The organism is Bacteroides salyersiae (genome assembly GCF_031172035.1).
Taxonomy (GTDB): Bacteria; Bacteroidota; Bacteroidia; order Bacteroidales; family Bacteroidaceae; genus Bacteroides; species Bacteroides salyersiae.
Genome location: NZ_CP133452.1, coordinates 57672 through 173014, shown reverse-complemented (window position 1 = coordinate 173014; position 115343 = coordinate 57672). Strand labels below are relative to the sequence as shown.

The 115343-nt window shown below is 43.7% G+C and carries 102 protein-coding genes, 3 tRNA genes, 3 rRNA genes and 4 pseudogenes (2 of these 112 cut by a window edge); 66 read left to right on the top strand and 46 right to left on the bottom strand.

Features of this window, described 5'->3' with window-relative positions:
• The 6 genes from RB604_RS00790 to RB604_RS00765 all read left to right on the top strand — a co-directional run.
• On the top strand, positions 1-758 hold the 3' end of the coding sequence (locus tag RB604_RS00790; protein ID WP_117588718.1) for a hybrid sensor histidine kinase/response regulator. It extends 1582 nt beyond the left edge of the window; only the last 758 of its 2340 coding nucleotides appear in the window; the start codon falls outside the window, past its left edge; its stop codon occupies positions 756-758.
• A complete protein-coding gene (locus tag RB604_RS00785) occupies positions 755-2071 on the top strand; it encodes a sigma-54-dependent transcriptional regulator (RefSeq protein ID WP_117588719.1) in 1317 nt (438 codons plus the stop codon). The genes RB604_RS00790 and RB604_RS00785 overlap by 4 nt, the downstream gene beginning before the upstream one ends.
• A 279-nt stretch (positions 2072-2350) precedes the next feature.
• Positions 2351-2773 (top strand): dihydrofolate reductase family protein, encoded by a 423-nt coding sequence (locus tag RB604_RS00780; RefSeq protein WP_004291474.1) that lies wholly within the window; start codon positions 2351-2353, stop codon positions 2771-2773.
• 238 nt (positions 2774-3011) lie between these two features.
• A complete protein-coding gene (locus RB604_RS00775; RefSeq protein WP_004304269.1) occupies positions 3012-3617 on the top strand; it encodes an RteC domain-containing protein in 606 nt (201 codons plus the stop codon).
• A 301-nt stretch (positions 3618-3918) separates the two neighbouring features.
• Positions 3919-5049, top strand: coding sequence for an ATP-binding protein (locus RB604_RS00770; protein WP_004291480.1), 1131 nt, complete (start codon positions 3919-3921; stop codon positions 5047-5049).
• 16 nt (positions 5050-5065) lie between these two features.
• Entirely contained in the window at positions 5066-8320 is a 3255-nt protein-coding gene (locus RB604_RS00765) for a P-loop NTPase fold protein (protein WP_004291481.1), read from the top strand.
• A 131-nt stretch (positions 8321-8451) separates the two neighbouring features.
• On the opposite strand, the gene mobC is transcribed toward RB604_RS00765, so the two are convergent.
• The 4 genes from mobC to RB604_RS00745 all read right to left on the bottom strand — a co-directional run bounded on the left by mobC (position 8452) and on the right by RB604_RS00745 (position 12690).
• On the bottom strand, positions 8452-10470 hold the full coding sequence (gene mobC, locus RB604_RS00760; RefSeq protein ID WP_004291482.1) for a conjugal transfer protein MobC: 2019 nt from the start codon (positions 10468-10470) through the stop codon (positions 8452-8454).
• A gap of 30 nt (positions 10471-10500) precedes the next feature.
• Positions 10501-11748 (bottom strand): conjugal transfer protein MobB, encoded by a 1248-nt coding sequence (gene mobB, locus RB604_RS00755; protein ID WP_004291483.1) that lies wholly within the window; start codon positions 11746-11748, stop codon positions 10501-10503.
• A complete protein-coding gene (mobA, locus tag RB604_RS00750; protein ID WP_004291488.1) occupies positions 11727-12155 on the bottom strand; it encodes a conjugal transfer protein MobA in 429 nt (142 codons plus the stop codon). Before mobA ends, mobB begins: the two co-directional genes overlap by 22 nt.
• A gap of 313 nt (positions 12156-12468) precedes the next feature.
• A complete protein-coding gene (locus tag RB604_RS00745; protein ID WP_032595732.1) occupies positions 12469-12690 on the bottom strand; it encodes a hypothetical protein in 222 nt (73 codons plus the stop codon).
• Positions 12691-12836: 146 nt separating this feature from the next.
• Here RB604_RS00745 and RB604_RS00740 point away from each other — a divergent pair, with 146 nt between their 5' ends.
• From RB604_RS00740 to RB604_RS00700, 9 genes and pseudogenes are all read left to right on the top strand, one after another.
• Positions 12837-13592 (top strand): ParA family protein, encoded by a 756-nt coding sequence (locus tag RB604_RS00740; protein ID WP_005643916.1) that lies wholly within the window; start codon positions 12837-12839, stop codon positions 13590-13592.
• A 5-nt stretch (positions 13593-13597) separates the two neighbouring features.
• Positions 13598-14047 (top strand): DUF3408 domain-containing protein, encoded by a 450-nt coding sequence (locus RB604_RS00735; RefSeq protein ID WP_004311202.1) that lies wholly within the window; start codon positions 13598-13600, stop codon positions 14045-14047.
• A complete protein-coding gene (locus tag RB604_RS00730; RefSeq protein WP_299338276.1) occupies positions 14044-14433 on the top strand; it encodes a DUF3408 domain-containing protein in 390 nt (129 codons plus the stop codon). The genes RB604_RS00735 and RB604_RS00730 overlap by 4 nt, the downstream gene beginning before the upstream one ends.
• Entirely contained in the window at positions 14430-15170 is a 741-nt protein-coding gene (locus RB604_RS00725; protein WP_032595736.1) for a hypothetical protein, read from the top strand. Before RB604_RS00730 ends, RB604_RS00725 begins: the two co-directional genes overlap by 4 nt.
• A 201-nt stretch (positions 15171-15371) precedes the next feature.
• A complete protein-coding gene (locus tag RB604_RS00720; RefSeq protein ID WP_004311205.1) occupies positions 15372-15683 on the top strand; it encodes a DUF4134 domain-containing protein in 312 nt (103 codons plus the stop codon).
• Positions 15684-15693: 10 nt separating this feature from the next.
• Positions 15694-16026 (top strand): DUF4133 domain-containing protein, encoded by a 333-nt coding sequence (locus RB604_RS00715; protein WP_004311206.1) that lies wholly within the window; start codon positions 15694-15696, stop codon positions 16024-16026.
• On the top strand, positions 16023-18527 hold the full coding sequence (locus RB604_RS00710) for a TraG family conjugative transposon ATPase (RefSeq protein WP_005827325.1): 2505 nt from the start codon (positions 16023-16025) through the stop codon (positions 18525-18527). The genes RB604_RS00715 and RB604_RS00710 overlap by 4 nt, the downstream gene beginning before the upstream one ends.
• A gap of 37 nt (positions 18528-18564) precedes the next feature.
• A complete protein-coding gene (locus RB604_RS00705) occupies positions 18565-18948 on the top strand; it encodes a DUF3876 domain-containing protein (RefSeq protein WP_004308928.1) in 384 nt (127 codons plus the stop codon).
• A gap of 30 nt (positions 18949-18978) precedes the next feature.
• Positions 18979-19191, top strand: a pseudogene (locus tag RB604_RS00700) (DUF4141 domain-containing protein); the annotation flags it as partial.
• Here the strand turns inward: RB604_RS00700 and RB604_RS00695 are convergent.
• On the bottom strand, positions 19185-19325 hold the full coding sequence (locus RB604_RS00695; protein ID WP_005944145.1) for a hypothetical protein: 141 nt from the start codon (positions 19323-19325) through the stop codon (positions 19185-19187). The pseudogene RB604_RS00700 and the gene RB604_RS00695 overlap by 7 nt on opposite strands.
• Positions 19326-19756: 431 nt before the next feature.
• On the opposite strand from RB604_RS00695, the gene RB604_RS00690 reads away from it, so the two are divergent.
• From RB604_RS00690 to RB604_RS00640, 11 genes and pseudogenes are all read left to right on the top strand, one after another.
• Positions 19757-21562, top strand: coding sequence for a reverse transcriptase/maturase family protein (locus RB604_RS00690; RefSeq protein ID WP_032535361.1), 1806 nt, complete (start codon positions 19757-19759; stop codon positions 21560-21562).
• Positions 21563-21677: 115 nt separating this feature from the next.
• Positions 21678-22091: pseudogene (locus RB604_RS00685) on the top strand (DUF4141 domain-containing protein); the annotation flags it as partial.
• Between the two features lie 3 nt (positions 22092-22094).
• A complete protein-coding gene (gene traJ / locus RB604_RS00680) occupies positions 22095-23099 on the top strand; it encodes a conjugative transposon protein TraJ (RefSeq protein WP_004308926.1) in 1005 nt (334 codons plus the stop codon).
• Positions 23100-23130: 31 nt separating this feature from the next.
• The gene (gene traK / locus RB604_RS00675) at positions 23131-23754 is read left to right on the top strand and encodes a conjugative transposon protein TraK (protein ID WP_004308925.1); all 624 of its coding nucleotides are present in this window, start codon (positions 23131-23133) and stop codon (positions 23752-23754) included.
• A 6-nt stretch (positions 23755-23760) separates the two neighbouring features.
• On the top strand, positions 23761-24069 hold the full coding sequence (locus RB604_RS00670) for a TraL conjugative transposon family protein (RefSeq protein WP_004308924.1): 309 nt from the start codon (positions 23761-23763) through the stop codon (positions 24067-24069).
• Positions 24050-25405 carry a conjugative transposon protein TraM gene (traM, locus tag RB604_RS00665; RefSeq protein WP_032595739.1) on the top strand — a complete coding sequence of 452 codons (1356 nt, stop codon included), beginning with the start codon at positions 24050-24052 and terminating at the stop codon, positions 25403-25405. The genes RB604_RS00670 and traM overlap by 20 nt, the downstream gene beginning before the upstream one ends.
• A 69-nt stretch (positions 25406-25474) precedes the next feature.
• Positions 25475-26533: a conjugative transposon protein TraN gene (gene traN, locus RB604_RS00660; RefSeq protein ID WP_032588475.1), complete on the top strand. Its 1059-nt coding sequence runs from the start codon at positions 25475-25477 to the stop codon at positions 26531-26533.
• Between the two features lie 2 nt (positions 26534-26535).
• Positions 26536-27111: a conjugal transfer protein TraO gene (locus RB604_RS00655; RefSeq protein ID WP_032588474.1), complete on the top strand. Its 576-nt coding sequence runs from the start codon at positions 26536-26538 to the stop codon at positions 27109-27111.
• An 8-nt stretch (positions 27112-27119) separates the two neighbouring features.
• Positions 27120-28019 (top strand): DUF8464 domain-containing protein, encoded by a 900-nt coding sequence (locus tag RB604_RS00650; RefSeq protein WP_004310298.1) that lies wholly within the window; start codon positions 27120-27122, stop codon positions 28017-28019.
• Positions 28019-28525: a DUF3872 domain-containing protein gene (locus RB604_RS00645; RefSeq protein WP_032595742.1), complete on the top strand. Its 507-nt coding sequence runs from the start codon at positions 28019-28021 to the stop codon at positions 28523-28525. The genes RB604_RS00650 and RB604_RS00645 overlap by 1 nt, the downstream gene beginning before the upstream one ends.
• A complete protein-coding gene (locus RB604_RS00640; RefSeq protein WP_005827312.1) occupies positions 28522-29049 on the top strand; it encodes a glycoside hydrolase family protein in 528 nt (175 codons plus the stop codon). The genes RB604_RS00645 and RB604_RS00640 overlap by 4 nt, the downstream gene beginning before the upstream one ends.
• 62 nt (positions 29050-29111) lie before the next feature.
• Here RB604_RS00640 and RB604_RS00635 read toward each other — a convergent pair whose 3' ends face one another.
• From RB604_RS00635 to RB604_RS00590, 10 genes are all read right to left on the bottom strand, one after another.
• Entirely contained in the window at positions 29112-29333 is a 222-nt protein-coding gene (locus RB604_RS00635; protein WP_004310300.1) for a DUF7688 family protein, read from the bottom strand.
• 116 nt (positions 29334-29449) lie between these two features.
• The gene (locus tag RB604_RS00630) at positions 29450-29758 is read right to left on the bottom strand and encodes a hypothetical protein (RefSeq protein WP_004310301.1); all 309 of its coding nucleotides are present in this window, start codon (positions 29756-29758) and stop codon (positions 29450-29452) included.
• A 53-nt stretch (positions 29759-29811) separates the two neighbouring features.
• Positions 29812-30117 (bottom strand): DUF6956 domain-containing protein, encoded by a 306-nt coding sequence (locus RB604_RS00625; RefSeq protein ID WP_004310302.1) that lies wholly within the window; start codon positions 30115-30117, stop codon positions 29812-29814.
• Positions 30057-30275: a DUF3873 domain-containing protein gene (locus tag RB604_RS00620; RefSeq protein ID WP_008770680.1), complete on the bottom strand. Its 219-nt coding sequence runs from the start codon at positions 30273-30275 to the stop codon at positions 30057-30059. Before RB604_RS00620 ends, RB604_RS00625 begins: the two co-directional genes overlap by 61 nt.
• 31 nt (positions 30276-30306) lie before the next feature.
• Positions 30307-30564, bottom strand: coding sequence for a DUF8466 domain-containing protein (locus tag RB604_RS00615; protein WP_005827305.1), 258 nt, complete (start codon positions 30562-30564; stop codon positions 30307-30309).
• Between the two features lie 24 nt (positions 30565-30588).
• Positions 30589-31854, bottom strand: coding sequence for a PcfJ domain-containing protein (locus RB604_RS00610; protein WP_004310303.1), 1266 nt, complete (start codon positions 31852-31854; stop codon positions 30589-30591).
• Positions 31851-32270: a PcfK-like family protein gene (locus tag RB604_RS00605; RefSeq protein ID WP_004310304.1), complete on the bottom strand. Its 420-nt coding sequence runs from the start codon at positions 32268-32270 to the stop codon at positions 31851-31853. Before RB604_RS00605 ends, RB604_RS00610 begins: the two co-directional genes overlap by 4 nt.
• A 23-nt stretch (positions 32271-32293) precedes the next feature.
• Positions 32294-32515 carry a hypothetical protein gene (locus RB604_RS00600; protein ID WP_008019901.1) on the bottom strand — a complete coding sequence of 74 codons (222 nt, stop codon included), beginning with the start codon at positions 32513-32515 and terminating at the stop codon, positions 32294-32296.
• A gap of 11 nt (positions 32516-32526) precedes the next feature.
• Positions 32527-32742, bottom strand: coding sequence for a hypothetical protein (locus tag RB604_RS00595; protein WP_005643957.1), 216 nt, complete (start codon positions 32740-32742; stop codon positions 32527-32529).
• 7 nt (positions 32743-32749) lie between these two features.
• A complete protein-coding gene (locus RB604_RS00590) occupies positions 32750-33085 on the bottom strand; it encodes a hypothetical protein (RefSeq protein ID WP_004310306.1) in 336 nt (111 codons plus the stop codon).
• Between the two features lie 461 nt (positions 33086-33546).
• Between RB604_RS00590 and RB604_RS00585 the strand changes: the two genes are divergently transcribed.
• Entirely contained in the window at positions 33547-34770 is a 1224-nt protein-coding gene (locus RB604_RS00585) for a site-specific integrase (protein ID WP_117699598.1), read from the top strand.
• On the top strand, positions 34767-35141 hold the full coding sequence (locus RB604_RS00580; RefSeq protein WP_038606222.1) for a hypothetical protein: 375 nt from the start codon (positions 34767-34769) through the stop codon (positions 35139-35141). Before RB604_RS00585 ends, RB604_RS00580 begins: the two co-directional genes overlap by 4 nt.
• Before the next feature lie 958 nt (positions 35142-36099).
• Here the strand turns inward: RB604_RS00580 and RB604_RS00575 are convergent.
• The 3 genes from RB604_RS00575 to RB604_RS00565 all read right to left on the bottom strand — a co-directional run bounded on the left by RB604_RS00575 (position 36100) and on the right by RB604_RS00565 (position 39438).
• Positions 36100-36633, bottom strand: coding sequence for a HEAT-like fold family protein (locus RB604_RS00575; RefSeq protein WP_117588200.1), 534 nt, complete (start codon positions 36631-36633; stop codon positions 36100-36102).
• 10 nt (positions 36634-36643) lie between these two features.
• A complete protein-coding gene (locus RB604_RS00570) occupies positions 36644-38737 on the bottom strand; it encodes an outer membrane beta-barrel protein (protein ID WP_270437380.1) in 2094 nt (697 codons plus the stop codon).
• Positions 38738-39123: 386 nt separating this feature from the next.
• Positions 39124-39438, bottom strand: coding sequence for a hypothetical protein (locus tag RB604_RS00565; protein ID WP_309007589.1), 315 nt, complete (start codon positions 39436-39438; stop codon positions 39124-39126).
• A 14-nt stretch (positions 39439-39452) separates the two neighbouring features.
• Here RB604_RS00565 and RB604_RS00560 point away from each other — a divergent pair, with 14 nt between their 5' ends.
• The 4 genes from RB604_RS00560 to RB604_RS00545 all read left to right on the top strand — a co-directional run bounded on the left by RB604_RS00560 (position 39453) and on the right by RB604_RS00545 (position 47010).
• Positions 39453-39608 (top strand): hypothetical protein, encoded by a 156-nt coding sequence (locus tag RB604_RS00560; protein ID WP_004314171.1) that lies wholly within the window; start codon positions 39453-39455, stop codon positions 39606-39608.
• Between the two features lie 704 nt (positions 39609-40312).
• A complete protein-coding gene (locus RB604_RS00555) occupies positions 40313-43018 on the top strand; it encodes a glycoside hydrolase family 2 protein (RefSeq protein ID WP_055295385.1) in 2706 nt (901 codons plus the stop codon).
• A 158-nt stretch (positions 43019-43176) separates the two neighbouring features.
• On the top strand, positions 43177-44238 hold the full coding sequence (locus RB604_RS00550; RefSeq protein ID WP_224203440.1) for a glycoside hydrolase family 88 protein: 1062 nt from the start codon (positions 43177-43179) through the stop codon (positions 44236-44238).
• A gap of 42 nt (positions 44239-44280) precedes the next feature.
• Positions 44281-47010 (top strand): family 78 glycoside hydrolase catalytic domain, encoded by a 2730-nt coding sequence (locus tag RB604_RS00545; RefSeq protein WP_229103623.1) that lies wholly within the window; start codon positions 44281-44283, stop codon positions 47008-47010.
• A 164-nt stretch (positions 47011-47174) separates the two neighbouring features.
• On the opposite strand, the gene RB604_RS00540 is transcribed toward RB604_RS00545, so the two are convergent.
• From RB604_RS00540 to RB604_RS00520, 5 genes are all read right to left on the bottom strand, one after another.
• Positions 47175-48428: an ABC transporter permease gene (locus RB604_RS00540; protein WP_007482479.1), complete on the bottom strand. Its 1254-nt coding sequence runs from the start codon at positions 48426-48428 to the stop codon at positions 47175-47177.
• Entirely contained in the window at positions 48428-49609 is a 1182-nt protein-coding gene (locus tag RB604_RS00535) for an ABC transporter permease (RefSeq protein ID WP_055295257.1), read from the bottom strand. Before RB604_RS00535 ends, RB604_RS00540 begins: the two co-directional genes overlap by 1 nt.
• A 120-nt stretch (positions 49610-49729) precedes the next feature.
• The gene (locus tag RB604_RS00530; RefSeq protein ID WP_021936982.1) at positions 49730-50722 is read right to left on the bottom strand and encodes an HlyD family secretion protein; all 993 of its coding nucleotides are present in this window, start codon (positions 50720-50722) and stop codon (positions 49730-49732) included.
• 185 nt (positions 50723-50907) lie between these two features.
• Positions 50908-52377, bottom strand: coding sequence for a TolC family protein (locus RB604_RS00525; protein WP_055295255.1), 1470 nt, complete (start codon positions 52375-52377; stop codon positions 50908-50910).
• A 581-nt stretch (positions 52378-52958) separates the two neighbouring features.
• Positions 52959-53831, bottom strand: a complete 873-nt coding sequence (locus RB604_RS00520; RefSeq protein ID WP_021936980.1) for a DUF8429 coiled-coil domain-containing protein — start codon at positions 53829-53831, stop codon at positions 52959-52961.
• A 257-nt stretch (positions 53832-54088) separates the two neighbouring features.
• Here RB604_RS00520 and mdh point away from each other — a divergent pair, with 257 nt between their 5' ends.
• A complete protein-coding gene (gene mdh, locus RB604_RS00515; protein WP_005933970.1) occupies positions 54089-55030 on the top strand; it encodes a malate dehydrogenase in 942 nt (313 codons plus the stop codon).
• 147 nt (positions 55031-55177) lie between these two features.
• Here mdh and RB604_RS00510 read toward each other — a convergent pair whose 3' ends face one another.
• Positions 55178-55780 carry a TetR/AcrR family transcriptional regulator gene (locus tag RB604_RS00510; RefSeq protein WP_005933967.1) on the bottom strand — a complete coding sequence of 201 codons (603 nt, stop codon included), beginning with the start codon at positions 55778-55780 and terminating at the stop codon, positions 55178-55180.
• Positions 55781-56207: 427 nt separating this feature from the next.
• Between RB604_RS00510 and RB604_RS00505 the strand changes: the two genes are divergently transcribed.
• Positions 56208-56855, top strand: a complete 648-nt coding sequence (locus tag RB604_RS00505; protein WP_007482473.1) for a DUF4840 domain-containing protein — start codon at positions 56208-56210, stop codon at positions 56853-56855.
• 79 nt (positions 56856-56934) lie between these two features.
• Here the strand turns inward: RB604_RS00505 and RB604_RS00500 are convergent, their stop codons facing one another.
• Complete coding sequence (locus tag RB604_RS00500; protein WP_055295251.1) at positions 56935-57837, bottom strand: DUF6268 family outer membrane beta-barrel protein; 903 nt, start codon at positions 57835-57837, stop codon at positions 56935-56937.
• Positions 57838-57981: 144 nt separating this feature from the next.
• Between RB604_RS00500 and RB604_RS00495 the strand changes: the two genes are divergently transcribed.
• Positions 57982-59010, top strand: coding sequence for a sensor histidine kinase (locus tag RB604_RS00495; protein WP_021936977.1), 1029 nt, complete (start codon positions 57982-57984; stop codon positions 59008-59010).
• Positions 59011-59013: 3 nt separating this feature from the next.
• Positions 59014-59766 (top strand): LytR/AlgR family response regulator transcription factor, encoded by a 753-nt coding sequence (locus tag RB604_RS00490; protein ID WP_005933957.1) that lies wholly within the window; start codon positions 59014-59016, stop codon positions 59764-59766.
• Positions 59767-59790: 24 nt separating this feature from the next.
• Here the strand turns inward: RB604_RS00490 and RB604_RS00485 are convergent.
• Positions 59791-61742, bottom strand: a pseudogene (locus tag RB604_RS00485) (HelD family protein).
• A 136-nt stretch (positions 61743-61878) separates the two neighbouring features.
• On the opposite strand from RB604_RS00485, the gene RB604_RS00480 reads away from it, so the two are divergent.
• Positions 61879-62463 (top strand): hypothetical protein, encoded by a 585-nt coding sequence (locus tag RB604_RS00480; RefSeq protein ID WP_055295249.1) that lies wholly within the window; start codon positions 61879-61881, stop codon positions 62461-62463.
• A gap of 32 nt (positions 62464-62495) precedes the next feature.
• On the opposite strand, the gene RB604_RS00475 is transcribed toward RB604_RS00480, so the two are convergent.
• Positions 62496-63272 (bottom strand): response regulator transcription factor, encoded by a 777-nt coding sequence (locus tag RB604_RS00475; protein WP_229103622.1) that lies wholly within the window; start codon positions 63270-63272, stop codon positions 62496-62498.
• 325 nt (positions 63273-63597) lie between these two features.
• Here RB604_RS00475 and RB604_RS00470 point away from each other — a divergent pair.
• The 9 genes and pseudogenes from RB604_RS00470 to RB604_RS00430 all read left to right on the top strand — a co-directional run bounded on the left by RB604_RS00470 (position 63598) and on the right by RB604_RS00430 (position 75739).
• A pseudogene (locus tag RB604_RS00470) lies at positions 63598-64201 on the top strand (RNA polymerase sigma-70 factor).
• 81 nt (positions 64202-64282) lie between these two features.
• Complete coding sequence (locus RB604_RS00465; protein ID WP_055295377.1) at positions 64283-65263, top strand: FecR family protein; 981 nt, start codon at positions 64283-64285, stop codon at positions 65261-65263.
• A 63-nt stretch (positions 65264-65326) separates the two neighbouring features.
• Positions 65327-65776, top strand: a complete 450-nt coding sequence (locus RB604_RS00460; RefSeq protein WP_082430623.1) for an STN domain-containing protein — start codon at positions 65327-65329, stop codon at positions 65774-65776.
• Entirely contained in the window at positions 65682-68756 is a 3075-nt protein-coding gene (locus tag RB604_RS00455; protein ID WP_082430622.1) for a SusC/RagA family TonB-linked outer membrane protein, read from the top strand. Before RB604_RS00460 ends, RB604_RS00455 begins: the two co-directional genes overlap by 95 nt.
• Positions 68757-68773: 17 nt before the next feature.
• Positions 68774-70357 carry a RagB/SusD family nutrient uptake outer membrane protein gene (locus tag RB604_RS00450; RefSeq protein WP_055295245.1) on the top strand — a complete coding sequence of 528 codons (1584 nt, stop codon included), beginning with the start codon at positions 68774-68776 and terminating at the stop codon, positions 70355-70357.
• A 39-nt stretch (positions 70358-70396) separates the two neighbouring features.
• A complete protein-coding gene (locus tag RB604_RS00445; protein WP_055295243.1) occupies positions 70397-71209 on the top strand; it encodes a hypothetical protein in 813 nt (270 codons plus the stop codon).
• A gap of 110 nt (positions 71210-71319) precedes the next feature.
• Positions 71320-72603, top strand: coding sequence for a T9SS type A sorting domain-containing protein (locus tag RB604_RS00440; RefSeq protein WP_165354001.1), 1284 nt, complete (start codon positions 71320-71322; stop codon positions 72601-72603).
• Between the two features lie 231 nt (positions 72604-72834).
• Positions 72835-74799: a S8 family peptidase gene (locus RB604_RS00435; protein ID WP_309007549.1), complete on the top strand. Its 1965-nt coding sequence runs from the start codon at positions 72835-72837 to the stop codon at positions 74797-74799.
• Between the two features lie 49 nt (positions 74800-74848).
• Positions 74849-75739 (top strand): DUF3843 family protein, encoded by an 891-nt coding sequence (locus RB604_RS00430; RefSeq protein ID WP_055295235.1) that lies wholly within the window; start codon positions 74849-74851, stop codon positions 75737-75739.
• A gap of 125 nt (positions 75740-75864) precedes the next feature.
• Here the strand turns inward: RB604_RS00430 and RB604_RS00425 are convergent, their stop codons facing one another.
• From RB604_RS00425 to RB604_RS00390, 8 genes are all read right to left on the bottom strand, one after another.
• Positions 75865-76233 (bottom strand): Arm DNA-binding domain-containing protein, encoded by a 369-nt coding sequence (locus tag RB604_RS00425; protein WP_224206429.1) that lies wholly within the window; start codon positions 76231-76233, stop codon positions 75865-75867.
• Between the two features lie 106 nt (positions 76234-76339).
• A tRNA-Phe gene (locus RB604_RS00420) sits at positions 76340-76412 on the bottom strand.
• Between the two features lie 266 nt (positions 76413-76678).
• On the bottom strand, positions 76679-77710 hold the full coding sequence (gene thiL / locus RB604_RS00415; protein WP_005933911.1) for a thiamine-phosphate kinase: 1032 nt from the start codon (positions 77708-77710) through the stop codon (positions 76679-76681).
• A gap of 40 nt (positions 77711-77750) precedes the next feature.
• Positions 77751-78560: a purine-nucleoside phosphorylase gene (locus RB604_RS00410; protein ID WP_005933910.1), complete on the bottom strand. Its 810-nt coding sequence runs from the start codon at positions 78558-78560 to the stop codon at positions 77751-77753.
• Positions 78499-79629: a tetraacyldisaccharide 4'-kinase gene (gene lpxK / locus RB604_RS00405; protein ID WP_005933908.1), complete on the bottom strand. Its 1131-nt coding sequence runs from the start codon at positions 79627-79629 to the stop codon at positions 78499-78501. Before lpxK ends, RB604_RS00410 begins: the two co-directional genes overlap by 62 nt.
• 10 nt (positions 79630-79639) lie before the next feature.
• Positions 79640-81418 carry a signal peptide peptidase SppA gene (gene sppA, locus RB604_RS00400; RefSeq protein ID WP_055295231.1) on the bottom strand — a complete coding sequence of 593 codons (1779 nt, stop codon included), beginning with the start codon at positions 81416-81418 and terminating at the stop codon, positions 79640-79642.
• 210 nt (positions 81419-81628) lie between these two features.
• A complete protein-coding gene (locus RB604_RS00395) occupies positions 81629-82141 on the bottom strand; it encodes a ferritin-like domain-containing protein (RefSeq protein WP_044094167.1) in 513 nt (170 codons plus the stop codon).
• 478 nt (positions 82142-82619) lie between these two features.
• Positions 82620-82778, bottom strand: a complete 159-nt coding sequence (locus tag RB604_RS00390) for a hypothetical protein (protein ID WP_165354002.1) — start codon at positions 82776-82778, stop codon at positions 82620-82622.
• Positions 82779-83750: 972 nt separating this feature from the next.
• On the opposite strand from RB604_RS00390, the gene RB604_RS00385 reads away from it, so the two are divergent.
• The 5 genes from RB604_RS00385 to rrf all read left to right on the top strand — a co-directional run bounded on the left by RB604_RS00385 (position 83751) and on the right by rrf (position 88926).
• Positions 83751-85273: ribosomal RNA gene (locus tag RB604_RS00385) — 16S ribosomal RNA — on the top strand.
• A 153-nt stretch (positions 85274-85426) separates the two neighbouring features.
• Positions 85427-85500 (top strand) — tRNA-Ile (locus tag RB604_RS00380).
• 82 nt (positions 85501-85582) lie between these two features.
• Positions 85583-85656, top strand: a tRNA-Ala gene (locus RB604_RS00375).
• Between the two features lie 192 nt (positions 85657-85848).
• Positions 85849-88733 (top strand): 23S ribosomal RNA (locus tag RB604_RS00370).
• A gap of 82 nt (positions 88734-88815) precedes the next feature.
• Positions 88816-88926: ribosomal RNA gene (gene rrf, locus RB604_RS00365) — 5S ribosomal RNA — on the top strand.
• Together the 16S, 23S and 5S rRNA genes with 2 tRNA genes alongside form the textbook arrangement of a ribosomal RNA operon.
• Before the next feature lie 189 nt (positions 88927-89115).
• On the opposite strand, the gene RB604_RS00360 is transcribed toward rrf, so the two are convergent.
• Entirely contained in the window at positions 89116-90000 is an 885-nt protein-coding gene (locus tag RB604_RS00360; protein ID WP_005933699.1) for an NAD kinase, read from the bottom strand.
• 103 nt (positions 90001-90103) lie between these two features.
• Between RB604_RS00360 and RB604_RS00355 the strand changes: the two genes are divergently transcribed.
• The 14 genes from RB604_RS00355 to folE all read left to right on the top strand — a co-directional run bounded on the left by RB604_RS00355 (position 90104) and on the right by folE (position 101992).
• On the top strand, positions 90104-90817 hold the full coding sequence (locus RB604_RS00355) for a pyridoxine 5'-phosphate synthase (protein WP_005933696.1): 714 nt from the start codon (positions 90104-90106) through the stop codon (positions 90815-90817).
• A complete protein-coding gene (locus RB604_RS00350; protein WP_005933693.1) occupies positions 90817-91539 on the top strand; it encodes a MotA/TolQ/ExbB proton channel family protein in 723 nt (240 codons plus the stop codon). The genes RB604_RS00355 and RB604_RS00350 overlap by 1 nt, the downstream gene beginning before the upstream one ends.
• A 29-nt stretch (positions 91540-91568) precedes the next feature.
• Entirely contained in the window at positions 91569-91988 is a 420-nt protein-coding gene (locus RB604_RS00345; RefSeq protein WP_005933690.1) for an ExbD/TolR family protein, read from the top strand.
• Positions 91988-92824: a TonB family protein gene (locus RB604_RS00340; RefSeq protein WP_005933687.1), complete on the top strand. Its 837-nt coding sequence runs from the start codon at positions 91988-91990 to the stop codon at positions 92822-92824. Before RB604_RS00345 ends, RB604_RS00340 begins: the two co-directional genes overlap by 1 nt.
• Positions 92825-92958: 134 nt before the next feature.
• Entirely contained in the window at positions 92959-93510 is a 552-nt protein-coding gene (locus RB604_RS00335; protein ID WP_007482113.1) for a DJ-1 family glyoxalase III, read from the top strand.
• Between the two features lie 4 nt (positions 93511-93514).
• Positions 93515-94177, top strand: coding sequence for a 2-C-methyl-D-erythritol 4-phosphate cytidylyltransferase (locus RB604_RS00330; RefSeq protein WP_007482114.1), 663 nt, complete (start codon positions 93515-93517; stop codon positions 94175-94177).
• Positions 94170-96266: an ATP-dependent DNA helicase RecG gene (recG, locus tag RB604_RS00325; protein WP_007482115.1), complete on the top strand. Its 2097-nt coding sequence runs from the start codon at positions 94170-94172 to the stop codon at positions 96264-96266. Before RB604_RS00330 ends, recG begins: the two co-directional genes overlap by 8 nt.
• 220 nt (positions 96267-96486) lie before the next feature.
• A complete protein-coding gene (gene ndk / locus RB604_RS00320; protein ID WP_021936639.1) occupies positions 96487-96951 on the top strand; it encodes a nucleoside-diphosphate kinase in 465 nt (154 codons plus the stop codon).
• An 18-nt stretch (positions 96952-96969) separates the two neighbouring features.
• Positions 96970-97848 (top strand): M23 family metallopeptidase, encoded by an 879-nt coding sequence (locus RB604_RS00315; protein ID WP_025818993.1) that lies wholly within the window; start codon positions 96970-96972, stop codon positions 97846-97848.
• Between the two features lie 109 nt (positions 97849-97957).
• A complete protein-coding gene (locus tag RB604_RS00310; RefSeq protein WP_005933673.1) occupies positions 97958-98500 on the top strand; it encodes a DUF1599 domain-containing protein in 543 nt (180 codons plus the stop codon).
• Positions 98490-99893, top strand: coding sequence for a BT_3928 family protein (locus RB604_RS00305; RefSeq protein WP_005933671.1), 1404 nt, complete (start codon positions 98490-98492; stop codon positions 99891-99893). The genes RB604_RS00310 and RB604_RS00305 overlap by 11 nt, the downstream gene beginning before the upstream one ends.
• 161 nt (positions 99894-100054) lie before the next feature.
• Positions 100055-100810 carry a triose-phosphate isomerase gene (gene tpiA, locus RB604_RS00300; RefSeq protein ID WP_005933667.1) on the top strand — a complete coding sequence of 252 codons (756 nt, stop codon included), beginning with the start codon at positions 100055-100057 and terminating at the stop codon, positions 100808-100810.
• A 147-nt stretch (positions 100811-100957) separates the two neighbouring features.
• Positions 100958-101404 carry an SPOR domain-containing protein gene (locus RB604_RS00295; protein WP_025818994.1) on the top strand — a complete coding sequence of 149 codons (447 nt, stop codon included), beginning with the start codon at positions 100958-100960 and terminating at the stop codon, positions 101402-101404.
• A 6-nt stretch (positions 101405-101410) separates the two neighbouring features.
• Entirely contained in the window at positions 101411-101992 is a 582-nt protein-coding gene (gene folE, locus RB604_RS00290; RefSeq protein ID WP_005933661.1) for a GTP cyclohydrolase I FolE, read from the top strand.
• A 36-nt stretch (positions 101993-102028) separates the two neighbouring features.
• Here folE and dnaG read toward each other — a convergent pair whose 3' ends face one another.
• The 10 genes from dnaG to RB604_RS00240 all read right to left on the bottom strand — a co-directional run bounded on the left by dnaG (position 102029) and on the right by RB604_RS00240 (position 114857).
• On the bottom strand, positions 102029-104050 hold the full coding sequence (gene dnaG / locus RB604_RS00285) for a DNA primase (protein ID WP_007482117.1): 2022 nt from the start codon (positions 104048-104050) through the stop codon (positions 102029-102031).
• Between the two features lie 110 nt (positions 104051-104160).
• Positions 104161-104607, bottom strand: coding sequence for a chitobiase/beta-hexosaminidase C-terminal domain-containing protein (locus RB604_RS00280; protein WP_224203425.1), 447 nt, complete (start codon positions 104605-104607; stop codon positions 104161-104163).
• Positions 104608-104812: 205 nt separating this feature from the next.
• Positions 104813-105586, bottom strand: coding sequence for a prephenate dehydrogenase (locus RB604_RS00275; protein ID WP_005933653.1), 774 nt, complete (start codon positions 105584-105586; stop codon positions 104813-104815).
• Positions 105587-105817: 231 nt separating this feature from the next.
• The gene (locus tag RB604_RS00270; protein WP_005933649.1) at positions 105818-106879 is read right to left on the bottom strand and encodes a bifunctional 3-deoxy-7-phosphoheptulonate synthase/chorismate mutase type II; all 1062 of its coding nucleotides are present in this window, start codon (positions 106877-106879) and stop codon (positions 105818-105820) included.
• 104 nt (positions 106880-106983) lie between these two features.
• Positions 106984-108165 (bottom strand): pyridoxal phosphate-dependent aminotransferase, encoded by a 1182-nt coding sequence (locus RB604_RS00265; protein WP_055294771.1) that lies wholly within the window; start codon positions 108163-108165, stop codon positions 106984-106986.
• On the bottom strand, positions 108140-108988 hold the full coding sequence (locus tag RB604_RS00260; protein ID WP_055294773.1) for a prephenate dehydratase: 849 nt from the start codon (positions 108986-108988) through the stop codon (positions 108140-108142). The genes RB604_RS00265 and RB604_RS00260 overlap by 26 nt, the downstream gene beginning before the upstream one ends.
• Positions 108989-109379: 391 nt before the next feature.
• Entirely contained in the window at positions 109380-110342 is a 963-nt protein-coding gene (locus RB604_RS00255) for a tetratricopeptide repeat protein (RefSeq protein ID WP_007482119.1), read from the bottom strand.
• A 109-nt stretch (positions 110343-110451) separates the two neighbouring features.
• Complete coding sequence (locus RB604_RS00250) at positions 110452-112350, bottom strand: RecQ family ATP-dependent DNA helicase (protein WP_007482120.1); 1899 nt, start codon at positions 112348-112350, stop codon at positions 110452-110454.
• 166 nt (positions 112351-112516) lie between these two features.
• Positions 112517-114235, bottom strand: coding sequence for a single-stranded-DNA-specific exonuclease RecJ (recJ, locus tag RB604_RS00245; RefSeq protein ID WP_005933637.1), 1719 nt, complete (start codon positions 114233-114235; stop codon positions 112517-112519).
• Positions 114236-114419: 184 nt separating this feature from the next.
• Complete coding sequence (locus RB604_RS00240; protein WP_005933635.1) at positions 114420-114857, bottom strand: acyl-CoA thioesterase; 438 nt, start codon at positions 114855-114857, stop codon at positions 114420-114422.
• A gap of 78 nt (positions 114858-114935) precedes the next feature.
• Here RB604_RS00240 and RB604_RS00235 point away from each other — a divergent pair, with 78 nt between their 5' ends.
• Positions 114936-115343, top strand: the 5' portion of a protein-coding gene (locus tag RB604_RS00235) for an L-threonylcarbamoyladenylate synthase (RefSeq protein ID WP_025818995.1). It continues 156 nt past the right edge of the window; only the first 408 of its 564 coding nucleotides appear in the window; it begins with the start codon at positions 114936-114938; its stop codon lies beyond the right edge, outside the window.

Genomic DNA, 115343 nt, shown 5'->3' with positions numbered 1-115343 from the left:
AAAAGAAAGAAGTGCAAGAACAATATCCTTATTCTGAACGTGCCTATTCGGTCATTATGTTGGATGACAACGACATTCTTCTTTCGATGGCAATGGATATGTATGCCCATTACGGTATCCGTTGTGATGTGTGCACTAATACAAGCGACCTCATGGAAGCCATGCGGACAAAGGACTACGACCTGCTGATTACAGACTTGAAGATGCCGGAAATAAATGGCTTTGAGGTATTGGAACTGCTGCGCTCGTCCCACGTCGGCAACTCGAAGACCATCCCTGTGATTGTCGCCACTGCTTCGGGAAGCTGCACCGAAGAAGAACTGCTGGCTCATGGCTTTTCCGCCTGCCTGTTCAAGCCGTTCGGCCTGTCGGAACTGCTGGCGGTGTCGGGCAAATGCCTTTCAGTATCTTCTGTCAAAAATAACAAAGAGAAACAACCTGACCTTTCTTCTTTATTGGCGTATGGTGACAAGGTGACTATGCTTGACAAACTGAAAACCGAAACGGAAAAGGACATGCAAGCCATTAGCGATGCCGGAGAGCGGTGTGACCGCAAAGAATTGGATATGCAGGTACACCGTTTACGCAGTTCGTGGGCAGTAATCCGTGCGGACAAACCACTATGGGAACTGCACAGACTTCTGCATTCAGACACGGAATGTTCCGATAACGAGATTCAACACACCGTGAATGCAGTATTGGCAATGGGTGACAAGATTGTGGAACAGGCTAAAAAACGAAAGGAAGACGGATTATGAAGGTAATTGTAGTAGAGGACAATCCCGTTTATAACGATTATGTCTGCAACTTCTTGAAGAAAGGCGGCTTCGACACCATGCAGGCGTATCGGCTTTCTACCGCCAAGAAATTGCTGGCAAAGGCAGAGGAAGATAATACTGTGCTTGCCGACTTGCGTCTACCTGATGGTGAGGGTGTCGACCTGTTGCGTTGGATGCGCAAGGAAGGGAAGCCGCAGCCGTTCATCATCATGACCGATTACGCCGAGGTGCATACGGCAGTGGAAAGTATGAAACTCGGCTCCGCCGACTATATTCCCAAGCAATTGGTAGAGGACAGGCTTGTTCCTCTCATCCGCTCCATACACAAAGCACAGGAACAGAAAAGGAACAAACAAGTCCCGATATTTGTCCGGCAAGGTACGGCATATCAAGGAATCAAGCGGCGTGTCCGGTTGGTTGCACCCACCCGTATGAGTGTATTGATATTAGGTGAGAACGGTACGGGCAAAGAACATATTGCCCAACACATCCACGCACAGAGCAAACGTGCGGATAAGCCTTTCGTGGCGGTGGACTGTGGTTCGTTGTCCCCGACATTGGCACTGTCCGCATTCTTCGGACACATCAAAGGTGCATTCACAGGAGCAGATTCTACCCATGTTGGGTATTTTCAAGAAGCCAATGGCGGTACATTGTTTCTTGATGAAGTGGCCAACCTGCCGATGGAAATGCAGCGGATGTTGCTCCGTGCCATACAGGAGAGGCGGTATCGCCCGGTCGGAGACAAGGCAGACCGGAATTTCAATGTCCGCATCATCGCTGCTACCAATGAAGATTTGGAGGTATCGGTGAATGAAAAGCGTTTTCGGCAGGATCTTCTGTACCGCCTGCACGACTTCGGGATAACCGTTCCTCCGTTGCGTGACTGTCAAGAAGACATTATGCCGCTGGCAGAGTTCTTCCGTGATATGGCAAACAGAGAGCTGGAGTGTAGCGTGAGCGGGTTCAGTTCCGAAGCACGTAAAGCGTTGCTGACACACGCATGGCCGGGCAACGTGCGGGAACTTCGGCAGAAAGTTATGGGTGCTGTATTGCAGGCGCAGGAAGGTGTTGTCATGAAAGAGCATCTGGAACTTGCCGTGACGAAACCGACCTCTACTGTCAGCTTCGCCTTGCGCAATGACGCGGAGGATAAGGAGCGGATATTGCGTGCGTTGAAACAGGCAAACGGCAACCGGAGTGTCGCCGCAGAACTGCTCGGCATAGGCAGGACAACACTATACAGCAAACTTGAAGAGTATGGACTTAAATATAAATTCAAGCAATCATAGCCCGTAATTCACTGAATTTGGCTATCTTTGCATAACATTTGAGAAAAACGGCGATTGGCAGGAGCTTTTCGCCGCCAACATATAGGATAAGACCGCAAGGCGTTTCAAGCGAAAATCTGGTAAATTGGAACTACGGAGACGATTGCGTGATGCTTATGCTATGCTTACGCATAGCGTGCATTCACGTACTCTCCGTAAAGGCTTTACCAGAGCCATCGCTTGAAGGTAGTGTGAATTGCACGCTACTTTTTTACCCTTGCCTAACGAAAGGAAACGATTATGGGTAAAGTTCAGATTCTCGCCGTACTGACGATGGACGGATGTCTTTCTTCAGAGTTATATGATAAAGCACATCAGGATTTGTGCCTTGACCGTTGCGGTCTTGATGAAATCAGGAAGAAAGCCTTTTACCGTGTGACACCGGACTATTCCATTTCAATGCTGCACGAATGGAGAAAAGACTGCACAAACATCCGTTACCTCGCGGAAGCCACACCGGACACGGCAGACTATATAAACGGACTGCTGCGGATGCACGCTGTGGATGAAATCATACTATACACCGTTCCTTTCATATCCGGAAGCGGACGACATTTTTTTAAGTCGGCTCTGCCAGAGCAACACTGGACGCTTTCCTCTTTGAAAAGCTATCCCAACGGTGTATGTCGCATTATCTATATCCTTGATAAAAAAGCAAGATAGCCAAAATGTGCGGCAAGCATACATTTCTATTTTCAGGAATAGAATAAATGTTCCGATTACAAACAATTTAAGTCGGAGATAATTTGTCCTTGTGAAAAAATACTGAATTTTATACCTCTGAAATCCAGCACTTTGTAAAATTGAGTGTTGGATTTTTTATTTTCTGCCGCGTTTTTTGCCAATTATATTCATGTGCGCACGCAGAAAACAAAGTGTAATTTTCAAAATTGACAGAACCATGAATTATTTCTTGCTGGCGGAAACCGACTTTTTCCGCCTGATAAACGAAGCCGGCGACTGCAATATGGAAACGGCATACACGGCTTTCGCCACCCAAGTGATCGAACTGTGCAACGGCGGCATGGACATGAACCTTACCGTCATCGCGCTTGCCTACATCGAAATCGAGTTGCAGCACCATCCCGTACGTAATCTGTCAGAAGAAAAAAGAGAGATTGCCGCCTACGTCAGCAAGGCTCTGTCTTTCGTAAGAAAGATGCAGAAATTCCTTGCCACGCCCCAAGTGCCACCACTAATATCCGCCAACAACGCAACAGAAACCACCGCCAGCCTTCTTCAATGGACGGGCAATGCCATCGACCTCGTGGAACTTATCTACGGCATAGACGTGATGGGCTGCATCAACAACGGCAATATGCCGCTCAAACAGCTCGCCCCACTTCTCTATAAGATATTCGGGGTTGATTCTAAAGACTGCTACCGCTTCTACACTGATATCAAACGCCGGAAGAACGAAAGCCGCACCTATTTCATTGACAGGATGCAGGAAAAACTGAACGAGAGAATGTTGCGTGATGAGGAGTTGGAGCGGATGAGAAAATAAAAAAATATCCATTACATATGAGAAGACAGGAATACTCGTATCCTGTCTTTTTATTTTCATTTAATTATATATTAATTAGCACAATATATGTGAGTTTTTCATTCCTATAAGGACAAATTTCAGAAACGTATGTCTGGTAAATTATTGAGTCATCATAGTATGAACATATATCATTACTAAAAACAATGAAACAACTTCCATAAGATTGTGGTTGTAAAAATCGCCATTTAATAGCCCGTTTTTTTTGTAAAATTCGCCAATTAAAAAAATATGATTATCTTTGCATTATATTTTATAAGGTATGGAAACAGTAAATAGAATACTTCAAGAGAAGATTACAGCACGAATCGCGCCCAATAAAGCAGTACTGATTTTTGGTGCTCGCCGTGTTGGTAAAACGGTAATGATGCGTAAAATTGTGGACAACTATTCAGGTAGGACGATGATGCTCAACGGCGAAGACTACGACACATTAGCACTATTGGAGAATCGCTCAATAGCCAATTATCGGCATTTATTGGATGGTATTGATTTGCTGGCTATTGATGAGGCACAGAACATACCACAAATCGGTAGTATTCTGAAGTTGATAGTTGATGAAATACCGGGAATAAGTGTCTTGGCAAGTGGTTCTTCGTCATTCGATTTGCTGAATAAGACTGGTGAACCGTTGGTCGGCCGCAGTACGCAATTTCTCCTTACACCATTCTCGCAACGGGAAATCGCACAGACGGAAACGGCACTTGAAACCCGCCAGAACCTCGAAGCGCGCTTGATTTACGGTTCCTATCCCGAAGTAGTAATGATGGAGAACTATGAACGTAAAACAGACTACCTACGTGATATTGTCGGTGCATACCTGCTTAAAGATATCTTAGCAATTGACGGCTTAAAAAATTCGAGCAAGATGCGCGATCTACTGCGATTGATAGCTTTTCAGTTGGGCAGCGAAGTTTCTTACGAAGAGTTAGGTAAACAACTCGGCATGAGCAAGACGACCGTTGAAAAATACCTCGACCTATTGGAAAAGGTCTTCGTTATCTATCGTCTGGGGGCTTATTCGCGTAACCTACGCAAGGAGGTTACAAAAGCTGGCAAGTGGTACTTCTACGACAACGGCATTCGCAATGCCATTATCGGGGCTTTCTCACCGCTGGCCATTCGGCAGGATGTCGGTGCGCTGTGGGAGAACTACATCATCGGAGAGCGGCGCAAAGCGAACTTCAATGAGGGACTGCACAGGGAGTTCTATTTCTGGCGCACCTACGACAAACAGGAAATCGACCTGATTGAGGAGAGTGCCGACAGTCTTACCGCCTTGGAGTTCAAGTGGGGAAATAAAATGCCGGCCGCACCGAAAGCCTTCCAAGAAGCCTATCCCTATGCCGAGTTTCATGTGGTAAATCGGGAGAATTATTTGGAGTTCGTATAATCAATAAATTACGTATATGGAAACAAAACTACAATCCAAACAGCAATATCCGCGGTTTATCCAAAATAAACCGTGTGGTATTGACAAATTCGATGGAGGTTCGCAAGAAAGGTTGGCAAAAACTATTGCTCGCCATTTTTGTCAGAATGATTCATTGGATGAGGAATGTACTTTACCTCGAATTATCGGCATCGAAGGTATTTGGGGATCTGGAAAATCCAACGTGGTTAAAATGTTGGAACGTGAATTATCAGACGACTATTACTTTTTTGAGTATGACGCATGGGGACATCAAGAGGACTTGCAACGCCGCTCTATATTGGAATTGCTTACAAGCAAACTTATTGATGATGGTATCCTATCTGGAAATGCAACAATAAAAGTCAAAGGTGGAGGTACGAAAACCGTATCATGGTCTGAAAAGCTGAAATATTTATTAGCCCGTAAAACGGAGACCGTAACCGAAAAATATCCCCTTATCAGTAATGGTATGGTTGCGGCATTTTTGGTTGCAGTTTTAACTCCGATATTTACATTTATTGCGTATGCAGTAAAACCTACACCCACAACATGGTGGTTTTCTTTATTGTCTATTATCATAGCTGCACTGCCAGTTCTTATTGCATTGTGCGTTTGGAAATGGGCATATAGCAAAGATCATAAATATGGATGGAGTTATATGTTAGCTATTTATCAAGATAAAGTCGAAAAGGACGTTTGCTATGAGACTTTGAGCGAAGACGAACCAACGGTTTACGAGTTCAAAACATGGATGCAAGACATTTCTGATTTTATCAAGGAAAAAGGACAACGTAAATTAGTCCTTGTTTTTGACAACATGGATCGTCTCCCCGCTGAAAAAGTAAAAGAATTATGGTCTTCTATCCATACGTTCTTCGCCGATAGCGGTTTTGAAAATGTTTGGGCTGTTATTCCTTTCGATGAAACACATTTAGCTTGTGCATTCGGAGATGAGACCGACGAACAAACGAAACAACTGACCAAGTATTTTATCAATAAAACTTTCCCTATTGTTTATCGTGTTGCTCCTCCTGTTATTACCGACTATCGAAGTATATTCAACAAACTGTTTGTTGAAGCATTTGGAGAAACAGAAAATGAAGCGAAAGAAACTATAAATCGGATATTCAGATTGGTAAATCCTAATGCCAATGTTAGGGAAATTATATCATATATCAATGAGATGGTCGCTCTTAAACAAGAGTGGTGTAACGAAATTTTGATGATAAACATAGCATTGTTCTGTTTGAAGAAGACGGATATTCTGGCAAATCCAGTAGAACAAATATTGTCCGGCGACTATCTGAATGGCATTCAAACAATAATTAACAATGATCTGCAAACACAACGCGAAATTGCAGCTTTGGTATATGGTGTCGATGTTGAAGATGCTCGACAAATTCCATTGAAAAAATATATTGAAGGCTGCATCAACGGAGAAGAAGACCACGACATAAATCAATATGCAGAGACTAATAAACAATTTGACACTGTATTAGAAGAAGTTATACAATGTATGGACAATGCGCTTATCGATAAGATTATACATTGTTTGCATAAATTAACTCGAAAGAGCGATGTTATTCTGCGTGTATGGCAAAGAATAGCACAATTGAAATTAAAAGAATCCATAGAGAAGCAGGTGTTCCCTGTCGAATACCAAGAACTGCTGTTGCATTTAGACACGGAAAGCCAAAACCATGTGATTGCTCAATTATATAAGAAGATAGTTCGGTTCAATGACTTCAATGGCGGCGACTATTTCAAAACGTTAGATGCAATAGACAGGTTTATTGCGCAAAATAAGTTGGCGTGCGATTTTACGTCATTGATTGAAGCAAAAACAGTCAAGCCAAATACATTTATCGATTATATTCAAGCTGCAAATGCAACAGATGCTGCCTATCGGGATAACGCGACAACTAAAGCATATAAATATTATCAAGTAGCAACAAATTCGGAGGCGCTCGATAATTATTTGGCAAACTTACTACCCGATAATTTCGACCATGCAGATATTGTAAAAACGTTAAAAGATAATTCTACCTATACGTTTCCAACGCTTTTGCAAGCGATCACGAATTGCATTGATGAACAGAATGTAAATAAAGATAATATAGGGGCTATATTTACAACCTATCGTTTATTGGCATCTGACGAAGAAAGACCTTTACCTGTAACGTTAGATTCAACCTACATAAATCAGTTGCATTCTGAATTAGAAACTGATGGCCGAAACATTAAAGAGTCTGGATATTACGATTTAGTCGCCATGCAATTGGCACATGGTCATTCCGTTTCCTTAATAGAGGGTGGAGATATAAAATATGTTGCAGAACTCATGGACTATTATGTGGATCATGGAGACTTATTAGTAAATAGTGTGGGATGGAATATACCGCTATTAAATGAAACACTACAATACATGGTAAATCATAAACTTGGCTATAAATTATTGCTCTCAGACATATTGCCCCAATTTGAAGATATTAAGAACAGAATAGGTGTAACGGATGAGGTATTTATCGAGCATTTAGCAGAGTGGAATACCGATTTGGATAAGTATATCACTAAGAACAATATTAAAGATGTAATTCCTGACGCATCTTTTTACGATTTGACCACTAAAATAAGCAATGTCCTGACCGATCATATCAATAAAATAGCGTTCGAAGCGTTGTCTGAAATAAGTGTTGATACATTATACGCCCAAAGAACAGCACATACATCATATTATTGGTTTGTCGCAATAAAACATTTACTGGCTAAAATCAAATCCTTGCCAGATAACTTGACTGAATTTGGCAAAAAGATTCTGATGGATATTGCTTCTGGAACTCAAAGTTTGAATCCTTTCCCTAATTGTTTCAAGAATATAGTTGAAAGATTGGATAAACGAAAAATTAAATCGACAGTTACCGATATAAGAAATGATTTCTGCATCGGTAAAAAGACTATCAATGCAATAAAGTTTCAATTTTTCGAAACATGGCTTAGATCGCATGGTAATTTGAAAAGTCAAGCTGGAGACGTTATTGATAAAATAGTGAAACCTGTAATTTCCGATGGGGCATGCCGTTCATTGATTCTGCAAAACAAAGATTTTTATATGGATTTAATAAATACAGCAGGGGATGATGCTTATGAATTGAAAAAGAGTCTCCGAAACCTCATACAAAAAGATTCAGATCCGCAATTGGTTAAATTTGTCAATTCGATAGATTCAGTACCTGAGGTTGAAACCGCGTAAGTATTTGTCTAACAAGTCCGAATTTTACGATTTTACCCGTCAGAACTGAAGTGCCCCCCAAAAAAATTGTATCCAACTTTTGGGGGTCACTTCAAACTTCGATAGGGATAATTTTCAATTTTGGGGACTTGTTAGACAGTCTCATTATCTGGTAGCAGTTTACACAGCACCGGATCGTTTTTGATACGCTCCAGTTCCTCCTGCACAATCTGCTTCACCTCTTCCTTGATGCGCCGGTAGTTCGCCTGCACCGTTTCCTTCATGCGGTCGTTGCCGTCCTCGTCCGTGAAGTTTGTAATGACGGGAATTTTCTTGTAGGCACTTTCTTCCCGTTTCACCTTTTCGGCATCCACCACAATCTCGCAATGAAAAATCTTCTGCTCGATACGCTCGTTGAAGTTGTCGGATACAGAACCGACAAACATTCCCTGCGTAAGCCCGGAAATCTTACTCGGTGGAATGAGCGCGTCCATCTGCGTGTTGATGGAGGTGGAAACATCCTGCCGGTTGATGGAGATGGACTGCCGTTTCTGCAACACCTTACCGAACCGCTCGGAGAGCGTCTTGGCTGTTTCCCCCACCACCTGACCGGAGAAAATATTGCCGACAGTGTTCATCACCACTTTCGCCTCTTTGTCCCCGTAGTCACGCACTAACTGGCTGAAATCCTGAAAGCCCAGACACACGGCAACCTTGTTGCTTCGGGCGGTAGCTATAAGATTGTCCAACCCTTTGAAGTATATTGTGGGCAACTCGTCGATGATGACCGATGACTTCAGCATCCCCTTCTTGTTGATGAGCTTCACGATACGGGAATTATACAGACCGAGTGCCGCACCGTAGATATTCTGACGGTCGGGATTGTTACCCACGCAGAGGATTTTCGGCTCTTCGGGATTGTTGATGTCCAGCGTAAACTCGCTGTCTGACATCACCCAGTAGAGCTGCGGTGAAATCATCCTCGAAAGCGGGATTTTTGCCGACGCTATCTGACCCATGAGCTGCTCCGCAGCCCCTCCAAGCCACGCATCCATGAACGGCGAAAGGTAGTTCTCCAGCTCCGGATAAGAGGTCAGTATCGGAAATATATCCTCGTAACGGCGGTTCAGAAACTCGATAGCATGGGGAAACGTGCAAAACTTCCCGTTCTGATAGATTTTGAGATACCAGATAATACTGGCAAACAGAATGATAGGTGACTCCACGAAGAAGTCGCCCTGCTTTTGCACCCACGTTTTATTGAGGTTGAGCATTATTGTGTAGGCACTCTCATAGGCATCCGTAATATCTTCCATAAAATCCGGGTGAATGGGATTGCACCGATGAGAGCGTCGCGGGTCGTCGAAGTTGATCACATAGAACTTCGGCTTTACCTTGTAGCCGTCCGGGTGGTTCAGCAAATGGTTGTAGGCAATAGTAGATAGGTCGGGATACTTGAAATCGTAGATGTATTGACTAAAGCCCTTTTCAATCTGTTGCTTGATAAAATTGTTTACCACGGCATAGGACTTGCCGCTGCCCGGCGTACCCAACACGATGGACGCACGGAAGGGATTAACTACATTGATCCAACCGTTGTTCCAGCGTTTCCTGTAATAGAAACGTGTCGGCAGATTGACCGAATACTCGCTTTCGATAAGCCTCGTTTCCTGCATGAAACTCTCGTTCTCGTTGTTGAAAACATCCTCCATCAAATTGTGTTTCAACAGGCGGCTCATCCACAGACCACCCATCAACAGGCAGACATAGCCCGTTCCAATGGTAAGGACATACAGTCCCGTCACCGCTTCAAGCGGCAGCGGCAGGGGCAGCAACCACCAGTTCAGGAAAAACAGCACGAACCCGACGGCAAATGCTGTCCAGATTCTCCCCCAAGTGATTTTCTCACCCTTGACACCCTTCGTACCCAGACAGGACAAGGCAAGCAAAAGGACGGAAAACAGCTTCGTGTAGAGAATGGAATGGAACAGCCCCGCCGTGCGGTCGAAGTTCAGAAGGATTTTGTCCACCACGCCGATGTTCACGCCCCACAGCCGGATGGCTTCGTAGCAGAACCAGTACACGTTCATGACCACTAAAATGATACTCACGGCACGCAGAAAATCCATGATTTTCGCCAATGCCCTCAAATCGTCTTCTTGTTGTGACATACATTGATTTTTTAATTGTTGATACTCTGATTACATACCCAAGCCCTTGCGTTTTTTCTTCTTTTTGCGCTTCATCGCCCGGATGAAAGCCTCTTCCTCGGCATCTACCGCCGGACCTTCGGGAGTGAGCAAGCCCATACCGCCCGATATATCTTCACTGTCGTAGGCGGTCTGCCCGTGTGCCTTGTCCGCAGCATCCACAGGGATGGATAGCGGTATCGGCGGTTGTCCGGCGTATGGCAGGGTGAAGTGTTCCTGCAAGGCATTCGCCGAAAGCTCCTTACCCATGCGCGAACCGTTCAGCACGCATCCCGTGCGGTGGTCGATGAAGGTAGCCCCATAGATGCGCCCTTCCTCTGTGTAGCGCAGTACGGTGTCGATGCCCTTCTCTTTGAGTTGGGATACAAATTTGTCCTTGTCATAAGTGCCTTGCAGCACGGAAAGGACGGTGCGTTTCGTCATGTCTGCCAGTTTCCTATCCTTGATTTCCGATTTGGAACGGACAAACTTCTTCTGTACGGCTTCATAGCCTGCGGACTTCCCGAAAAGCGAGGATTTGAACGGGTTGCCCACCTTGTTACCCTTGTCGTCCGTGACGGAATAGACCAGCCCGTGATACTCCCGTCCGCGCACGTTGCCCCTCGCTTCCTCCACCGTCATATTATATAAGGAAAGGAGCGCACGGTATTCGCCCATCGTCTGGAAACGGTACTGCCCATTCAGAGCCTTCACGGTGTTGCCTACCTGCTTCTTCACATCACCTGCCGATGCGGCCACCTTGCGCAACGGATTATCCAATCTCTGATTTTTACGTTCTGCCGGATGCAATCCGTACTTCTGTTCCAGTTCCCTGCGGATACGGTCGCTGCGGCGGTAGAGAAAATCCCGGTTGAGCCTTTTCCCGTTCTCGTCCACGTTGACCGTCACGATGTGCAGGTGGTGGCGGTCGATGTCCTCGTGCTTGAATACAAGATAAGGCTGGTTTCCGAAACCGAGTTTTTCCAGATACTCGCGGGCGATATTCTGCAACTCAATATCGGTCAGCACATCCTCCGGGTGCGGGTTGAGAGAGATATGCACCACCGGCTTCTCGATCTTCATCTGCGGTGGCAGGAAGGTGAGAAAACCCTCCATCGCCTTGCCTATGTCCACCGTTCCCGAACCGTCATTGTAGATGCGGTTGGTGGTGAGAAGCCGCCCCTGCGCCTCGTTAATCTTCTCCCCGTTGTAGGCAATCGCGCCGTACAACGAACTTCCTACACTGATTTTTGCGACCATTTTGCCTCCATTTCCCTTGAAAGTTCCACAATCCGGCGGCTCAGTTTCACGAGTTCGACGGTGTGTTGCTCTAATTTGTAGAGCAACGCCATCGCCTTTTTCTCTGAAAAATGCAGCCTCAGTTCCTTCACGACTTGGTTGTAATTCGTACCCACGGCACGGAATTGTGCATGAAAATCCGACAGTTTGGTGTAATAGTCCACCAACGTCTTGTCCACCTTCAGCACCTTGAACGGTTGCCCGAAGAAGTGCGCTTTGAGGAAAACAGACCGTGCATAGACACCCGATTTTCCGAACATGGCGAGGAAACGGTTGTGTTCCTCCTCGTTGAAACGGACGGTGTACCGGTACACCGCCGGATCAAGTTTGGGATTTCTCCCTGATTTGCTTTTCCTTTTCTCTTTCATATTACTTTGGATTTAGCGGATTGACGGCATAAGCCGCCGCTTCGGATTACAGCACCGCAGTTCTGAAAGGCTTCCCGACTTCGGAGGGAAAGCCCGCCCCCTGCAAGGGCAAGTGCTTTTCGTGGCTGCTCAAAATATTTTGAGCGGCTGAAAAGACATCTTGCTATGTTCAGGTGAACATAAAAATCCGTCGGGGACGGATTGGGGATGATTCCTTTCAAACTCCGGGCTGCGCTACCTGCGGCGTACCCTGCCGTTCGGGTGCAAAGTTACGCCCTTAAGGCGATGTCCGACAGAGGCTTGACCCGGACAATCAGTGCCAACCGGCGCAACGTGCTGCCACTTGCCGGAGAAGTGATACAAGTTCCAAAATATCCTTGTTTATTTGCAGTGTGATTCGGATGTGGGACTGAAAATACACTCCTTCCGCCGGATGTTCGGACAGCAATCCGGGCATCAATCCAAACGGTTGAAAACAGGTGTATGTATTCAGATAGTTTTCCAAGCACACGTCCGTGCGGACGGATAAAAGCATGGACGGTTGGACAAACCGATGAATACCCGCAGGCACAGCCGGATTAAGGAGTGAATAAATAAATGAATGGGAGTGCGTGCGTACGTACTAATGACAATACGCTACCGCCACCGGACAGATGTATAACCAAATAAATTATCAAAAAAATGAAAGAAGCAACTTATGTGGCAATCTCCACGCAGAAAGGTGGAGCGGGTAAGACAACCCTGACAGTGCTTGTAGCAAGCTATCTGCACTATGTGAAAGGCTACAACGTAGCCGTGGTGGACTGCGATTTCCCGCAGTACAGTATCCATGACATGCGCAAGCGTGACATGAAAGCCGTCATGGAGGACGGGCATTACAAGGTGCTGGCGTATGAGCAGCTCAAACGACTGAAGAAGAACCCGTACACCATCAGATGCAGCCGTGCGGAAGATGCGGTAAAGACCGCCGAAAATCTGGTGGCAGCGCAGCCCGACCTCGATTTCGTGTTCTTCGACCTGCCGGGAACAATCAACAATGCCGATGTGGTGCAGACCATTTCCCAAATGGACTATATCTTCACGCCCATCATCGCCGACCGTGTGGTGATGGAGAGTTCCATCAAGTTCGCCACTGTCATCAACGAACAGATGATAAGCACGGGCAAGTCCGGCATCAAAGGGATTTACCTCGTGTGGAACATGGTGGACGGACGCGAAAAGACTGAACTTTACAAGGCATACGACAAGGTCTGTGCCGAGTTCGCCCTGCCCATTCTGGAAACACATCTACCGGACAGTAAGCGCTTCCGCAAGGAGACGGCGGCAGAACGCAAGGCGGTATTCCGCTCCACGGCGTTTCCGGCGGACAAAATACTGGTACGCGGCAGCAACCTCGACAAACTCGTCGATGAGATTCTCGGCATCATCAAAAACTGAACGGCATGGCAAAGAAAACAAGAATCGAGGACATCGACAGCGAAGCCGTAATCAACTCATTTCGACTGGACGATACAAGCATTCCGCCGGAAGCGAGAAGCACGGACGGGAACGCTCCTGTCCCACCTCCGAAAGAAGCGATACAAGAAGCCGTTTCTCCACCCGCCTCGCACTCCAAAGAGGAGCCGGAACGCAGGCGCAGGAACAGCAAGCCGGAAAAATTGGATTATGACACAGTATTCATATGCGGTTCCAATATCACGGCAAGGCTCGGCAAGCAGGTCTATATCCGCAAGGAGTACCACGACCGCATACAGAAGATGCTTCATGTAATCGGAGGCAACGAAGTGACTATCGCGGCATTTCTTGACAACGTGCTGACACACCATTTCACGCTGTTCCAAGACGAGATAGCCGAATCGTTCAAACGGCACATGGAATCCTATAATTTATAAACACTCAAAAACAACAAAGAAGTATGAAAAGAACAAATAAGAACCGTCAGGCTGAGTATCTGCAAACAGGAAAGAGTGAAAGAACCGCTGTCCGTGCAGCAAAGTGTGTAACCGACTACGGGCATGAAAATACCGACGTTGACTTCCGCAAGGATAAAGGCAGAGACAAACCGCTCTCGACTTTCCTGCAAGCATCGGAAATCAAAACGCGGCAATGTATATACATCAGCCGAGAAATTCATGAGAAAGTCGCTATCGTTACCAGTCGGATGGGAAACGGTTTGAGCATCGGCAAGTTTGTGGATAACATCCTCCGCGACCATTTCCGACAATACGGGCAGCAGTACATGGAACAGATTGAAAACGCCCAAAAAGTAAGATTATGACAAAGGCGTTTTTAATCGTATCGGTTGCTTGCAACGTGTGGTTTCTGTTTCTGCTGTTCTATGACCGCATCATGGACATGAAGCTCATCCGTTTCTTCAGACATATTGCCGGGCTGTGGCGGTCATTGGACAGTACGGTGGCAGAGCAAGGAAAGGATAAGGAAATACCTCACGCAGACACCTCGGACATCATTGGCAAGAGCCGTTTCAAGATGGCATCGACCCGGACAACCGCTGCCATACCGACGCAAGAAGCCGCCACTTCGGAAAAAGGCATTGAGCTGTCGGAGGAAGAGGCTACTTTTGACGACGGAAACACGGAAACCGTCTCACGCCCGACACAAGTACCGGAGGACAAACTCGATGAAACCTTCACGAGCATCCCGCCCTCGGAACTGGAGTACGGAGAAGATGAACCGGAGGATGAAGAACCAGACAAAAAGCAGGCTTCGGGAAGTAGCTTCGAGGATATTGACATGGCAGTACACACCATACGGAAGGAATCACCATCCGATGAGGAAATGCGACACGCCGGAAAGGTCATGACGGAACTGGACGGGACAGAGCTTTTCACAAGAATAACGGAACGCCTGACCGATGAAGCAATGAGCGAGAGGATTGCAAAGGCGATGGCAGTTTTCGTGGACACGGTGAACATGACCGTGACACAACAAAAGGAAAAGGTGTTCGTGATTCCCGACAACATCGAGGAGTTCGACTTCCGAAACTATGTATAACAACTAAAAAAGAATGGAAATGAAAACGTAAAATGACGACACCCACGCGCACGGCGGTACAAGGTACAGCCAACCCGCAACGGACAGCCCCAAGTCCGTAGAAACAAACGGGCAACCACTAAAACCAAAGTAAAGTAATCAAGTATCAACCGCCCGAAAAAGGACTATCCACCCTTTGGACGGCACAAAAAAGAACAGTTTATGAACAAGAACATCAGACAAAAGTTAATCATCGCTGCGGCACTTATGATTGCCGCAACCGCCTCCGCTTTCGCACAGGGAAACGGTCTGGCTGGCATCAACGAAGCCACCTCTATGGTGAGTTCGTATTTCGACCCCGGCACGAAATTAATCTACGCCATCGGCGCGGTAGTCGGGCTTATCGGTGGCGTGAAAGTGTACGGAAAATTCTCGTCCGGAGACCCGGACACCTCGAAGACCGCCGCCTCGTGGTTCGGGGCTTGTATCTTCTTGATTGTCGCCGCCACTATCCTGCGCTCATTCTTCCTTTAATAAACAATGTATGGCTGAATACCCGATAAACAAGGGTATCGGCCGTCCGGTCGAGTTCAAGGGTTTGAAGGCTCAGTACCTCTTCATCTTCTGCGGAGGTCTGCTGGCTCTCTTCGTCCTGTTCGTCATCCTCTATATGGTCGGCATCGACCAGTGGATATGTATCGGCTTCGGCGCGGCATCGTCTTCCGTCCTCGTATGGCAGACCTTCGCGCTGAACGCCCGGTACGGCGAACACGGGCTGATGAAATTGGGAGCGGCAAGGAGCCATCCCCGATACCTTATCAACCGACGGCGGATCACCCGATTACTCAAACGGCAACGAAAGGAAGAAACGACATGAGAAATACATCCAAAATGACAACACTGGAAAACAAGTTCCCCCTGCTGGCGGTGGAGCATGGCTGCATCATCTCCAAAGACGCCGACATCACGGTGGCTTTTGAGGTGGAACTGCCGGAGCTTTACACCGTGACGGGCGCAGAGTACGAGGCGATACACGGCTGCTGGTGCAAGGCTATCAAGGTGCTGCCGTACTTCTGCGTCGTGCATAAGCAGGATTGGTTCATCAAGGAGAAATATATGCCGGAGTTACAGAAGGACGACATGAGTTTCTTGAGCCGTTCCTTTGAACGCCACTTCAACGAGCGTCCGTACCTGAAACACTCCTGCTATCTCTACTTGACCAAGACGACGAAAGAACGTAACCGTATGCAGAGCAACTTCAGTACGCTGTGCCGGGGACATATCATCCCGAAGGAGCTGGACAAGGAAACCGCCGGGAAGTTCATGGAGGCCGCCGAACAGTTCGAGCGCATCATGAACGACAGCGGCTTTGTGAGGCTGCGCCGCCTCTCCACCGACGAGATTGTCGGGACGGAGAAGTCCGCCGGGCTGATAGAGCGTTACTTCTCGCTCATGCCCGAAGGCGACACGACCTTGCAGGACATCGACCTCTCGGCAAAAGAAATGCGTATCGGTGACAACCGCCTGTGCCTGCACACCCTCTCCGACGCGGAGGATATGCCAGGAAAGGTGGCTACCGACATCCGCTACGAGAAACTCTCCACCGACCGCTCGGACTGTCGCCTCTCCTTCGCCTCCCCCGTGGGGCTGCTGCTTTCCTGCAACCACATCTATAACCAGTATGTGATTATCGACAACAGCGAGGAAAATTTGCAGAAGTTCGAGAAGTCCGCAAGGAATATGCAGTCGCTATCCCGATACAGCCGGAGCAACAGCATCAACCGCGAGTGGATAGACCAGTACCTGAACGAAGCCCATTCCTACGGGCTGACCTCGGTACGGGCGCACTTCAACGTCATGGCGTGGAGCGATGACGCGGAGGAACTGAAGCATATCAAGAACGATGTGGGCAGCCAGCTGGCAAGCATGGAGTGCGTGCCGCACCACAATACCATCGACTGCCCGACGCTCTACTGGGCGGCGATGCCCGGCAACGCGGCGGACTTCCCGGCGGAAGAGAGTTTCCATACATTCATCGAGCAGGCGGTGTGCCTCTTCACGGAGGAAACCAACTACCGCAGTTCGCTCTCGCCCTTCGGCATCAAGATGGTGGACAGGCTTACGGGAAAACCGTTGCACCTCGACATCAGCGACCTGCCGATGAAGCGGGGTATCACGACCAACCGCAACAAGTTCGTGTTGGGTCCTTCGGGCAGCGGCAAATCCTTTTTTATGAACCACCTCGTGAGGCAATACTACGAGCAGGGTACGCACGTGGTGCTGGTGGACACGGGAAACTCCTATCAGGGCTTGTGCGAGATGATCCGGTGCAAGACAAACGGGGCGGACGGCGTGTACTTCACCTACACGGAGGAGAAACCGATTTCGTTCAACCCGTTCTACACCGATGATTACGTGTTCGACGTGGAGAAAAAGGACAGCATCAAGACATTGCTGCTGACGCTCTGGAAGTCGGAGGACGACAAAGTGACGAAGACGGAGAGCGGCGAACTGGGCAGTGCGGTGAACGCCTATATCGAGCGTATCAGGGCTGACCGGAGCATCGTCCCCTCGTTCAACACCTTCTACGAGTATATGCGCGACGACTACCGCCGCGAACTGGCGGAACGTGAGATAAAGGTGGAGAAGTCCGACTTCAACATCGACAATATGCTCACCACCATGCGGCAGTATTACCGGGACGGACGCTACGACTTCCTGCTCAACTCCACGGAGAACATCGACCTGCTCGGCAAGCGGTTCATCGTCTTCGAGATTGACAGTATAAAGGAAAATCGCGAGCTTTTCCCTGTGGTGACCATCATCATCATGGAAGCCTTCATCAACAAGATGCGCCGATTGAAAGGCGTAAGGAAACAGTTGATAGTGGAAGAGGCTTGGAAGGCTCTATCTTCGGCGAACATGGCTGAGTACCTGCGCTATATGTACAAGACCGTGCGCAAGTATTACGGGGAGGCAATCGTGGTGACGCAGGAGGTGGACGACATCATTTCCTCGCCCGTCGTCAAGGAGAGCATCATCAACAACTCCGACTGCAAGATACTCCTTGACCAGCGGAAGTACATGAACAAGTTTGATGCCATACAGTCCCTGTTGGGTCTGACGGAGAAAGAGAAGTCGCAGATACTCTCCATCAACATGGCGAACAACCCGTCAAGGCTCTACAAGGAAGTGTGGATAGGACTGGGCGGCACGCAGTCGGCAGTCTATGCCACCGAAGTTAGTGCTGAAGAGTATCTGGCGTACACCACCGAAGAAACGGAAAAAGTAGAGGTTTACCGTCTGGCGGAACAGTTGGGCGGCGACATTGAAGCCGTCATCCGGCAGCTTGCCGAAAGGCGGAGAAAAAAGGAATAAATAGAAACAGATTCATCAACTAAAAAAGAAAATGCGTATGAGTATATCAAGAACGAAAATGCTGCAAGTCAGCAAGTGTTTAATCGGGCTGGCGGTCATGGTGCTGCAATCCTGCGACATAACGGACAACCGACGCGACCTGCTTTGCGGAAACTGGGAGAGTGTGGAGGGCAAGCCCGACGTGCTTATCTACAAGGAGGGCGAAGCCTATAAGGTGACGGTATTCAAGCGGAGCGGCATCCGCCGCAAGCTGAAGCCGGAAACCTATCTCTTGCAGGAGGAGAACGGCAATCTGTTCATGAACACCGGATTCCGCATCGACGTGTCCTACAACGAGGCGACGGACATCCTGACCTTCTCGCCGAACGGGGACTACGTGCGTGTGAACCCGAAACCGGACCATCCGATAGGCGAGCAATAAATAATGAAATCCACTAAAATCCAAAGTAACATGAGAACAAGAATAACACTTATTATCTGCCTGTGCCTGTTTGCAGTCGGCAGGGCAAGCGCACAGTGGGCGGTGATAGACCCGTCCAACATCGCGCAGAGCATCGTGAACACCTCGAAGAACGTGGTACACACTTCCACGACCGCCCAGAATATGATAAAAAATTTTCAAGAGACCGTGAAGATTTACGAACAGGGCAAGAAGTATTACGACGGTGCGCCCGTATAGGCGATATAATAAATGTAGCATTGGCAAGCTATTAGGTAAGTGTTCCAATATTTACCTATCATCACCAGCTTATCTGCCCACGAAAGGACGGCAGGGAGTATAGCACGCTGGAAAGCCATAAGTCAATTAGTTATCAAATTGCAACTGAATGGTGAGATGAAACAGATAGATACGAGGATAAAATCCAAACTGATTGAATGATAGTCCAAGTGAACCCAGTATGTTTTATAGTGAAAGATAACTTAACTCGCTATACCGTAATACCTCTGTTGCGAGCGTCGTGTAGTAGAGGCAGGAACAAATTACGGCACAACCGCAGTAAGCGGTAACGGGCGGAAGTCATATCCGACAATCTATCATAGCCATGTTATTATATCGTAAACGGGGATTGCCTAAATCGGAACGCCGCAAGGCTATTAGGTACAGACCTATGAAAATCCGACAAGGCAACGGAGCTTCCGTAGTAGTCTGAGCAGGGGAAAGCCCTGTACATGGCGAAGGGAAGCAGCTAATAATTTTAATGCAAATAACGGAAAATGTGAGAGACATTATGAGAAGTCCAGAGTATGTATTAAACAGTCTAACGGAACACAGTGAAAATTTGAATTACAAGTTTGAACGCTTGTACCGTATCTTTTTCAATGAGGAAATGTATTACGTTGCCTACCAACGCATATATGCGAAACCGGGCAATATGACAGCAGGTGCAGATGGGAAAACCATTGACCAAATGAGCCTGAACCGAATTGAACAACTGATAACATCGTTGAAAGATGAGAGTTATCAGCCCCAACCCTCAAAACGGATGTATATCCCAAAGAAAAATGGGAAAATGCGTCCATTAGGTGTACCAGCTTTTAATGATAAATTATTGCAGGAAGTGGTCAGAATGATATTGGAAGCCATCTATGAAAGACAGTTTGAAAAAACGTCACATGGCTTCCGACCTCTAAGAAGCTGCCACACTGCCTTGTCTGATATTCAGAAGACATTTTCGGGCGTGAAATGGTTCGTAGAAGGTGATATTAAGGGATTTTTCGACAATATCAATCATGAGATACTGATAGGTATTCTGAAAGAACGTATCGCTGACGAAAGATTTATTCGCTTGATTAGAAAATTTCTGAATGCAGGATATATCGAAGACTGGAACTTTCATAACTCCTACAGCGGAACACCGCAAGGCGGAATTGTCAGCCCTATCTTGGCAAACATATACCTTGATAAGTTGGATAAATTCATGAAGGAATACACTGGAAAATTTGATAAGGGGAAAGAACGGAAAAGAACTAAACAGGTAGTATCACTTGAAGGCAAACGACACCGTATTCTGAAAAAGTTGAAAGTGGTAAAAGACAAAAGTGAAAGGTCAGAATTGATAAGACAATATAAGGCTTATCAAAAAGAAGGTTTGCAGTATTCTGATGGTGACGAAATGGATATGAACTACAGAAAACTCAAATATGTGAGATATGCGGATGATTTTCTAATTGGAATTATTGGCAGTAAACAAGATGCTATCATCATCAAAGAGGACATAAAGAACTTCCTCTATGAAAAGTTAGCTCTTACACTGTCTGATGAGAAAACACTTATCACCCATGCTGAAAACGCTGCAAAATTTCTCGGATATGAGATTTTTGTAAGGAAATCCAATGACACCAAAAGAAGCAAATACGGAGTACTAAGACGTGTCTTCAATAAGAGGATACAATTGGCACTTGGAAAGGATACGTTTAAGAAAAAGTTGCTCGAATATCGTGTTTTAGAAATAAAGATACACAACGGCAAGGAGTATTGGAAAGCAAAATCCCGTCCCAAACTTTCAAACAACAATGACTTTGAGATACTTGACAGGTACAACAAGGAAATAAAGGGCATTTACAATTACTATTGTTTGGCTAATAATTGTAGTAGTCTGTCAAAACTTGGGTATATCATGAAATATAGTATGTACAAAACATTTGCGCAGAAATATCGGACAACGATGTCGCAAATCCGAAAAAAGTACACCAAGAATGGACTTTTTTCAGTTAGATACTATTTAAAGAACGGTACTGCCAAAGACTTGACCTTTTATCATGGTGGGTTCAAAAAGAAAAATCCAATGAACATTAAGGATTTAGACAACTTGCCCAAATTCACATATCATCCTACAAACACAAGTCTTATAGATAGGCTGAAAGCGGAAAAATGTGAATTATGTGGAGCAGTCGATAAGTTAGTGATGCACCATGTGAGAAAATTAAAAAATCTTCAAGGGAAAACTACCTGCGAAAAACAAATGATGGCTCGCAAACGAAAGACTATTGCCATATGTGGTAAGTGTTACAAAAAACTCAGTAACAATGAATAGATTGATATTATTAGTAGAAAGCCGGATACGCGGAGACGTGTACGTCCGGTTTGGGGGCGAGCTTCCGAAAACCCACCGTAGTAATACGGCAGGGCGTTGGATGCTTAGCCTACCACTCAAATCCGTGAACAATCTGGTAAAGGACGCCCGGAAGGTGCAGCAGACCATTCTGATGGTGGGTGACATCACCGACACCTATGTGACCAGTTTCCAGAAGATGATGCGTGACGACAACTTCACGGTGGAGGAACTGGGAGCCATCGCCTTTGGCTACACCAAGTTATTGGAGGAATCCAACGATGTGCTGACGGAACTGAAGAATGTGGTGAATATCACCACGCTCTCCATGACGGACAAGGAGCGCATGGACGTGGTGGAACGCTGCTACTCCAAAATGAAGCGTTACCGCAACCTCGTGAGCTACTACACCAACAAGAACATTAGCGTGAGTTACCTGCGTGCGAAGAAGAAAAACGACCTTGACCGCATCATGGGGCTGTACGGGAACATGAACGAAAGATATTGGTAGCCTATGAATTTCGACAACCTTCACCAAATTCTGCGCTCGCTCTACGAACAGATGATGCCGCTATGCGGGGACATGGCGGGCGTGGCGAAAGGCATCGCCGGGCTGGGCGCACTCTTTTATGTGGCCTACCGGGTATGGCAGTCGCTGGCGAGAGCCGAACCGATAGACGTGTTCCCTATGCTCCGCCCGTTCGCTATCGGTCTGTGCATCATGTTCTTTCCGACGGTGGTACTGGGTACGATAAACAGCATCATGTCGCCCGTCGTGCAGGGTACGGCAAAGATGCTGGAGGCGGAAACGCTGGACATGAACCGATACCGTGAGCAGAAGGACAAACTGGAGTACGAAGCGATGATGCGCAATCCCGAAACCGCCTACCTCGTGTCAAATGAGGAGTTTGACAAACAACTGGAAGAACTGGGCTGGTCGCCCGGCGACATGGTGACGATGGCGGGGATGTACATCGAGCGCGGGATGTACAACATGAAGAAGGGCATCCGCGACTTCTTCCGCGAGATACTGGAACTGATGTTCCAAGCCGCCGCCCTCGTGATAGACACCATCCGCACGTTCTTCCTCGTGGTGCTGGCGATACTCGGTCCGATAGCCTTCGCCATATCGGTGTGGGACGGCTTCCAAAGCACGCTTACACAGTGGATATGCCGCTACATACAGGTCTATCTGTGGCTGCCCGTGTCGGATATGTTCAGCACCATACTGGCGAAGATACAAGTGCTGATGCTGCAAAGCGACATCGAACGGATGCAGGCTGACCCGAACTTCTCGCTGGATTCGAGCGACGGGGTGTACATCGTCTTCATGATAATCGGCATCATTGGTTACTTCACCATCCCCACGGTAGCAGGCTGGATTATCCAAGCCGGAGGCATGGGAAGCTACGGTCGCAACGTGAACCAGACGGCAGGACGAGCCGGAAGTATGGCGGGCAGCGTGGCGGGCGCAGCCGCAGGAAACGTGGTCGGACGTGTCGGGAAGCTGCTGAAATAATCAACTGACAATTAAAAACGAATAAACAACAATGGAATTTAAGTCACTTAAAAACATCGAATCATCGTTCAGGCAGATACGCCTGTTCGGTATCGTCTTCCTCTCGTTGTGTGCCGTAATAACGGTATGGAGCGTGTGGAGTTCCTACCGCTTCGCGGAGCGGCAACGGGAAAAGATTTACGTGCTGGACAACGGCAAGTCGCTGATGCTGGCTCTCTCGCAAGACTTGTCGCAGAACCGTCCGGCAGAAGCGAGGGAACACGTGCGCCGTTTCCACGAGCTGTTCTTCACGCTCTCACCCGAAAAGAGCGCGATAGAGCATAACGTGAAACGCGCCCTGCTATTAGCGGACAAAAGCGTGTACAACTACTATTCGGACTTTGCCGAGAAGGGGTACTACAACCGCATCATCGCCGGGAACATCAATCAGGTGTTGAAGGTGGACAGCGTGGTGTGCGATTTCAACGGCTATCCCTACCGTGCCGTGACCTACGCCACGCAGAAGATCATCCGGCAGAGCAACGTCACCGAGCGCAGCCTCGTGACTACGTGCCGCCTCTTGAACTCGTCCCGTTCGGACGACAATCCCAACGGTTTCACCATCGAGGGATTCACCATCATCGAGAACAAGGATTTACAAACCATCAAAAGGTAAACGGACATGAAGAAAATCAAAAAATCATTTTGGCGTGCGTACTGGAAGCTCCACGACAAAAAGAAAATGCTGGTGGCAAGGCTCAAAGGCTATCTGGACGGTTTGCCCCCGAAGACACGCAGGCGCATCGTGCTGGCGATGCTCGCCGCCTTTGCGGTGCTTGCCCTCTACACCTTCGGCAAAGCCGTCTATGAAATCGGCAGGAATGACGGCAGCCGGATGGTAACAGACCATGCCGGACAGGTGGAACTGTCCATAAAGCCGGACAACAATCATAATGTAATACCTTATTTATATGGAACAGACGAAGAATGAACCTAAAAACGAGAACAAGGCGGCTCCCGACAACGGGAAACCGAAGAAGGAGCGCAAGCCGCTGACCGAAGCCCAAAGGCTGAAACGTCAGAAAATGATAGTGCTGCCCGCTATAGTGCTGGTATTCATCGGTGCTATGTGGCTGATATTCGCCCCGTCTTCCGACAAGGAGCAGCAACCGGGAACGGGTGGTTACAACATCGAAATGCCCGACGCTGACAAGGCGAACCGCCAGATCATCGGCGACAAGGCGAAAGCCTACGAACAGGGAGCAATGGAGGAACGGCAGGAGAACCGCAGCCGCGCCATGCAGGAACTGGGCGATATGTTCGACCGCGAGGTGGCGGAAACGGACGGCGGCAGGGACTTCGACCTTGCTAATCCCGGAAATGCGGAAGATGCAACAGCAAAATCATCCGCTCCGAAAACCATCCAATCCTCCGCAGCTGCCTACCGCGACCTCAATACCACGCTCGGCAACTTCTATGAGCAGCCGAAGAACGACAACGCGGAAATGGACGAACTGTTAGAGCGTATCGCCTCGCTGGAATCGGAACTGGAAACCGAGAAAGGCAAGGCATCCGCTATGGATGACCAAGTGGCACTCATGGAGAAGTCCTATGAACTGGCGGCGAAGTACATGGGCGGGCAGAACGGCACACAGCCACCTGTCGGACAGGCGGCAGAGCCTTACCCCGTGCAGAAAGCCGGAAAGAACACGGCTGCACCTGTCAGGCAGGTAACGCATCAGGTGGTATCTTCGCTCTCACAGCCGATGAGCAACGCTGAGTTTGTCGCCTCCTTCTCGCAGGAGCGCAACCGCAGTTTCAATACGGCGGTGGGTGTCACGACTGTATCGGACAGGAACACCATATCGGCGTGTGTCTATGGGGCGCAGAGTGTGACTGACGGGCAGGCGGTAAGATTACGGCTGCTGGAGCCGATGGCAGTGGCGGACAAAATCATACCCCGCAATGCAGTGGTGGTAGGCACGGCAAAGATTCAGGGCGAACGACTCGATATTGAAATTACTTCGCTGGAGTACGCAGGTACGATTATCCCGGTAGAACTGGCGGTGTATGACACGGACGGACAGCCCGGCATCTTCATTCCAAACTCGATGGAGATGAACGCCGTCAGGGAGGTTGCCGCCAACATGGGCGGCTCGCTGGGCAGCAGCATTAATATCTCCACCAACGCAGGGGCGCAGCTCGCCTCCGACTTGGGCAAGGGGCTGATACAAGGCACGAGCCAGTATATCGCCAAGAAGATGCGTACCGTCAAGGTGCATCTGAAATCCGGATACAAGGTCATGCTATATCAGGACAGAGATTGAAAACAATAACAATCAACGACTAAAAAAACAACAACCAAATTTTTATTTACCACTAAAATCCAAAGTAGAATGAAAAAAGTAATCATCATGTTTGCCCTCGCTATGGGCATCATAACTGCCAACGCGCAGGAGAACGTAACCGTTGGAGAGAACAACGGAAGTGAACCGACGAACGAAGCGAGAGCAGAGACAAGCTCGCTTGACTATGCCTCGCAAGGAGGAGGAAGGCAAAGCCAACAACCGACCTTGACAAAGGAGGTCTATCCGCAGAAGGAGGCGGACGGCGATCTGTATCACGGGCTGACAAAGAAGCTGACCTTCGACCGCATGGTTCCCCCGCACGGATTGGAAGTGACCTACGACAAGACCGTCCACGTCATTTTCCCCTCGGAGGTGCGCTACGTCGATTTAGGCTCGCCCGACCTGATTGCGGGTAAAGCCGACGGAGCGGAGAACGTCATCCGCGTGAAAGCTACCGTGCGTAACTTCCCGAACGAAACCAATATGTCGGTAATCACGGAGGACGGGAGTTTCTATACTTTTAACGTGAAGTACGCCTCCGAACCGCTGCTTCTCAACGTGGAGATGTGCGACTTCATCCATGACGGCGAGAAGGTGAACCGCCCGAACAACGCGCAGGAAATCTACCTGAAGGAACTGGGCAGCGAAAGCCCGATGCTGGTGCGCCTTATCATGAAGTCCATCCACAAGCAGAACAAGCGTGAGGTGAAGCACATCGGCTGCAAGCGATTCGGCATCCAGTACCTGCTGAAAGGTATCTACACGCATAATGGGTTACTCTATTTCCACACGGAGATAAAGAACCAGAGCAACGTGCCTTTCGATGTGGACTACATCACATGGAAAATCGTGGACAAGAAGGTGGCGAAGCGTACCGCCGTGCAGGAGCAGATTATCCTGCCGCTCCGTGCGCAGAATTACGCCACACTCGTGCCGGGCAAGAAGAGCGAGCGCACGGTATTCACGATGGCGAAGTTCACCATTCCCGACGACAAATGCCTCGTGGTGGAACTCAACGAGAAGAACGGGGGGCGTCACCAGTCTTTCGTGATTGAAAACGAGGACTTGGTACGTGCCAATACCATCAACGAACTTCAAGTGCGCTGACCATGAGAAAGTACATCGCAATAATCATCGTGTCGCTTGCCCTGTTCACGGGGCAGGCGCACGCCCAGCGATGCCTGCCGAAGATGCAGGGCATCGAATTGAGAGCTAACCTTGTGGACGGTATGCGTTTAAGTGGCAACAATGGCGGTTACAGTTTCGGGGCGGCTCTCTCCACCTACACGAAGAACGGTAACAAGTGGGTGTTCGGTGGCGAATACCTCTTGAAGAACAACCCGTACAAGGATACCGCCATACCTGTGGCGCAGTTCACGGCGGAGGGCGGTTATTATTTCAAGATACTCTCCGACGCCCGTAAAATAGTGTTCGTCTATGCGGGGGCTTCGGCTCTCGCCGGATATGAGTCGGTGAATTGGGGCGAGAAAGTGCTGCATGACGGCTCCACGCTCCATGACCGGGACGCCTTCATCTACGGCGGTGCGCTGACGCTCGATGTGGAGTTTTACGTGGCTGACCGTATCGCCCTGCTCGCCAACCTCCGGGAGCGCCTGCTGTGGGGTGGCGACACACGGAAGTTCCATACGCAGTTCGGGGCGGGCGTCAAGATAATCATCAACTGACACGTCGCATGGAACGGACGGACATTGAGAATATGAGGCAGATACCCATTGCGGACTTTCTCGCACGGCTGGGACATGAGCCTGTCCGAAGGAGCGGAAACGAGCTGTGGTATCGTGCGCCATACCGCAGTGAACGCACGCCCTCCTTCCGTGTGAACGTGGCGAAACAGCTCTGGTACGACTTCGGCTTGGGCAAGGGCGGCGACATCTTCACGCTTGTCGGGGAGTTTACCCGAAGCGGGGATTTCATGGCGCAGGCGAGATTCATAGCGGAAACCGCCCGTATGCCGCTTGCCGCAGCAGAAAAGCCGTTGTACCTGCCGGAACCGTCCGAACCTGCCTTTGAGGGAGTGGAAGCCGTCCCGCTGCTCCGCTCTCCGCTGACGGAGTATTTGAAGGAAAGAGGCATCCCTTATGCCGTTGCATCCCGCCACTGCTGCCGCCTGAACTACGGCGTGCGTGGTAAGCGGTACTTTGCCGTCGGCTTTCCGAACGTGTCGGGCGGCTATGAAACCCGAAGCCGCCGTTTCAAGGGTTGCGTACCACCAAAGGACGTGTCGCTGGTCAAGGCGGGGGACATCCCGGCGGACGTGTGCAGCGTGTTCGAGGGCTTTATGGACTTCCTGTCCGCCGTCACGCTCGGTTTGGCAACGGGTGACTGCCTTGTGCTGAACTCCGTCGCCAACGTGGAAAAGGCTTTGAAACATCTGGACGGGTACGAGCGCATCGACTGTTACCTCGACCGAGACGAAGCCGGACGCAGGGCAATGGAAGCCCTGCGGACACGCTACGGAGGAAAGGTGACAGACCGTTCCGGCATCTATCAAGGCTGCAAGGACTTGAACGAGTACCTGCAACAAGTATCAAGAAAACAACAAAAGAACAACAATCTAAAAATCAAAGAATAATGAACATACTGAACAACAAGAACAAGAGAACATCAATCTTCAAGGCGTTGGCACTCTGCCTGTTCGCCGCAGTGTCATTCACATTCGTATCGTGCGACGACGATATGGACATCCAGCAATCCTATCCCTTCACGGTGGAAACCATGCCCGTGCCGAACAAGGTCACAAAGGGGCAGACGGTGGAAATCCGCTGTGAGCTGAAGAAAACGGGCGATTTCGCCAATACCCTCTATACCATCCGGTATTTCCAGTTCGAGGGTGAGGGCACACTGAAAATGGACAACGGCATCACTTTCCTGCCCAATGACCGCTACCTGCTCGAAAACGAGAAGTTCCGGCTGTACTACACGGCGCAAGGTGACGAGGCGCACAACTTCATCGTGGTAGTGGAGGACAATTTCGGCAACTCCTATGAGTTGGAATTTGACTTCAACAACCGAAACGTGAAGGATGACGGGGTTATCACTGTTGTCCCCATCGGGAACTTCAAGCCCTTTACACGATGATGCGTGTATTCATGGCTATCCTCTGTTCGCTTCTGGCGGTCTGTTCCGTGTCCGCACGGAACAGACGCCATGAGGGAACGGACGGGCAGGCGGCTATCTACCGGCTGCCACCATTTGAGAGGGCGGTGCGATGCACGAAGTATTTTGAGGGCTGGCATTCGGAAAAACATCACCCGTATGTAGGATATGGACATCGGTTGCAGCCGGGGGAAAGGTATTCGGCACGCACCATGACGAAGCGGCAGGCGGACGCGCTTCTGCGAAAAGACCTGCGGAAGTTCTGCGCGATGTTCCAGCAGTTCGGGAAGGATTCGCTTCTGCTTGCCACGCTCGCCTACAATGTCGGTCCGTACCGTCTTTTGGGGAGTGGGAAGATACCCAAAAGCACGCTAATCCGAAAGCTGGAGGCGGGTGACAGGAACATCTACCGGGAGTATATCGCTTTCTGTAACTATAAGGGGAAACGCCACGCCATGCTGCTCAAACGAAGGAAGGCTGAGTTTGCGCTGCTGTATGTACCATAAAGAATAAGTGTCTGACGAAAGAAACTCCGATGAAGCCGCCAACTTCATCGGAGTTTCAGTTTTCATACATTCGGGATTGTCCCTTTGCCTGCAACCTCACCGTCCCTGCAATGCTCTATGATACCGGGTGAAAATCCCATGCTGCCGATTGCGATATGCCGGATATAGTCTGTATATTCCTGACCTTGAAAATTCCTGCCCGTAAGGTTCTTGAAAACCATCTTTATGCTTATGCCGTCGTTGCTGTACAAGATGGTTTTTCCGTTCTGTCTGATTGTTTCCATGATTAAAACTTGTTTTTGTGAATACTATCGTAGATTGGTACAAAGGTTTCTTTGCCTACTTTCTTATCCGCCATCATGCTCATGAAAGAAAGTAGGCGGCTTTTGCCGCCCACCCCTCAAAAGCGGGTGTAAAGTCCCGTTACCATCGTGAACATTTCCTCCAGCATATCGCAATATATCCCCTCGTGCGTTTCAATGTCCTTCGTCCTGCTCTCGAATGTCTTTTTGCTGAACGTCTTGCGGTAGAAACGCATATTGTATAGGTCTGCCCCTCCGTCATAGATGATGTCAAGGCGGTTGGCACTGGTCTTGTTCCTCGCAAGGCTCATGCGCAAGCCGTTGCCCATGTCTGTGAAGTCTTTGCTTCCCGTCATGGCGGCAAAGCGTCTGCCGCCAATCTGCTCTAAAATTGTCTTTGCTATCATATCCGTTGTCTTTTAGGTTTATGGTTCGGGCGGTGCGGACACCGCCCCAATGTTCAAAATTCTGTTTTCTCGGTTATGGGTGTGCATTTTTCCAGCCACTCTTTCAGACATTCCATGCTATACTCGCTCGTGATGACTGCCGTATGGCTGTCAATGGCAGTGAAACGGCTGCTTTCATAGCTGTCTATCCACCCCTTTAGGGTATCAACTCCCCACGCTTCGGCATCGTCAAAGATGCCGTCCAATGCCGTAATGGGTTCGCTGAATTTGACTATCAGCGTTTGGTAGCCTGCTTCGTTCATCGCTTCTCCTCCTTCCTTTCCTTTGCCGTTAGCCACTTGTCCCGTGCGGCTCGACATTCGTCTAATGTGGGTTTGACACAAGAGAAAAGTTCCCCGTCCGTGTGGCGGTAGTCGTATTGCACAAGGGTGCGTTTGCGTCTGTCGATACCCGTTTGGAATTTCTCGTAGTTCTCCGTTCCTGCCGATTGGCAGGTGCTTACTCCGTTAATTGTCATTTTGTTGCCATAGTCGTTGTTATTTAGATGATTAGAAATGTACAGACAGCACTCTGTGTTGCATCACCATTTCGGGGTCGCTCGTGTAGCGTTGGTGCAGGTAGAAATGATGAGAGCCGAAGCCGTAAAGGAAGAACTTGTCAAGTTCGTGTTTCTCGGCAAAGTCCTTGACGCTCGCCCTTAATTGCTCCTCACTCTGACAAAGAGTGAGGAGGTTCATAAATTCAAGGAACATCGTGGGGATTTTATCATCCCATAGGAAAACCATGCTTTCAAATCTTACTTCCATAATGTTAGTTGTTAGATGTCGATATTATGCCGCTTTCATCCGCTGGCGGATAAGGTTGGCGTTCTTGTTCACAAGGGCGATGATGCGGTCGTGGTATTCGGAGTTCTCGTTGCATACGCCACGACACTGCACCACCTCAAAAGTTTTTAGTGACACCTCTATCGTTTCAATTCGTTTTCCGTCAATGGTGGCGGATAGGATAAGGGAGTCTTTTCGTTTGTGGTAACCGCCCACACAATGGTGCATCGTCCTTCCTTCCTCTGCCATTTCTTCCACGCTCTCTATGACTTTGACGCAAATAAGGCTGTCGGTAAAGGCAAGTCCGAAGAATATGCCCTTAGCTTTCAGATATTGTTTCTCGTCCTCAATCGCTTTCCTGCGTTGCTGTTCAGTCCGCTCATGTTTCCTTTGCAGGTTGCGCTTTGCCACCAACTTGTCGTGTTCAACTTTGAGGTCGGCAGGGCAAACGTATTTCGGGCTGTTTGTGTCCTTGCCGAAATGACGCAGGAGGTCTATGGTGTCACGCCACATTGAGCCGTCCTCAATAGTATAGCCGTTGCGGATACATATCTTGATTGAAGCCCAATACTCTCCAATATTGAAAGAGTGGTACAGATAGTAGCGCAACATGGGATATTGCCCTGCCTTCAACAGCGTTTCCGCACGGCTGTCCGACAATAATGCCGGTATTAGTTTGGTGGGTACAATGTCGTGGAAATTGCCGTTAAAGCCGTTTCTGCGGAGCGTCGGCAACACCTTATATCTTGGATATATCGGGGAATATGAGATATGGCGGTACGCTTCATTGTCATTGCGGATAGCAAAAGGAGAAGCGAATGAGAACGTGTCGATGTAGCATCCCAATGTGCGTGGAATGGCAACAACAGCCTTACGCCCTTGTTCATTCCACCAATACTGCCCGATTTCAAGGGCATAGGACTTGGCATTAACCCCTTTCTCCATACCCACGACAAGCAAGAACATTCGTAGCACTTGGTATTCTCCGCTTGTGGTAAGGGTTGTGAAATACTGCTTTTGTCTTACCTTGCGCTGATAGGTGAGGCAGACTTTCAAACTTGCTCCACATTCGGGACACGTACAATGCTCGGTCTGCTCCGTCATTACCCAACTATGACCGCAATCCATACAAGTGGTACGACCTTTCGGCAAGCGGTGTGCATAATGCTCCACGCAATTACGGAATGCCCAATTTATCTGTATCGGGGTTATCGGGCGTAGTTTCTTGCTTTGGGCAAGAACTGCTTTTTCAAATTTGTTTCTCGGTTTCATAAGCCAAAATCAAATAATGAGGGTTGAACTTGGGTTTCTGTTTTCGCCTTTGTCGGCTTGGTGCGGTTCTGCAACTTGCGGAGTTCCTCGTCTTGGTATCTGCGGACTGCCTGCTGACGTGCTTCTGCTTTTTCCTCTGCCGTGAGTTCCACAATGTGGTTCACCGCCACTTGGCATTGGATAGGCTTGCCCACCTCAATCTCGTTCTCGTCATAGTAGTGTACTGCTTGTCCGTATATCTCTCCGTCCGTGAAGCCGTTACAACCGCTTTTCTGCACATAGTTCAGAATGTAGGTTACGCAATCGTCAATGTTCTTGGCTGGATTGCGGTAGTTCTTCGCAAAGAGCGTGTCTTCCTCCGCACGTTGTTCCAAATACATCTGTATCGTTCTCTTGAAATGGTCTGTTCCTTTCATATCGCTGTCGTTTTTATGAGTTGTCAAATAGTATGTTTCAAAATCTCCCTCCAATAAATCGGCTCAACCTCGCTCAATAGGAAGTCTATAAAGTCCTTCCGTGCGTCCTTGTTCAGTTCGTGGTAGAGTCCACGGAACACGGACATATTGCCGTTGAGGTATGTTTCCACCATGTACTCGAAGATGTTGCCCACCTCGTAGTATCTGCATTGTTGCTCCACTGTCTTGCTTCTTCTCTTTGCCATGTCGGTAGGGATTAAAGGGTGAATAACCAAAGAATGAAGCCGAAGAACAGGATAACGGAAAGAATAGCCACGATTACCCCTATTGCCACTCGGAACACTCCGTTTATTATCTCTCTGACGATGTACCAAAGGATGCCGGACACCCAAAAGGCGGTGCGCATGATTAGGGTGCATATCGCAAGCCCTATGTATTGCGCCATTTGTCTGAAATTTACCGTTGCTGTCATAGCCGTATCATTTGTTAAGTTCCACGATGCTGTCTATCCTGCCGTATAGGAAACTGCGGAGTGCGGTCTTGTCGGTAGCCTTGTATTCCGCCCAATGTCCATACTGCTTTACAATGTAGGTTCGGAGAATGTCGGAAAAGTCAAACATCCAACCTTGCAAGGGTACTGCGCTCTTGAAATAGGTGTTGCTGTTCACGTTGCGTGTAAGCCAATCCTTTTCCTCTCGGCTCAATTTCTCACCATTGTTCAGTTTGGTGCGAAGTCCGTACACCTTGCTGCCTTGCAGGTTCTCCAAACTTGGTACTTCCCATGCCACGAATTTTGTTGCTATTGCCGTTCTCATATCCGTTTTGTTTTTGATTTTTTGTTTTTTAATGCGGATTCAAGAGCTGAGGGAGTTGAGTTTCAAACTATCTTATCTGCTTCTCGTTTATCCGACATTTTTTTTAATGCGTCTTTCTGTCGCATCGGTCGTTTTCGTTTCGGGTGCTTAAAAAGGTAGGGATTAGGGAATGCAAGGTTTTTACGAAAAAGAATGACTAAAAAAGCAAAAAATAGCAGATTTGGGCTTTTGTTTTGAGTTTCAAGTGGTTGTGGCAGTTGTTGGCTTTAAGTGACGTTCGTGAGGAAATGCGAAAATAGCAGATTTGAGAAGTGGAAACGCTTTCAATTCATTACCTCAGAAAAACGCCCTAATGAGCTTTTTTAACGGTGTCGGTTCTTGTTTCTCCATTCTGCACAGGTTGTGAATTTGCCATGCAGCTCTCATAGTTTAATTTTGCACTGAACAAAAAGCAAACAATTATGAGAAGTACATTCAAGACAGTCTTCTATGTAAATGGAAGCAAGGAGAGAAACGGAGTTGTCCCTATCATGGGACGAGTGACAATCAACGGAACTATCGCACAGTTCAGTTGCAAGCTGAGCGTGACCAAGGCGATATGGGATGCCAAGGGCAACAGAGCTAAAGGCAGAAGCAAGGAAGCCAATGAGGTGAACTTTGCGCTTGATAACATCAAGGCTCAAATCGCTAAGCATTACCAACGGCTTTCCGACCGTGAGGCGTTCGTTACCGCTGAAATGGTGAGAAACGCATATCAAGGCATAGGTACGGAGTATGAGACATTACTCAGAGCTTTTGACAAGGAGAACGCAGCCTTTGCCCAACGCGTGGGAAAAGACCGAGCTGTCCGAACCTACCGCAAGTATCTGACGGTAAGAAAGTACGTTGCTGAGTTCATCAAATTTCAGTACAAGCGCAGCGATATGTCCATGAATGAGCTTACCGAGGAGTTCATCCGTGATTTTTGTCTGTATTTGAAGAATGTCATTGGACTCACGCAATCTACCATTTGGATATACTCCATACCATTGAAGCATATCGTCACGGCAGCACACTACAACGGCAAGATACAGAGAAATCCGTTTGCCATGTACCACGTTGACCCAGACCACAAGGAGCGTGAGTTCTTGACAGAGGAAGAATTGGACATATTTGCAGGAATAGAGTTGGAAAATCCCAACTTTGCTTTTGCGAGAGACTTGTTTATGTTTGGTTGTTGGACAGGTATCTCTTTCGTTGACATCAAGAATCTTACAGAGGACAATGTTGCCATTATAAGTGGGTCTCCATGGATAGTTTCTCAGCGTCAAAAGACAGGCGTACCATTCAAAATTAAACTGATAGATGCAGCCATACAGATAATTGAACGTTACAAGCCATTGAGAAAAGATATGCACTTGTTTAATATTGGCTCACTTGACATGGTAAACAAGCGTATAAAGAAAGTGGCAAAAATGTGTGGCATCAAGAAGCGAATTTCATTTCATGTAAGCCGGCATTCGTTCGCAGTTTTGGCTTTAAACTACGGTATGCCGATAGAGAGTGTAAGCAAGATACTGGGACATACGGACATCGCCACAACACAAATTTACGCAAAGGTGACAAGTACTAAATTGGAGCATGACATATCAGCTTTTGAAAGTCGAATCAAGGGGCATATGCCGACAATGGGGGGAATGGCATGAAAAGGACTGTAATCACCGTGGACGGAAATGGAATGTTATCCATTCCGTCCAACTTGCAAGACTTGTGGATGAGTGAGGGTGAATTGGTTGATATGCTTCATGTCACCGCCATGAAACTCCATGCTGTGATAAGGTCAATATACAAGGATGGTTTATTGACGGTGTCGGAAGTCCAACAGAAACAGGAAACTTCCAATGGCATTTGGCAAACGTTGTATGGCTTTCCGATGATTGTTGCCCTTTGCTTCCGTATAAACTCATACGGGGCCGCTCGGTTTCGTGCCACCATCTTCAAGAGATTGTACGGGGCAAAAGAGAAAAGTAGTGTCATTATCCTACAACTCAATAGAAGAACAACCGCCTTTAGTTGAATGTCCTCTTGCTTGTTTGTTGGCTTGGCGCTGTCGTACTGTCGTGAATAAGTACTGAAGCATAAGCATGACATTCTTACTTGTAGGGGGATGAGTTCTGTTCATAAAAATGACGGACAAAACACCCCTTATTTTTGTTGAATTGTTGAATATGATGAAAGAAGTATTGAACATCAGGCATTTACGGCTCAACATATTCTCAACAAATCTCTCAACAAAAGAAAGATAATGTTGAAAAGAGAAAACCATGAACACCATTCCTTTCTTTCTTTTTTGCCCAGTAATTTGTTGTGTAGAGCTATTTGTTGAGAGTTTGTTGAGGGTATAAGTGGTTGGTTCTCATAAAGATAACACCTATCTTCAACAATTCAACGTTTTACATGCCCTCACTTGGTACGCTGTAAAATGTGCTTGTGGATTAATTGGCAACCGCTCTATTCTCCGAAATGGTTGCAGCAACGTTCCTTGGAGGCTTTGCGCCTCCAGCCACTTGGGCGAACCTCCGCAGTGTTTTAGCATGGCATTAGATTTATGCAGACTATACCGAGGACACACAGCACACTCGGCATAGTTCACAAAGGAAATCAACAACACACAACTGAAACACTTGGCAAGTTTCACACTGAAAATATCACCTTTTCCTTTGCAAACTCCATGTACAAAGTAGCTTGTGTCTGTGACCTTGTTCTTTCAATGTGGCAGCTTTGATGTTTGGCGTAAATTGAGAGAATTAAGGTCTGCAACCTTGGGCATGGAAAGCCGAAAGGCAAATATCTCGTCTTTTGTTCTTAGAGGAGGGAGCGAGGTTATGTTTTGGAAACCCCAAAACTCCTCGCTCCACCATGATGGCGGAGAAATTTTGCTCCCGATGGTCGCAGAAAGTGAGTGTACCAACTGTAAGCAGTATATCGAATGGCAAACATACAGAAACAAGACTATTCTTTGCGGAAATGCTACATTAAGACAAAGAATGCTTCCTTTTTATTTTCATCAATATCTGCCTTTTTGCGGAAGCTAATCCTGGGGATAGGGTCTCTTGTTCCAACATGTCCAATGCCATCTTTAACTCGCTGAGAAGTTCGGGATAATACTTCATTTGCCCATAAGCAAGCTGCATGCAATAGGCTCGTATAGCATAGGGTTGAGCGCAAGCGGTAATCTTGCTTACACAGAAGTCTATGAAATCCGAGCGGAGGAATTCTTCTTCAAACGGTTGGCGTAAGAGAAGATTGAGCATTAGACGGCGTTTCCCAACATGCTCTTCCTTCATCACTCGGTCAATCAGCTCGTCATGTTTGCAATAAAGCCACTCATTATTGGCTAAGTCGAAATTTGATAGAACATGCAGTGCATTGAATGCTACTCGGTTGTCCTCATCGAAAGTGAGCCGATAGAGTTCTTCCTTTCGGTGATTGTTCTCTTCGCCTTGGGTGAGAAAGCATAGCTCATGGATGTTATCCATGCTAATTCTACCAATTAGTTTTTGTTTCATATCATGCGGCTTAGTGTCCCATTCTTGATGTATCAACTGCTTTTACTTTTTTTTCTTTATAGCCACCGAACTTATAAATAACAGCAAAAGTAGCAGTAGCCCAATTGTTGTTAATTTTCATACGGTAATCTTGATTACCTTGTACGGAACGAGTGTCTGCCTTGTTGTTGAAGATGTTGCTGCCATTTATGCGCAATCCCCATTTCCCATCATGTGAAGTCCATTGTAACTTGGCATTCATTCTAAAGATAGGACTTACATCATAAACACCTTGTATTACTTTTGACTGAAAGAAAGGGTTGAGTATAAGGCGTAAGTCTTGTGTGCTGCAAAGTTTTATAGATGCAGTACCTCCAAGTGCTGCCGTCAGCTTCTTGCGGTTGAATGGCAAATCGAAGAAATGGTCACTTTTGGCATGTTTATAGATTCCTACAGCAAACACATTACCGTTGAGCCATTTGCCAGCACCGAATATTGCAGAGGCTTGCAATCCAAAGCTATTCTCATAGTTGAAGTTGGTTTCCTTCAATATTACCGCCATACGGTCTGTTGGTTGGTACGGTAACTGCACAGAATAATCAGGTTTCAGACTTGCAAAAGCCATCAGCGTATAACGTCTTTTAATCTGCCACATAAGGTTGACATTGTAATAAGAGTATGGTTTCAAATCAGGATTGCCATGTATCTCGGTATATGCCGATGAGTAAAATACACTGCTCATTGTTGACCAATAGCTCGGAAATTCAGAATTGGAACTGAATGACAAGTTGAGTAAATGGTTCTCGTTGATATTCCACAGGGCATTGAGTGACGGATATATGCGCCATTTGTCCCATATCGGTGAATGGTATTGTTCGGCTGCTGCGGATACTTCAAGACTAATTGCCTTGTTTATCTGTTTGCTGAAACCTGCGTATATATTCCAAATACGTTCGTTGATGTCCACACTGCTTGTTGCATTAGGCAGAATGTTACCCTCTTTGTCGATGGTGTTCTGATAACTCTTGTTGCTTGTGAATTGTCCCTTTACACCATACGACAATCCCCAACCATGTGTAAAAGAATGGTTTTGGTCGGCTGCGAACATCCATTTGCTGATAGTCTGTTCACTGCCACTTGTAAGGTTGCGTTCCGTTTCTGTCGTATTTTCATCTGCATACATCGTACCGTCAAGTTTTTGTTGTTGAGGGGTACGATAGTTAGTGTACGAACCACTAATGTTAAGTCCAAAAGGAAGTGAGTAGTTTACATCAACATTGTGCAGATACACATGAGTGTCGTAATGCATTCCGCTTACACTTGAACCTGTAGTGTGATTGTTGGAGCAAGACTTTTGCCATTTTCCCGTATAGGCAATGTCAAGTCGATGGTTCTTGCTAAATGCATAATTCATACCAAGTCGGTAGTCATGAGCAATACCAAATGATTTCTGCCACGTTTCATCGTTGTAGTGAATACGCCCGTTATCCAATGGATGGTTGGCTATGCGTGAAGATTCACCATATGAATTGCCGTCAATAAATTGATATTGTGCATCCATTCCAAATTTGCCCCTCTGCATGGAAAGATAGAAATCTCCAAACTCTCTGGAATATTTGTTTTGCTGTAATCCTCCATTTATCTGTCCCGACAACTGATTTTTCCCTGCATAATCTTTCGTGACGATATTTATAGCCATGCCACGAACATGATAACGTGCAGGAGCAGCAAGCATCACCTCTGCTTTAGCCAACTGTGCAGCAGGCATCGCTTTCAATCTGTCTGCAAGCTGTTCTTGCGTTAAAGTGGTCGCCTGTCCGTTGATGATAAGCGTCACCTCGTTGCCGGAAAACTTGATGCCACCATCAGCATCACTAACACCAGGAATACGTGTAAGAGCCTCATAGGCATTGTCGGCAGGTAGTTGCTTCATGAGTAACGGCATGTTATAGGATAACATACCTCGCTCAGCCTTGACGATAGGGCGCGAACCTTTGACCATTATTTCGGGAAGGTTGTGCATCATGTTCTCCATTGTGAGCGAATCATTCTGCGTCTGAGTTTGAGCTTTCACGTTAGCAACTGAAAGCAGAAATAATCCTAAAAGGAATACTTTATTGTCCATATTTTACCTTTCTAATCTACATTCTCTTTCTATAACTTTCAAAAGTACGAAAAAAAATCCATAAACGAGAACGTTTTGCTTTGTATTGTAGGAATGAGGACGACATTTAACATTTCTCTTACTTTTAATGCCGTATATGAAATTTATCTATGCTGCATAGACAATGTGTTGCTACATTTGGAATAAGCACACTTCCAACCCAAAATTAATAATCTATAAAAACAAAGCAAAAAGTGTCGTTTTTCAGATTTTAGGTTTAACTTTGCATCCGAAAAGAGTTGTTTGGCAAGCAAGGCAAACTTATGTAGAATGTAGAAGTTAAAACTATTGCCAAGTCATTACCTCTATTGAGGAAAGACACTCATAAATCGCTCATTTTAAGCTATTCAGAAGATTTTAGCAGAATTTTTCGGAAAAATACTACCCGAAAGGCTGGAGATTTTTCCAGAAAACAGGAGGCTTGACCTTGCTTTCCCGTACAATCCCGGAGTTACCTTTGCACCCAGCACGAAAATGACTGCCTGATGCGGCTCACTGAAAGGCGCGAAAATGGAGGTAAACGGAAGTGGAGGCAGATTAGACAGGAAAACTTCAAAAGAGAAATCCGTGAAAAAGACATCCCCAACAGAAAAGAACATAGCCGGTAGCGTGAAACCGAGCAAACCATCGGCAAGGAAGTATGTTTTTATCTGTTTGGCCAAACGTGTTTGGTCGGATGGATAAAATCATTCTTCCCGGTTTGTCTGCCGTGAGTGACGGCTTGTTCCATTTATGGAATGTGCGGTCATACACGGCTTTCCGCTTCCGGCTCAAAAGGACAACGAAAAAAGAAAAATCGTCAAAACCCCGTAAAAGCACCTCTTTGGCATAAGCACAAAAGAAAGGGGCCTTGTCTCATCAGTCTAAACTATTGTTTAGGCGTGAGGCAAAGCCCTTTTCTCCGCTTATGCGGCAGTCGGCACACGTTCGTTCAAAATCTTTTTGGGCGATGGTGTGCTGACGGATAAAATCGCTTTTACGGAAAAACTTGTGTGAGAAGAAAAAATCAGGAGATTCATTTCTAAATCTCCCGTTTTATTGTTACTTTTGCATACGAAGAGTTCTTTGAAGGTTACGCAACGCACAGAAGAATAATGCAGTAGATAACTAACTAATTCGTAACCTATTACTATTATGAGCGATTACCCAATGCTCATTTCCAATAAATTACACTCTTTTCGTAACTTCACGATGCAAATATAAGGCGAATCTAAATAATAAAATGATACTTTTTTATCATTTCATTGTATTTCTTGAAACGGGATACTTATTTGTTTGTAAATCAATTATTTTCCATATTTCTGTTCTTTGTTTTTCGAATTTGTATTTCAATCATAGAATATATGTCTCTTGGATTTTAATGTTTGCTATGTATTTTAGATATGTAATGTATGTACATATGTATACATATGTGCCAAAAGTGTATTATTGGTGTATTTGTCTTGTATGTATCTATATATGGCTAAGATGGATATATTACGTACGCGATTCTTTGCTTATATTCGCCTCCGGTAATTTTGAGTAGTGAATATTATGATGAATAAGGTATTGTGTTCTCTTTTATTATTTCTGTCAATCTCTTGTGGTCTACAAGGGAGAAATGCTAATTATGCCAGAGATGGTAAACGGATTTGGTTGGATTCTAAGGAAATCCATCATGGAGAGTATGTATGGAAAATGAAGAAAGCAGGCGATGTGACCTCTTCTGCGGAAGAGGTTTCGACATTAGGGTATGATACAAGTGATTGGCTCTCTGCCATAGTACCCGGAACTGTACTGAACTCTCTTGTCTATAATAAGGAGTATCCGGAACCTTATTATGGAGTGAATAATAAGTTGGAATCCGGTAAGATTCCTGATATCTCTAAAGTAGGGCGTGAGTTTTATACTTATTGGTTTCGTACTGAGTTTGATGTGCCTGAATCTTTTGCTGGAAAAACAATATGGTTGCAACCGGACGGTGTTAATTATCGGGCAGAAATATGGGTGAATGGTAATTTATTGAGTACGCTGAATGGTATGTTTATAAGCGACTACATAAATGTGACGGATTTTGTTAAGGTAGGTCGTAAAAACATACTTGCTGTCAAGGTATATCCGGTCGATGTGCCAGGTACTACGATGCCGAAAAGTTGGGGAGCTACCGGAGAATTCCATAACGGAGGCAATGGAAATATTGGCTTGAATACAACTATGTTGATGAGTGTAGGGTGGGACTTTACTTTTATGGATGGCATCCGTGACCGTAATACAGGTGTTTGGAAAAGTATTTCTTTATATACAACGGGTGCAGTGGCTTTGCGGCATCCGTTTATTAAGTCAGAGTTGAGAAAGCCGGAGTACGATATAGCTCGGGAGACAATTTCTGTAGAGGTGAATAATGCGCTTAATTCTACGGATACGATTGATTGCGTAATCAGTAGTGAAATCGTGGGTGAGAATATTATAGTGAAGAAACCTCTCCGTATTTTACGAGGGGAAAATAAAACAGTTGTATTTACCCCTGAAGAGTTTCCGCAGTTGGTTATAGAAAATCCCCGTTTATGGTGGCCCGTCAATAAGGGCCCGCAGAACTTATATGAGTTAAAGATGACCGTGTCTGTCGATGGTGTCGTTTGTGATTCTGTAAAGACGCGCTTCGGTATTCGTGAAATAACCTCTGATATGAATACTCCGGATCATTCACGTGTATTTTATATAAACGGAAAACGCATTTTTATTCGGGGAACAAACTGGATTCCGGAGGCCATGCTTCGTAGTTCGGATGAACGCACTTATGCTGAATTACGATACACGAGACAGGCCGGAATTAACCTGATTCGTTTCTGGGGTGGCGGTATTGCCGAATCTGATTATTTTTTTCAACTTTGCGACGAAATGGGATTGTTGATTTGGCAAGAGTTCTGGATGACAGGGGACACGCGTCATCCGCAGGATAAGGGAGTTTATCTGAATAATGTGGAATCTACGGTAAAACGTATTCGTAATCATCCGTCTTTAGCCTACTATGTAGCTTCTAATGAAAGTTCGGAAGTAACTGGTACGCGAGAGTTATTAATGAAACTTGACGGGACGCGTGGGTATCAGATGCAGTCGGAATGCGAAGGAGTACACGACGGTAGTCCGTATAAGCAAGTTAATCCGATGCAACATTATGAAAATACGGCATCGTCCAGAGGAAGTCGGGTAGATGGTTTTAATCCGGAGTATGGAGCTCCTACGCTTCCTACAGTAGAAATATTGAAAGAAATGATGGATGAGAAGGATTTATGGCCTATTAATAGAGAGGTATGGGATTATTTAGATGGTAATGGCTTCCATTTGATGTCTACCATGTATAAAGAACTGGTTGATAACTATGGAAAATCTTCTTCTATTGAAGAGTTTGCTCAAAAAGGGCAGTTCGTTGGTGCTATTAACTCAAAGAGCATATGGGAGGTGTGGAATTATAACAAATTGGATTATGGAGATCGATTTTGTTCGGGGTTACTCTTTTGGTATCATAACTGTCCTGTACGTCAAGTGAGTGCTCGTATGTGGGATTGGTCGTTGGAACCGACAGCATCACTTTATCATACAGCGAATGCCCTTGAACCGCTACATGTACAATTTGATTATTTGAAGAATACGGTATCTGTAATTAACGATTATTACAAGTCTTTCAGCAATTATACGGTGATGGCACAGGTGTATGATATAAATAGCAGGAAAGTTTTTGAAAAGTCTGCTAAAATAAATCTGCCATCAGACGGAGTTATCAACGATGTATTTACTATCTGTTTTCCCGAGGATATTTCACAAATACATTTTATAAAGTTGAGACTGACGGATGAAAGAGGGAGGGAGGTATCTTCTAATTTTTATTGGCGTTCTAATGACAAATACGAAGGTAAAGATACAACTACTGGCCCGGCGGCTTCGGGATTTGAGGATTTGGTAAAAATGAAACGGGCAAGGCTTGTCAGCTCTTGCAAGGTAAGGAAAACTGATGGACAATTTTGGGTAGATGTCACTTTGCGAAATGTTTCTAATTCTATTGCTTTTTTTAATCAGCTACAATTTTTAGATCAAAATCTGAGTCCGGTTCGTCCGTCGTTTTATACAGATAACTTTTTCTCACTTATGCCGGGTGAAAGTAAATTGGTAACAATAGAAACGGCTGATCAGAATTTGAAGAATACACCTGTTTTAGTCATAAAGGGATGGAATATAGAGCGAAAGCAGATTAATTTGGAAAAATAATGTATTAAATGAAAATATGTAAATTCGTTATATTATTAACCTTTGTTCTGCTTGTTGTAGAAAAAGTTTATCCTATACAGGCGTGTCCGACGCTTACTCTCAAGAGGAGAGTTAATGTAGACAAAGTGTTGAGAAGTGCTGCGCATCAATATCTATATATGGCAGATAGATTAAAAGGAACGGATGTGTTCCCGAAAACATATGATGTGAAAGAGCATAAACCGGAGAATAGTTCTTCTAAATGGTGGTGTAGTGGCTTCTATCCGGGTACTTTGTTTTATTTGTATGAAGAAACTGGCTATGAAGAGCTATATATGGAGGGGGTACGTATGTTGAAGTTATTGGAGCCCGAGCAATATAATGTAAGTACGCATGATATTGGCTTTATGATGTATTGTAGTTATGGTAATGCCAATCGTATAGTTCCGCAGTCCGGCTATAAAGATATAATTGTTAACAGTGCGCGCTCTCTTATTACCCGGTTTAGTCCGATGGTCGGTTGTATTAAGTCACATAATCGCGGACCGAATGATTATGTGGTTATTATTGATAATATGATGAATTTAGAGTTGTTGCTCTGGGTGGCGCAAGCTATTGGTGATAATTCTTTTTATGATATCGCAGTAAAGCATGCCGATACGACTATGAAGAATCATTTTAGGGCTGATAATAGTCTTTATCATGGGATAAATTATGATCCGGAAACGGGAGGAATTCAACATTATCAAGCCGGACAAGGTGTGTCGGAAAAATCAGCTTGGGCTCGTGGGCAGGCTTGGGGATTATATGGATATACGATGATGTATCGTTTTACAAAAGATACCAGATATCTTGAACAAGCAGTAAAAATAGCAGAATTTATATTGAATCATCCCAATATGCCGGAAGATTTGGTCCCTTATTGGGATTATAATGCGCTTGATATACCGAATACTTTGAGGGATGCTTCAGCAGCTGCTATTAGTTGTGCCGGGTTATTCGAGTTATGTCGGTATGTTTCGGAAAATTCCAGACAGAAATATTTTGAAGCTGCCGAGAAAATGTTACAGGAATTATCTTCATCCGAGTATATGGCAGAAGTAGGTACTAACGGTGGATTTATTTTGAAACATTCTGTCGGTAATATGCCGGCTGGGACAGAAGTAGATGCACCATTAACGTATGCAGATTACTATTTTGTAGAGGCATTGTGCCGGTATAAATCATTAACGAATAAATAGTTGAATGTTATGATAAGTAGATGTAAAACAATACTATTGACTATGTTTTTATTAACTTCACCGTATCTTCTTACAGCGTACGGAGTGAAGGAAGGGAAGAAAAATATTGAACCGGTCGGATTGCAGTGTGAATATTTGCATAATCCGTCAGGGTTGGATATTCCTCATCCGCGTTTGAGTTGGAAAATGGGAACGACGGTTGCCGTGCGTGGGCAGAGACAGACTGCTTATCAGGTTCTGGTAGCAAGTAGCCGGGAGTTGTTAGATAAAGAACAGGGAGATTTATGGGACAGCGGGCAAGTACATTCAGATGAATCGGTCCATATTGTTTATGATGGAAAAACACTGATTACAGGGCAAAAGTGCTTTTGGAAAGTTCGTTTGGCTGATGAACAGGGCAACTGGACATCATGGAGTGAACCGGCTTATTGGCAGATGGGATTGTTTGCCGATGATTGGAGTGCCCATTGGATAGGGAGTGCTGAAATGGAATCCCAAAGTGTGGGTGGCCGGCCGGTAGATAATAAAATGTTTGATCCGTGGTTTCGTAAGACTTTTACTTTAACAGAGAGCCTTAAAGAGGCACTGATTTACGTAGCCTCTATCGGATATCATGAATTGTATGTGAATGGTTGTAAGATTGGAAATGCCGTACTTGCTCCGTCTGTGACAGATCATAAATCGCGTGCCCGTTATGTGACGTATGATATCAGTCATTATCTGAAAAAAGGGGAGAATGTAATTGCTTTGTGGTTGGGTACTTCTTGGGCTGTATTTCCTGCTTATCAGCGTAATGACAAGCCAGCTATTCCAATGGCGTTGGCACAGGCTGAGATAACGTTGACTTCCGGCAGCAAAGTTCGGGTGATAACAGACGGCAGTTGGAAGACGCATGCAAGTCCCAATGTGCTGATGGGATATTGGGATGCACATCATTTTGCCGGTGAGTTTTATGATGCTTCTTTGGAGATCAATGGATGGAATGAAGCTGGTTTTGACGACTCTGAATGGGCGGAAGCAAAGGTTTACCAACCGCAGATTATGGTTTCCGCCGATAAAGCGGAGTCCAATCTGCTGATGGATGAGATTAAACCGGTTGCGGTCGAAGAGGTGAGCCCGGGCGTGTATCGTGTGGATATGGGAATTAATTATGCCGGATGGTTTGAAATGCCGCTTGTCGGACAACCGGGAGATTCGGTCGTTTTCCGCTTTTCGGAGAGAGAAAAAGATGCTTGTAGCTACGGAATACATAGTATTTATAAAATAGGGCCTGACGGGAAGGGTACTTTCCGTAATCGCTTTAACTACATGACCGGACGTTGGGTTCAGATTACCGGCTTACGGTCTGCACCCGATTTGAAACAGATACGTGGGTGGATGATTCGTCCCGATTTTCGGCGGTCGTCCGGATTTGAATGTGATATATCGCTTTTAAACGATCTTTATCGTACCACATTATGGACTTTTGAAAACTTGAGTCTGGGTAATTATATTGTAGATTGTCCTCATCGTGAACGTAGGGGGTATGGTGGTGACGCATTGGCTACTACGCGTACCGGTTTGGATAATTATCAGTTGGGGGCTTTTTATACCAAATGGATGGAAGATTGGCGCGATGTGCAGGGAGAAGATGGAAATGTACCATATACGGCTCCTACCTATATTGGTGGTGGCGGTCCTTCCTGGAGTGGTTTTTGTATTACTTTGCCTTGGGAGGTCTATCGCCAGTATGGTGATGTGCGCATTCTTGAAGAAAGCTTCTCGACCATCCGGCGTTGGCTCGATTTTGTAGAAACTAAATCCAAAGACGATATGTTGGTGCGTTGGGGTGGAAAGTGGAGTTTTCTGGGAGACTGGCTGTGGCCGGATGCCTGGCCGGAACGATCGGCGATGGAGAAAGAAGGAAAGTCTTTGGGAGATACCCGCGAGACATTGTTCTTTAATAACTGCCATTGGATTTATAGTTTGGAAACGGCTGCCTGTATAGCGGATGTTTTGGGGAATGAAACAATGGCTGTCGCTTGGCGCAAAAGGGCGGAAGAGGTGCGAAGGGCTGTGCATAAAACTTTCTTCAATCCGGATGACAATAGTTATGTGAACGGTTATCCTGCTTATTTAGCTATTGCACTTATGGTGGACTTACCACCTGAAAAATTGAAGGCTAAAGTCTGGAAACGTCTGGAGTATGAGATATTGGTGAATCGTAAAGGACATTTTTGGGGAGGTATCACGGCCGGTTCTTTCCTCTTCCATACTTTATTGGATAACCAGCGCAATGATTTGATTTGTGAAATGGCTACCAAAGAAGACTTTCCAAGTTGGGGGAATATGATAAAGAATGGAAATGGCACTTTCTTTGAAGATTGGGAGTGCAGAGGATCTGCTTTGCATAGCTCTTATTTATATATAGGGAGTTGGTTTGTGGAATCGTTGGGGGGTATTCAACGTCCGAAGTCCGGATTCAAAGAATTTGTCATAGCGCCTTGGATAGATGAGAAAGGCCCCAGACAGGTACGTTCACACTATAATTCCATGTATGGAACAATTGTTTCCAATTGGAAAGTTACAGACGACAAATTAGATATTGAAGTGGTGGTACCAGCCAATACTACAGTTCTTTTGAAACTGCCGGGTGTTCGTTTCGATTCAATAAAGGAAGGAGGGAGCGAATGGAAAAAGGTAAAAGGCATTCGTTTGGATTCCCAAAGAGACAATACGGTTGTCTTCTCATTACAATCTGGTACTTATCGATTTTCGGCAAGGATGAATTGATTTGGTTTATTGGTGTTGTGGGCATTTTACAATAAATGAGCGCAAATTATCGCATAGGTTGGATTACACTTACGATAATTTGCGCTTGTCTATGTTTATCTACATTTGTTAATTATCCGTAGATCGCTATATATAATATAATCGGGGAATTATTTCCCTTTTGTTTATTCTCCTTGTATCATTCTTTCCCTTTCTTTCAGTTCTTTATATCTCTCGATGATATGTTTGCGGCTCATTATGATTTGCCAACGGTATACGAGACAGGTGGTAAGGAAATAAAATCCGGCTTGTAGCCACAAGGCTTTGTATTCGAATGCAACTTCGCTCAAGGTACCTCCCATGTTATTGATGCGTACAAAACCATTGATGCCGAAAGTCGATGGGAAGACGTAGGAAAAGTATTTCCAGAACGGAGGGATAGCAGCACCCGGCCAGGATATTCCCGAGATGAACAGCAGAGGGACGGAGGTAAACACGAATAGCAGCATACACGTTTCCCGGTTGCGGATAGCAATGGAAGCGGTCATGGCAAAAAAGATGCAGGCTGCCAGATAGGGTAGCATGAACAGGGCGAGCGTGCCCGGCTGTCCTATTTGGTTCAGACTGAAAATCCGAGGGACGACACATAGTACATATACCGATACCAGCGAATAGACCATGTAATAACTCAAACCCTTTCCCATGACAATACGCAACGTACCGTTGTAATGCCGGTTGATAGGTACAAGGTCTTTGAAACGATTCTGTTCGCGCGCTGTTCCTGCCGAAAGGCCGATGCCGAGCAATAAGGTCTGCTGAATCAGCAAAATTAATACAGCCGGGATGAGAAAAGCGGCAAAGCCGTTGGTCGGGTTGAACATGGCAACATCTTCATATTCTATCGGATAACCGGTGATTTCATCCTGTCGGGCGGTTGTGTTTCCGGCACGCTCTATCTTGATATCCCGGTTCATATCCAGTGATACCGCAGTATTGGCAAGCAACATGCTTTTGTAATAAAGCAGCCCGCTCATATCACAATAGATGCTTACTTGGGTCTGTTTGCCTTGTGCGATGTCTTGACTGAATTCCGAAGGGATATAGATAATACCATAAGCCAGGCGGTCTTTCAACATCAGTTTGGCTTCTTCCATGTCGGCACAATAGGCTACGATGTTGATATCGGGGGTTGCATCTACTTTTCTAAGATATTCGCGGCTCAAGGAACTGCGTGAAGCATCCACTACAACGGCGGGAACTTCACGTACCACCTCATTTGTATAGATAAATCCGTAGATAAGCGGATATACCAGTGGCACGAGTATAAAGAATATGAGTACCCCCTGATCGCGGAAAGTGGTACGGAACTCTCGCAACCAGATGTAAAACAGGTCATTGATGCCTTGCTTTACTCTTTCTTTGAATGTAATCTCTTTCATCAGGGTACGTATTTATAGTATATCAATGCTTCTTTCAAGCGGTGAACCACAAGAAAAGGAAGCATCATAAATATCAGTAATGCCATATAGTTGGGCCAGGAATAGATCATGCTATAACCATTGAGTGCCTGGTCTACGTAAATAAGAAAATAGTGACGCAACGGGAAGAGGTTGCTCAATGCCTGCAAGACAGGATGCATCGCCATTACCGGAAACGAGAAGCCGGAGATGGAGAAGGAGATGACACCCCACAATGAAGCGAAACTTAATCCGAGACGCAGGGTGGGCAGAGTACCTATCATCACGATGCCGCAGCATTGGGAGGCGAGCACCAGACAAAGGGTAGCCAATATTATCGGCAGGATGCCGCTATTGCACGGGAAGTGCAGGAATCCATACAGATATATATTATAGAAGATACCCATAATGAAGAATATCACCGTGTGGGGCAACAGTTTGCCTGCCAAGGCTATGTATATGGAGTTATTGCTCATGCGTAACCATTCGCGGGCTGTGCGGTCTTTGATCTCCGTGCCGATGGAGTATACGGTTATCATGAATATCATCAGCATGAGTACGCCCGGCACTAATGTGTTGCACAGGTATACGGAGTAGTTTAACCAGGGATTGTTCAACGGGTGCGTATCGATTACAATCGGTTGCAGAAACCCCATTGCCTGGTCTTCGGTAGCCCCTTTGGCGTATAGAACTGAACGTCCGGCTGCTCCTGCTGCCAGTTCACTCATCATCTTCATGTCTTTGAATAACAAAGAACCCGCTATGAGATAAGAGTTGTTGGTGTAAAATGAAATCTTGGGTTGGCGTTGGCTTTGGGCATCTGCCGATAACCCCTTGGGGATATAAAAGAAACCGTAAATCTTTCCTTCTTGCACGGCAATGCGGGCATCGGCTATACTACCGTAATGTGCCACTACACCCGTCTGCCCGAAGGCATCCAGATTGCGGATCAGGTTTCGCGAGGTGGCAGACTGATCCATATCCACTGCACCAACAGGCAGATTGGTCGGCAGACCGGAATCCATCAGCGTGGTGAAGAAGATATAGCAGAATAACGGTGCAATCACCATGCAAAAGAGATAAAGCGGACGCGACACGAGACGGCGGCATTCGCGCTTCATGACGAGCCACAAGGCTATGTATTTCTTTTCTCTTTCTTTCATAATTTAGTAATGAAAATGAATAATGTGTCAATGTGCCAATATGCCAATTGGCTGCGCTATGCCAACATGCCGCATGGTAATTGGCACATTGGCATATTAGCACATTGACACATTATTTAATTATTTCTTGATAATCACCGACATTCCCGGGCGCAGTCCTTCTACCTTATCCAGTGGGCGTGCGCGGACTTCAAATGTTTTCAAGTCAAACTGCCCGGTTGTTTTCGTAGCTTTCCAAGCGGCATAAGTACCTAAGTCTTTCATATAATCCACTTTCAGTTTGATCGTCTTATTGTCCAGTGCCGGGACGAAGGCTTCGAATTCAGCTCCCATTGTAAGGTTTTTCAGCAGGTCTTCACGTACATTGAAAGTGACCCACATGTCTTTGAGTATGGCAATGTTCATAATAGGTGCTCCGGTTCCTACCAGTTCACCTACCTTGGGAAATATTTCGGAAACTTCGCCTGCTGATTGTGCGATGAGGAAAGTTTCTTTTATATAAGATTCCACTTCGGCAACAGCACCTTTTGCACGTTCCACAAGAGCGGCTGCTGCCATCTTGTCTTCCCGTTCTGCCCCATTCTTTGCCATTGTGTATTGGGCTTTAGCGGCTTTTTCGGTGGCAATGGATGCATTGAGTTGTGCGGTTACTTCATCCAGTTTTTGTGCAGGCATTACTCCTTGCTCGAACAAGTTTTTAACGCGTTTGTACGATTTTTCGGCAATTACTACCCCGGCTCGGGCTTTTTGCCACATTTCATAGGCAGCTTGTATTTGTTCCTGACGGGCGCCTTTAATGGCTTTTTCGTTTTGTGCCTGTGCGGCAGCTTCTGCAGCACGTGCCTGTTCCATTTTTGCAGCGATATCCGGTGCTTCAAGGATGGCAAGGGTATCTCCCGCTTGTACGGTTTGCCCTTCTTTGACACGGAATTCAAGTATACGTCCCGGTACTTTGCTTGATACCCGGTATTCATCCACTTCAGCCTGTCCCTGGATAATCTCCGGTCCCTTGCGAAGCATAAAGAAACCAACGACTGCAACCAGAGCGATAACTCCCAAAAGAGTAAGGAATGCAAGCAGCATATTGCTGTTCTGTGATTTTTGTGATGCCATTTTTATTTACAATTTACAATTTACGATTGAAATAACTCTTTCTTATGTTTTTATTATTTATGAACTTCCTGTTCTATCAAGTTTTTGTTCTATCAGTTTCTTATTCAGTACTTTTAGGCCGGTATTCAATTACGAATTTTTCTTCTTCCCTCTCCTTTCTCCCTTCTCCCTTTTTACCTCTTCCTTTATTTAAGTGTACCCAATGACTTTTGCAGATAGATTTCCGTCAATTTGACATCAATCTGGGCGTCTATCTTTTCGGATTGGGCAGACAGCCAAGCTGTTTGCGCTTCAAGGACATTGCTGGTGGCTATCACCCCTTCTTCAAAGCCCAACCGGGCATATCGAAGGTTCTCGTCTGCTTTTTCCTGGTTTTTCTCAGCCATGACGAGTTTTTTGGCAGCTTCGTTCACCTTGAAAGCGGCTTGGTTTACCTGTAATTCTATTTTCTCTTTTGCATCTTGTAACTGATACTGGGCTATACGAGATTCTGCTTTTGCAGCTTTTACCTTATACATGCCTTCGCCCCAATGCCAGATAGGGAGTTGTACCATGACACCTACGTTCCACATGCCTTTGAACTTATTCTCAAATCCGTTAAATACGGAGGGGTTGGTAACCATGTAATTTCCCATGAAAGCTACGGAGGGGAGATGCTCGGCACGGGTTACGTTTATTTTCTGATTGTATATCTGACTGGCAAGTTCCAAACTACGTATCTCCGGACGATTGGCATAAGCGGTGGCCATGTCAAATTGTGTTTCCGTTTTCAATAAGGGCAGGTTTTCTATATTCTCGTCTGCTAATACGATCGGGGTGGTCAAATCGAGACCGCATAGTTGACAAAGCAACATTCTGGAAAGACTGAGTCCGTCTTCTACTTTAGTGAGTGTCATCTCGGCTTCGTTTACCTTTACGCGCACGGATAGTCCGTCCGCTTTGGTTGCCACTCCTTCAGCAATCATTTTTTCTACATCGCTGTCTAATTTTTGAAGAAGTTTCAAATAACCTTCTGCCAGTTTTTTCTTATTTACCAGCGAAACGACTTGCCAGTAGGCTTGGTCGGTACTTAAGATCACTTCCTGTAGGCCGGAATGATGCTGCTGGCGTGCCAGTTCTTCGGCATATTTGGTGATTTTATTGTAAGCGCGGATTTTACCTCCCATATAAAGAGGTTGTGTCAACGTGATGGCACCGGCATATACGTTTCGGGTATCGGTACGGAAAGCGTCGATTAATGATTCCCCTGCTCCGTTAAGGGCGGGTACAAGCTCGTTGCCCACTTGCGTGAGAACCGGAGCTAATTTTTGTGCCAGTTCGGGAGGAAGCTGGCCCAATACGGCCTCTCCGGCTTGTTGCAACGGACCACCTATGCTGGTTCCCAAACCGGATAAAGCTCCTTTCTGGGCATCGTTCAACAATGAGAATTCCTTTTGGTTTCGCATGTAAGCTCCTGTGGCCGAAATATTGGGCAGGTAATTGGTGAAAGCAGCTTTTCGCTGGTAATGTGCTGCATTTATTTTCTCATTACTGATGAGCAACTCTTTATTGTTGGCCAAAGCCAATGCACGGCAACTATCTAAGTTGAGTATGTTCTGTGCTTTTGTTGAAAAGAGATTGATTAGCAGAATTGTCAGAATGAATAATTTTTTCATTGCATCTCGCGTATTATAAAGGTGATACTTCTTTTTTTACAACACAAATATAGAGATTTTTGTTTATGGATATTTTCTGTTTCTTACTTTTGATTTGCAGAATAATGATTGCATAAACAACGAAACAAAAATATGGGGTTTCGGTGAATTGGCAAAATGATTTAAGTTTTTTTGAGTATAATGATGGGGGATGTACTTTTCTTTCGTCTTGATACGAAAGAAAAGATACCAAAAGAAAGGATCAAGGCTGTATTTTTTCTCCTACTCTCTTCCTGCGTTTCGCTAAAGGGGCTCGAACTCGCTGCGCTCAGACAATCGCCCCTTTGGACGCTACACTACGGGCGATCGCTTGGCGGAGAAAAAATAAGGCCGAGGGGGGGAAGGGTGCTTATGGTCGGTGGGAAGGATGCTTAGGGGTGGTGAGAAGGGTGCTTAGGGGATATGAAATGCCCCCTTACATATATTGTTATTTGGGGTAACATATAATATAAGGGGGGGATGTATATTACTATTTTCTTTATGTAAGGATGAGTGGGAAGGGGACTACTGGCCCGGCATATTTTTTCTGTACAGAGAACTGGCTATTCCAATTCGAACCGTTGTGAACCGATCATTGTTCCGTCGGCGAAGATGTCTACGCGGTAGGTACCGGCGGAAAGATATTCTTCCACATTCCAGAACACGGTGATAGACTGTTCTTCTCCGTTGTATTCGATGTATTTCTTGATGGAGTAGGGAAGTGAACGGTTCTCATATTCGAAAGTATTGGCGGCGTTCTTGGTCAGTACTTCGTTATTGGGTTTATAGATGTTGACGTACAGGGTACGTTCACCGGTTTCTGCCGTGATGTTTTTGACAATTGTAAAGCCGATGGCAAACTTGACGATGTCTTTTACTTTCTTTACTTTTTTATCACGTTTGTTTTTGGGCTCGATCCAAATATTGGTAGCATCCAATTGGGCTGCTAAAGTTACTTTTTTATTCAGATTCTTTTTCTCTTCTGACAGGTTGCTGATTTGGCGTGAAGCAGCATTGTATTTCTGTGTTACTTCCGCAATTACCTGCTTTTGCTGGTTGGTAAGCTTGTTGAGGGAGTCTATTTGGTTGATATAGCCGATCATGATTTTGCGGAGTGAAGCCAGTTCTTTTTTTAAGCGGCGTATTTCAGTGGCGTTGCTGATTTTAACGGTACGCAATTCTTCGAGCAGCCGTTGGGTCTTGATTTGCTCTTGTTCCAACAGGATCGATAAGGAGTCGTTGGATACGGTCAGTTTTAACTCGTCATATTGCTGTGCAAAACGTGTATATTCATTCTCCAGATCTTCTTTCTCAAGGGCAAACTCTTCGATTAGTTCACGATTACTCTGCTTTTCGGTAAATAGTAAATAAGTGATACCGATGAGGGCTATCACCAGCACCGATACGGCGATAATGAGAAGGGATTTCTTATTCATGTCTCTTTAGTTAGATGATAATTCGCCGCAAATTTAATCATTTAGTGACAGAGTAGCGCAGAGTTTCACTTAGTTTTTTATTTCCATACACAAATGTCATAGCAGATCAATGACCGGTTTATGAAATCTTATACCATTAAGTGTTGTCGGTTTAACTAAATTTATTACGGAAATATTTCTTTAATTACGATTATCGTTGTACTTTTGTGGCGCAAAAAGTATAGAACTAATTATCAACTTTTTAAAATATAAGTATTATGTCAAAAGTAACCGTAGTAGGCGCAGGTAACGTAGGTGCTACATGTGCAAATGTACTTGCTTTCAATGAAGTAGCAGACGAAGTAGTAATGCTGGATGTAAAAGAAGGCGTTTCAGAAGGTAAGGCAATGGATATGATGCAGACAGCTCAGTTGTTGGGGTTCGACACTACTGTCGTAGGCTGCACCAATGATTATGCTAAAACTGCAAACTCTGACGTTGTTGTTATAACTTCCGGTATTCCTCGTAAACCGGGCATGACTCGTGAAGAGTTGATCGGTGTAAATGCCGGTATCGTGAAATCGGTAGCTGAAAACATCCTGAAATATTCTCCAAATGCAATTATTGTAGTAATCTCTAATCCGATGGATACAATGACTTATTTGTCATTGAAGGCTTTGGGTGTGCCTAAAAACCGTATTATCGGTATGGGTGGCGCTTTGGATAGTTCACGTTTCAAATATTTCTTGTCACAGGCTTTAGGTTGCAATGCTAATGAAGTAGAAGGTATGGTTATCGGTGGTCACGGTGACACTACTATGATTCCTTTGACTCGTTTCGCCACTTACAAAGGTATGCCGGTTTCTAACTTCCTGTCAGCAGAGCAGTTGGAGAAAGTGGCTGCCGATACAATGGTAGGAGGTGCTACACTGACCAAACTGTTGGGTACTTCTGCATGGTATGCACCGGGTGCAGCAGGAGCTTTCGTTGTGGAATCTATTATCCACGACCAGAAGAAGATGGTTCCTTGCTCAGTAGCTCTTGAAGGAGAATACGGAGAAGAAGACATCTGCTGTGGTGTACCTGTAATCTTGGGTAAGAATGGTATTGAAAAAGTTGTTGAACTTCCATTGAATGAAGAAGAAATGGCTAAATTCAAAGCAAGTGCTGCTGCTGTTCGTAAAACAAATGCTGCTCTTAAAGAAGTAGGTGCTCTCTAATCGATTTCTTTAATTGTTATTTAGTTTTGAGAAAAATATTGTTTAGTGAAGGGTGGTTTTCCAAAAGGGAAGCCGCCCTTTTTAGTGTAATTTAGCACAAACCATCAGGGAATAGGTAATTGAGGATCGTTTTTTTAGTCTCATTTACTACTTTTTCATACTCTCTGCAAACTGATTCTCGATTTTTTCTAAGCGTTCAGCGCCTTGACTCGTCATGATTCCTCTAAGCATAAAGTAAGCTGATTTGTGTAATACGATAGGGGGACATTCGGCAATTCTGGCGTTATATAGCAGTGTCGTAAATGATTCAAGAAACATTTGTATATCTAAATCCGGAACAACGTAATCTTCCTGTTGACAGGCTGAAATAACTTTTCCCAATCCGTCCCGCCACATACGGTTGTGTGCGGTATATATGTATTTATACTCAAGATACCGGTTTATATCAAGCCAAAAAGCACATTCACCCTTGTATAAATTATCCATATAAGCCAAGGAGATTTCCCAAAGACACGAGAGTACATCCGAAGAACTATACCTGATGATATAAAAAAGATTCTCTATTCTGCTTAAATAGGCATCCAAACAGGTATTGATCAAATTATTTTTCGTATTATATACCTGATATATGGTTCGTTTCGAAATGTTCATATTCTTGGCTATATCGTTCATACGAACTGCACGTATTCCATATTGTCTCAAGGATTGTGAAGTGAATGCCACTATCCTTTTCTCTGTATACTCATTCATAAGGTTTTGCCTATTGGGCTTGGTTGTTTAGTTAAACATTGTTTTATTTTAATCAAGCAATCCCGAACATTACAGTTACTCTTTACTTGTTTTAATTATAAGGAAAGTAGCAGGATTGCCGTACCTGGATATAAGAAAAATAACACTTTGATGAAAATACTGCATGTAACAAATGAATTTAAAACAATATCCGGTGATATATATTCATTTAGGCCAGTATGACTTGCTACTGTTTTAAAAAGGAAACCTGAATTAGAAATTGGGTTTCTTTATTTAATTACTGTGTTCATGAATCTGGTAATCAGTGATGAAACAAATATTAACAACTCCTTTATACAGCATTTGAGAGGGTATATCATTTAGCATGCAAAAGTGGTCATAGGATGACAACTTGATAAGTTTAGTATTAATTAAAAATTAAAAGAAAATGAAAAAAGTTTTTAAGCTGATGAAATTGTTTGTTTTAGTATTGTTACTCGGATGTTCTTTCTCTTTTGTTGCTTGTAACGATGATGAAAATGTTCCGCAGCTTCCGGATGAAGTCACAACGGAAACAATGTTCGGAAACTATGACGGTAAAATGTTTACCACTATCGTATCTCCGTTGGCCTCCTCTGGAACGGATGTTGCTGCCAAAGTCGACAATGATACTATTCATTTTGAAAGTTTTCCTGTCAGGGATATTATTCTGTCCATCGTCAAGGATGAAGGATTGACAGATCAAATAATGGAAGCCATAGGAGATGTGAGCTACAAAGTGGGATATGAGCCGACACTCACAACTGCCAAAGACAGCATTAATTTCATTCTGGATCCAAAACCTCTGAGCTTATCGATTACCATGCCATCAGCTACGGAAGATGGAGAACCGGAGACATTGGTTGTTGAGGTGAAGGTTGAACCGGGAAAAATTGCTGGATATGCTGTGGAAAATGCGAACATGAAGTTTAATTTTGCAGCGACAGAAGTATTATTGGGTGAAGGAGAGGAGCAAAGTAAGTTGCCGGAATTCGCTCCGATAACTTTCAATTTTGATATGAATCAGACTAAGGCTGAATCTACTGTTTTTAAATAGAATCGGTTAATGACAATCGGGTAGGAGATAAACACCGATAATTGGCATTTACCTCCGACTCGGTTGTATTTCTTCAACTTTAAAATCCGATTTGCAATCCGGTTGAAACGTAAGGGGCTATCTGGAAATAATACCCTTTGTCTTGGAACATACTTTTCAGTTTTCTATCCACCATCTCTGCCGGGCGCATGGCATGAATGCCTGCTGTAATGGGTATCGATAGACGTTTTCCTATTTTTATTTCGGGACGGATACCGGTCACGATATATTGGTGAGTGAATATTTTATTTTTCCCCTCCTGTTCCAACAAGGCCATTTGCCCATTCATTTCTATGATAAAGTTTAGGCTTAGTTTTTTGTGGATGTTGTACCCTGCCGATATCTCGATACCTTTGAGCATAGCTATCTTCACGGTGTAACGGCCTTCGGTTTTCCAATTGAAATAGATAGCGGGAAACAACATCGGATACCCAAAAGAATTATTCATGGCAAGGCCGCCTCCCAACTCGAGATTCGATTTGAAATGATGGATAAAAATAACTCCCATATTCCCCAAGATGTTTTTATAATTGATTTGGGAAAAACGGGTATTGGGCATATAAATCCCCGCACCGGCAGCAATTAATATGGACCATTTTCCGTTTAAAGATCTTAAATGGCTGATACTGAATCCGATGTTCATGATTTCGTCAATAACGAATGGCTCCGTAAAGTTTCTGTTATCAAGCTTGGCATATGCCCCGCCTAAGCTGACTGCCCAGATGATGGGGCGATCGTTCTCATCCGATTTCATAGACAAGGGGATGTTGATGCCACCTTGATAAACGACTGCCGATCCTTTACTGTCGCCTACTTTTTGATCCGTATCTCCTTCTGTCATTCGATAACCGGATGTACCGAAATATTCGGTTTTGAACATAATCTGAGCATTTATGCTTGAATAAACGAGGAATGTAAGTAGCAAAAACAAGACTTTCTTCATATTGTAAAGTTTTAATGGGTAGTTGGTAATTCGATGCCAAAATTCCTCTTTTCGATCTCTTCACTGAAATCTTTTTGACGAATGGCAGGTTTGCCTTTGACGAATGGGAATATAATTATTAATTAATATACTAACTTTGCAACCATGAAAGTAGATCTGATTAAAAACGATAAGCTTGTTATCATTCCTTTTTGGATACTGATATTCTTTATTTTCTGGCTTCAGGTTTTGCCGCAAGTAAAGTCGATATGGGAGTCGATCCTGTTTTCTGTTCTTCTTGTGCTCACGATATGTCCCATTGCAAACTATTTGAGTGGCTCGCTTCTGCTCAAGGCGATGAAACAAAAAGGAGTAAAATTGTTTATGTTCCAGTTTTCTTTTTTCTCTTTGCTCATCGGATTTGCTTTTCTTGCATATATTAATTTATTTTTCTGGTTAGAGAACTCGGGGGTGTTTCCTTCCGGCTCTGAATATTTTGATGTGACAGATTTGGCACCTTATGCCTTTTTTATTCCTCTTTCATCCGGAATTATTATAAATATTACGATTTGCGGTTTGCGTTTTTTTCTGGAATATATTAAATCTCAAAAGATACTTGTGGAGTATCAGTTACGTACGCTCCAGCATCAGGTAACTCCTCATTTTATGTTCAATGTATTGAATCACATCCATATTCTGATGCAGACAGATGTGGATTTAGCATCCGATCTGTTGATAAAATATTCGGAAATATTGCGCTATCAGCTATATAATGGCGATAAACAGAAAGTAACCCTGGAGCAGGATATACAATTTTTGAAAGACTTTATTGCTGTGGAAGAGATTCGCTGGGGCGATAAGTTGGTGGTGACTTCTTCGTGGAAAATAGAGCAACCGCAGAAAGAGATACCGGCATTGCTTTTCATCACATTTATTGAGAATGCATTTAAGCATGTATCAAAGTCGGATTTTGAGAAAGGGTATATCGATATTGATTTTAGGCAAGAGGGAGATACGCTTTGCTTGAAGATTGAAAATTCGAAATCTACATTCTCCGGGAAGAAGATTAATACGGGTGGCTTGGGACTTAAAAATATAAAAGAACGTTTGGAAATATTATATTTTGGATGTTATAACCTGACAATAGAAGAAACGGATGCCGTTTATCGGACTAAACTTATAATCAATATTTAATTAATGGCAGAGGTTGTACTAAAACATAAGGGAAGTTATAAAATGAAATGTCTGGTAGTTGATGATGAATCGATTGCGATCAGGGGAATAGTCAACTACATAAGTAAACTGGATTTTCTGGAAGTTGCCGGTTCCTGTTCTTCCGCATTGGAAGCTGCTGATATTCTCAAGACAACGGAGATAGATCTCATGTTTTTGGATATTAATATGCCGCACCTTTCGGGGCTTGAATTGTTGGAGTCTTTGGAAAAACCGCCATTAACCATTATTACTACGGCTTATTCCGAGTATGCACTCGATGGTTTCCGCTTGCATGTGGTCGATTATTTGATGAAACCTATTGGTTTTCAACGTTTCTTTCAGGCTGTTTCGAAAGCACGCGATCTGTTTCTCTCGCAATTGGTGTTGCGGAGTGAGCATGATGAGACGGCATCCAGTATGTATGTCCGGCAAGGAGATGCTTTCCAACGGATTGTCTGGAGGGATATTCTCTATGCCGAAGGAATGCAGAACTACGTGAGACTGTATTTCAAAGATAAGGTGTTAACAATCCACCAGACAATGACTTCTTTGGAAGAAATGTTGCCGAAAGAGTCTTTTTTTAGAATACATCGTTCTTTTCTTATCAATCTGTCTCATATAGATTCAATTTCGGGTGGCCGTTTGTTTATTAACGGAAAGGAATTGCCGGTTTCCAAACAAAGGCGGGAGGAATTGCTTAGTACGGTGGTATACAAGAATTTGATAAGCAAATAACGGGTGGATGTTTCCGGATATCATTTATACTTCAATGAATAGGCTTGGTATGCCGCAATAAGTTAGTGACAGTTTATGCATCGCTCTGGTTACTGCTACGTAAAGCATACTCCTGTCAATTGCCGAATGATAATTTTTACTGTCGGTTTGTGGTACGATTACTTCATCGAACTCCAATCCTTTTGCCATATGGGCCGAAGTAATGATGATACCCTTTACGAAAACAGAGCTGCGGTTTGAAAGGAAATGAAGATTTTCGGCACATATGGTTTGGAGTTTTTCGGTAAGAAGTTTTGCTTGTGCTTCTGTTTTACATACAATTCCGAGCGATTGGTAATCCGACTTCTTGAATGTGGAAATTAAGTCTGCAATGCCGGAAATCTCTCCTTCCATATCTTTAAACTGGAGTATATCCGGTTGTTCACCATGTCTCATGACTGGTTCCGACTCTTTGTCGGGTTGAATCTTTTGTGCCAAATTAGTAATCTCAAAAGTAGAGCGATAACTCTTGCACAATTTCATTATTTCACTTGTAGCAAATGCTCTTTGAATGGTCTTCGCATTTGAAGAGCCATATGGATTGACTGATTGAGAGGCATCTCCCAAAATTGTTTTTCGGCAAGGGTAAAGTTTTTGAATGACTTTGTACTGTATCGGAGAGTAATCCTGCATTTCATCAATCCTTTTTTTCCTGCCCATTCAAAAAAGTCTTTATACACTTGAATATCATTATTTCCTTCAAACATTCCCTTTATTTCTTTTTTCAGCAGATTCTTTTCCGTGGTAGTGACTGTGAAGTTATATTTTACGGTCATCATCTCCAGAATATACTCGGTCATCGCTTCAAAACGTCGGCGCATAGGGTAGCGATTGAAACGTTTGAATTGTTCTTCGATATATCCGGCCGGAATTGTGATGTATTTGGTCAATCTTACATCTGTTGCTTTGAAGCAGGTGTTCTCCATGTACAGGATAAATTTATCGAGCAGTGAAATAAATTCAAATGAATTTTTGTATTTTATCCTTTCAATAAATTCTCGGGTAGGCTTTTCCAGTAACTCTGTTACTTGTTCATAGGAATTTTGATATTTGTATCTGTTGTCGAGCACTTCCGAAAGGACATATTCCATGCTGGTTTCTGGTACACTCTCTTCTCCAAGCTCCGGAAGTACATTGGAGATGTAGTTACCAAAAACTTTATTCGGGGAAATTATCAATATGTTTTTTGAAGAAACATTTCCTTTTTGCGTATAGAGAAGGTAGGCGATGCGATGCAGGGCAATGGATGTTTTACCGGAACCTGCCACTCCCTGTATAATGAGTATGCGGGCATTTTCGTTACGGATAATCCGGTTCTGTTCTCGTTGGATAGTAGTAACGATGTTTTTCATCTTATCATCGGTGTTGGCACTAAGCTCCTTTTGCAGAATATCATCGTGAATGGTCAGGGAGCTTTCGATCATGTATTCCATTTTTCCTTTGCGTATGCGATATTGACGTTTGAGCAAGACCTTTCCGCTTATTTCTCCCGTTGGTGAAGAATAAGTGGCTTCGCCTGATTCATGATCGTAAAAAATACTCGAGATGGGGGCTCTCCAATCGTATATCAGATTGACTTTCCGATGTGAATCGTAAAATGTATGTATGCCTATATAAATAGGAGTCGTTTTACTGTTTTCTTTATTCTCTTTGAAATCTATTCGCCCGAAGTAGGGGATATCCAGCAATTTACTCAATCGCCTACGTTTGTCGATTACATTCTCGCCTAATGCGAAATGGTTTAGAATGCTTTCACGCATGGAACGGATTTCATGCGGATCGATATCTTTGTTGGACCATAAATAGTCCTTGTATTCCTGCAAGGTGTCTACATGGTCTTTAACAGATTGGTCAGTGTTATTTATCGTTTGATTTAGTATACCGATTATTTTTTGGAGATATTCTTCTTCTTGTTTTTGGGTCTTATTAAATGTCATGGTTTTTCTGGGGTTATATTAAAATGGTTCGAAATGGAGGCAAAGTTAGTTCGGTTCATTAAAGTATTAAATAGTTATTTATAGCTATATATTCAGTCTTTTACCTACTTTTGTACTCATATTCGAAAAGAGAGAAATGGATATTCTTGAAGTAGCAAAGAGAAACCAGCAAAGAGCTTGGGAAGTGATAATGGATACCGATATCATTCGGATATGGGAGGGAATCGGTGCCGAAGTTAATCTGGTGGGGTCCTTGAGTACAGGGCTGTTGATGAGGCACCGGGATATTGATTTTCATATTTATTCTTTCCCTTTGGAAATCTCTGATAGTTTTCGGGCAATGTCTGAATTGGCGGAGAATCCATCCATAAAAAAGATAGAGTGCGTGAATCTACTGCATACTGTTGAGGCTTGTGTGGAGTGGCATGCTTGGTATCAGGATCGGGAGAATAAACTTTGGCAGATCGATATGATTCATCTATTAAAAGGATCGCGGTACGATGGTTATTTTGAGCAAGTTGCTAAACGTCTTTTGGAGGTTATGACTGAGGAAATAAGACGTACTATTTTAACCTTGAAGTATGAAACACCGGACACGGAACATATTATGGGGGTGGAATATTATCAAGCTGTAATTCAGGGTGGAGTAAGGAATTATTCGGAATTTGTGGAATGGAGAAAGCAGCATCCTGTAACAGGGATTGTAGAGTGGATGCCGTAAATATTGCAGTATTTGTTTGAGACTTTTATGATTTAGCTCAACAAACCGGATTCTATTCCGATATTTATAGCCTCAATCGAATTCTCTGCCCTTAATTTATGTAACAGGTTCTGCCGGTGGATGTTTACCGTATGAATGCTGATGTTAAATTTGTCGGCAATCTCTTTACTTAACCGGCCTTTTTGGATAAGGCGCAATATTTCTATTTCTCTTCCCGTCAGATTCATTTGGGGAGTAGGCGGCAAAGTTGGAGAAAATAGTTCACCGGTCTTTAGATTAAGTACGGTGTAATCTATCCGATCGGACTCTTTCTGATTAGGGGCAATATCCATATTTCCTAAAATGAGCCAGGCTTTCCCGCTATGACTTTGTTCTAAAACCCGTTGTTTACTGATCATCCGTACATATTGTTGCTTGCCATTCAATACCCGAAAACTATAAATATTACAATAATCATTCCTTTGAGCAGGCGGTAAGTCGTAAATGAATTGTCCAAGATTGACTTGAAGTGTTTTTAATTGTGATAAATCGTCCGGATGAATACGTGACTCCAAGTAGTCTCCTTGCTTTTCCAATGTGGCTATTTTATGCTGGTCATATCCCAAAAAGTCTATAAAGTTGGAAGAGGCGAAAGTGTATTTGCATTTATAGACATCAACGACAAATGTGCAGTTCCGACTCAATTTCGACATTTGGTGGAGCATCTGTTTGTCTGATTCCCATATTTTGTAATCAATCTCCGAAGCAGATAAGTGCTGCTTGGCCCACATTTCTTCTCTGGTCGGGTTGTTAGGGTTAGGTTGTTTCATGTAATATAGGTGTGGATAAAGGGGTGAATGCTGTTTTAAGTCTGATACAAAGATATTAAATTCTATAATATTTTCAGTAAGAATGCAATATGAAGATAGGAAAGGACTTCCTTTGATTTTCATGTTTGTGCTTTTTCTTTCGTAACTATTTGTTCTTGGATCGTATGTTTGGTATGAACTTTTGATAACTTTTGTTTGGTTTTAGTTTTATTTTTCACTGGATTTCTATTTTGGACTTTATATATTTAATCTGTACAAATTTGCATATTACAGAAAAAAAATATAGGTTTGCATCTCGTATTCTTAGTAGAAAATGGCAATAAATATGTATTCCAACACTTCACCTTCGCAAGAACGGGAACTTGTATTAAAACTTATAAATGATGATGAGAATGCTTTCTGTGAACTATATTCCATTTACAGAAACAGACTGATATATTTTGCTATGAGGTATCTCAAGTCCCGGGATTTTGCAGAAGATATTTTTCAGGATACATTTACTATTGTTTGGCAAAGTCGTAAGTTTATTAATTTGGATTCATCTTTTTCTGCATATTTGTACACTATCATGCGAAACCGCATTCTAAATATGTTGCGTGATTTGGAGTATCAGGAGCAATTGAAAGATTATTTTGTTGTCTCAAGCTGTAGATGCAAACGATAGTACAGAGGAAAGGACATTCTCAAAAGATTTTATGGAACAGATGGTGCAGGCTATGGAGAAACTGACACCACGGCAAAGAGAAATCTTTGAGATGAGCAGAACTCAGGAACTGTCTCACAAAGAAATTGCACAGACATTAGGTATCTCCGTAAATACAGTGCAAGAGCATATTTCTACTTCTTTGAAAATAATACGTGCCTATTTTACTAAACACAACGGTGCGTACACTGATCTTTTGCTATTACTTTTTATCCTTAATTCTTAATAAAGGTTAAACTCTCCATAGATGTTTTTATCTCTTGTGTATTTACTATATGCAAGCAGATTTTTTATACTTGTAATTTTTATGAAAAAGGAAAAAGCAAACCGACAAAAAATACGTCGTTATTTAGATGGCTTATATAGCAAATCGGAAGTATCCGACCTGTTAAAAAGTATGCAGGATCGTGATATGCAAAGTGCTTTTGAGGAAATTTCTGATGAAATATGGGAAGAGAGCATGAAGTACCAACCGTATGTATGCGATATGGAACACGAACAGTATAAGCAGGAGGCTGCCCGACTTCTTAAGAAAATAGAAAGACGTCCGTTGCGGAAAGTAAAATGTATGAGATGGGTAGCTGTTTGTGCTGTGTTGTTGATGGTTGGTATAGGTGTTCCTTATATACAGTTTGGACGGTCTGAAAAGATTCTATATACGGAAGTGTCTACATCGTTTGGTGAAAAAAAAGAATGGGTTCTACCGGACGGCTCGGTAGTAAACATGAATGCCTGTACTACTTTAAAGTATCCGGAGCATTTTGATGGGAAAGAAAGAAAAATTGAGTTAAATGGTGAAGCATATTTTCAGGTTATGCGAAACGAAAAGAAACCTTTTATTGTTCGAACCAGTGATTTTGATGTGAAAGTATTGGGAACCAGTTTTGATGTTAAAGCTTATCCTGATAATGAGATTGCACAAATTAGTGTAGAGAGCGGAAAGGTGGAGGTTGACTTATCTGATGCTATGATGAGATTGGTAGCAGATGAACAGGTACAGATCAATACATCTTCTAATGAGTATGTAAAAAAGAAAGCGGATCATAAACAGGTAATGACTTGGTTGCAAAATAAGTTACACTATAACAATACTCCTCTGAATGATGTGATAAAAGATTTGGAACGTATTTATAATTGTAAAATTAAGATTGCTCCGGAACAAAATATAAATTGTTTGCTTAGTGGTGACCATGATAATAAGAGCCTTCATTCTGTATTGCAATCCATTGAGTATGTCACAGGCATAAAATATAAACAGGAAAATGGTTGTATCATATTATACCATTAATTATATAATAGTGGAAACATCCGGAAATATAATTTATACATAACTTAAAAGAATATTAATCTTATGACAGAAAGAAAACACAGGTTAATGGTGGGTGTCATGGTATTTACCTTGTTTCTATGGGGAATTTCCAATGCTTGTATAGCACAGGAAACTGACAAGGACAACATTACGCTAAGTGTGAAAGACGAATCGGTAGAGAAGGTTCTGAAAAGATTGGGGAAAGAAACTGATTTTAATTTTTTCTATGATCCTTCGGTTTTGAATACAGTATCGTTGGTGACGTTGGATGTAAGAGGTGCTTCGTTGCAGAATGTTTTGGATCTTATTTCAGCACAAACCGGATTAAGTTTTAAAAGAACAGATAAAACGATCTCTGTTAGTAAAGGTAAAGAAATCAAGAATTCCCGTTCTAAGAATGGAAACATCACTTATAGTACGGGATCATGCTGGAGAACCGGTGATTGGAGCCAGTATTCAGATAAAAGGTACAACATTGGGAACTATTACTGACTATAATGGCCAATTTTCTCTGAATGATGTACCTGCTGATGGGGTATTGACAGTATCTTATATTGGTTTTAATACCGAAGATATTCCGGTAAATCATCAGAAAAATCTGCAGATTGTAATGAGGGAGAATGCAGAGCAACTGGAAGAAGTAGTGGTGGTAGCTTATGGTACTGCGAAAAAAAGTTCATTTACAGGATCGGCGGAAGTTGTTAAGCAAGATCGTATTGAAAAACGGGTGGTGGCAGATGTTTCTAAAGCCTTGGAAGGTACGGTCGCAGGTGTGCAGAGCACATCGGGAAGTGGACAACCGGGTGAGGGAGCTTCTATGATCATACGTGGCTTCGGATCTATTTCGGCAGCAAACACACCTTTGTATGTGATTGACGGAGTGCCTTTTGATGGAGCATTGAATACGCTCAATCCTAATGATATAGAATCGGTTACTGTGCTAAAAGATGCATCTGCAGGTGCTTTGTATGGTTCACGTGGTGCAAATGGGGTGATTATGATCACAACTAAACGTGGGAAAAAAGATGACGGCCACATCTCTATTAACTTAAAAGCAAATTGGGGTATTTCACAAAGGGCATTGCCACGTTATGAGACGGTAAATGAGGCAGAATATTTAGAGCTTGCTTTTGATGCATATAAGAATGAATTGATCTATACGAATGGGGTTGATCCGGAATTGGCAGGAATTCAAGCTTTGGAAGTTATGAAAGGTACAGCAAAAGGTATTTTGGGTATCAATGAACAGTATAATCCTTTTGACATGCCGTTGAATCAGTTGATTGATCCTATGACGGGAAAGATTAATCCAGCCGCCAATTTGAAATACCATGAGGACTGGAAAGATGAAATCACTACTCATAATCCTTTGAGACAAGAGTACCAGCTTGCTGTTACAGGGGGGAATTCTAAGACTCAGTATTTAGTGTCAATGGGATATTTGAATGAACAAGGGTTATTACAGACTACTGAGTTTGAACGTTACTCCGGACGTGTCAATATTGATAGCCAGGCCAGAGATTGGCTAAAACTTGGTTTGAATGCCTCTTTTGCGCAAACCGGAACAAATTATAATAGTGCGTCTGGTTCAGTCGTTTCTAATTTGTGGTATACTACTCAGATTATGGCACCGATCTATCCGGTGTATGAACATAATACGGACGGTTCGTTTAATTTAGATGCTAATGGCAACCGGATTTATGACTATGGTTTGAATAGAATTGCTCTGTCGAATTCAAATGCAATAGCTTTGCTGCATGAAGATAAAGAAAATAGTACGCGGGATAATTTTAACGCCAGAACCTATATACAGTTGTCTACTGATGATGAAAAATACGGCACATGGAGAGGGTTTACTTTGACGGCTAATTTTGGATTGGATTATTTTAATACACAGGAGATGACATATAACAATCCATATACAGGAAATGCTGCAACTATTTCCGGAAGTCTGACAAAGGCTGCACAGCGTAAATTGAGCTACACTTTTAATCAACTTTTAACTTACAAACGGGAATTCGGTTCTCATGAGCTTGATTTGTTGGTGGGGCACGAATATTATCAATTAAAACAGAATTTCTTAGGGGCGCAAAAAACGGGATTTCCTTTTGGAGGTTTGTTCGAACTTTCGGCGGCAGCGACTTTAAGTGCAGCCAGCTCGCAGACTGACAAATATAGTATCGAGTCATATCTGAGCCGTATTAATTATAACTTCGGGGAAAAATATTATGTATCCGGTAGTTTCCGTACAGATGGTTCTTCTCGTTTTTATAGAGATAGTCGTTGGGGACAGTTCTGGTCTTTAGGAGCTTCTTGGAGAGTTTCTCAGGAAAATTTCATGCAATCGGTAAATTGGATTAATAATTTGACTTTAAAAGCCAGTTTTGGATCTCAGGGAAATGATAACATTGGTAGCTTTTATGCATATCAGAGCTTGTATACTTTATTGGCAAATGGCAGTTTCAATGGTGCTGGCATTAATTCTTTGGAAAATAAAGACTTGAAATGGGAAAAGAATGAAAATCTTAATATCGGAATCGAGGCACGGCTTTTTGACAGATTATCTCTTACTGCCGAGTTCTTTAACAAACATACTAAAGATCTGTTGCTGAATATGCCTAAAGCTACTTCTACCGGCTTTGACTCGTATCCGGCTAATGTGGGGAGTATGCGTAATATTGGTGTGGATATTACAGCATCTGTTGAGATCTTTAAAGGTTCGGCTTTTGAATGGACACTTACTGCTATGGCCAGCCATATCCGAAATAAAATTTTGAAACTGGCTGATAAACCCGAGATTATTTCCGGCTCTAATATTTTTAGAGAGGGAGAAGCTGTGAATTCCTTTTATTTACCTGTATCTGCAGGGGTAGACCCATTGACAGGTAATCAGCTCTATTGGGTAGATCGTGATAAGAATAATAAAATTGTTCCCAGATATAAAACGGATGATGTCACTTTGACGACAAATAGCCGTGAGGTAGTTGGTAATCGTATTCCGGATTTATATGGTAGTTTGACAAATGATTTTCGTTATAAAGGATTCGATCTTTCTATTTTGACTACTTATTCGATTGGTGGAGAAATGCTTGACGGGGTTTATGGAAGTATGATGAACGTGGGATACAAAGGATATGTATGGCATAAAAATGCTTTGCGTCGTTGGCAGAAACCGGGAGACATAACTGATGTTCCTAAAATTATGTGGGATCAGCAAATTCGTGTGACGGATCAGGATTTGATAAATGCCTCTTATTTTGCAATTAAGAATATTACTTTGGGATACAGTTTATCGAAGAAGTGGCTTCAGAAAATCAAAATGGAAAACATCAGAGTGTATGCTACAGCAGATAATATTGCTTTGTTTACACATTTGAAAGGAATGGATCCACAATATAACTTTACAGGTACAGTAGGGTATACTTATGCACCGACTAAGACATTCTCTTTGGGTATCGATATTAAATTCTAAATAATTTCAGATAATATATGAAAAAGATTTATTATATAGCTTTTGTCATGGCTTGTGTACTGATGCATGTTTCCTGCTCAGATAACCTGAATACGAACCCTACAGATCAGATTTCGGGGAATGTTTTGTTCAAGGATGTGGAGGGAGGAATGGTAGCCATGAACGGTGTATACCGTTTGATGTATTCAACCGGTTGGGCGGGTGACAACTCGACGCATGCTTTCGGATATATGTCAACTATGTTGGTTTCCGATTTTATGGGAGATGATATGGTACTTTCTTCCACTGTGAAAGGCTGGTTTTCTATGGATTATAATTTGCAGGAACGCAATTTCTATTCCAGTCCTTTGTTTCGTTCCTATTCCGAGTGGAATTTTTATTATACATTGATTTCTAATCTAAATTATATTCTTGCTCATGAGGATAATCTAAATGGATTACCAGCTCAAAAAGATAACCTTTTTGGGCAAGCTTATTCTCTTAGGGCACTGTGCTATTTTCATTTGATACAGTTCTATCAACAGACGTATATTGGTCATGAACAAGCACCGGGTGTTCCTTTGTATATAACACCGACTACTTCTTCCACTCCGGGTAACCCACGAGGAACGGTGGAGGAGGTATATGCACGTATTAATAAGGATATTGAGAGAGGTATCTCTTTGTTGAAAGATGCGGAAGAACAAGGGGTCACACAAATACATAAATCTCATATTGACTATTATGTAGCGAATGGAATAAAGTCACGCATTGCATTGGTGCAAAATCGTTGGAAGGATGCGTTGGATGCTGCACAGATTGCTCTTGAGAAACCAGATCTCAAATTGGCCGGAACTTCTGATTTGACTAAAGGTTTCAATCAGTTGGGAATGGTATCTGTACTTTGGGGAGCAGAAATACAAAAAAGTGACCAGATAGGTGCATATGCATCATTCTTTGGTCATATGGATGCTACTGCCGGGATGCATGGATCCTATGATCGTAAATGTATTAGTGCTTGGTTATACAAGCAAATGGGATTGCAGGACATTCGTCGTATCAGTTGGTGGAAAGGTGAAATAGCAACTGCTTTGGAAGCTTCTTTCGGACCTCAGAAGAGCTATTGTACTACAAAGTTCACTTTTAGTGATGTGACATCTTATTTAGGAGATAATATTTATATGCGTGCAGAGGAGCTACTTCTTACGGAAGCGGAAGCTCTTTGTCGGTTGGAACGCTATGGAGAGGCGCGGACATTGATGGAAACATTTGGTACGATTCGTGAACGTAGCTACGTTCGTAATCGTCTGGATAAGGTCAGTGATAGTAAGGAGATGTCAGTAGATGTCTATGGAACAGGAACCAGTCCGGAAATAAAAACGCTATTGGATGAAATTTTGCTTCAACGGCGTATCGAATTGTGGGGAGAAACCGGAAGATTATTTGATGTTCTTCGACTCCGGGTTGGGTATTATAGAGATTATGAAGGTTCTAACCATGTGGTTAAGTTAAGTGATGAAACGAGGCAACCGGATTATAAAGGTTTTATTTTGACGATACCCCAAAGTGAATTTGATGGTAATATTAATATGGATCCGATTGCTGATCAGAATCCTCTGTAAATAAAAAGTATTGATATCGAAATTTAAATAGACAACTATATGAATATTAGAAAATATATATTAATTATTTGTGCCTTGTCTCTGTTCGCAGCTTGTGATCATGACAATGAAAAATTGGTTTATGAATCAGATACCAATAACTATTTTTCTTTTCAGATAGATAAGTTAAACAAGGAATTGGAAAAGACTGAAAACTTATTGAATATTCCCGTTTACCGTGAAGGTACTCAAGGACAGGCAAGCATAACGGCACGTCTGCTGTTTCAACAAAATCCAGATGGTACTGAAGCGCCTGGAAGAGATTTTATCAGTTTGGAAGATGAAGTTGTTACTTTTAAGGAAGGCCAAAACTGTACCAATATCAAACTTAAAATAGATTTAAGTAAACTGGATTATTTAACAAAAGCAAAAGCGAATATCGTAATAGGTGCAGGTGAATCTACTGCTTTATCTACATTCGGTAAATCATCTTTGGTTTTGTCACTTAGTAGAAAACCTACTTGGGTAGAGTTTGAAGAAAAAGGAATTTACACTTCCCAATTTTTAGGGACTTCAAAAGAGGTTACCATTCTAAAAGCTGAAGAGGCTCCTTTCTACATTATTAAAGATTGTTATGTGAAGAATGGTGATATACGTGTTGATTTAGATAAAAATGGAATAGCGACGATTGAACAACAGAGGGCTTTTTTACATGCTGAATACGGAACGGGTTATGCCATAGGAACGGGATATTTGGATGCTGATCAGAAGACAGTTATTATGCAAATTCAGTTCTTGGTAGATCTGAACGGACAATGGGGAATCGTGTCTGGAACAGCATTTGAAGAAAGTTTTACAATTCCGGAGAGATAGATGCTTTAACGACATTATACTTATTTATTAATAAATTATTTTTTTATGTCTAATTAATAAAATATTTACAACTTATGAAGAAGTATTACTTATAATTATTAATGGCGATTATGGCAATCGCGGTTAGTGCACAGGAACCATGGGATGGTACTAGTGCTTCATGGACTAATGGAGATGGAAGCAGTGAAAAACCCTATTTAATCGAAAATGGGCAACATCTGGCTTTTTTGGCAGAACAGGTTCTTGCGGGAGAAACTTATGCGGGAAAATTCTTTTTACTGACTAAGGATCTGGATATGGGAGCCGACAAAGGATTAAAGTTTGATCCGATCGGAATGTATGATGATTATATAGATACAAGTAATCCCAATCAGGGAGAAGATCAAGGTATAATTGAAGCCTCAAAATGTTTTTCGGGAGTGTTTGACGGAAATGGCAAAAAGATAGATAATATTCATATTTATTATATTGATGAAATGTCTGTGGGTGGAACTGGATTGTTTGGTTGTATTGGCAAAGGAGCGATTATTCAGAATTTAGGAATCGGAGAGAAATCAACAATCGAAGGAATGGATCAGACTGGTGCTTTAGTGGGGTATATGAAAGGTGGACTTGTCCAGTATTGTTATAATGAAGGAACTATTGATATGAAATCCGGTATGATATCCGGTGGTCTCGTTGGTGGTGGTGAAAATGGCAAAATTGCGAATTGTTATAATAGAGGTATGGTTACGGGGACAACATATGCTGCTGGGATTATAGGATTTGCTGATAAAGATTTTATTGTAGAGAACTGCTACAATAATGGCATGATTTATTCTACGGGTTTTACTCCTGCTGGGGTGATAGGTTATCTATGTTCTGGTCGTATCAGTAATTGTTACAATGCAGGTCTTTTTGTAATAGATGATACTCCTATGGGAGTAGTAGGGGATATTGATGCAGGTGTTATAATTGAAAATTGTTATTTTCTGGAAGCTGATGGTGTTGAAAATGAACATGCCGGAGTAACCTCTAAAACCAATGATGAAATGTTGTCTGTAGACTTTTTGAATGTACTAAATGGGACACAGAGTCCAGCTCCGTGGGTAGCGGATGTTAATACGGTTAATGAAGGGTTACCAATTCTTGCTTGGCAGATTTCCGGTACTACAGGAATGCAAGCAACCCAACAAGAACTTGATTGTGAGTTGTTTGTGGAAAACCAAGCTGTATATGTTACATTTGAATCATCTGAGAGCGGAGAGGTTATCGTTATGGATATGACTGGTAGAACAATTATTGATAAAACAATTCAAAGTGGTGACTCCGTAATTATCTTAGATAAGGGTATATATATTGTGATGGTAAAAGCGGACGGACAACAACACATAACTAAAATTGCGATTAAATAAAATTCTCTCTTGGAGGGGTCGTCTTTATGAAAGGGATGGCCTCTCTTTTTATTTTTAAACTATATCCTTATGAAATCCTCTGTCATTGGAATTTTTTTATTGTTTGTATTGCCATTATGCTGTATAGCTCAGGTGGAATATTGTGATTATTCACCTAAATTTTCTGCAGCAACAGTTTCTAAAATTCAATCCTATCAATCATTAAAAAAAAATAGAAATGTTGTTTCCGGTGTGGAATCTCTTTTTGCTTATGTTCGTCTGAGCCCTGGAGCCAACGTGGAGGATTTATGTAGTTGCTATAATGTTCATTTGAATGTGGGATATAACGGTCTTTATACAGCTGTGATTCCGATGGATATTCTTGAATCTTTTGCAAAAGAAGAAACGGTTCTTGATGTAGATGCTGGGAAGGAGGTACATTTAATGATGGACTCTGTTAGAATATTGACACATGTGGATGAGGTGCATGTCGGAATAGGTTTACCTACTTCCTATCAGGGTGAAGGAACTATTATAGGTATCATAGATCGTGGATTTGATTTTACACATCCAAATTTCAGAGATGAAAATGGAGATTGTAGAATACGATATGTATGGGATCAGAATCAATTTTTGGTGACTTCTAACTCATCTTATGGATACGGACTGGAATATTCAACTACAGAACAGATATTGGTAGCTAAGCGTGATATGTCTGGTGAAACACATGGGACACATGTGGCCGGAATAGCTACAGGAAGTTGGGATAATGTTTATAAGGGGATAGCTCCTAAATCGGAAATTGTTTTGATTTCAGTAAATGGGACGGAACAAGGCATATTGGATGGTATTGATTTTTTATTGCATTATGCCGATGAGAAAAATAAGCCCATTTCTATCAATTTAAGTATGGGTACTGTATTGGGATACAAAGATGGTACGGATAGCTTTTCCATTTTGATTGATAATTTGATGAAAGGTAAACAGGGAAAGCTCTTATCTATTGCTGCTGGTAATGAGGGACATCGGAAAACGACTTTGACCGGTACATTTAATGAGGCACAGAAAGAAATTAAAAGCTATTTAGTCCCTCCCTCTTATGATAGGGATAATCTTTTTATTCAAGGTGTAGTAGGATCAACTTACACTGTTACCATTAGTTTAAAAGATACACTGAGTAATAAATTACTTTTCTCCGAGAGTTTTATATCGGGTGAAAAGTGGAGCAAAAGTTATACTGGATTTGGATCGGAAGAAAAAAATGATGCGGTTCTGAACATTTCGTCTGATGTGAATCTTATAAATAATAATCCTGCTTTTAATGTTTATCTGTCTTATACGAAACCGGAATCAGAAGTTTGGGAGATTGCTCTTTCTTCTAACCAGGGAAAATATATGATTAATTGTGATTATGGTTATTTTTCGTCAGCAGGAAAAGAAGGGTATATGGAAGGAAGTACGGATTATACTATTGCTTGTACAGCAACAGGATTCGAGATTATTTCTGTAGGTGCCTATGTGTCTAAAGAGGAATATACGGATATTTTAGGGACGGTACATCGTTCGGATTGGTCTAAATTTCATCTTTATCCGCTTTCGGGAAAGGGACCGACTTATGATGGACGTATAAAACCGGATGTGGTGGCTCCAGGAGCTACTGTTATCTCATCTTTCAATTCTTATGCAGCTTCCTATAGTGTAGCGACCGCTGATAAAGCATTGGAAATAGAAGATATATCCGGAAGAAAATATTCATGGGGGATGGCTAATGGCACCTCAATGGCAACACCTGTTGTGACCGGTACATTGGCTCTGTGGCTTGAAGCGAATCCTGAACTTACAGTCTATGAAGTGAAAGAAATTATTCAAAAAACCGCTACTGAAGATATATATACGGGAGAATTACCTAATGGAAAATATGGAATGGGAAAGTTGAATACCGTAGCTGGCCTTTATGAAATTTTGAAGCAAACTTCTGTTGAGAAAAATAAGTATCTTGATATTGATTATATTTATGATAGGAATACAGGGTGGATAAAATTTCTTTCAGAGGTTCCATTGGAGCAATTGTGTATTTATTCAGCATCTGGCGAACTGCTTGATGTGCAGACTAATTTGAAGGACAATGAATTTCAACTGTGTCAGTATCCTGCAGGTATATATCTAATTAAAATTCGGACACAAAATATTTTAAAGGTATTTAAAGTAGCCAGATAGAACATTTAAAATATGATTCCAATTTTTTACGGAAGAGCAGATAGAAAGAGTGGAAGACGAATTGCAAGCTTTATTGGAGGATGATTTGGATGATTCGGCATTTGCTTATGCTGTCGCTTCCATTATGGCATGTTGTGAAAAGACCGGTCCGTTAGCTCTTTATGGCAAGGATTGGCTGGCAGCTATGTTGTCTCACTGGGGGGTGGTAGACGAGAGTGAACGTATTGCAATGATCGAACCATTAAAGCACTCGGTCTATCTGTTGAAACGGTATGATTCACAAATAATTTGCTTGGAGGATAGGAAAGGGAAAGAGTACATTGTTTCGCGCGATTCTTTCAATTCTTTGCCTGATAGTACTTTACTGGACAATAAAAGCTTTATGGCCTCTTTAGTGAAATACAATGGTGAGTGGCAGGTGAATGGTATGAGTTCATGGAGTCGGGGGAGAACGCTTTTTGATGCATATAAAGCTAAGTTATCTGCAATGGGCTGCGATTCTGCGTTGTATGATAAGCTCATGAAGGCTAATGAGAATCATCCTATGTTATATTTCAAAAATAATGAAGAGATGTTGGAATGGTTTGATAGACACATTGGTTTTGACGAGAATTTTACTTTCCCTGACCAAATGATGGAGCGATCTTTTTTGGCTGTTTATATAGAGAAGGATAAAGATATCGCTATAATTCCCAATGGTGCTTTAATGATTAAGGATGAACGTAATCCTTATTATGATAAGAAAGAAGCTGAGTCAGGTGGTGTAAATCTTATTGTGTCTGCAGAGGTGGCTCCGAAAGAAATGTTGCATTACTTGATAGAGCATAAACTGCTTCCTGATGTTTGCATTAATTCTATGAAAGGAATGGAAAGAGGAAAACAACTGGTTCAGGAAAATATGGATTTTATAGCACGTTTTATGCGAGGAAATGATTATTAGACATCATGCTTGCTTCGTCAATAGCCTTAATTTTATTCTGATGATAGCTGATACTTTGTATTTTCTCTTGACGATAAATCGATGTCGGCAGCATATACGATCGTAGGTTGTCCACTTTCTTCAGTTCACCGTTGTGCATCTCTAAGAGCCTGCATCTGCTCTGTAAACACGTCTCCTACAGTCTTTGAGTTACTGGGTTTACAGACTTTCTCGACTAAGCTCGTTGCTGTAAAGTCCCTGTCCATTGCCTTAAACTCCATAATCTGTTCAGAGTATGCTTGTAGTTTCTGGGCGATTAGAGTAGTCAGAGCTTCCCTGTTAGGGCATTTAGGTTTAGGAGCATTCTTGGTGAAATCCCAGTGGGCGGGGTTGATAGACAATCCAATGCTGATGTACTTACGTTTCCTGTCCTTGCACACCCTAATCATTAGGGGCGATTCACTGTTCTTGAGTACTTTAGATTTGTAACAAATCACGTTTACGGTCACATTCATGGTTTACTTCTTGGTTTACACAACCTGCGTAAACTCCATGTAAACCATAGTCTGTTACAAATAAAAAAGAGAGCTACTTTAGTAGGTAACTCTCTGATTTATAAGGTGGTGCCACCAGGAATCGAACCGGGGACACAAGGATTTTCAGTCCTTTGCTCTACCAACTGAGCTATGGCACCTTTCTTTTATTTTGCGAATGCAAAGGTAGTGAAAGTTTTTTTATTCTGCAAGAAGTAGTGAAATAAAAATCATTGATATCTAATTACCTGGTTTATTATCAGCAATATACAAGATGAAAAATATTTTTATTTTAATTAAATAGAAAGGAGGAGAGGATTTATTAGTTGTCTTTGGTGGAATGTTAAATACAGCCTTTTGTATATAAGAAATACGTATCTTAAAATATTTAAAATACGTATTTCTGGAATCGGTGAAATAATAAATACTATTTCTGTAATAAAGGATTCCAACCTTGTGCTTTCAATTCGAATTCTTGTCCGTCTCGTGTTATTAGAGCACAACCTAATTCGGGTTTGGTGATATGTCCAATTAGGCGTACTCCTTCCATTTCGGATATTTTTTCGTGATCGGCAATAGGAACGGTAAAGAGTAACTCATAATCCTCACCGCCGTTCATTGCACAGGTTGTGAGGTTCATATTGAATTCCTCTGCCATAACAGCTGTCTGATAATCTATAGGTATATGTTCTTCGTAAACACGACAACCGGCATTGCTTTGAGAACAGATGTGTAACAACTCGGAAGATAATCCATCGGAGATGTCCATCATGGAGGTGGGGGTAATATTGGCGGCAGCTAACTTTTCAATAATGTCTTTACGAGCTTCGGGTTTGAGTTGTCGCTCCAACAGATATTCTTTGCCGGAGAAATCCGGTTGCGCATCTTGTTCGCCTTTGAATACTGCTTTTTCGCGTTCCAATAATTGCAGACCCATGTAGGCGGCACCTAAATCACCACTGACGCAGATTAGATCTGTTTCCTTTGCACCGTTGCGGTAGACGACTTTATCTTTATCCGCTTCTCCGATACAGGTGATGCTGATGGCAAAGCCCGTTAGAGAAGAAGTGGTATCTCCACCTACAATGTCAACGTGATATTGCTGGCATGCCAGGCGGAGCCCGGCATAAAACTCATCCATGTCTTCCACGCTGAAGCGTTTGGATAGGGCAAGTGAGACGGTAATCTGCTTTGGTGTTCCGTTCATCGCGTAGATATCGGAGAAGTTGACAATGGCGGATTTATATCCCAAATGCTTTAAGGGCATGTAAGTCAAGTCAAAGTGTACACCTTCCATAAGCAAGTCGGTTGTCACCAGTACTTGCTTTTCCGAAGGGTAGGAGAGGACGGCAGCATCGTCGCCTATTCCATATTTGCTTGATTCATTTTCTAATTTGATTCCCTCAGTGAGATGCTTGATGAGGCCGAACTCGCCAAGGGTTGCTATTTCTGTTCTCATAAAATCTAATTAATGATAAGATCCTTCCGTTTTGAACGGATTAGGCACGATTGATAAGTTCACGCATGATGGTAGTCATTTTGGGTTGAGCAGCGTCGGCCGCTTTTTGGACTTCCTCGTGTGATACCTCTACAATTTTCCCTTCTACTCCCAAATCGGTTACAACCGAGATTCCGAATACCTTAATTCCACAATGATTGGCTACAATTACTTCGGGTACTGTAGACATGCCTACGGCATCCGCCCCAAGAATGTGGAACAGCTTATATTCGGAAGGGGTTTCGAATGTTGGTCCTTGTGTGCCTATATAAACTCCTTGCTGTACTTTTATTCCTTTCTCTTTGGCTATCTCTTTCGCTTTACGAATCAGCTCCTTGTTGTATGCCTCGCTCATGTCCGGAAAACGCGGACCGTATGGGATGTTCTTTCCACGAAGCGGATGTTCGGGGAAATAGTTGATATGGTCGGTAATAATCATCAGGTCGCCTATTTCGAAATCGGGATTGGTGCCACCACTGGCATTGGATACGAATAATGTTTTAATGCCCAATTCGCGCATGACGCGCACCGGGAAGGTTACTTCTTGCATGGAATAACCTTCGTAATAGTGAAAACGTCCCTGCATTGCCATAATGTCTTTATTACCCAATTTACCGAAAATAAGCTTCCCGCTATGTCCTTCAACGGTTGATACAGGGAAGTTGGGGATGTCTTCATACTTTATTTCATACTTCTCAGTAATTTCATTTGCCAGGCTGCCAAGTCCGGTACCCAGAATGATCGCCGTTTCAGGACTTGTGTGCATCTTTCCTTTCAGAAAAGCTGCCGTCTCTTGTATTTTCTCTAACATAGCCAATAATGTGTTGGTTAAAAATATCTTGTTGATTCTGTAATATTTCTACTTCAATGGGAAGAATGTAAATATATTTTTTTAGTTCTCTATCCATCACCGGATGATGTACCAGACGGGTGGCATCCTTTTCGGTGGTGATGATCAAGCGTTGTTCTCCCTTTAGTTTTTTGAACCGCTCCCTGATGGACTGTATATCGCGTTGACTGAAATTATGATGATCGTCGAATGCCAACAAGTCTATATGCGATGTATATTTCTCCAACTCTTGCATAATAGGGGCAGGAGAAGCAATTCCTGTGAGCAGTAGCACCTGTTCGTCTGCTTGCAAAGTGGATAGTTTTCTTTCTGTTTTTCCTGCTATTTCCGGAAATGCCGGCTGTAGGTTTCCATAGCGGAAAGCAGAAAAAAATAACATCTGATAAGGAAATAGGTTCAGCCTTTTTGTAATAATATTGAAATCTATCGGTTTTATGTCCGGAGGGCATTTGGTGACAATGACAATTTGTGCACGATTTTTCCCATGTACGGATTCACGAAGCAACCCTGCTGGCAATAATGCATCATCACAGAACAGACGGTGATAATCTGTCAGGAGGATGTTGAGACCGGCTTTAACATAGCGGTGTTGAAATGCGTCATCAAGCAGAACAACTTCTACCGGAGGATTATTCAATTTGCAAAGTTGTTCGATGCCATGACAGCGATTTTCGTCCACGGCCACCCGGATATCGGAGAATTTTGATTTTATTTGGTAAGGTTCATCGCCTATATTGCGTGCATTACTTTCGCCGGTAGATAATATGTAGCCTTTTGTATGGCGTTTGTATCCCCGGCTCAATACGGCAACCTGAAATTTATGACGAAGTAATTTTATCAGATACTCGGTGTGTGGCGTTTTACCGGTTCCTCCTACGGCAATGTTGCCGATACAGATGACAGGAACGTTAAAACTCTTTGACCGGAGATATCCCCAGTCAAAGAGTTTGTTTCTTAAGGTAACCCCTATTCCATAAAGGAATGAAATAGGGTATAGCCATTTATGTATCTTGATAAAATTTTCTTCCATGCAGAAAAGTTTACTTAATATTCAGTTCGAATGGAACGCGTGCCTGTATCATGGAGCGTTCGCTTAAATTCTTCAATAAACTGAAGTCTTTATAATAATCTCCTAATTTGCTTTTCAGGAGTTGAGATTCTACATAGCTTGTTGGTTGGGTGTCTAACAAAGAAGAGAAAAGATCTTTTTTGGCTGGATAAGCCACAACTGTATATCCTTCCAGATCAGCTTTCTTGACTGCAATGTCGAGTGCTTTGTCAATACCGCCCAGTTCATCTACCAATCCTAATTCTTTGGCTGTTTCACCGGTCCATACACGGCCTTCGGCTATTTTTTCGATTGCTTCTTTAGTCATGTGACGCCCTTCGGCACAACGGGTAACAAATGTATCGTATCCTTGCGTAATCATCATCTGCATTAATGCTTTTTCATCATTGTTGAACGGGCGCATGATGTTGCCGAAATCTGCAAATTTATTTGTTTTTACCACATCATAAGTCAATCCTACTTTATCAGTAAGTTCTTTTACATTGGGGACCATGCCGAAAATGCCGATGGAACCGGTAAGAGTAGTAGGTTCTGCTACGATTGTATCGGCTATGCATGAGATGTAATAACCGCCCGATGCTGCGTAGTCACCCATTGAAACGATAACCGGTTTTTCTGCTTTCAGTTCTTTTACGGCATGCCAGATCTGTTCGGAAGCAAAAGCACTTCCACCCGGAGAATTTACACGCAATACAACTGCTTTGACATCTTTATCTTCTTTCAACTTACGTAAATCGCGGATAACTTTATTACCGACAATTCCATCTTCAGAAGTGGGCGAACCTCCCTGATCTGTTATTTCACCTGATGCGTAATAGATGGCTACGATATTGCCGCTTTTGTCTTTCGGCACATTCTTTTTCACATTGATCATATCGCTCAGACCGAGAATAGGCAGACGGTCGTCTTTATCGATGTCAACCAGTTGTTTTAGATAGTCACGTACATTGTTTTTGTAGATCAAGGTGTCTGCCAGTCCGCAACTTACGCTCTCTTCCGCAGGATAGAACATGAGCATCCGGTCAGCATAAGCATTCAGTGAATCCGGTGAAATGTGGCGTGAAGCTGAAACCCCGTCCACTACTTGTCCCCAAATAGAACCGATGAATTCGGTAACTTGTTCGCGGTTAGCGGGGCTCATTTCCGTAGCGATGAAAGGTTCGACTGCCGATTTGTAGGTACCTACTTTGAATATTTGCATTTCAATGCCGACTTTCTGAAGTAAATCTTTGTAAAAAATCGGTGCAGATGCGATGCCTCGCCACTCAATCATTCCTTTCGGATTGAGCAGTACTTTGTCTGCTACACTTGAGAGATAATAAAGACCTTGTGTGTATCCGTCACTATATGCGACAATGAATTTGCCACTTTCTTTAAAATCATTCAAGGCATTACGAATAGCTTGCAGGGACGCATAAGAGGAACTCAGACTGGAAGCCTGTATATAAATGCCTTTGATGTTTTCGTTTTCTTTGGCTTTTTTGATGGAAGATAGAATGTCATCGAGTCCGTAAACATTGGAGTCATCTCCTGTCAATGCCGAGAATATTCCCTCTAAGCTCTCTTGAGTACGTTCTACCAGTGTACCGTTAAGATCGAGCATCATCACTGAGTTTTTCTTGACGACTGTTTCCGTATCGGATGATGAAACGATTCCGAAAATCACCATGATGCCGATGAAGAACAGAACGATGCTTGACAGTATAATACCTGTAACTGTGGCAAGCGTAAATTTAAAGAAATCTTTCATTGTACTTATAGTTTTTTATGCCAGCTCGTATTAAAGCTAACAAAGATAAATAATTGAGTTGATATTTATCCCATAAGTCGCATAGTTTTTTGTTTTGTCACAGTGAGGTGAGTGAAAAATGTGATAACTTAAGGAATTATAGAGCAAAAAAAGAGGGAATCGTCTTATCGCAGATTGCTCCCCCTTTCCCACTCTTTAAGAAACTACTACTTATTTCTTAAGAAAAGATTCTTTCATTTTGGCAATGTCATTCAAGTAATCCTGCAAATCTTGTTCGTGGTCTTCTTCTTCGGCCAGGATATGTTTGGCAATATCACATGTGGTATAGTCTTTTCCTTCTGTGAATTTTGCTATTTCTTGGTAACGAAGTATTGCACAACGTTCGGATGCTACATTCTGATTGAGTAAACTTACCGTATCAAATTGAGTTGGGGTGTCATATTTGCATCTGGCCAATTCGAACCATTGTTTTGGGTCGAGAACCGGAGTTCCTTCCAATTCTATAATACGATCAGCGATTAACTGTGCGTGTTGGCGTTCTTCTTCGGCATGTTCTTCGAATTCACCTTGTACGCCGGTACGCATAGCACCTTCAACGACTAATGCGCCTACCCAATATTGATAGTATGCCAACCATTCTTCAGACAATGCAGCATTAAGCTGTTCAATTAAACTTTTTACATCGAGCTTACCTTGCAGGATTTTCACACTTTCTTTAGCCATAATTTTAAAGTTTAGGTTATAAATATTAAGTTGGTTATTCAACAATGCCGAAAATCTTTTGTTTTGGGATAAATCTGATTTAACAAAAGTAAATGGTCGAAGAATGGCTGTGGTTGGTTGGATGATAATTTGTTTGTTTGAACAGATTAAATTTCTCTTACCTGTTTCCAATGCATTCAACATATCTTTTACTTCCTCTTCTATCCTTTTCTTTTTTTAACATAGTTAATTTCTTTTTCCTGATATTCTTTGCTCTCTTCTAAGTAATTAATTTCCTGATTGCAGGAATACGTATTCTTGCGCGTAGAGAATTGATTTTAACATGGCCTTAAAATCCATTCCTTGTCCTTGGCTATCCGTATCCCTTTTCTTGCTGAAATTCTCCCTTATATGATTGATATATGCCCTTTTGTCTTCTTTTCGGAATCATTCGGCCTTTCCTGTTTCCGGAGCCTTTTTGCCCGTATTTGTCCATTCGTCAACTTAAACTCCCGCTCTTCTTCTCCTTTATGGTATTTTCCCGGTAAAAGCACGCCTTCCCTTTCTTTTCCCATTCCTTCCTTTTATCCCCTCCTGTATCCGGCCTCCATTTCCCCTTCCTGTCAATATTTGTCACAAGGCTTCTTCCTTTCTCCATCCTGAAAGGCTCCTTTTCTCTATTGAAAAATAGATACATCCGTCTTCTTTCTTAATGTGCTGTTTACCAACCTCTTGTCTTTTCTTCTTTTTTCCCGTAGAGAATCTCCCCGTTCCTCTACGAGTCTCCCTTCCTTCCTCTACGGGTTTCCGTCCTTTTCCCGTAGAGTCTCCTTTCCCTTGTTTCTAATCCGTTACATCCCCCTCTTTCCTCCCTTCCTTTCCCTTTCTCCTTGTGTAATGATAAATGCTTCTCCATGCGGCAACGGATTCTTTTCCATAGACCTTCCCTCCCTTTCAATCCGTTTCTTTCTTCATCGTCCCCTTTTTCCCTTCCTTTCCCTTCCTCTGTTTTTATGTTCTACAACATGTTTCATAATCAGCCCCTTACATATTTATTTTCATTTTATTCAAAAATAAACATTGAAATCTTTTGCTTGTATCGTAAAAAGGCCTACTTTTGCATCCGCTTAGCTGAAGAGCCTGAGCCTGTTTCTTTGACATATTGAAAGCGCATTCTCCAAGTTAACGGTTTAAACAAAAAAACTCCCTGAAAGTTTTGGAAGTAAAACAATAAATTCGTTATCTTTGCAGTCCGGTTCGCAAAAAAAAAGGTCGGTTTGGTGTGTCGGTTCTTTCTTTCCCTTTCGCAAGAGAGTCTTAGAGTAGAAAATCCGCAACCCGAAAAAAAAACTTCCGAAATATTTGGCGGTTTAAAATAAACCCCTTACCTTTGCACCCGCTTTTGAAAACAAAGCAACCATAGTTCTTTGAAATATTGATAAACAATACAAGTAGTACGATTCTGTCTTATTAAGTTATGACAGATTAAAAATTTAGAACCGTCAATGCTTATTAATATAGGTATTTAGAATGACGTCAATAGATTTACGGTATCCTGAACAGAGCAATATACTGCCGCGTTTTAATTGTTGATTCATTAATGATTGATTCGTGCAGTCACAATACTTTTACAATGAAGAGTTTGATCCTGGCTCAGGATGAACGCTAGCTACAGGCTTAACACATGCAAGTCGAGGGGCATCAGGGTGTAGCAATACACCGCTGGCGACCGGCGCACGGGTGAGTAACACGTATCCAACCTGCCCTTTACTCGGGGATAGCCTTTCGAAAGAAAGATTAATACCCGATGGTATAACATGACCTCCTGGTTTTGTTATTAAAGAATTTCGGTAGAGGATGGGGATGCGTTCCATTAGGCAGTTGGCGGGGTAACGGCCCACCAAACCTTCGATGGATAGGGGTTCTGAGAGGAAGGTCCCCCACATTGGAACTGAGACACGGTCCAAACTCCTACGGGAGGCAGCAGTGAGGAATATTGGTCAATGGGCGAGAGCCTGAACCAGCCAAGTAGCGTGAAGGATGACCGCCCTATGGGTTGTAAACTTCTTTTATATGGGAATAAAGGGTGCCACGTGTGGCATTTTGTATGTACCATATGAATAAGGATCGGCTAACTCCGTGCCAGCAGCCGCGGTAATACGGAGGATCCGAGCGTTATCCGGATTTATTGGGTTTAAAGGGAGCGTAGGTGGACATGTAAGTCAGTTGTGAAAGTTTGCGGCTCAACCGTAAAATTGCAGTTGAAACTGCGTGTCTTGAGTACAGTAGAGGTGGGCGGAATTCGTGGTGTAGCGGTGAAATGCTTAGATATCACGAAGAACTCCGATTGCGAAGGCAGCTCACTGGACTGCAACTGACACTGATGCTCGAAAGTGTGGGTATCAAACAGGATTAGATACCCTGGTAGTCCACACAGTAAACGATGAATACTCGCTGTTTGCGATATACAGTAAGCGGCCAAGCGAAAGCATTAAGTATTCCACCTGGGGAGTACGCCGGCAACGGTGAAACTCAAAGGAATTGACGGGGGCCCGCACAAGCGGAGGAACATGTGGTTTAATTCGATGATACGCGAGGAACCTTACCCGGGCTTAAATTGCAAATGAATATGCCGGAAACGGCATAGCCGCAAGGCATTTGTGAAGGTGCTGCATGGTTGTCGTCAGCTCGTGCCGTGAGGTGTCGGCTTAAGTGCCATAACGAGCGCAACCCTTATCTTCAGTTACTAACAGGTCATGCTGAGGACTCTGGAGAGACTGCCGTCGTAAGATGTGAGGAAGGTGGGGATGACGTCAAATCAGCACGGCCCTTACGTCCGGGGCTACACACGTGTTACAATGGGGGGTACAGAAGGCCGCTACACAGCGATGTGATGCCAATCCCTAAAGCCCCTCTCAGTTCGGATCGAAGTCTGCAACCCGACTTCGTGAAGCTGGATTCGCTAGTAATCGCGCATCAGCCACGGCGCGGTGAATACGTTCCCGGGCCTTGTACACACCGCCCGTCAAGCCATGGGAGCCGGGGGTACCTGAAGTACGTAACCGCAAGGAGCGTCCTAGGGTAAAACTGGTGACTGGGGCTAAGTCGTAACAAGGTAGCCGTACCGGAAGGTGCGGCTGGAACACCTCCTTTCTGGAGCGATGCCGTAAAGGGCGTCCATTTCCGGTTCTGAATGTACTACTGGTACTTGTTTATTTATAGCATATAGATCGACCGTCTATATTATATTATAGATAGAGATAAACAAGAGAAAGAAGAAGCCGAGCCGCATGGCGAGGTTGAACTAGTCCTATAGCTCAGTTGGTTAGAGCGCTACACTGATAATGTAGAGGTCGGCAGTTCAACTCTGCCTGGGACTACTTCCGCAAGTCGACGCCTGGTGGATTGCGGGTTTGAAACTAAGTTTTCAACTCTCAACTTCCAACTTTCAACTTGTACGAAGGGGGATTAGCTCAGCTGGCTAGAGCATCTGCCTTGCACGCAGAGGGTCAACGGTTCGAATCCGTTATTCTCCACTCCGCTTCGGATTGCCGGTTGTCAAAGGACGACTGACAGTTTAGGGCAAACGATCTTTGACATGATGTACAAAAAGTAAATTTTAGTAAAGAGCTAAAAGTATATATCAAACCGTAGTGTTTCGATTTTGGATTCCTGATTATTGATTTTTAAATTCTTAATTATTGATTTCAAATCGATCCGGTGATATGAAGAAAGTAAGAAAGGGCGCATGGCGGATGCCTTGGCTCTCGGAGGCGATGAAGGACGTGATAAGCTGCGATAAGCTGCGGGTAGGTGCAAATAACCTTTGATCCGCGGATTTCCGAATGGGACAACCCAACCGGTTGAAGACCGGTTATCTATCCAATGATAGAGGCTAACGCAGGGAACTGAAACATCTTAGTACCTGCAGGAAAAGAAAATAAACAATGATTCCCCTAGTAGTGGCGAGCGAACGGGGATTAGCCCAAACCATGGATGTCACGGCATCCATGGGGTTGTAGGACCACGATGTCGCAAGACATCTGACGAATGGAATCCTCTGGAAAGAGGAGCCGTAGACGGTGATAGCCCGGTACATGAAGTCAGACGAAGCGTAGTGGTATCCTGAGTAGCGCGGAGCACGAGGAATTCTGCGTGAACCAGCCGGGACCATCCGGTAAGGCTAAATACTCCCGAGAGACCGATAGCGAACCAGTACTGTGAAGGAAAGGTGAAAAGCACTTCGAATAGAAGAGTGAAATAGTCCCTGAAACCGTGCGCCTACAAGCGGTCGGAGCTGTTTTAAACAGTGACGGCGTGCCTTTTGCATAATGAACCTACGAGTTACTTTTACTGGCAAGGTTAAGCATCTTGAGATGTGTATCCGAAGCGAAAGCGAGTCTGAACAGGGCGTATAGTCAGTAGGAGTAGACGCGAAACCAAGTGATCTACCCTTGGGCAGGTTGAAGGTTAGGTAACACTAACTGGAGGACCGAACCGATAAGCGTTGAAAAGCTTCCGGATGACCTGAGGGTGGGGGTGAAAGGCTAATCAAACTTGGAGATAGCTCGTACTCCCCGAAATGCATTTAGGTGCAGCCTTGTGAGTTACTAATGTGAGGTAGAGCGACTGATAAGATGCGAGGGCTTCGCCGCCTATCAAGTCTTGATAAACTCCGAATGCGCATTAGTCCTATCACAGGAGTGAGGGCATGGGTGCTAAGGTCCATGTCCGAAAGGAGAAGAATCCAGACCATCAGCTAAGGTCCCCAAATAAATGCTAAGTTGAACTAACGAAGTCAGATTGCTAAGACAGCTAGGATGTTGGCTTGGAAGCAGCCATTCATTTAAAGAGTGCGTAACAGCTCACTAGTCGAGGAGTTTGGCGTGGATAATAATCGGGCATCAAGCATTTTACCGAAGCTATGGGATACGTAAGTATCGGTAGGGGAGCATTCCACTCTGCGTCGAAGGTGAAGCGCGAGCTTTGCTGGAGCGTGTGGAAAAGCAAATGTAGGTATAAGTAACGATAAAGGGGGTGGGAAACCCCCTCGCCGAAAGACTAAGGTTTCCTGATCAACGCTAATCGGATCAGGGTTAGTCGGGTCCTAAGGCTCAGCCGAACGGTGATGCCGATGGCAGAACAGGTTAATATTCCTGTACTACCTTAAGGAGTGACGTGGAGACGGAGTCGTGACAGCGCCGCGGACTGACGGAATAGTCCGTTGAAGGGTGTAGATGTTGATTGCGGCAGGCAAATCCACCGCAAGAGTCGAACCTGATAGTATGGAGCGTTCTTCTGAACAATCCAATAGTGCGTGTAATCATACTCCCAAGAAAATCCGCTAAACTTAATCCTTGAGGTACCCGTACCGTAAACGGACACACGTAGTCGGGTTGAATATACTAAGGCGCTTGAGTGATTCACGGTTAAGGAACTAGGCAAATTGACCCTGTAACTTCGGGATAAAGGGTCCCTGCTGAGAGGTAGGGCGCAGAGAATAGGTCCAGGCAACTGTTTAACAAAAACACAGGGCTGTGCAAAATTGAAAGATCACGTATACAGCCTGACACCTGCCCGGTGCTGGAAGGTTAAGAGGAGATGTCATCGCAAGAGAAGCATTGAATTGAAGCCCCAGTAAACGGCGGCCGTAACTATAACGGTCCTAAGGTAGCGAAATTCCTTGTCGGGTAAGTTCCGACCTGCACGAATGGTGTAATGATCTGGACACTGTCTCAACCGTGAGCTCAGTGAAATTGTAGTATCGGTGAAGATGCCGATTACCCGCGATGGGACGAAAAGACCCCGTGAACCTTTACTATAGCTTAACATTGAATTTGGGTAATTGATGTGTAGGATAGGCCGGAGACTTTGAAGCGGGTACGCCAGTATCTGTGGAGTCGCTGTTGAAATACGGCCCTTTGATTATTTGAGTTCTAACTCGTTGTCACGAGGACACTGTTTGGTGGGTAGTTTGACTGGGGTGGTCGCCTCCAAAAGTGTAACGGAGGCTTCTAAAGGTGCCCTCAGGACGATTGGTAACCGTCCGCAGAGTGTAATGGCATAAGGGCGCTTGACTGGGAGACTCACAAGTCGATCAGGTAGGAAACTAGAGCATAGTGATCCGGTGTTTCCGCATGGAAGGGACATCGCTCAAAGGATAAAAGGTACTCCGGGGATAACAGGCTGATCCCTCCCAAGAGCTCATATCGACGGAGGGGTTTGGCACCTCGATGTCGGCTCGTCACATCCTGGGGCTGGAGAAGGTCCCAAGGGTTGGGCTGTTCGCCCATTAAAGTGGCACGCGAGCTGGGTTCAGAACGTCGTGAGACAGTTCGGTCTCTATCTATCGTGGGCGTATGAAATTTGCGTGGCTCTGACACTAGTACGAGAGGACCGTGTTGGACTGACCTCTGGTTTACCGGTTGTGCCGCCAGGTGCATTGCCGGGTATCTAAGTCGGGATTGGATAAGTGCTGAAAGCATCTAAGTACGAAGCCAGCCACAAGATTAGATTTCTCAGGGTCGTCAGAGACGATGACGTTGATAGGAGGCAGGTGTAAAGGTAGTAATATCAAAGCCGAGCCTTACTAATTGCCCGTTGACTTTCTTTTTGTCACGATGGTTTCATATATACGTTTAGCCTGCTGCTGCTGCGGCTTTTGAATTTACTTTTTTCCGTCATGTCTACCTTATTCAGGTGACTATAGCACCGGGGTTCCACCTCTTCCCATTCCGAACAGAGAAGTTAAGCCCGGTCACGCCGATGGTACTGCGTAACAGTGGGAGAGTAGGTAGTCGCCGTTTTTTTTCTGAAGGATCCCCTTGCAACCCGGAATACGGGGGCAAGGGGATTTTCGCGTTTAGGGGGGTATTGGAAGGAATTGGGGGGGAGAGAAGAAGGATGGGAGATGTGAGAATGGAGAGGGGAGAAATGCTATGCAGCGTGACAGCGCAGCCTGCTTCTCACATCTCAATTCTCACATCTCCCTTTAATTAATTCTTCCTCCCTTCTCTCGTGTCCGCCCCCCACATTAATTTAGAGCGGAGTGTATCGAAAAATATATGGTCGTAACGTTTAACGACTTTTATTGCATAGGAAGCTTTACGGATGGTTAAGCGAGTGGTTTCTTTACATGTTTCGCTCCGTCCGTCAATGGCTATGAGAAAGTTGTGGCTACGGCTTTCCACATCAAGGGTTATTTCCCAATCATCACGAATGACGATTGGTCTTACATTAAGACTGTGTGGAGCGACGGGAGTAATGGCTATTGTTTTTGAATGCGGCACAATGATAGGACCTCCTACACTTAATGAATAGGCAGTAGATCCGGTAGGAGTGGCGATAATCAATCCATCCGCTTGATAAGTAGTGAGGAATGCACCGTTTATTGCAGTTCGTATACTTATCATAGACGAGCTATCACGTTTTAGTACGGCTATTTCATTCAATGCAAACGGGGAACATTGTAGATGTTTATCTTCACAGATTAATTGGAGCACACTTCGTTCTTCTACCGTATAGTGTCCGGCATAAATTTCCTCGAAAGTGGCTTCCATTTCTGCCGGAGATATATCAGCTAAAAAACCTAAACGTCCGGTATTTATACCCAAAATGGGAATATTCTTGTCACCTACTCTGCTGGCAGCCTTCAAGAAGGTACCATCTCCCCCAATACAGATAACCATGTCTACAGAAAAATTGTTTCCATCAAACAAACCGGCCGGATGGATGTTAAGTTTCATATCCGACACCAGAAAGCGATAGAATTCTCTGCATAAATACACCTCTGCTCCATGTTTTTCTAATATATGAAACAGAGTTTCTGCATGTGATGATTTTTTGGCTTGGTATGTGTTTCCGAAGATAGCAAATTTCATACTGAACAACATTAGTTAGGGTGCAAATTTGGGATTTTTTTTCCGTATTGCTGTTATGGTGTTACTAATATTTGTATTTTTGCAGCAAACAATTCATGTAATGATGACCAGATTAAGTGTGAACATAAATAAAGTGGCTACTTTAAGAAATGCTCGTGGAGGGGATATCCCTAATGTAGTAAAAGTGGCACTTGATTGTGAGACTTTCGGAGCGGATGGGATAACTGTTCATCCTAGGCCGGATGAACGGCATATCCGTAGAGCCGACGTATATGATTTACGTCCGTTATTACGGACAGAGTTTAATATTGAAGGATATCCTTCTCCTGAATTTATCGATCTTGTATTGAAAGTGAAACCTCATCAGGTGACTTTAGTGCCCGATTCTCCTACTCAGATTACTTCAAATTCCGGTTGGGATACAAAGACCAATATTGATTTTCTGACAGACGTACTTGATCAATTTAATACTGCCGGTATCCGTACCTCTGTGTTTGTTTCGACAGATACGGAGATGATAGAGTATGCAGCTAAAGCCGGAGCCGACCGGGTTGAACTTTATACTGAACCTTATGCCACAGCTTTTCCTAAAGATCCGGAGGTAGCAATAGCTCCTTTTGTAGAAGCTGCGAGGGTGGCACGCAAATTGGGACTGGGATTGAATGCCGGTCATGATTTGAGTCTGTTGAATCTAAACTTCTTTTATAAAAACATACCTTGGCTGGATGAAGTGTCTATTGGACATGCTTTGATTAGCGATGCACTTTATTTGGGACTTGAGCGTACTATTCAAGAATATAAAAATTGTCTCCGTTAATGAATACACTGTTGTTATTGGCCCAAGGGGCTGCAAATATGGCTGATTCACTGGCAACAGCCAATCCGGTGCTTACCACTGTAAATGCACCGGCAGAAATGAATATGCTTGATATGGCTGTGAAAGGCGGCTGGATCATGATAGTGCTTGCAGTATTATCTGTGGGATGTTTCTATATTTTATTCGAGCGTATGTATGCTATTCGGAAAGCCAATAAGGAAGATCCGATGTTTATGGATAAAATCAAGGATTATATTCATAGTGGGGAGATCAAATCGGCCATTAATTATTGCCGTACGGTAGACACTCCTTCGGCACGTATGATCGAGAAAGGGATTAGCCGGCTCGGCCGTCCGGTGAATGATGTGCAGGCTGCTATTGAAAATGTCGGGAATATCGAAGTGGCAAAATTGGAAAAAGGTTTGCCTGTGATGGCTACGATTGCCGGCGGTGCTCCGATGCTCGGTTTCTTAGGTACAGTTACCGGTATGGTGCGTGCTTTTTATGAAATGGCCAATGCAGGTAGCGGTAATATTGATATTACCCTTCTTTCCGGAGGTATCTACGAGGCTATGATTACTACTGTAGGAGGTTTGATAGTGGGGATCATTGCTATGTTTGCTTATAACTATCTTGTAATGTTGGTGGATCGTGTGGTGAATAAGATGGAAACGAAAACGATGGCATTCATGGATTTACTTAATGAACCTGCGCAGAAATAAGGTATTAAACACCTATTGAATAAATTAATATGGCATTAAAACGAAGAGCTAAAATATCGCCCAACTTTAGTATGGCCTCCATGACGGATGTGATATTTTTGTTGTTGATCTTTTTTATGATTACTTCCACTGTGGTATCACCCAATGCTATTAAAGTACTGTTGCCTCAAGGAAAACAGCAGACTTCTGCAAAACCTCTGACAAGGGTGATCATTGATAAGGATTTGAACTTTTATGCAGCTTTCGGAAATGAGAAAGAGCATGCTCTGACGTTGGACGAATTGACTCCTTTTTTGCAGAGTTGTGCAGAAAGAGAACCGGAAATGTATGTAGCACTTTATGCAGATGAGACGGTACCTTACCGTGAAATAGTAAAAGTGTTGAATATTGCGAATGAGAATCATTTTAAAATGGTGCTGGCTACACGGCCGCCCGAAACAGGTAAGTAATGAGCGGAAAGAGAAAGGGTGAATACGTAGGAGTGCTGGGTGCGCTGTTGGTGCATGTGGCGATTATTGCTCTTTTGATTTTGGTGAGTTTTACTGTTCCCAATAATCAGGATGAGGGAGGGGTGCCTGTCATGATGGGGGATGTGGATGTCGCACAAGGAAATTATGATCCTGCCACAATGGTGGATGTGGATGTACTGCCCCCGGAGGAAGTTCCGGAAGTAGAGCCACAGGAAACAACAGAGCAGGAAATGATAACACAGACGGATGAAGAGACTGTTGCTATAAAACCTAAAACGGAGCCGAAGAAAGAAAAACCTAAGGAGGTGAAAAAGCCTGAGAAAACAGCTGCGGAAAAAGCGGCGGAAGCGAAGAAACTTGCAGAAGAGAAAGCTGAAAGAGAACGGAAAGCTGCTGCGGAAGTCGCTGCCAAACGGGTGTCAGGAGCTTTCGGTAAGGGTGCACAGATGGAAGGAAGCAAGGGAACTTCTGATAGCGGAACGGGTGTGGAAGGTAGTAAAGACGGAAATTCTTCAACGGGTTCTAAAACAGGAACAGGCGGTTATGGAACATTTGACCTTAATGGACGTTCTATAGGAGAAGGAGGGTTACCTCGCCCTGTATATAATGTCCAGGAAGAGGGACGTGTAGTCGTTTCTATTACTGTGAATCCTGCCGGACAAGTGATTGCTACAAGCATTAACCGGCAGACAAATACGGTTAATGCCGCTTTGCGTAAAGCAGCGTTAGATGCGGCCAAGAAAGCTCGTTTTAATGCAGTCGAAGGCGTAAACAATCAGACAGGAACAATCACCTATTATTTTAATTTGCGATAAAAATCTTGATGCAATGAGTGGATTGCCGGTGTATCAATGAAAGAGAATAAATTTGATTTATTAGATATAAACTAATTAACGTGCCGATTGGCCGGTGTTTTTTATCATTGGCGTATTGACACATCATTAACATTATGGGAACTGTATATGCCTTTTTTGCAGACGGTTTTGAGGAAATTGAAGCCTTTACTGCCATTGACACGCTGAGACGTGCCGGATTGAATGTAGAGATTGTATCTGTGACACCGGATGAGATTGTCGTTGGTGCACATGATGTTTCTGTACTTTGTGATGTGAACTTTGTAAATTGCGACTTCTTTGATGCTGAATTGTTGCTCTTGCCTGGTGGTATGCCCGGCGCGTCGACTCTTGATAAGCATGAAGGCTTGCGTAAACTAATTTTGGATTTTGCAGAAAAGAATAAACCGATAGCTGCTATTTGTGCGGCACCGATGGTGCTTGGAAAATTAGGACTTCTTAAAGGCCGTAAGGCGACTTGCTATCCGAGCTTTGAACAATATCTGGAAGGTGCCGAATGCCTTGATGAGCCGGTTGTAGTAGATGGGAATATTATCACAGGTATGGGACCGGGTGCTGCTATGGATTTCGCATTGGCAATCGTAGAAAAACTTGTAGGCAAAGAGAAAGTGGATGAGTTGGTAGAAGCAATGTGCGTAAGACGCTGATAGTATGACTCGTACCGCCTTGATCGTAGCCGGTGGCAAGGGTTTGCGTATGGGAAGCGATCTTCCTAAACAATTCCTTCCTATTGGTGGGAAACCTGTGTTGATGCATACCATCGAAGCGTTTTATCGTTTCGATGAAGAAATGAAAATCGTCCTTGTGTTGCCGCAAGAACAGCAGACCTATTGGAGAGAACTTTGTCAGAAGTATCATTTCTCGATTGGACATGTGCTCGCCGATGGCGGTGAGACTCGCTTCCATTCGGTAAAGAACGGTTTGGCATATGTTGAGCCGGGACTGGTAGGCGTGCATGATGGAGTACGTCCGTTCGTTTCACGGCAGGTCATCGAACGTTGTTATCAATTGGCTGAAACAAAAAAAGCGGTAATTCCTGTCGTTGACGTGGTGGAAACGATTCGTCATCTTACGGATACGGGGAGCGAGACTGTATCTCGCAGTGATTACAAGTTGGTTCAAACTCCGCAAGTTTTTGATGTGGAGCTATTGAAACGAGCTTATGCACAGGAATATACTTCGTTTTTTACGGATGATGCTTCTGTGGTGGAAGCGATGGGAGAGTCTGTTTATCTGGCAGAAGGCAATCGTGAGAATATCAAGATTACCACTCCTTTTGATTTGAAAATAAGTAGTGTTCTGGTGAATGTTTGATTTAACTACACGTGACATAAAATATATATCCGGCGTAGGGCCACAGAAAGCGGGTGTACTCAACAAAGAGTTGGAGATATATTCCGTACATGATCTTATTTACTATTTCCCTTATAAATATGTAGATCGCAGCCGTATCTATTATATTCATGAAATAGACGGGAACATGCCTTATATACAACTTAAAGGGCAGATCTTGGGTTTTGAGACTTTTGGTGAAGGACGTCAAAGACGATTAGTCGCTCATTTTTCGGATGGTACCGGTGTGGTGGATTTGGTGTGGTTTCAAGGAATCAAATTCATTCTCGGTAAATATAAAGTTCACGAAGAATATATCGTTTTCGGTAAACCGACGGTTTTTGGCGGACGAATTAATGTGGCGCATCCCGATATAGATAAGACGGCAGAGCTTAAGTTGACGGCTACCGGTTTGCAGCCTTATTACAATACGACGGAGAAGATGAAGCGGAGCTTTCTCAACTCTCATGCAATAGCCAAAATGATGGCGACGGTGCTTCAACAGATACAAGAACCGCTTCCTGAAACTTTATCCTCAAAGATATTGGCCGATCATCACCTGATGCCACTTACGGATGCTTTGCAAAATATTCATTTCCCTGTCAATCCGGAGTTCTTAAGAAAAGCACAGTATCGTTTGAAGTTTGAAGAACTTTTTTACGTGCAACTTAACATCCTGCGATATTCTAAAGATCGGCAACGGAGATATCGGGGCTTTGTTTTTGAGACGGTAGGCAAGGTATTCAATACCTTTTATTCCCGCAACTTACCTTTTGAATTGACAGGAGCCCAAAAACGAGTGTTGAAGGAGATTCGGCAGGATGTAGGTTCGGGACGCCAGATGAACCGTTTGTTGCAGGGAGATGTAGGTAGCGGTAAGACCTTGGTAGCATTAATGAGTATGTTGATGGCACTTGATAATGGTTATCAGGCTTGTATGATGGCCCCTACGGAAATTCTTGCCAACCAGCATTACGAAACGATAAAGGAGCTTCTTTTCGGTATGGATATCCGTGTGGAATTGCTTACCGGTTCGGTGAAAGGGAAGAAACGTGAAGCCATCCTTTCCGGTTTGCTCACAGGGGATGTACGTATTCTGATCGGTACTCATGCTGTCATAGAGGATACTGTCAATTTTTCTTCCCTCGGTTTTGTCGTTATCGACGAACAGCATCGTTTTGGGGTGGCACAACGTGCCCGCCTATGGAGTAAGAATATCCAGCCTCCCCATGTGCTTGTGATGACGGCTACTCCTATACCGAGGACTTTGGCTATGACTCTTTATGGTGATTTGGATGTTTCTGTCATTGATGAGCTGCCTCCGGGACGGAAGCCGATTACTACTATTCATCAATTTGATAATCGTCGCGAAAGTCTTTATCGTTCCGTACATAAGCAGATAGCTGAAGGACGCCAGGTTTACATTGTCTATCCGCTTATAAAAGAAAGTGAAAAGATTGATTTGAAAAACCTTGAAGAAGGGTATTTGCAAATATGTGAAGAGTTTCCGGATTGCAAAGTCTGTAAAGTGCATGGAAAGATGAAACCGGCTGAAAAAGACGGGCAAATGCAGCTTTTTGTCTCGGGAGAGGCACAGATAATGGTGGCTACTACGGTGATCGAGGTAGGAGTAAACGTACCGAATGCCTCTGTGATGATTATAGAAAATGCCGAACGGTTCGGATTGTCGCAGTTACATCAGCTTCGGGGACGTGTCGGCCGTGGGGCGGAACAGTCTTACTGCATTTTGGTGACTAATTATAAGTTGACGGAGGAAACACGGAAGCGCCTTGAAATAATGGTGCGTACCAATGATGGTTTTGAGATAGCGGAAGCCGATTTGAAATTGCGTGGCCCCGGAGATTTGGAAGGCACTCAGCAGAGTGGCATTGCTTTTGATTTGAAAATAGCCGATATAGCACGGGATGGACAATTGCTGCAATATGTTCGTAATATTGCTCAAGACATTGTGGACGCTGATCCGGAAGCATGCCATCCTGAAAATGATATATTATGGCAACAGCTTAGGGCACTTCGCAAGACGAACGTTAACTGGGCTTCGATAAGTTGAAAAACGGTTAAACATGCAGCTTATTTGCAGAATATGTTGCAAAACATATATTCTTCATAGACCTCCTATTTATAGTACTTTAAAGTCTGTTTTTCTCGTTTTTCCTTTCGGAGGATACAAAAAAAAGTTAAGAGACTACCCAGTATTTCGAAGGAAAATACTATCTTTGGAAGAATTTTATAATAAATGTATCGTTTAACACTTTGATAACAGTCATATTATGATTGAAAAAACACTGGTGATCTTGAAGCCCTGCACCGTACAACGGGCGTTGATAGGTGAGATTCTTCACCGTTTCGAACGTAAAGGTTTACGCTTAGCCGGGATGAAGATGATGCAGTTGACAGATGAAGTGTTGAGCGAACATTACGCCCATCTCAGTACAAAGCCGTTCTTTCAACGTGTAAAGGATTCTATGATGACAGCTCCTGTTGTCGTTTGTTGTTTTGAGGGTGTAGATGCAATTCAAGCAGTCCGTACGTTGGCAGGTCCTACTAACGGACGTCTGGCAGCACCGGGAACTATTCGGGGAGATTACAGCATGAGTTTTCAAGAAAACATTGTTCATGCTTCTGATTCACCGGAGACCGCGGCGGCCGAATTAAACAGATTTTTTAAACCGGAAGAAATATTCGACTATAAGCAGGCTGTATTCGACTACCTGTATGCAAATGACGAATATTAATTGAATTTGACGAAGCGAATGAATTTCAATTGTATTAAAACCGTAATGATTGCCGCGGCGGCTATGATCAGCCTGAATTCTTTCTCTCAGGATTTGATCGCCCGACAGGCACCGATCGATAAGAAATTAAAATCAGTAGACTCTCTCGCATTGCAACGGCAGATCCGTGCGGAGCAATCCGAATATCCTGCATTAAGCCTTTATCCTAACTGGAGTAATCAGTATGTACATGCATATGGTAAGGAAGTCATCATTCCGGAATCATATACAATTGATTTGACAGGCTTTCATATGCCGACTCCGAGCACACGCATCACTTCGCCTTTCGGTCCCCGTTGGAGAAGAATGCATAATGGATTGGATCTGAAAGTAAATATCGGTGATACGATTGTCGCTGCATTCGATGGAAAAGTACGTATTGTGAGATATGAACGTCGCGGGTATGGTAAGTATGTAGTCATTCGCCACGATAATGGATTGGAAACCATATACGGGCATTTGTCAAAACAGCTGGTAGAAGAAAATCAATTGGTAAAAGCTGGTGAGGTTATTGGTTTGGGCGGTAATACAGGACGTTCTACCGGTTCACATCTTCACTTTGAAACCCGCTTCTTGGGAATTGCTATCAATCCGGCTCTTATGTTCGATTTTCCTAAGCAGGATATTGTGGCAGATACTTATACATTTAAAAAGACAAAAGGTTATCAGCGTGCTGCCGGTTCGCATGACACTCAGTTGGCAAGTGACGGAACGATACGGTATCATAAAGTAAAGAGCGGAGATACGCTTTCGCGCATTGCTAAGTTGCGTGGAGTTTCTATCAGTACGCTTTGTAAGCTGAACCGTATTACAACAAAGACCATTCTTCGTCCCGGACAGGTTTTGCGCTGTTCTTAACGAAATAGACCCTATTTAGATCACAAGTAGCCAGGTAGTTATACATTGCCTGGCTATTTTTTTCTTTTTTCTTCAATTATTGTTACCTTTGTGCTCTATTTGTAAGGATATGAAAGATACCAAGCAACAATTTGAGCATGTCATCGCTTTATGCCGTGACTTATTTTCCAAGAAACTGCATGATTACGGTCCTGCATGGCGTATTCTGCGTCCGGCTTCCGTGACTGATCAGATTTTTATTAAAGCCAACCGTATTCGCAGTATCGAGACCAAAGGTGTGACACTGATAGACGAAGGTATTCGTTCGGAATTTATTGCAATTGTCAATTATGGTATTGTCGGACTTATACAGTTGGAACTCGGTTATGCCGATGTTGCCGATATCAGTAATGAAGAAGCAATGGCCTTTTATGATAAATATGCTAAAGAAGCATTGGAACTGATGCTTGCCAAAAATCATGATTACGACGAGGCGTGGCGTTGCATGCGTGTCAGTTCTTATACCGACCTGATTCTGATGAAGATTTACCGTACTAAACAGATTGAGAGTTTGGCAGGACATACATTGGTTTCGGAAGGTATCGATGCAAATTATATGGATATGATTAATTATTCCGTTTTTGGTTTGATTAAGATTGAATTTGAAGGTTAGGAATTTACATATTATTCAAAAGACGTGGGTCAATGCCTGCCGCTTTTTGTTGGCAGTGGCATTTATATTCTCAGGATTTGTGAAGGCGGTTGATCCTTTAGGGTTCCAGTATAAAATACAAGATTATCTGGAAGCTTTCGGTATGCTGTCTTGGTTTCCCTCTTTTTTTCCTTTGTTGGCAGCGGTTATCTTATCAGCCATAGAGTTCTCCATCGGGGTCTGTTTGTTTTTCGGGATTCGAAAAAAGACGACTACTCTGTTGGCTTTCCTACTGATGATATTCATGACTCCGCTTACCCTTTATCTGGCATTGAAGAACCCGGTTTCCGACTGTGGTTGTTTTGGTGATGCATGGGTGCTGACGAATTGGGAAACTTTTGGGAAGAATATTGTGTTGTTTATTGCAGCCTATTCTACTTTTCGGTGGAAAAAGGAGATTATACGTTTCATCTCGGCTAAGACGGAATGGTTAGTTTCGTTATATACCATATTGTTTGTGTTTGCACTTTCGTTTTATTGCCTGGCTCATTTACCTGTTTTGGATTTTCGTCCTTATAAGATAGGTAAGAATATTCTTCAGGGGATGGAAATACCGGACGGGGCAAAGCCGAATGTGTATGAAACGACTTTTCTTATGGAGAAGGATGGTGAGAAAAAAGAGTTTACACTCGAGAATTATCCGGATAGTACCTGGACATTTGTGGATACACGTACTGTTTTGAAAGAGAAAGGGTACGAACCGCCCATCCATGACTTTTCACTGGTGGAACAGAGTACCGGTGAGGATATAACGGATAAGGTTCTGACAGATATAAATTATACTTTTCTGTTGGTGGCACATCGGATAGAGGAAGCGGATGATAGCAATATCGATCTCATAAATGAAATATATGACTATTCGGTGGAAAACGGTTATGGTTTTTATTGTCTGACCTCTTCTCCGAGCGAAGAGATAGAACTTTGGCGTGACAAGACCGGGGCTGAGTATCCGTTCTGCCTTGTAGACGACATTACGCTGAAGACTATGATACGTTCCAATCCGGGATTGATGTTGATAAGGAACGGTGTGATTCTAAATAAATGGAATGATGCGGATTTGCCGGATGAATATGCCTTGACCGGTAAACTCGAGACTCTTGAGCTGGGAAAACTGAAGAAAGTGACTGATAGTTATACCATTGGTTATGTCTTTTTATGGTTTGCTATTCCTTTGTTGTTCGTATTGGGTATGGATATTCTGGTAGTGAAACGGCGGGAAAAGAAAAGTGAAGCTCTTCGGAGGCGAAATGCTGAACTGCTAAAAGCTGTGAAGCTTTCTACACAGGAAGAGACGCCAAGCGATGAAGGTAGTGATGGCAGTGAGACGAAAAGCGATAGCGATAAATCTTCATAGCGTATGAAACTCTAAATCACTATAATGCAAATCGGAAATAAGGTAGTTTAAGTGGTAATTCATCAATCGTGTAGCCTAATAAGTATATCGTGTAATTTAAATCGTTAAATCGTAAATCGTTAAATCGTAAATATATTAACCCTTTTAATAATAAAAACAAAATGAGAAAGAACATTGTAGCAGGAAATTGGAAAATGAACAAAACCCTTCAGGAGGGTATTGCTCTTGCAAAAGAATTGAATGAAGCATTGGCTGCTGATAAGCCTAATTGTGATGTAGTAATTTGTACTCCGTTTATTCATCTGGCTTCTGTTACTCCTATCGTTGATGCTGCGGTTATCGGTGTAGGTGCAGAAAACTGTGCAGATAAAGTGGAAGGTGCTTATACAGGTGAAGTTTCAGCCGCTATGGTTGCTTCTACAGGTGCAAAATATGTAATCTTAGGTCACTCTGAGCGTCGTGCTTATTATGGTGAAACTGTTGAAATCTTGAAAGAGAAAGTTAAATTGGCCTTGGCTAATGGTCTGACTCCGATTTTCTGTATCGGTGAAGTGTTGGAAGAACGTGAAGCAAACAAGCAAAACGAAGTGGTTGCCGCTCAATTAGCTTCTGTATTCGAATTGTCTGCCGAAGATTTCGCAAAGATTATTCTGGCTTACGAACCGGTTTGGGCTATTGGTACAGGTAAGACTGCTACTCCTGCTCAAGCACAGGAAATTCACGCTTTCATCCGTTCGGTGGTTGCTGAGAAATATGGCAAAGAAATTGCTGATAACACTTCTATTCTTTATGGTGGTAGCTGCAAGCCTTCCAATGCTAAAGAATTGTTCTCAAACCCGGATGTTGACGGTGGTTTGATCGGTGGCGCTGCTTTGAAGGTTGCTGACTTCAAAGGTATCATCGATGCTTTTAAATAATTAGCATACTATGAGTTACAGGCTGCGGGGATACTCCGATGTAGGGATGTTTCATGGCTTGTAACTCGTAGTTTATAATTATTGTAGTCTTTATCATTTGTGGTTTGTAACTGTGTTGCAGTTTACGAACCGCCCAAAACTACTTTTATGAGAAAACTCAGTTTACTTTTGTTGTTATTTGCTTTTACAGGTATAGTTCGGGCTCAGAATATAGTAAAGAGTTTAGAGCGATATGTGCCCGGGCAGGGTAAGGTAACCATTCATCAGGATCCACGGATAGAAGCGTTGTTGGGGACGGAATATGTTGCTACCGGAGAACAGACGATTTTGAAGTCTCCCGGTTATCGTGTACAGGTGTATGCCGGTAATAATTCGCGTACAGCCCGTAATGAAGCGACTAATATGGCTTCAAAAGTGAAAGAATATTTTCCGGATTTGAAAACATATGCCTTTTTTACTTCTCCCCGTTGGCTTTGTCGTGTGGGAGATTTCCGTAGTATCGAAGAAGCGGATGCTATGATGCGGAAGTTAAGAGCGACCGGTGTATTCAAGGAAGTTTCTATTGTAAAAGATCAAATAAATATCCCCTTATAATTTCGTATGTTAGAAAAAGAAGAAATCGTCTCTCCGGCATTGGAGGATTTGAAAAGTCATTATCGTAGTATTATTACTTTGTTGGGCGAAGATGCTGAAAGAGAAGGTCTGCTGAAAACTCCGGAACGTGTAGCCAAAGCAATGTTGAGTCTGACTAAAGGCTATCACATGGATCCTCATGAAGTATTGCGTTCGGCTAAGTTTAAGGAGGAATATAGCCAGATGGTGATTGTGAAAGATATTGATTTCTTCTCTCTTTGTGAGCATCACATGTTGCCCTTCTACGGGAAGGCGCATGTAGCATATATCCCTAACGGCTATATCACAGGTTTGAGCAAGATCGCCCGCGTAGTTGATATTTTTTCTCATCGCCTGCAAGTACAGGAACGCATGACACTGCAAATCAAGGAGTGTATTCAAGAAACTCTCAACCCGTTAGGAGTAATGGTAGTGGTAGAGGCAAAGCATATGTGCATGCAGATGCGTGGGGTGGAAAAGCAGAACTCGATAACTACCACTTCTGATTTTACCGGAGCTTTCAATCAAGCTAAAACCCGGGAGGAATTTATGAATCTGATCAATCGGTGAGTTTAGCGAGTAGTGATAAGTGATTGGCGCTTATCACTAACGAAGCACCACCCTGTCTCCCAGTCTTTTGGCCATTAAGCTTTCTATTTGTTTCATCTCTTTATAGCGTTGCATAAGGGCGGCGCATTTCTCATCGTCGGCTTCATTGACAGGATCTTGCAGGGCATACATGATATGTTTTAACTCTGCGGCTACAATGGCATTCTTAAAGTTGATCATCAGTAGGGGAACTAATTCGAAAAGACGTTCCTCGTCTGTGGTTATTTTCTGTGTTTTTGAGTGGAACTTGCTCAGTTGATACCGGTCACTGGCCAATTCCGTGGCAATGGAACTGAGTTCCGGATCGGAATGAGCTATGAAGTAACGTTCGGCAATGAAGCCCGAATCATGGACATGGGTCATTGCTTCGGTAAGAATACGGCGGTGCATCGGATTATGGAAGGCAAGATCGTCTTCTTTCAAGTCATTGACTACATATTCGATGACGCTAACCGGAATTTCTTTTCCTTCTTCATCTTCCATGTTACACATGATCTTCTCTCCATAACGTATTATTGCCTGGATAACCAAACGTTCATATCGATAAAATTCTTGCCCCTCTTTTCCTTCCTGCGGGATATAGGACCGGTAAGGATCTTCCACATCATCCGGGAGAAACGGCGGCGGGAAATCTCCGCCCGATACATCAGCCGGCATTCCGGAAGGCGCATTGTTAGGGTTATTAAGGATTGGCTTGTTTTCTTTTTCCGCCTGTATTTCCCTTCGTTTGGCAACTTCCGAAACGAGTAGTTTGTCTTCCACGCGCAATAGTTGTCCGCACTCTTTGATATATACGTCGCGTACAATGGCTTCCGGGATTACCGAGATGCTTTGCACGATGTTGTTTATCAGTTCTGCCCGTTTGATGGGATCTTTACCGGCGTCTTCCAGCAATAGATTGGTTTTAAAGCGGATAAAGTCCGTTTCATGTTCTTTGATGAACTGTTGAAACTCGGTGGCATTGTGTTTACGGGCAAAAGAATCCGGGTCGTCGCCGTCGGGCAGAAGGCAGACTTTAATGTTCATTCCTTCTTCCAGCAGCATGTCAATACCACGGATGGAGGCTTTGATGCCGGCCATGTCACCGTCGTAGAGTACAGTAATGTTATTGGTAAAACGGTGGATAAGGCGTATCTGGCCGGGAGTCAGAGAAGTTCCGGACGAAGCGACCACATTTTCCACACCTGATTGATGCATGGAGATAACGTCTGTATAACCTTCTACAAGGAAACATCGGTCTTGCTTTACAATTGCTTGTTTGGCAAAGTAAATTCCGTATAGTTCGTTGCTTTTATGGTAAATTTCCGATTCGGGAGAGTTTACGTATTTGGCCAGTTTTTTGTTTTCCGTGCTGAGCACACGTCCACCGAATGCTACAACTTTACCCGAAAGTGTATGTACAGGAAACATGACACGTCCCCAAAAGCGGTCGCGCAGACGGCCGTCGTCTGTTTCGTAACAAAGCCCGGTTTTAACGAGATATTCCTTTTTGAATCCTTTACGGATAGCCTCTTGTGCCAGTGCATCGTGGCTTTCCGTACTGAAACCCAATTGGAATTTTTCAATAATATCGTCCCGGAAACCCCGTTGACGGAAATAAGCCATACCGATACTTCTACCGTCTACGTGATTCTTTAGTATATTTTGAAAGTAGTCACGGGCAAAGTTGTTGACAATGAACATACTTTCACGCGTACTTTGCGCTTGTTTCTCTTCATTGGTCAACTCCCGTTCCTTGATTTCGATGTTATACTTTTTAGCCAGATATTTTAGTGCTTCGTAGTACGACATCTGCTCGTGTTCCATAACGAAGTGTACGGCATTTCCTCCTTTCCCGCAGCTAAAGCATTTACATAGCCCTTTCGAGGGGGAAACGCTGAAAGAAGGGGTTTTTTCATTATGGAACGGGCACAAGCCCACATAGTTCACCCCGCGTTTGCGTAGTGTGACGAATTCGGATACTACGTCTACAATTTGTGCAGCATCGAGTATACGGTCTATGGTTGCTTGATCTATCATGGATTCTCCTTTGTTTTTTGCGAACACAAAGGTACAAGATATTTCCGGGATAATCAAGTTAATTAATATTCATACCAGATAAGGAGGGGGTTCCTTAGCTTAAAAATAACTTATGGTTTCCATATCATTTTGTGAGTCTCCAATTGTCCGTCTTCATAGGTTGTGATAACAATATTCATTCCTTCGGTTGGTGAGAATAGGGGGGTACCGGATAGCGGTAGATAGATGCGTGAGATAATCTTTTTATCTGTTTGCTCATTTATAATGCCAGAACCTCCATACATATATTCTGCTATTGGTGAATCAAGATAGCCATCCTTTGTTGTAATGGCTTTTATGGTTACGCTGTGGCTATTACCGGTAATCTCCTCTGTGTAAAGGGGGGATTGTTTGGTAGGAATAGTACCGTCTAATGTGTAGTGGATTTCTGCATCTGCTGTTTCGCAAAACATTGTGATACGCATATATCTTCCTCCATCTGTGCTTGTAGCTACCTCAATAATAGGAGCTGGAAGGGTTTCCGTTGGGAGATTTTCATTGTAATTAGTCGTGACCATTTTTTCTTGAGAATGCCCTTGCATACAGGTAGCCAATAATAGACAACAGTAAATCGTTAGAGAAGTAATATGTTTCATACGCTTGTAAAATATAAGGTGTAGTACAAATGTATGAATATTTTTGATACTATGTTCTTTTTTTACATAAAAAACTCTGGTATCCAATATAAATGACACCAGAGTTGGTCGTTTAAAATTAGATATATTATTTAATCTTTTCCCGTATCTTCGTCAGATATTTCTTCATTCCTTCGGCATCCTTATTCTCTATAATCTCCAGAAGATTCTTCAATTCCGTCCGGATATTGGCTACTTGTGCCGGGGTACGAGGGTTGAAAAGAATTTCCTGCAAGAGATAATCGTCTTCGCTCAGAAGTCCTTTAGCAATGGCCATATGCTTCTTGAAAGTCGTTCCCGGAGCTTCTTGATGCTTCATGACGGCAGCAAATACAAAGGTGGAAACGAAAGGGATGGAGAGTGAATAAGCTACTGTTTCATCATGTTCGTCGAAAGTATATTCGAATATGTTCAACCGGAGACTGTTGTACAAATCCTTGAAGAATACTTTCCCCAAATGATCACTTTCGCTAATGATAATGGCACTCTCACTGCTCAAGTTGCTGAGACTGGCAAAAGTGGGACCGAACATCGGATGGGTGGAGACATAACGGAAGCCGCTCTCTTCATAAAATTTCTTCAGTCCGGTTTTTACGGAAGCAATGTCGCTTAGGATACAGTCTTTAGGCAATACAGGCAGAACTTTGCGGAAAGCGTCCAGCGTATATTTCACTGTAGCTGCATTGATGACTAATTCCGGTTCAAACTCTTTGATTTCTTCCAGAGTTGTGAAACGATACGTGTTGTAGACAAAACGCAACTGATGCGGGTTGACGTCGAACACGGCCGTCTCGTGCTGAAAACTCAGTATGTCAGTAAAAAAAGAGCCCATTTTTCCGGCTCCGAGAATTAAGATTCGCATACGATATGATTGGTTTAAAAAGGCTTTGCTTTCTCTTGACAGTAAAAGAAGCGGAGCCAAAGATGTAGGAACAATTATCGTTTCACAGCTGTGAAACGGTTTTCTCACAGTTGAGAGATACTCGTCTCACAAATGAGAGAAGAGCGTCGCACGAATGTGAAACGCTACATACTCATTATGTTTTTTATCTTTTTCTAACTGTGACGGGTTCCTTTTCCCGTAATGAACTGTCTATTTATTAATAATCTCCATTTGCTGACGAACCGATTCTTCGTGTATCGCTTCGAAGATGGTTTTCATGAATTCGGCTCCCATTCCGCATTGCTCGCCTTGTGCACCGCGTTTTTCCAGAATTTCGTTATAACGTCCTCTTTGGAGTACGGTGATGCCATGCTCTTTTTTGTATGTGCCTATTTCGCGTGCCACGCGCATACGTTTTGCCAGTTCTTGGATGATGTTATCATCACATTCATCAATCTGCTTGCGTAGCTGGCTCAGGTTTTCAGTAGTTTGTGTTTCCTTACGGATGACGAGCAGGTTCAGGATGTAGTCCAATACATCCGGAGTAACTTGCTGGGCAGCGTCGCTCCATGCGCAATCCGGATTACAATGGCTTTCTACGATCAGACCATCGAAGTTAAGGTCCATCGCCTGTTGGCAAAGCGGTGCTACCAGTTCGCGTTTTCCACCGATGTGGCTCGGGTCGCAGAAGATAGGCAGTTCCGGTAGACGACGGCGCAACTCGATGGGGATGTGCCATTGCGGAAGATTACGGTATAGCTTTTTATCGTAGCTGCTGAAACCGCGATGAATGGCTCCCAAGCGTTTTAAACCTGCGTTGTTGATACGTTCCAGTGCACCGATCCATAGTTCGAGGTCGGGATTTACCGGGTTCTTTACCAACACGGGGATATCTACTCCTTTCAGCGCATCGGCAATTTCCTGTACGGCAAAGGGGTTGGCGGTGGTGCGTGCACCTACCCATAGGATGTCGATACCGGCTTTCAGACATTCGTATACATGTTTTGCAGTAGCTACTTCGGTAGAAACATACATACCGGTTTCTTTTTTCACCTCTTTCAGCCAGCTCAGTCCTTCTACACCGATGCCTTCGAAACCGCCCGGTTTGGTACGTGGTTTCCAAATTCCGGCACGGAATATTTTCATTCCTTTAGAGGCCAGCTCTTTGGCGGTAGTCATTACTTGTTCTTCTGTTTCTGCACTGCATGGACCGGCGATAACGATCGGTCTTTTGGCTTCAACGCCCGGCAATAAAATTGATTCGAGTTCCATAATTTAATAATTTGCTTATAGGTCAATGCGCCGATGTGGTGATTGACTGGAGCTTTTGTTTATTTGTTATTGTTATTCTCATTCTCTGAACGGATGCGTCGGCATTAAACTGCTTTTCTTATTCTTTCCAATGCTTCTGCAAGTTTGGCGTCTTTGCAACAAAGGGAGATACGGATGTATCTTGCACCATTGCTTCCGAAAATGAATCCCGGAGTGATAAAGACACGTGCTTCATGTAGAATCCTCTCGGTCAGTTCTTCGACATGGGTGTATGTATCGGGGATTTTTCCCCACAGGAACATGCCTACTTGGCTTTCATCATAACTGCATCCTAATGTTTTCATGATCTCTCCGGCCAGATGACGGCGGTTGCGGTAGTTACGATTGTTACTTTCGTACCATTCGGCATCCGCTTCCAAAGCTTTGGCGGCTGCCAGTTGCATGGCACGGAACATACCACTGTCGATGTTGCTTTTCACTTTCAGTATCCATTGTACGAATTGTGCATTGGATGCCAGCATACCGATGCGCCATCCCGGCATATTGTGGCTTTTACTCATGGAGTTGAATTCAATGCAGCACTCTTTCGCTCCCGGTACGCTGAGAATGCTCAACGGATGGTTGTTCAAAATGAAGCTGTAAGGGTTATCGTTCACGATGATAATGTTTTTGCGACGGGCAAAGTCCACCAGGCGTTCATACATTTCCATGGTAGCGTTTGCTCCCGTGGGCATATTCGGATAGTTGGTCCACATCAGTTTCACCCGGCTCATATCCGTTTTTTCCAGTTCATCGAAATCGGGCATCCATCCTGCGTTTTCTTTCAGATTGTAGTTCACGATCTCTGCCCCTAATATTTTGCTCAATGAAGTATAGGTAGGATATCCCGGATTGGGAACCAGTACCTGCTCTCCCGGATTGACGAAAGCCAGTGTTACATGCAGGATTCCTTCTTTCGAACCTATCAACGGCTGTATCTCTGTTGCCGGATTCAGTTCCACATTGTACCATTTCTGATACCAGGCGGCAAAACTTTTACGTAATTCCGGGATGCCGACATAAGGTTGATAGCCGTGTCCGTCCGGATTTTGTGCTTCGTTGCACAATGTCTGCACGGTTTCTTCGGACGGTGGCATGTCGGGACTGCCGATACCCAAACTGATAACGTCTTTACCTTCCGCATTCATTTGCGCTACTTCTTTCAGTTTTTTCGAGAAATAGTATTCGCTTACGCCAGCCAGCCGGTCGGCAGGAGCTACATTATATGTTTGATTTTCCTTCTGCATATTCGCCTAATATTTTAAGTTCTTTCGTTAATGGAGTAATTGCGGTAATTGCCTGTTTATATCTCAAATAGTCGTTGAATGACACGTCTACATAAAATTGATATTCCCATTCCCGGCCGATGATGGGAAGTGACTGTATCTTGGTCAGATTGATGTTGTAGAAAGACAGGATGGAGAGCACTTGAGACAGGCTGCCTTCCGTGTGGGGTAAGGTGAATACCATACTCGCTTTGTTTATATCTGATGACTGACAACGGCGAAGTTCGTCCACTTGCCAGGGATCGGCTACCACGAGGAAACGGGTGAAGTTGTGTTTATTGGTCTCGATGCCTTCTTGTAGAATTTTCATGCCATAGCGTTCGGCGGCTACTTTAGAGCAGATAGCGGCGTGTCCTTTCAGGCCTCCGGTTTTTATCATTTCGGCACTTAGGGCGGTGTCTTCGCCTTCCACCACTTTGATGTCGGGATGCTGTTGCAGGAATTCGCGGCATTGCATTAACGCGATGGGGTGGGAGTTGACTTCTGTGATATCGTCCCAGTCCTCTTCGGGCAGGCAGACAAAACTGTGTGATATGCGTAGTTTATATTCTCCCATAATCTGCGTACCGCTTTGACGCAGCAGTTCGTTGTTGTGCAGCAGGCTCCCCGCGATGGTATTCTCGATGGCCAGCATACCGATGACCAGGCTGTCTTTGTGAATCGCTTGAAACACATCCTCGAAAGTGGCGCAACAGATTAATTCTATTTCTTCCCCTTCGAAATACTTGTGTGCGGCGATATCATGATAAGAGCCGAGCGTTCCTTGAATTGCTATCTTCTTCATTTCTTTCAGTGTATGATATAAAAAAATCCCGCATCCATTATGGAGCGGGATTTATATGATTACTTTCTTCATTCAGTCCTTAAGCATCACTGTCACTTGATACATACAAACTCCCGCTCTACTTTCTGGCTAAAGTAAAAGTAAAAAAAGAAGTAATATGTAAAGCTAAATGCGTTCATACTAACAGTTGTTTCTGTTTTAATTCGGGGACAAATGTAATACTTTTCTTTTAAACACAAGCAAAAAGAGAGTTTTTTTTGCATTTTCCTAAGAATATGTTTGTTTTTTGCCTTGCCGCCGCAGTGATATGGCTATTTGTCAAAGCTTCCTCTCTTTCTTTATTTAATGTTCTCGCCACTTGTCGTAGCTTTCCGAATGGAGGTACGAGGCATCAGAATATGCCGGGCATCGTTTCTTGTTTGGGAGCCAGATTATTGAATTGGCCGTTTACGTTTTCTCCCTCCTTAGGATTGATTTCGAGAGCTTTTTTCATATCTTCGATGGAACCGTCCTTGTCACCGTTCAGCAGTTTGGCACGACCACGTTCGTGATAGGCTTTTCCGAAGTTGGGATTTAATTCGATTGCTTCGTCGAAAAGACTGATAGCCTCTGTCAGTTTCTTCTGTGTGATAAAGAGTTGTCCGAGATAGAGGTAAGCCTGTTCGTTGAATGGATTTACCTCCGTGACTTTCAGATAATCGGTCTCTGCTTCTTCGGGCTTTCCTTCGGCTTCCTGTAGTTTTCCATGTAGCAGGATGGCAGCCTCGTCGTCCGGGTTTTGGGCAAGAACCGCTTCGATGTCTTCGGCGGCTTCTTTGAGTTGGTTCATTTTTACCAAGGCTTCGGCGCGTAACAGGCGCGCTTCTATGAAATCATCTTTCAAAACGATTGCTTTAGTCAGGTGCCCGATAGCCATGAGGTCATCATTCATTCCTTGTGTAGCCTTACCGAGCAGGTAGTGTGCCATGGCGTTACCTTCTTCTATTTCGATAGCTTTTTGGGCGGCAGTCTCCATGCTTTTATAGTCTTCCTGCATGTAGCATACATTGGCCAGAGCAAGATAGGTGCTGGTCAGTGTAGGCTCCAGTTCCACCATGCGGTTCAGTATTTCGCGGGCTTTGTCCAGTTCGGTTAGTTGCACGTAGAGTTGGCTAAGATAACTTAGTGTTTCAAAATCCTCTTCTATGGCGAGGGCTTCGGTAAAACATTTTATGGCATAATCCGGTCTGCCCATACGTTGAGCGCGCAATCCATCGTATTTGAATATCTCAAAGTTCTTTTTGGCAGTTTTCTGTTTCTCGTTTTCCGGGTCTTCGGATTTACCCGAAAAGAATGATTTGAAGAAGTTCGGCATATGTATATGTGTTTATAAGATTATTGATTGCAAATGTAGTAATTCTTGTTTGATTTACCGCATCGAATAGCGTGGAGTTTCGTGTGAGGGGATATTCTCGTGTGTGTCGTCAGCCGATGCTCAGTATACCGTCTTTTATTTTTATCTCCCCTTCTTCGAGCAGATATTGAATGGCATGTGACAGTAGGTCCCGGTCTGCTTCTGTTTTTTCAGCAACTTCGGCAGGGGTGAGAACTTGTTCTTGGAGTATGGTTAATAGTTCTTTTTTCAGCTTTTCGAAAGTATCGGTGGGTAATTCATGGGCTGCATGTCCACTGAGACATACATCGCATTGTCCGCAATTGTTCTCATTCTTTTCACCGAAATATCGAAGAAGCATGCGGCTGCGGCAAGCGGTTTCGGAGGTGACGTAATCTACCATTGCACGGATACGTGCTTCATAACGCTCTTTGCGTTCTTCGTATACGGCGGGGGAGATGTGCAGATGGTTGAGTTCGACACGCTCACGCGTATATATAATATAAGGTGTCTTTTTGCGTGGAATGTAATCAATGATGCGGCGTTTGGACAATGACATTAAAACGTTATAGATTTGTTGGCGTGTCAATCCTGTACGCAAGCTAAGGGCTGTTTCGCTGATATAGGCATAATCGGTGAAGAGGCCGGTATAAGAACGGAGAATGGTTTGCACCAATGCTTCCGTTTCATTTCCCATTTCGCGCAATTTATATAATTCGTCACGGCGGATGGTAAAGATAATGCGTGAAGCATTGTCCTGTTCATCGGTGTATTCTATGTATCCGGCTTGGGTAAGTATTTTCAGTGCACTGTCTGCCGGTACGGGGAAATGTTTGAATTTGCGGCAAAACTCCTCCAGATTAAACTCTTTTGTACAGCCCAATCCATCTCCCATTGCCATCTGATAGTAGTATTGGAGATGTTCGTATACCTTTTTTATGTAATCTTTGTCGGGAAAGGTGTCCGGGATGCGTTTGTGCAGAGTTACTTTGTCCGATTTTGAATACAGGATTACGGCATACGCTTTTTCACCATCACGTCCGGCGCGTCCGGCTTCTTGAAAGTAAGCTTCGGGAGAATCTGGAAGGTCGAGGTGAATCACCAGACGCACATCGGGTTTATCGATCCCCATCCCGAAGGCATTTGTTGCCACCATGACCCGGCATTCGCCATCCTGCCAACGTTTCTGACGGATATCTTTAACGGCATTATCCAGACCGGCATGGTAGAAGTCCGCAGTAATGCCTTCATGGGTTAACAGTTCGGTCGTCTCTTTCGTACGCCGGCGACTACGGACATAAATAATGGCGCTACCCGGCATTCTGCGGAGAATATGCAATAATTCGGCGGTTTTGTTATCTGTCTTTCGTACGATGTAGGCAAGGTTTTTCCGTTCGAAACTCATGCGGAATACATTCTTTTCTCTGAATTTCAATCGGCTTTGAATATCTTGCACTACATCGGGAGTGGCTGTGGCTGTCAAGGCCAGCAAGGGAACACCCGGCAATAATTCGCGTATATCGGCAATCTTGAGATAAGCGGGGCGGAAGTCATATCCCCATTGAGAGATACAATGGCTCTCATCGACAGTAATCATGTTGACTTTCATGGCACGGAGTTTCTGCTTGAAGATATCCGTATCCAACCGCTCAGGAGAGATATAGAGGAATTTATAGTTACCGAAAATACAATTCTCGAGTGCAATGAGTATCTCCTGCCGGGTCATGCCCGAATAAATGGCTACGGCTTTAATTCCTCGTTGCCGGAGGTTCTGCACCTGATCTTTCATCAGGGCGATAAGTGGAGTTATAACAATACACAGACCGTCTTTGGCAAGGGCCGGAACTTGAAAAGTAATGGATTTCCCGCCACCCGTAGGCATGAGACCCAATGTATCCCGTCCTTCACCGATACTTTTTATGATCTCCTCCTGTATGCCACGGAAAGAGTCATATCCCCAGTACTGTTTGAGTATTTCGTGGTAAAACATTTATTTAGTTGAAAGTTGAGAGTTGAGAGTTGAGAGTTGGCTGCGCGATCGTCTTAGTTAAGAGCCTTTTTTTAGTTGAAAGTTTGCTGCGTAATCACGCTGAATAGTAATTTTCAACTTTCAACTCTCAACTTTCAACTGAAAAAGGGCTTTTAACTGAATAAGGTTATTCAATGGGTTTTATATCTTCAATCTGCAATTGCACTTCACCTCGTTTATGAGTATTCTCTTCGATGGTGTAGCAGATGTCAAACGAACGTTTGGTTTTGATATAACGTACGTGTGAACTCTGTCCGAAAGCAATACCGTTCATTACATTGTTCGATTTGTTGTCTACCAGTTCGAGCTTGATGTGTTCCTGATCGCGACCTACCACTTTACTTGTACCATAGTCGTAGACGTGATGTGTGCAGAATATGGGTTTTTGATTATCGGGACCGAATGGGTTGAACTTCTTCAGATCATTAAAGAATTTCGAAGTGATGTCCCGAAAGTCTATCTCTGCATCGATATCTATGACAGCGCTGGTCTGTTCCGGAAGGATGTGTTTTGAAACGAACTCTTCAAAGCGCTGGGTAAATGCCTGTACGTTTTCTACCTTCATGGATAGTCCGGCGGCATAGGTGTGTCCTCCGAAGTTTTCCAATAAATCCCGGCAGTGTTCTATTGCCTTGTATACATCAAAACCGGAAACGGAACGGGCAGAACCGGTGGCCATATCATCGGTTCTGGTTAATACTACGGCGGGGCGATAGTATATTTCCGTCAGCCGCGAAGCTACAATGCCGATGACTCCCTTGTGCCATTCTTCGTTGTAAAGAACGATGGAGCGGCGGTCGGCCAGACCTTCGAGGTTAGCTACGATCTGGTTGGCTTCTTCCGTCATGCTTTTATCCAGGTCTTTGCGGGTTTCATTGTATTGGTTTATCTGGTTGGCTTTTTCCAAAGCCATTGAGAAATCCTTTTCCGTCAACAAGTCTACTGCTTCTTTCCCGTTTTGGATACGGCCGGATGCATTGATACGCGGTCCGATTTTGAATACGATATCACTGACAGTAATGTCCTTCTCTGCCAAACCACATACATCGATGATGGCTTTCATTCCTACACTGGGGTTGCTGTTGAGCTGTTTCAGACCGTGATGTGCCAAGATACGGTTTTCTCCCATAATCGGCACGATGTCCGAAGCGATACTGACCGCTACGAGATCAAGCAATGGGATGAGATGATGAAATTCGATACCGTTGCTGATAGCAAATGCCTGCATAAATTTGAAACCTACCCCGCATCCCGATAAGTGTTCGTACGGATAGGTATTATCCAACCGTTTTGCATTGAGAATGGCTACGGCGGGTGGCAATACATCATCGGGTACGTGATGATCGCAGATAATGAAATCAATACCTCTTTCGCGGGCATATGCAATTTCATCAACGGCTTTGATGCCGCAGTCGAGTACGATTATCAAGCCGACACCGGTGTCGGCGGCATAATCCACTCCTTGGCGCGAAATCCCGTAACCTTCGTTGTAACGGTCGGGGATGTAATAGTCTAAGTTTGAATAAAACTGTTGGATAAACTTATAAACCAGTGCCACGGCTGTGGTACCGTCTACGTCATAATCTCCATAAATCAGAATGCGCTCTTTCTTTCCCATCGCCCTGTTCAGACGTTCCACTGCGATATCCATATCCTTCATTAAGAACGGATCGTGCAGGTCGGGTAGTTGCGGACGGAAGAATTTCCGGGCTTCATGTACCCGCGTAATCCCCCGCTGCACCAAAAGTCGTCCTAAGATAGGGCTAATCCCTAACTCTTGGGCCAATGTCTGGCTTATCTCTACCTGTTCTGATGTGATGGGTTGATAATTCCATTTGTGATTCATTTTATATATTGTTTTTTCTTTTTCTTATCTCAAGGGTGCCGGAGAAGCACTTTTCTCCAACAAGCTGTAAAAGTACGAAAAAAACAGGAAGCACAGATAGAATGTAGCGAAAATATTTCATGGGATGATATTTTCGCTTTGCAGAAACTTTGTCCGGTTGGACGTTTTGAGGAAGCGGAAGATTCTATGCTTTTTTCTTTCTTACATCTCTTCCTTCGTATTCGCAGATGGCATTTATCCACTCTTCCGGCAGTGGTTTGGATTCGTGCTTATCCAGATCAAACGCTACCATGACGGAGGTACAGATGCATTTTACTTCTTCGGTTTCCACATCGATTACCCGTTGGATGAGGTGGAAACTTTTAGTGCCGATTTCCGATACGGCCGTTTGTACGGCAATCCGGTCCGATGCAAAAATCTGAGTGAGGAAGTTTGCTTCGATGTGAACTACTACAATACCATCTTTTTCCCAATCTACTCCTGGGCAGACAGAAGCGAAATATTCTGTTTTTCCAAGATCGTAAAATGAAAAGTAAACCGTGTTGTTGACATGACCGAATTTGTCTACATCATTGAAGCGTAGTTGTATAGGCAGGGTGTGGCGAAATTTAATTTCTTCCATTGTTTTCTCTTAAACTTTGTTATTACCATGCAAAAGTAGTATTTTTGCGCGTTATTCTCATCAGATATGAATCAAGAAATGATAGAAGATATTAAAAAAGCTTGCCAGGTAATGCAGGAGGGGGGAGTCATCCTTTATCCTACAGATACCGTTTGGGGATTGGGGTGCGACGCTACCAATCCGGATGCTGTGCGTAGGGTATATGAGATTAAGCAGCGTGCTGACAGCAAGGCGATGCTGGTATTGGTCGATTCGCCCGTAAAAGTAGATTTCTACGTACAGGATGTTCCTGATGTTGCATGGGATTTGATCGAGGTTGCTGATAAGCCGTTGACTATCATCTATTCCGGTGCACGTAACTTGGCTCCCAATCTGCTTGCTGAAGATGGCAGTGTAGGTATCCGTGTGACCGGTGAAGATTTTTCACGTCGCCTTTGTCAGCAATTTCGCAAAGCCATTGTTTCAACCTCGGCAAATATAAGCGGG

Bases quoted from the DNA above. Each gene is read 5' to 3' on its own strand.
- RB604_RS00595 (WP_005643957.1), bottom strand. From the start codon at position 32,742: ATGACAGCAACGGTAAATTTCAGACAAATGGCGCAATACATAGGGCTT.
- RB604_RS00620 (WP_008770680.1), bottom strand. From the start codon at position 30,275: ATGACAATTAACGGAGTAAGCACCTGCCAATCGGCAGGAACGGAGAAC.
- RB604_RS00465 (WP_055295377.1), top strand. From the start codon at position 64,283: ATGAAAAAGGAAAAAGCAAACCGACAAAAAATACGTCGTTATTTAGAT.
- RB604_RS00495 (WP_021936977.1), top strand. From the start codon at position 57,982: ATGAAAGTAGATCTGATTAAAAACGATAAGCTTGTTATCATTCCTTTT.
- RB604_RS00355 (WP_005933696.1), top strand. From the start codon at position 90,104: ATGACCAGATTAAGTGTGAACATAAATAAAGTGGCTACTTTAAGAAAT.
- RB604_RS00625 (WP_004310302.1), bottom strand. From the start codon at position 30,117: ATGTCGAGCCGCACGGGACAAGTGGCTAACGGCAAAGGAAAGGAAGGA.
- RB604_RS00720 (WP_004311205.1), top strand. From the start codon at position 15,372: ATGAACAAGAACATCAGACAAAAGTTAATCATCGCTGCGGCACTTATG.
- RB604_RS00525 (WP_055295255.1), bottom strand. From the start codon at position 52,377: ATGAAAAAATTATTCATTCTGACAATTCTGCTAATCAATCTCTTTTCA.
- traK (WP_004308925.1), top strand. From the start codon at position 23,131: ATGGAATTTAAGTCACTTAAAAACATCGAATCATCGTTCAGGCAGATA.
- RB604_RS00255 (WP_007482119.1), bottom strand. From the start codon at position 110,342: ATGCCGAACTTCTTCAAATCATTCTTTTCGGGTAAATCCGAAGACCCG.
- RB604_RS00555 (WP_055295385.1), top strand. From the start codon at position 40,313: ATGAATAAGGTATTGTGTTCTCTTTTATTATTTCTGTCAATCTCTTGT.
- RB604_RS00425 (WP_224206429.1), bottom strand. From the start codon at position 76,233: ATGAATGTGACCGTAAACGTGATTTGTTACAAATCTAAAGTACTCAAG.
- RB604_RS00550 (WP_224203440.1), top strand. From the start codon at position 43,177: ATGGCAGATAGATTAAAAGGAACGGATGTGTTCCCGAAAACATATGAT.
- RB604_RS00735 (WP_004311202.1), top strand. From the start codon at position 13,598: ATGGCAAAGAAAACAAGAATCGAGGACATCGACAGCGAAGCCGTAATC.
- RB604_RS00475 (WP_229103622.1), bottom strand. From the start codon at position 63,272: ATGAAACAACCTAACCCTAACAACCCGACCAGAGAAGAAATGTGGGCC.
- RB604_RS00630 (WP_004310301.1), bottom strand. From the start codon at position 29,758: ATGATAGCAAAGACAATTTTAGAGCAGATTGGCGGCAGACGCTTTGCC.
- RB604_RS00480 (WP_055295249.1), top strand. From the start codon at position 61,879: ATGGATATTCTTGAAGTAGCAAAGAGAAACCAGCAAAGAGCTTGGGAA.
- RB604_RS00765 (WP_004291481.1), top strand. From the start codon at position 5,066: ATGGAAACAAAACTACAATCCAAACAGCAATATCCGCGGTTTATCCAA.
- RB604_RS00655 (WP_032588474.1), top strand. From the start codon at position 26,536: ATGAGAAAGTACATCGCAATAATCATCGTGTCGCTTGCCCTGTTCACG.
- RB604_RS00670 (WP_004308924.1), top strand. From the start codon at position 23,761: ATGAAGAAAATCAAAAAATCATTTTGGCGTGCGTACTGGAAGCTCCAC.
- RB604_RS00740 (WP_005643916.1), top strand. From the start codon at position 12,837: ATGAAAGAAGCAACTTATGTGGCAATCTCCACGCAGAAAGGTGGAGCG.
- RB604_RS00580 (WP_038606222.1), top strand. From the start codon at position 34,767: ATGAAAAGGACTGTAATCACCGTGGACGGAAATGGAATGTTATCCATT.
- mobA (WP_004291488.1), bottom strand. From the start codon at position 12,155: ATGAAAGAGAAAAGGAAAAGCAAATCAGGGAGAAATCCCAAACTTGAT.
- RB604_RS00360 (WP_005933699.1), bottom strand. From the start codon at position 90,000: ATGAAATTTGCTATCTTCGGAAACACATACCAAGCCAAAAAATCATCA.
- RB604_RS00530 (WP_021936982.1), bottom strand. From the start codon at position 50,722: ATGGCATCACAAAAATCACAGAACAGCAATATGCTGCTTGCATTCCTT.
- RB604_RS00715 (WP_004311206.1), top strand. From the start codon at position 15,694: ATGGCTGAATACCCGATAAACAAGGGTATCGGCCGTCCGGTCGAGTTC.
- RB604_RS00395 (WP_044094167.1), bottom strand. From the start codon at position 82,141: ATGGCTAAAGAAAGTGTGAAAATCCTGCAAGGTAAGCTCGATGTAAAA.
- RB604_RS00705 (WP_004308928.1), top strand. From the start codon at position 18,565: ATGAGTATATCAAGAACGAAAATGCTGCAAGTCAGCAAGTGTTTAATC.
- RB604_RS00295 (WP_025818994.1), top strand. From the start codon at position 100,958: ATGAGAAAACTCAGTTTACTTTTGTTGTTATTTGCTTTTACAGGTATA.
- RB604_RS00310 (WP_005933673.1), top strand. From the start codon at position 97,958: ATGAAAGATACCAAGCAACAATTTGAGCATGTCATCGCTTTATGCCGT.
- RB604_RS00725 (WP_032595736.1), top strand. From the start codon at position 14,430: ATGACAAAGGCGTTTTTAATCGTATCGGTTGCTTGCAACGTGTGGTTT.
- RB604_RS00745 (WP_032595732.1), bottom strand. From the start codon at position 12,690: ATGCTTTTATCCGTCCGCACGGACGTGTGCTTGGAAAACTATCTGAAT.
- RB604_RS00650 (WP_004310298.1), top strand. From the start codon at position 27,120: ATGGAACGGACGGACATTGAGAATATGAGGCAGATACCCATTGCGGAC.
- RB604_RS00270 (WP_005933649.1), bottom strand. From the start codon at position 106,879: ATGGAACTCGAATCAATTTTATTGCCGGGCGTTGAAGCCAAAAGACCG.
- RB604_RS00505 (WP_007482473.1), top strand. From the start codon at position 56,208: ATGAAAAAAGTTTTTAAGCTGATGAAATTGTTTGTTTTAGTATTGTTA.
- RB604_RS00390 (WP_165354002.1), bottom strand. From the start codon at position 82,778: ATGGAGAAAGGAAGAAGCCTTGTGACAAATATTGACAGGAAGGGGAAA.
- RB604_RS00345 (WP_005933690.1), top strand. From the start codon at position 91,569: ATGGCATTAAAACGAAGAGCTAAAATATCGCCCAACTTTAGTATGGCC.
- RB604_RS00540 (WP_007482479.1), bottom strand. From the start codon at position 48,428: ATGAAAGAGATTACATTCAAAGAAAGAGTAAAGCAAGGCATCAATGAC.
- RB604_RS00265 (WP_055294771.1), bottom strand. From the start codon at position 108,165: ATGCAGAAGGAAAATCAAACATATAATGTAGCTCCTGCCGACCGGCTG.
- mobC (WP_004291482.1), bottom strand. From the start codon at position 10,470: ATGTCACAACAAGAAGACGATTTGAGGGCATTGGCGAAAATCATGGAT.
- RB604_RS00635 (WP_004310300.1), bottom strand. From the start codon at position 29,333: ATGGAAACAATCAGACAGAACGGAAAAACCATCTTGTACAGCAACGAC.
- RB604_RS00695 (WP_005944145.1), bottom strand. From the start codon at position 19,325: ATGGCTTTCCAGCGTGCTATACTCCCTGCCGTCCTTTCGTGGGCAGAT.
- RB604_RS00590 (WP_004310306.1), bottom strand. From the start codon at position 33,085: ATGAGAACGGCAATAGCAACAAAATTCGTGGCATGGGAAGTACCAAGT.
- RB604_RS00545 (WP_229103623.1), top strand. From the start codon at position 44,281: ATGTTTTTATTAACTTCACCGTATCTTCTTACAGCGTACGGAGTGAAG.
- recJ (WP_005933637.1), bottom strand. From the start codon at position 114,235: ATGAATCACAAATGGAATTATCAACCCATCACATCAGAACAGGTAGAG.
- RB604_RS00335 (WP_007482113.1), top strand. From the start codon at position 92,959: ATGGGAACTGTATATGCCTTTTTTGCAGACGGTTTTGAGGAAATTGAA.
- RB604_RS00610 (WP_004310303.1), bottom strand. From the start codon at position 31,854: ATGAAACCGAGAAACAAATTTGAAAAAGCAGTTCTTGCCCAAAGCAAG.
- RB604_RS00275 (WP_005933653.1), bottom strand. From the start codon at position 105,586: ATGCGAATCTTAATTCTCGGAGCCGGAAAAATGGGCTCTTTTTTTACT.
- RB604_RS00410 (WP_005933910.1), bottom strand. From the start codon at position 78,560: ATGTTAGAGAAAATACAAGAGACGGCAGCTTTTCTGAAAGGAAAGATG.
- ndk (WP_021936639.1), top strand. From the start codon at position 96,487: ATGATTGAAAAAACACTGGTGATCTTGAAGCCCTGCACCGTACAACGG.
- RB604_RS00585 (WP_117699598.1), top strand. From the start codon at position 33,547: ATGAGAAGTACATTCAAGACAGTCTTCTATGTAAATGGAAGCAAGGAG.
- RB604_RS00500 (WP_055295251.1), bottom strand. From the start codon at position 57,837: ATGAAGAAAGTCTTGTTTTTGCTACTTACATTCCTCGTTTATTCAAGC.
- RB604_RS00770 (WP_004291480.1), top strand. From the start codon at position 3,919: ATGGAAACAGTAAATAGAATACTTCAAGAGAAGATTACAGCACGAATC.
- RB604_RS00605 (WP_004310304.1), bottom strand. From the start codon at position 32,270: ATGAAAGGAACAGACCATTTCAAGAGAACGATACAGATGTATTTGGAA.
- RB604_RS00260 (WP_055294773.1), bottom strand. From the start codon at position 108,988: ATGAAGAAGATAGCAATTCAAGGAACGCTCGGCTCTTATCATGATATC.
- RB604_RS00575 (WP_117588200.1), bottom strand. From the start codon at position 36,633: ATGAAACAAAAACTAATTGGTAGAATTAGCATGGATAACATCCATGAG.
- RB604_RS00710 (WP_005827325.1), top strand. From the start codon at position 16,023: ATGAGAAATACATCCAAAATGACAACACTGGAAAACAAGTTCCCCCTG.
- lpxK (WP_005933908.1), bottom strand. From the start codon at position 79,629: ATGGAAGAAAATTTTATCAAGATACATAAATGGCTATACCCTATTTCA.
- mobB (WP_004291483.1), bottom strand. From the start codon at position 11,748: ATGGTCGCAAAAATCAGTGTAGGAAGTTCGTTGTACGGCGCGATTGCC.
- traN (WP_032588475.1), top strand. From the start codon at position 25,475: ATGAAAAAAGTAATCATCATGTTTGCCCTCGCTATGGGCATCATAACT.
- RB604_RS00450 (WP_055295245.1), top strand. From the start codon at position 68,774: ATGAAAAAGATTTATTATATAGCTTTTGTCATGGCTTGTGTACTGATG.
- folE (WP_005933661.1), top strand. From the start codon at position 101,411: ATGTTAGAAAAAGAAGAAATCGTCTCTCCGGCATTGGAGGATTTGAAA.
- RB604_RS00615 (WP_005827305.1), bottom strand. From the start codon at position 30,564: ATGGAAGTAAGATTTGAAAGCATGGTTTTCCTATGGGATGATAAAATC.
- RB604_RS00315 (WP_025818993.1), top strand. From the start codon at position 96,970: ATGAATTTCAATTGTATTAAAACCGTAATGATTGCCGCGGCGGCTATG.
- RB604_RS00645 (WP_032595742.1), top strand. From the start codon at position 28,019: ATGAACATACTGAACAACAAGAACAAGAGAACATCAATCTTCAAGGCG.
- RB604_RS00570 (WP_270437380.1), bottom strand. From the start codon at position 38,737: ATGGACAATAAAGTATTCCTTTTAGGATTATTTCTGCTTTCAGTTGCT.
- RB604_RS00560 (WP_004314171.1), top strand. From the start codon at position 39,453: ATGGATAAAATCATTCTTCCCGGTTTGTCTGCCGTGAGTGACGGCTTG.
- thiL (WP_005933911.1), bottom strand. From the start codon at position 77,710: ATGAGAACAGAAATAGCAACCCTTGGCGAGTTCGGCCTCATCAAGCAT.
- mdh (WP_005933970.1), top strand. From the start codon at position 54,089: ATGTCAAAAGTAACCGTAGTAGGCGCAGGTAACGTAGGTGCTACATGT.
- RB604_RS00240 (WP_005933635.1), bottom strand. From the start codon at position 114,857: ATGGAAGAAATTAAATTTCGCCACACCCTGCCTATACAACTACGCTTC.
- sppA (WP_055295231.1), bottom strand. From the start codon at position 81,418: ATGAAAGATTTCTTTAAATTTACGCTTGCCACAGTTACAGGTATTATA.
- dnaG (WP_007482117.1), bottom strand. From the start codon at position 104,050: ATGATAGATCAAGCAACCATAGACCGTATACTCGATGCTGCACAAATT.
- RB604_RS00250 (WP_007482120.1), bottom strand. From the start codon at position 112,350: ATGTTTTACCACGAAATACTCAAACAGTACTGGGGATATGACTCTTTC.
- RB604_RS00520 (WP_021936980.1), bottom strand. From the start codon at position 53,831: ATGAATAAGAAATCCCTTCTCATTATCGCCGTATCGGTGCTGGTGATA.
- RB604_RS00600 (WP_008019901.1), bottom strand. From the start codon at position 32,515: ATGGCAAAGAGAAGAAGCAAGACAGTGGAGCAACAATGCAGATACTAC.
- RB604_RS00775 (WP_004304269.1), top strand. From the start codon at position 3,012: ATGAATTATTTCTTGCTGGCGGAAACCGACTTTTTCCGCCTGATAAAC.
- RB604_RS00510 (WP_005933967.1), bottom strand. From the start codon at position 55,780: ATGAATGAGTATACAGAGAAAAGGATAGTGGCATTCACTTCACAATCC.
- RB604_RS00535 (WP_055295257.1), bottom strand. From the start codon at position 49,609: ATGAAAGAAAGAGAAAAGAAATACATAGCCTTGTGGCTCGTCATGAAG.
- tpiA (WP_005933667.1), top strand. From the start codon at position 100,055: ATGAGAAAGAACATTGTAGCAGGAAATTGGAAAATGAACAAAACCCTT.
- RB604_RS00455 (WP_082430622.1), top strand. From the start codon at position 65,682: ATGGAAACATCACTTATAGTACGGGATCATGCTGGAGAACCGGTGATT.
- RB604_RS00445 (WP_055295243.1), top strand. From the start codon at position 70,397: ATGAATATTAGAAAATATATATTAATTATTTGTGCCTTGTCTCTGTTC.
- RB604_RS00690 (WP_032535361.1), top strand. From the start codon at position 19,757: ATGAGAAGTCCAGAGTATGTATTAAACAGTCTAACGGAACACAGTGAA.
- RB604_RS00330 (WP_007482114.1), top strand. From the start codon at position 93,515: ATGACTCGTACCGCCTTGATCGTAGCCGGTGGCAAGGGTTTGCGTATG.
- RB604_RS00780 (WP_004291474.1), top strand. From the start codon at position 2,351: ATGGGTAAAGTTCAGATTCTCGCCGTACTGACGATGGACGGATGTCTT.
- RB604_RS00340 (WP_005933687.1), top strand. From the start codon at position 91,988: ATGAGCGGAAAGAGAAAGGGTGAATACGTAGGAGTGCTGGGTGCGCTG.
- RB604_RS00640 (WP_005827312.1), top strand. From the start codon at position 28,522: ATGATGCGTGTATTCATGGCTATCCTCTGTTCGCTTCTGGCGGTCTGT.
- RB604_RS00350 (WP_005933693.1), top strand. From the start codon at position 90,817: ATGAATACACTGTTGTTATTGGCCCAAGGGGCTGCAAATATGGCTGAT.
- RB604_RS00490 (WP_005933957.1), top strand. From the start codon at position 59,014: ATGGCAGAGGTTGTACTAAAACATAAGGGAAGTTATAAAATGAAATGT.
- RB604_RS00280 (WP_224203425.1), bottom strand. From the start codon at position 104,607: ATGGTCACGACTAATTACAATGAAAATCTCCCAACGGAAACCCTTCCA.
- recG (WP_007482115.1), top strand. From the start codon at position 94,170: ATGTTTGATTTAACTACACGTGACATAAAATATATATCCGGCGTAGGG.
- RB604_RS00460 (WP_082430623.1), top strand. From the start codon at position 65,327: ATGACAGAAAGAAAACACAGGTTAATGGTGGGTGTCATGGTATTTACC.
- RB604_RS00440 (WP_165354001.1), top strand. From the start codon at position 71,320: ATGGCAATCGCGGTTAGTGCACAGGAACCATGGGATGGTACTAGTGCT.
- traM (WP_032595739.1), top strand. From the start codon at position 24,050: ATGGAACAGACGAAGAATGAACCTAAAAACGAGAACAAGGCGGCTCCC.
- traJ (WP_004308926.1), top strand. From the start codon at position 22,095: ATGAATTTCGACAACCTTCACCAAATTCTGCGCTCGCTCTACGAACAG.
- RB604_RS00785 (WP_117588719.1), top strand. From the start codon at position 755: ATGAAGGTAATTGTAGTAGAGGACAATCCCGTTTATAACGATTATGTC.